This window comes from Paraburkholderia caballeronis (genome assembly GCF_900104845.1).
In the GTDB taxonomy this organism is placed as follows: Bacteria; Pseudomonadota; Gammaproteobacteria; order Burkholderiales; family Burkholderiaceae; genus Paraburkholderia; species Paraburkholderia caballeronis.
This window is the reverse complement of record NZ_FNSR01000002.1, coordinates 1-114,781: the sequence shown is the minus strand read 5'-3', so window position 1 is coordinate 114,781 and position 114,781 is coordinate 1. Positions and strand designations below refer to the sequence as shown.

Below are 114,781 nucleotides of genomic sequence, written 5' to 3'. Positions count from 1 at the left end.
ACCCGCACCATCTTCGTCGCGACCTTGTTGCCGCCGAACGCCATTTTGGCGATCGCGGTTTCGACCCATCCCGGATACAGCACGCTTGCCGACGCGCCCGTGCTGCCGAGTTCCGCGCGCAGCGACCGCGCGAGCATTTCGATGCCGGCCTTGGACGTCGCATACGGGGCGTTGCACATGCCGTTCATGAACGCATAGATCGACGACGTGACGACGATCTGCCCTTGATTGCGCAGCACCTCGGGCAACGCGGCCTTGATCGTGCGCCACACGCCGAGCAGGTTCACCTCGACGATGCGCTCGAACTCGGGCTCGTCGCAGCTTAGCAGCGTCTGCGGTCCGTTGCTCCATGAAATACCCGCGTTCGCGAACGCGATGTCGATGCGGCCGAAGCGTTCGACGGCCCGTGCGACGACGGCGCGCGTCGCGGCCGCATCGGTGACGTCGAGCGTCAGCGCGAGCGTGCGGTCCGCGTCGAATCCGGCCGCGAGCTGTTCCATCTGCGCCGGGTTCGTGTCGGTCAGCACGAGCCGCGCGCCCGCTGCGTGCAGCGCCCGCGCGACGGCCGCGCCGATGCCGCCGGCAGCCCCGGTGATGAATACGACTTTCCCGTCGAGATCGTAGATCGGTTTGTTCTTCTGCTTCATGACGACAGGTTCGTTGATGCGAGCGGCGGCGAGCGGCGGCGGTTTGCGGGTCAGTGATTGGAGCCGATGCCGAACACGAAGTCGATCTCGACCGCCGCGCCCTTCGGCAATTGCAGCACGCCGACCGACGTGCGCGTATGGATGCCGATCGGGCCGAGCACCGCATACAACGCTTCGGACGCGCCGTCCGCTACTTCGCTCTGCTGCGTGAAATCCGGCGCGCTGCGCACGAACACGGTTATTCGCGGCGCCGATACGACGCCGGCCAGCGTGCCGAGCGTCCCGCGCACGAGCGCGAGCGCCCGCAGCGTCGAGACGGTCGCCGCGCGCCGCGCGTCGTCGAGCGAAAGATCCGCGCCGACGACGCCGACGTAATGGACCCGGTCGCCGATGCGCGGAATCTGGCCGGAAATATACGCGTGGCCGCCGTCGATCACGATCGGCGCGTACTTGCCGCCGACCTTGATTTCCTCGTCGACGGGAAACGAGTGCTCGCGGGCGAGATTCAGGAAGGCTTCGTCGGGATGCACGGCGGCTCCGTAGCGGGTGGGCGATAGGCGGTGTGCGGCGATCTTACCGCGAACCGTCGCGTCATACACAGTCGCTACGGAGTTTCGACGCCGCCGACAACCGAAATCGACCCGCGACGCTAAACCTCGTCGTGTCCGCCGCCGCGCGCCATGCTCGCGAATACGCCGTCGCGCCGCACCAGCGCATGAAACAGCGCGGCCGCCAGATGCAGCAGCACGGCCGCGTACAACGCGAGCGCGACCCACGTGTGCGCGGCGCGCAACACCGCATAGAGCGTCACGTTGTGCGGCGCGATCGGCGGCAGTTGCACGCCGGGCGCGAGCACGACCGGATAACCGCCGGCCGACAGCATCGCCCAGCCGATCAGCGGCATCGCGGCCATCATCGCGTACAGCGCGTAGTGCGATGCCTTTGCGGCTGCGTGCTGCCACTTCGGCATGTCGTCGGGCAACGGCGGCGTGCCGCGCGTCACGCGCACGCCCGCGCGGATCACGACGAGCGCGAGCAGCGCGATGCCGAGCGGACGATGCAAGGCCAGCAGCGTGTCGTGCAGTTGCGACACCGTCGAGACCATCCCGACGCCGACGAACAGCATCGTCACGATCAGCACGGCCATCAGCCAGTGCAGCAGCCGCGCGGCGGGGCTGAAATGAAGCGTTTCGCGGTTCATCGGTGCGGGTCTCCAGGAGAGGGCGCGGCGTGCATGGCCTGCGCCGCGCCGGTCGCTTCTTCGCGCGTGCGGCGGTTGAACGACACCGCATACGCAGCCGAACGCGCGGCGAGCAGCGGGTCGTCGGACGGCTTCAGGCCGTCCGGCAGCACGGTCGGGTCGTAGTTCACGTCGCGGCATTGGCCTTCGCTTTGCGGCGACGCCTGTTGCAGCACCAGCGTGCCGGCGTCGATCCGCTCGCGCGTGTCGGGCCACTGCTGCGTCGCGTCGTCGGTCGGATCGCCGGGCGCGGCGACGGTCAGGATCAGATGCCAGCGCAAAGGTCCCGCCGCGAGCCGCGTGTCGAGATCGTTAGCAAGGAAGTCCGGCTGCGTTTTTTGAGCGGCGGTTTCCGCTTCGAACGGCGTATCGGGCACGACCTGCCAGCGCACCGCATGCGTCGCGCCGGCGGCATCGGTCGCGATGAACGCGTTGATCCCGTAGAACGCGGTGTTCGCGAAGCTCGACGATTGCGGATGCGTGGACACCCATTGCCGGAACGGCTGCGTGTCCGGATTCGCGCGGAAGAACGCGGCGAGTTTCTGCGGGTCCGGTTTGCCGGTCGCGGGATCGGGCTTCGACGCGACGAGTTGCGCATAGAACTGCTGCGGCGTATGCACCGCGAACACCGGCGTCGAGTTCATGCCGGTTCGCCATTGCTCGCCGTCGCTCAACCTGAACAGCAGCGCGAGGCTGCGCACCGGCACGCTCGCGTCCGGCGCGGACGGATTGCTGCCCGGGATCGCGAAGCGGCCGATCACCGGCGTGCGCTGTTGCGGCGCGAACACCGCCGCGCGCGACACGTCGGTGCCGTTGCCGTTGCTGTCGAACCAGCCCTCGACGCACAGCCCCTTCGCATGATTGCGCCGGTAGCCCGGATGCACGCCGTAGTTGCGCTCGAACGTATTGATGATGTGCGGCGCGGTGAGCCGCTCCGGCGTGAGCCAGCCGGCGGTCCATGCGAACGCGGCGGCTGCGCAGCCGACCGCGGCTGCGATCGCGGCCAGCCGGCACGGCACGCAGATCGTCGGGCGCGTCATCGTGGCGCTCCGTGCCGTTCGCCCTGGGCGAACGGCAGCGCGTGCGGCGGGAAGGGCGCGCGCGGAGGATGAAGGCGCGCGCGGGCGGTGTCGTGCATGATCGCTCCAGTGAACGGCCGCAGCGGCCGATACTGGCGCCAACATGACGGCGTGCGGATTTATTCCGTCGCGGTCGCTGTCGCGGCGCGATCCATGCTCGAACGCCGGACGTTCGCCGGGCGTTCGCTTCGATCGGCGATCCGATCAGAACCGGTGCCGCAGCCCGAGCGCGGCGACGAGCTGATTCGCGCCGGACGCGCGCGAGAAGTTCGAGATCTGCGCGCCCTGGATGCCGGTGCCTTCGAGCTGGTTCGCGCGCTGGTACAGCAGTTCCGCGTACACGTCGGTGCGCGTCGACAGCGCATAGGTGTTCAGCACGTTCACCTGATGCCACTTCGGATAACGCACGCCGTCCGGCGTATCGAAGCGGCCATACGTGAACGTGTAGCCGGCCGACACGTGCCAGCGCGGCGTGAAGTAATAACGCGCGTTGACCTCGACGTTGTCGAAGCGCACGTCGTCGTTCGGCAACGCGATCGCGGTGTCGGCGACGTTGTTGATCGACGTGACATTGTCGAGCCGCGTCTCGCTCAGCACGAGGCCGACGGTGAAGCGTTCGAACTGGTAGTTGCCGCCGACGCCCCACGTGCGCTGCCGGTCCGCGTTGAACGGCGCGCCCGCCGGCTCCGCGCCGTCGGCGTTCGCGCTCGCCGCGTTCGACGCGTGATCGAACTGGAAGTACCCCGCGCCGAGCCGCAGCCTGCCGTAGCGATAACCGCCGCCGACGCTGTATTCGCGGCTGTCCGCGAACGCGCCCGCCTTGTTCGAGAAGCCGTAGGTGCCGCCGAACGTGAAGCCGTGCAGTTCCGGGCTCGCGTACTTGATCGAGTTGTTGGTGCGCGTGTAGTTGTCGAGGTTGTCGTTGTCGTACGGATGCGCGAACGCGGTGCCGCCATCGCCGGTGCCGCCGAGCGAGAACGGCTCCACGTAGGTGACGACCGCGTCGAACTGGCGGCCGAGCGTCACCGTGCCGGCGCTTTTCGACGCGAGCCCGAGATACGACTGGAAGCCGAACAGCCGGCCCTGCTGCGCGAGCGTGCCGGCCATCGTCGAGAAGCCGTTCGTCAGCGTGAACAGCGCGGTCAGGTCGGGGCTGAGCGGTTCTTCGCCGGACAGCGCCCAGCGGCTGATGTTGATGTCGCCGTTCTTCGCCTGCCATGCGCTTTCGTGGCCGGCGGTGTTGCCGGCGTCGCTCACGTAAGCGACGCCGGCGTCGATCAGGCCGGACAGCCGCACCGATCCGTCCGCATGGGCGAGCGGCGAGGCGGCCGCGAGCAGCACGAGCGCCGGATAACGACAGCGCCGGCCGAGGCGGCGGGACAACCGGCGGTGAGCGGGATGGCGGCGGTTACGGTCTCCGTTCGCGGGCGGGAAGGGGCGGGCGCGTGGCATGGCTGCTTGGTCGTATGTTGTGGTTGTGATCGTGTGGCGAGGTCGCCGGACTGCGCCGTCCGGTGGCGGCGTGGGCGTTATATGTATCACCGGGTCTGCGCGCGCAAATACCCTTCGGCCAGTAAGGGACCGTTGCCCGCCGCGCGGTTGATCGATCGGGCCGCGTCGTGCGAAGGCGCGCTTTGCGCGCGCGTCGACGATTCGTTAGCATGCGTTGACGGGCGGCGAACCTTCGCGTCCGGTCGATCGCAACCCGGGAGACGCGCGTGGAGCAGGACCGGCGGTTCGACGTGCTGGTGGTGGGCGGCGGCATCAACGGCGCCGGCATCGCGCGCGACGCGGCCGGGCGCGGGCTGTCCGCGCTGCTGGTGGAGCGCGACGATCTCGCGTCGCATACGTCGTCCGCGAGCACGAAGCTGATACACGGCGGGCTGCGCTACCTCGAACATCGCGAGTTCGCGCTGGTCCGCAAGGCGTTGCAGGAGCGCGAGACGCTGCTGCGCGCGGCTCCGCATCTGATCCGCCCGCTGTCGTTCGTGATGCCTCACGTGCATGCGCTGCGCCCCGCCTGGCTGATTCGCGCCGGCCTTTACCTGTACGACCACCTTGCGCGCCGCGAACTGCTGCCGCCTTCGCATGCGATCGCGCTGCGGCGGCATCCGGCCGGCGCGCCGCTTGTCGAATCGATCCGGCGCGGGTTCGTGTATGCGGACGGCCGGGTCGACGATGCGCGCCTCGTCGTCGCGAACGCGATCGATGCGCGCGAGCGCGGCGCGCGCGTGTTCACGCGCACGCGGCTCGTTCATGCGAGCCGCGAGGGCGATGGATGGGATGCGCAGCTTGCCGGCGCGGACGGCCGCGGGTTCGACGTGCGAGTTCGCTCGATCGTCAACGCGGCGGGGCCGTGGGTGAACGACGTGCTCGACCATGCGCTCGGGCAGCGTGCGGCGCATCGCGTGCGGCTCGTGAAGGGCAGCCACATCGATCTCGGCATTGCGTATGCACCGGGGCTTCACGAAGCGGAATTACGCTATCTGCGCGACCATGAATGGGCGCGTTGCGCGGACGACGTGCTGTGGCGGCGCTCGAAGCTCGGCCTGCATCTGGACGAGGCGTCGCGCGCGGACGTCGCGCGGCGCATCGACGACTGGTTCGCTCGATGCGCGCCGGCGGGTTCCGCTGGCGCGACACAGCCGCATGGCGCGCGCTGATCCGCGCGGCATCGCGCCTACCCGATGATTTTCGCACCCACCATCGTTTCAGAAAGGAGAGAAGAAGATGCCGAAGGTCCGAAGACTGGCTGCCGTCGCGAGCCTGCTTGCCGCGCTCGCGGGACCCGCGTCGTCGTTCGCGCAGACGCCGCCGCCCGCGAGCCAGGACGGCTCGATCCTGCTGACGGTGTTCTTCCGTCACGACCAGTCGAAGCCGCTGCCGAAGATCAACCAGGAACTCGCGGACCAGGGGTTCTACAAGGCGTTTCCGCCGCCCGGCGTCGAGGTGGTGTCGTGGTACGTGATGATGGGGATCGGCCAGGTCGTCACGCTGCGCGTGCCGGCGAACAAGCTGCGCGAGGTGAACCGCGTGATCGAGGACACCGCGTGGGGCGGCTACCGGACCGAGTTTTATCCGACCTACGACTATCGCGAACTGGCCGATCAGGCCCGCGCGCGCAACGGAAAATAACGTGACGCGGGCGGCGGCGCGATGCCGCCGCCGTCGCCGGACGAAAGGAGAAAACGATGTCGCTGAACGGAGGCTGCCTGTGCGGCCGCGTGCGCTACGAAGTATCCGGGGCGCCGTTCTACACCACCGCGTGTCATTGTGCCGATTGCCGCCGCGCGGCGGCCGCGCCGTACGTCGCGTGGTTCTCGGTGATGCGCGCCGCGTTCCGCTTCGTGTCCGGCGCGCCGCGCGACTACGTGTCGAGCCCCGGCGTCGTGCGTTCGTTCTGCGCGGACTGCGGCACGCCGCTCACGTACCGGAACGCGGCGCTGCCGGACGAGATCGACGTCGCGACCGCGAGCCTCGACCGGCCCGACGACGTGCCGCCGGAACGTCACACGTGGGTGTCGCAGAAGCTCGCGTGGGTGGTCATCGCGGACGGGTTGCCGCAATTGCCGCGCGAAGGGTCCGGGGGATAACGCACCATTGCGTGCCGGACCCGCGCCGCGCGGCGCGTGAACCCGGATCAGCGATGCTCGGTGACGAGCTTCGTGACCAGGTACGCTTCCATTGCCTCGGTGCCGCCTTCCGAGCCGTAGCCCGACTCCTTCACGCCGCCGAACGGCGTTTCCGCGAGGCCGAGGCCGTGGTGGTTGATCGACAGCATGCCGCTTTCGATGTCGTCGGACAACGCGGCCGACGTCGCCGCCGAGCGCGTGTACGCATACGCGGCGAGGCCGTACGGCAAGCGGTTCGCCTCGGCGATCACTTCGTCGTAGCTGCCGAAGCGCGACACCGGCGCGACCGGGCCGAACGGCTCTTCCTGCATGATCCGCGCGGACAGCGGCACGTCGGTCAGCACGGTCGGCGCGAAGAAGTAGCCTTCGCGGCCGACGCGCTCGCCGCCGGTTTGCACCTTCGCGCCGTGCTCGCGCGCGTCGGCGACGATGCGCTCCATCGCGGCGAGGCGGCGGTCGTTCGCGAGCGGCCCCATCTGCACGCCGTCTTCGAGGCCGTTGCCGACCTTGATCGCGCGCGTCGCGGCGACGAAGTGCTCGACGAACTCGTCATAGGCCGCGTCCTCGACGAGGAAGCGCGTCGGCGAGATGCACACCTGGCCGGCGTTGCGGAATTTCGCGCCCGCGAGCAGCTTCGCGGCGCGCGGCACGTCGGCGTCCGCGAACACGAGCGCCGGCGCGTGGCCGCCGAGTTCCATCGTCACGCGCTTCATGTGTTCGCCGGCCTTCGCCGCGAGCAGCTTGCCGACCGGCGTCGAGCCGGTGAACGAGATCTTGCGGATCGCCGGATGCGCGATCAGGTACGACGACACCTCGGCGGGCACGCCGAACACGAGGTTCAGCACGCCGGCCGGCAGGCCCGCGTCGATAAAGACCTGCACGAGCGCCGCGCAGCTGGCCGGCGTTTCCTCCGGTCCCTTGAGCACGACGGTGCAGCCCGACGCGAGCGCGGCCGACACCTTGCGCACCGCCTGGTTCAGCGGGAAATTCCACGGCGTGAACGCGGCGACCGGGCCGACCGGCTCGCGCGTGACGATCTGGCGGACCGCTTCCGAACGCGACGGGATCACGCGGCCATAGGTGCGGCGCGCTTCTTCCGCGAACCAGTCGATCGTGTCCGCGCCGTTCAGCGTTTCGATGCGCGACTCGACGAACGGCTTGCCCTGCTCGCGCGTCATGATCGTCGCGACTTCCTCCGCGCGGTCGCGCAGCAGTTGCGCGGCGCGGCGCATCAGCTTGCTGCGCTCGAACGCGCTGACCTTGCGCCATGCGCGGAACGCGCGCGCGGCGGCCTCGGCCGCGTCGGACAGATCGTTCTCGCTCGCGAGGCTCAGCCGGCCGATCTCGGCCTCGGTCGCCGGATCGATCACCGGAATGGTTTTCGCGCCGGCGCGCCATGCGCCGTCGACGTAGATCTGGGTATCCGGATAGGGCTTTGCGCTGGAACTCATGATGATGCGGTCCTTTTCGACGGTTGAATACGGGGGCGGCGGCGCGCGTCGGGCGATGCGCTGATGAGCGGATTCGCTGCGACGCCCGCGGGCCGCACCGGGCGATGCGGAGCGGCCATTGTGCCATCGACGCGCGACCTCTGCTGGCGGCGCGGACGGCGCGCGAAGCAGCGCAAATGAACGCAATGAACGCAATGAACGCAAGCGCCCCGCGGCCGGGCGGATGCCGGCCGCGGGGCGGGGGAGGCTCAGGCCCGTTTGCGGATCAGGCGAGTTTCGTGACCGGCGCGACGGCGGCCGGGTCGCTGATGCTGGTCTTGCCGTTCTCGACGTGGCCGGCGACGCGGCGCGAGAAGCTCGCGTCGTCGTGGCTCGTGACGGTCAGGTCGTACCAGTGATGGCTCGCCGCGAGCACCCACGGCTCGACGATGCTGCCGCCCGCCGGCACCAGCACCGGACGCGGCAGCGCGCCATACGCGTTGTCCGTCACCGTGAGGCGCGCGATGCCGCCGCCCGCGTTCGCGAACTTCAGAAACAGATTGCCGTTCGCGACGTCGTATTGCGCGGTGATCTCCGGCTGCGGCGCGCGGTTGAAGATCGCGCCGATGCCGTGGCCGGGCGACTGCGCGGGCGTCGCCGTGCCGGCGAACTTGCGCACGAAACCGTTCGGGCCGTACACCTCGAACGCGTACACGCCGTTCGTCGACGACAGGTCGTACGTGTCGGACAGCGTCTTGCCGGCCTCGACCGTGTAGCGCCACGGGCCGTCGGTGCGGTTCGTGCCGTACACGTAGAAGTGCGCGCCCTGGCGGCCGGTGTTCGCGAACGTGATCTGCAGCGTGTTCTTCTTCGTGTCGACGTGGCTGTTCACGTGCAGCTCGTACGGCAGCGCGCGCGCATAGCGGATGCCCGGCTCCTGCGGATCGATCGTGCCGGGCGTCGCCGGCACGGTCGGCTTCGGCTGCGTCTTGCACTGGTTGTCCGCCATCGTCATGTAGTCGCTCGTGTCCGGCAGCGGCGGCACCGACGAATCCGGCGTGCGGAAGTCGAATGCGGTCGTCAGGTCGCCGCACACCGCGCGACGCCACGCGGTGATGTTCGGCTCGTGCACGCCGAAGCGCTCCTCGATAAAGCGGATCACCGACGTGTGGTCGAACACCTGCGAGCACACGAAGCCGCCCTTCGTCCACGGCGACACGATCGTCATCGGCACGCGCGAGCCGAGGCCGTATGGCAGGCCGTCGGCGGTGTACTTGCCGCCGCGTCCCGGGTTCACGACCGTATGCACCTCGCCCTCCACGCTGACCGTCGAGCGGCCCTGCGCGGACGTCGTCGGTGGCTGCGGCGGCACCACGTGGTCGAAGAAGCCGTCGTTCTCGTCGTACATCACGAAGAGCACGGTCTTGCTCCACACTTCGGGGTTCGACGTCAGCGCGTCGAGGATTTGCGACGTGTATTCCGCGCCGTAGGCCGGGGTGTAGCTCGGGTGCTCCGAGTAAGCGGCCGGCGGCAGCAGCCACGACACCTGCGGCAGCCTGTTCGCGAGCACGTCGGACTTCAGGTCCGCGATCGTGCGCGCCGTCTGCGCGCGCTGATACAGCGCGGAGCCCGGCTGCGCGTTGATGAAGTTCACGAAGTTCTGCAGGATGTTGGTGCCGTAGTTGCCGTTCAGCGGATCGTCGCCGTTCACGCCCTGCTGGTAGACCTGCCACGACACGCCGGCCGCCTGCAGGCGCTCCGGATACGTGGTCCACGACAGCAGTTGATAGGTCGGCGGGCCGTCGCCGTCCACGTAATCGTTGTTGTCGAGCAGCGGGCCGCCCATCGTGCCGGACGGATCGACCATGCCGGTCATCAGGTACGCGCGGTTCGGGTGGGTCGGCCCCGGCAGCGAGCAGAAGTACGCGTCGCAGACCGTGAACGCATCGGCGAGCGCGTAGTGGAACGGCAGGTCCGAGCGCAGGTGATAGCCCATCGTCATGTCCGTCTTGTTCGCGGGCCACTGGTCCATGCGACCGTTGTTGATCGCATAGTGGGTCGGATACCACGAGTGGTCGAGATCGCCGACGCATTGCGCGCTGGTCGTCTGCGTGTTCAGATGGAACGGCACGACCGGCTTCGTCGGGTCTTCCTTCGACGGCTGATACCAGACCGGCTGGCCGCCCGCCAGCGGGATCGGGAAGCGGTCGTTGTATCCGCGCACGCCGCGCAGGTGGCCGAAATAATGGTCGAACGAACGGTTCTCCTGCATGAACACGACGATGTGCTCGACGTCGCGGATCGTGCCGGTGCGCGAGAACGCCGGGATCGCGAGCGCGTTGCGGATCGATTCGGGGAACACGGTCATCGCGGCGGCGGCGGCTCCGGACGACGCGACGGTTTGCAGGAAACGGCGACGGCTGCTTGAAGTCATTGGTCTATCACCTTCTGCTGTGGGGGGAAGGGCAGTGCGCATGGCGATGCGCACCATGAACCGGGTTAGCGACTGCGGGTGCTGTCGCCGTCGCCGGGCGCGTAGCTCATCACCGGCGCGACCTGCTGGCCGTCCGCCGCGACGCTCGCCTGCGCGCTTTGCGTCGCGTCGCCGGCGTCCGTCGCGGTGCCGCTGCCGGCGTCCGGCGGCATGCCGGGACCCGGACTCGCGAACGACGTCGCGGCCTGCTGTGGCGCAAAGGATGACGAAGAGGCGTTGTTCGGTGTATTCGATGAAGAAGCGGTGTCCGCGCCGCCGGAACCGTCTCCGGGTCCGCATGCAGCGAGCATCGTGGTTGCAGACGCAACGGCTAACACAGTCGCAACCGATGAAACGAATGATCGTTTTTTCATCTGCTATTCCCGTGCGGGTTCGTTGAGTGCGCACAGTTTCGCGGCGGCAGAAGAAACATTTGTGAAACGGGCGAAAACGTTTGCGAGTATGAAATTCCGCTTTCAATCACGTTGACGTCGATTGCAAAACGGTTGCATCGTGAGCGATGCGAAATGATTTGAAACGGCGGAGTTGAAGCGCCGCAGGGACGATGCGCGACAAAGCGTGCATGGCATGAGAGGGGGGAGTGGTCGTTTGTGCGCGACGCAAGGTAGGATGTTCGCGACAGCAACCCCCTTGCATGGGATCGGAGTAAGCGCTGAAGCGCTCACTCCGATCGACAGGCGACGGGGCGCTGCATTTTTTGCAGTGCATCATCCGGCAACGTGCCGCGACGCCGTTGGCCCGCCCATCAACGGTTCGCGCGCATGACGCGCCCCGGCAATCTATGGAGACGACATGGAATATGTGATCGGCGTGGATATCGGCACCCAGAGCACCAAGGCGCTGCTCGTGGACCGCAACGGCGCGATCGTCGCACAGCACGCGTCGAGTTATCAGCCCGATACGCCCAGGCCGCTGTGGGCCGAGCAGCAGGCGTCCGTGTGGTTCGACGCGGTGACTGCGTGCATCGCGCAGGTGACCGCGCACGCGAAGGAACAGGGCATCGACGCCGCGTCGATCAAGGCCGTCTGCATCAGCAGCCTGTACGGCGGGTCCGGCATTCCGGTCGGCGCGGACATGGCGCCGCTGTATCCGTGCCTGATCTGGATGGACCGCCGCGCCACCGCCGAGGTCGAGTGGGTACGCTCGCACGTCGACATGGACCGGCTGCGCGCGATCACCGGCAACGGCGTCGACAGCTACTACGGCTACACGAAGATGTTATGGCTGCGCGGAAACGAGTCGGACGTGTGGGCCGCCACGCGGTTTTTTCTGCCGCCGAACGCGTATGTGATCTATCGGCTCACCGGCGAGGTCGCGGTCGATCATTGCTCGGCCGGCAACATCGGCGGCGTGTACGACATCGCGCGGCGCGGATGGTCCGGCGAGATGCTCGACACGCTCGGCATCGAGCGCACGAAGATGCCGCAGCGGCTCGTCGATTCGACCGACGTCGTCGGCACGCTGCTGCCGCAGGCCGCGCAGCGACTGGGACTCGACGCCGGCACTGCGATCGTCGCGGGCGGCATCGACGCGGCGGTCGCGACGTTCGCGGCCGGCGTCACGCAGACCGGCCAGCACGTCGCGATGATCGGCACCAGCATGTGCTGGGGATACGTGAACCAGCACGTCGATGCGAGCCATGGACTCGTCGCGATGCCGCATGTGTTCAACGGCCAGAACGATCTGTATGTGTTCGGCGGCGCGAGCACGGCGGGCGCGTCGGTCGCGTGGTTTCGCGACCAGTTTTGCCGCGACCAGATCGAAGCCGCGAAGGCGACCTCGCACAGGGACGCGCACCGGCTGCTGGAAGACGCGGCTGCCCGCGTGCCGGCCGGCTCGGACGGCGTGATGTTCCTGCCGTATCTGATGGGCGAGCGCAGCCCCGTGTGGGATGCGAAGGCGAGCGGCGCGTTCGTCGGGCTGAACCTGTTCGACACGCGCGCGCATCTGTATCGCGCGGTGCTCGAAGGCGTCGCGTTCGCGTTGCAGCACAACATCGAGGCCGGCCGCAAGGGCGCGGAGCGGCTCGACGAGCGGTTGATCGTCGTCGGCGGCGCCGCGCATTCGGACCTGTGGATGCAGATCATCGCGGACGTCACCGGTTATCCGGTCTATACGATCGAACAGGACGTCGAGGCGGCGATGGGCGCCGCGCTGCTCGCGGCGCTGGGCGCGGGCCTCGTGTCGCGCGAGGCTGCGCAGCGCGGATGGATCACGCTGGTCGAGCGGGCGACGCCCGACGCGTCGCGGCGCGCGCTTTACGCGGAGCGGTTCGGCATCTATGCGGACCTGTATCCGGCGCTCAGGCCGTTGATGCATCGTCTGCGAAACGCGTGATGGCGGGGACGTTGCGGATTATGTCGGTCGGCGCGGGCAGGTGAGGTGGGCGTCTCGCGATACTCGGGCGGGGTGGTGATGGCGTCGAGGATAGGGGCTTGCCGCGCGCTGGCGGTTGCGTCGGACGTCATGTTGATCCGGCCGCGGAAGCGGGCCGCCGGCGGGAGAGTAGAATTCAGCCGATCATTCCCGTCTTTTTTCTGTTGATTGTCGCCATGAACACTCCGTCCACCAGGAAGCGCAAGCGCCCGCCGACATGGTTGCTGAACCTGATGACCGCGCTCGTCGGCATCGCGACGCTCGGCCTCGGCGTGGGCTGGCTCATCTATAGCTGGAAGGTCGATCTCGAAGTGCCTTATTTCGCGATTCCGCTGGTTTTGTGCGTGCCCGTGATCGTCGCGGTTGCGTTCCGGAATATATGGGATTGACCGATGCGGGCTGATTCGCCGGCCTCACACGTCGATAATCACCAGCGTACCGTGGCTGCCCGGTAAAACCGCATGCGGAACGCCCGCCGGCGCGAGATACATCTGGCCGGCCTCCACGGTCACCGCTTCGTGTTCGACCTGCAAAAGCAGTTTGCCGTCGACTACGAGCAACCCTTCGTTGTAGTCGTGCGTTTCCTCGCCATACGGCTGGTCGTCCATTCTCAGGACCTTTATTTTCGCGGCGCCCACTTGACCGACGACGGAAGATTTCCACGCGGCAGCCAGGCTGTCCGCGACGGATTTGAAATCGACCAGCGGCATACACGCGGCTCCTGAAAATCAGCATTGCCCGGGTAACTGGGCGTTTGGCGGCCCGATACGGCTCTGGCGGGCGTTAGTACACCGAGGGCATGCCGGCCGGACGATTCTTGAAGCGTCGATGCACCCAATAATACTGGTCGGGCAGGCGCTCGATCTCCTGCTCCAGAAAGGCATTCATGCGGGTCGCGTCGGTGGCGTCGTCGCCCGACGGAAAGTCCTTCAACGGCTCGAAGATCGTCATCTTGTAGCCCCTGTAGTCGGGCAGCACTTCCGTGACGAAAGGCACGACCCGCGCGCGTCCGAGGCGCGCGAGACGGGACACGGACGTCAGCGTGCAGGCGGGAACCCCGAAGAACGGCGCGAACACGGAATTGTCGACGCCGAAATCCATGTCGGCCGCCAGCATCACCGACTGGCCCGTGCGCAATTGAGCGACCACCGTGCGCGCGCTGTTCGAACGCAGCATCATGCTCGCGCCGAACCGGCCGCGCTGGCGGGCGGCCAGCGCGCAAAGCCGCTTGTCGGACATCGGCGTATAGAGCGCCGTGACGGGAAAACGGGTCGAATAAAGCATGCAGCCGACCTCGATCGCGACGAAATGGAATCCCATGAAGATGGTGGGGGGCGCGTCAGGATCGTCGAGGTCGATATGCGATTCGAGCTGCACCAGACGTTCGATCGCCCGGTGCGATCCGAACCATTGCACGCCTCGCTCCAGATAGCTGCGCAAGACGTGACGGAAGTGCGCGCGGCCCAGCACGTGGCGGTCCGCGTCGCTTTTTTCCGGAAAGCACAGATTCAGATTGACGAGGACGATGCGCTTGCGTCGGCTCGGAATACGGTACAACAACGCGCCCAGTGCGCCGCCGGCTCGCGCGACCCACCCGTAGGGCAGCACCGATAGCAGGCGAAGCAGGCCCACCATAAGCCAGAAGACTAGTTGTTTCATTTATGCGATTGCCAGCGAGGATGCTGGAGCATACACGCACTGTCTGCGTTTTCAATTACATATTGTGAATGCGCAAGGGAAGCGCTATCGAGGACGTATTCCGTGGAAACGTCCGCTTATCCATCGGATCCCGAAATTTTTGGGTCGTCGATCCGGTCAGAGGGCGACCAGCAGACGAAGCTGATGCTCAGTTTCGGCCCCGCGAACCAGGGCGTAAGCCCGCACCTCCGCCCGTTCGGAGCGTGAAATGGATTCCGTGCCGGAAAAGTCGTTCCATGCATCGTCCGCGATCGAGGTGGGCGCACCGCGGGTTCTCGCGAACGATTGGAGGAGGCGGCTCGCCTCGCGGCGCAGGACATGGCGGTCGGCGTTCAGGACATACGGCTCGAAGCCCGTGCGTAACACGAGGTAGTGCGGAATCGCATTGTCGTCATTTCTCACGGGCCGATACCAGGATGGTCAGAGTGGAAGAATACGTGCGTTGGGTTTCCCGCTTCGTCGCGGCCCTTTGCCGTTTTCGATCGAACGAAAAAATGCCTGAAAAAACGCTCTCCGCGACAGGATCGTCTTTCTGAAATGAACGACGGTCAAATCGGCAATCGAGGGGAGAGCGACATGCCGCTTGCGCAAATCGGCAGATGCCGCACGCCGGCGGCGCTTTATATGTCGTCGACCGACGCTCCGCTGATCTTGCCGTCGACGATGTCCTTTCCCTGCTGCCGGGCCGCGCGCCGCGCCATGCCGAAATCGGAGAAGGTATTCGGCTGGTTCAGCCGGAAGACGCGGCTTGCGGTTGAGGTTTCTATCGCGGACGGGCGGCATATCCGCACTGCGATGTCATAACCTTCCGCGTAACGGGAATGGCCGTCGAAGCGGCTGAACGTGCGGGAGAAAACGAGGGGATGAAGTTCGTACCCCTTGTAGAGAAGAAGCGGACGGGTCGACATGATGGTCACTCCACAGGGGATGGGCCACTATAACCCGAAACCGGCAGCGCGGGGCGGCGCAGGTGCTGTTACCAGAATTGAATTGACCGAAGATGCCGCCGCGCGTATGGTGGTCCGGTAAGCCCGCAAAGCGGATCACTTGTCCGCGTCGTCATCGATCCTGCAGCAGATGACCTGACGACCGCCATCGGCCTCATTCCTCCTCCACTGTACGTGGCCCGCTTCCAGAACATTCATCGACCATCCAGCCTGTCCGCCGCGCGGTGAGGGGATGCAGAACACCGGCTTCGTCGCACGAGCGATGGACGCCACCCCGACGATATGGCGATTCGCTTCGCGAATTCGGGGCAGCGCGGTATGCCGGTCGTCCGGGCGCTTGCCAATGCGAAGCACGAAGCTCGCGCAGGCCCGACGTAAAACCGCCTGAATCGCTGTGTTGCCCGTGTACCGGGTTTCCCGTCGGTGATCTTCGGCAGGGCTGCTTCGCACGTGCGAGTGGCTCTCCGGCCGTTTCGGGTATCGGCCTCCGGCTGAATCCCTATAACAATCGAAAAACCGGCTGCGTTTTTGCGGCCAGAAAAGGAGTTACCTGATGACAACCGTCCGCCATTATCGAGGTCTCGATATATCCCTGCTCGTGTATCCCCATCGCGCGACCCAAACGGGATTTGGCCACAATTACGAAGATGGATTCGATGCGTCGATCCGTATCAGCGAACCGGATTCCGTGATGGACAGCCCGCGGAGCCGCCTGTTCCGGGTGCCCGTCAAGCGTCCTTTCATGAATGCCGGCGACGCACGGCGCGCGTCCGTGGCCTACGCCGAGATGTTGATTGACGGTGACGGCGGCGATCGCCCGATCTGGGAGCAGGCTTGAGTGGTCGGGCAGCGGTATCACGATCACATCGGGAGTGCCTGTGGATTCTCACCTGACTGAGATGGAACCTGGCGCTGGAACGAGCGAAGATGCGCTCGAATTCCATCGCAGTTCCAACGGCGACAGATGGTTTCTGCGCCGTGGCGAGCGCAAGGCGCCCGTCGTCCGGCACGTGCCGAACGCGGCGTCGGCGGGGGCCGTGTCGGAATGGGCGGTGGGCGCGTTTCTGTCGTCCGAACGATGCGGGCCGGAGCACGATGCGCTGGTAGAGTTGCTTGCCGGACTGGTGCCGCCCGCCACGGGATCGGCCCAGCCGCGCAGCGGGCTTGCCGCGTCTCATCCACGCCGGGCGGGTCTGCCTGAGCCGCATGCCCAGGTGGGCGCGGATGGACTGCTTCTCGCCGTGACGCGCGTCTGTACGTTCGCGCAGGAACGTCGGTTGACCAATGCAAGCGGCTTCTTTTTCCAGCAGGGCACGCGGCTGTTCCTCGTGACCAGCCGCCACGTGATGATCGACGTGTCCGGCGAGCATTTTCCCGACCGCCTGGAGATCGAATTCCATGTCGACGCGGAGAACCTGGCGGCCGCCGCGTGGTTGTCGGTTCCGTTATATACGGCGGGGCATCCCCTCTGGCGTCAGGGAACGGATGATGGCGGCGAGATCGATGTCGCCGTCATCGAACTCGACCGGGCTGCGTTGCCGTCGGGCGCGAAGTTTCATGCGTTCGGCCCCGGCCATCTGCCGCGTTCCGGTGACGTGATGCCGATCGGGGCGTCGCTGCTGATCGTTGGTTTTCCGCTGGGTTTCCACGATTCGTTGCACCATTTGCCGGTCGTCCGGCAAGGCGTGCTGGCATCGGCATTCGGCCTGCGTTTCCAGGGGAAGGGCTGCTTCGTCACCGATGCGCGAACGCATCGCGGCACCAGCGGAGCGCCGGTTGTGCTGAGCGCGCCATCGGAAGGCAGGAAGCCTGACGAATTGCCGTGGCTGCTGCTGGGCGTCCATTCCTCGACCATCGATATGCGCGGCCGGGACGAGCAACTGGACGAGTCGCTCGGGCTGAACAATGCATGGTATGCGGATATCCTGATGGTCTTGACGGCTCACTAGCCGCGCATTTCTTTTGCCGGCAGGCGGCACCATCCGCACGGAATTCCGCACCGCAGGGGCGTTGCGGCGGTCGATCCGGATTGCGCCTGCGCGGGCTTCAGAAGCAGGCCGCCCCACTGAAACGCCAGAGGCTATATGTCTCCACTCCTTGAGTTTCTCGCCACACTGCCGCAATTTCATGCCGACCGCCCTGCCTGCAGGGTGATTCACATCGGGACGGGGTGTGTGCTGTCCAGCATGGATGACAGCTTTTCGCCGCCTGCGGTGATGTTGAGCGCAAGCTGGCCCGGGCAACCGGAGAACGAAGCCCGGATGCTCGAAGGCCTCGATGCCATAAATTTCTACATGCGGGAAGCGAGGACGTATGGGGCGGAGGCCGCGTCGCTCAACCGTGCGATTGCCACTCTCGATCATGCGATGGGCGGGGTGAGCGCATTTTCTGCGGCGGTTCAGTCACGGGATAGTTTTATGGGGGTTCCGCGCAATAAATGAAGAGCCTGTCCGATCCCTGTGGGCGAGGCTTGAACTGACGGCAAGTTTGTACCGGGGACACTGGACCGATCGACTCTCAACGAGCAGTGGCTGCGCGCCGGAAGGCGATCTTCGAGCGGGCGCCCGGTGGAGCGTTGGCGATCACCTGGGCTACGGGAAGGACAAAGCCTGGCCGCTTTGAATCGCGCGGCGCTTCCACGCCCGCACGCCCGGTTCACCTCGCGGCGACTTCGACATCCTTCGTTTGCTCCGGGTCGCTCAGGAGCGCTTCAATCGGCGATCCGGCTTTTACGCGGTCGTGGTGCATAACAATGCGCAAATTGCGCCTCAGGGGGGCGAGTGACTGTCAACGATTCAGGATGCTTATCGACCTGCCACTTCCGGTCAAGCCCCGCCCAGACGATTTACACCCCCGTAAGCCGCCCGCCTCCGACCCCACCCCATCCCCGATAACGCGCTATCCTTCGAACCACCCCAAGCCAGCCCCGCTTCGAAGGAGAGCCTCAGCATGCAATACCGAAAATTCGGCAACACCGGCCTCAGCGTCTCGCGCCTGTGCCTCGGCACGATGACCTTCGGCCTTCAGACGGACGAAGACGTCTCCCGCCAGATCCTCGACAAGGCGACCGACGCCGGCGTGAATTTCATCGACACCGCCGACGTCTATCCGCTCGGCGGCAGCGAGGAGCACGCGGGCCGCACCGAGGAGATCGTCGGCCGCTGGCTCAAGGGCCGCCGCGACCGCTTCATCGTCGCCACCAAGGCGTGCGGCAAGGTTGGCCCGTCGCCCTGGGACCAGGGCGCGTCGCGCAAGCACCTGCTCGATGCGATCGACGCGTCGCTGCGCCGCCTCGGCACCGATTACGTCGATCTGTACCAGCTGCATTCCGACGACCGCGAAACGCCGCTCGACGAAACGCTCGAAGCCCTCGACACGATCGTCCGCTCGGGCAAGGCGCGTTACATCGGCGTGTCGAACTATCTCGCGTACCGGCTCGCGCGCGCGCTCGGCCGCGCGGACGTGCTGCGCACCGCGCGCTTCGTGTCCGTGCAGCCGCGCTACAACCTGCTGTTCCGCCAGATCGAGCGCGAACTGCTGCCGCTCGCCGCGGAAGAACAACTCGCGGTGATCCCGTACAACCCGCTCGCGGGCGGTCTGCTGACCGGCAAGTACCGGCACGATGCGGCGCCGTCCGAAGGGCGCTTCACGGGCAGCGTCGGCAAGGCGGGCTCGATGTATCAGGACCGCTACTGGCACGACCGCGAGTTCGCGACGATCGACAAACTGCGCGGCATCGTCGAGGCCGCGGGGCAGCCGCTCATCACGACGTCGATCGCATGGGTGCTCGCGAACCCGACGATCACGTCGGTGCTGATCGGCGCGAGCCGTCCCGACCAGCTCGACGCGTCGCTCGCGGCTGCCGGCTTCGTGCTCGCGCCGGAGCTGAAAACGCAGCTGGACGAAGCGACCGTCGAATACCGCTGGGGCGACGCGGCGCGCTGAACACGCTAAACGCACCGAATGCGCGCGCCGTGGCGCGCGTTTAGTGCGTGAACGTATATCGATCTGCGGATTTCTTCGTGGCGGCGCATCGCGGCGCCGACGACAATGAGCCGGTTCTCGTTTTCGTCTGGTGCCGCGCGATGAGCCGCGATCTTCTTCTGTTGCTGGAACCCGGGTTCACGGACCCGCAGTACCCGGGTCAACGTTTCATCTGTCCCGACGGCGCGCCGATCGAAGGGCTGCTGGCGAGCGATCCGTCGAAGGTCGCGCGGCTCGACGTGCGCCGTCTGCCGTTCGAGCGGCCGCGCGCGGCGGTGATCGCGGCGCTCGACGACGCGCATCAGGGACTGCCGGTGCTGGTGCTCGGCGACGAGTTGCCCGCGCCCGCCGACGCGCAGACGCTAGGCGACACGCGTTTCGTCACCGACCCCCGCCGCATTCTCGATCTGCTGGCCGAGCGCCACGGTTTTCCCAAAGTCCATTAATACCGCGTGCCGCGCCGCGCGCGCGGTCACGCCCGAAGCTACGGAGATTCATCGATGAGCCGCACTCCGGCCCACGACGCGCCGAGGCGTCTGCATCTGAACGTCAACATCCTGCACTCGGGTTTCGTGCCGTCCGCGTGGCGGCTCGAACACGCGGACCCGCATGCGTTCGTCGACGTCGGCCATTACGTGCGCGTCGCGCAGATCGCGGAAGCGGGCAAGCTCGACGCGGTGTTCCTCGCGGACAACGCGGCGATCGTCGACCAGATCGACTTTCGTCCGATCACGGCGCTGGAGCCGACGGTGCTGCTCGCGAGCATCGCGGCGGGCACGACGCACATCGGCGTGATCGGCACCGCGTCGACGAGCTACAACGAGCCGTACAACATCGCGCGCCGCTTCGCGACGCTCGATCACGTGAGCCGCGGCCGCGCGGGCTGGAACGTCGTGACGACGGCCGATCTCGCGTCCGCGCGCAACTTCGGCCGCGACGCGGTGCCGGACCATGCGGAGCGTTATGCGCGCGCGGCCGAGTTCACCGAAGTCGTGAAGGCGCTGTGGGACAGCTGGGAGGACGACGCGTTCGTCGGCGACAAGGAAGGCGGCCGTTTCGTCGATGTCGCGAAGGTGCATCCGGTTGCGCATCGCGGCCGTTATTTCAGCGTGCAGGGGCCGCTCAACCTGCCGCGCTCGCCGCAGGGTTATCCGGTGCTGGTGCAGGCGGGCGGCTCGGCGGACGGTCGCGATCTCGCCGCGCGTTACGCGGAGGCGGTCTTTTCCGCGTCGCAGTCGTTCGAAGAATCGGCCGCGTATCGCCGCGACCTGAACACGCGCGCGGCCGCTTACGGGCGGCACGGCGGCGTGAAGGTGCTCGCGGGCCTCACGACGATCATCGGCGCAACCGAGGCGGACGCGCTGCGCCGCCGCGACGAACTGGTCGACCGGATTCCGTGGCGCTACAGCCTGAACCGTCTCGCGGGCACGCTCGGCATCGACGCGGACCGGCTGAAGCTCGACGCGCCGCTGCCCGAGGACCTCGCGCTGCCCGGCGGAGGCAACGGCAACCACACGTTCTTTCACGCGACGATTGCGCAGGCGCGCCGTCACGGCTACACGGTGCGCGAACTGATCCGCTCGCTCGCGGGCGGCACCGGGCATCGCGTGGTCGTCGGCACGCCGGAGCAGGTCGCGGACGACATCGAGCACTGGTTCAACGGCGGCGCGGCCGACGGCTTCAACCTGATGCCGGATGCGCTGCCGGACGGCCTCGGCGATTTCGTCGACGGCGTCGTGCCGATCCTGCAAAAGCGCGGGCTGTTCCGCACCGAATACGAAGGCACGACGCTGCGCGAGCACTTCGGGCTTGCGCGTCCCGACAACGCGCAGTGGTGGCGCAAGAGCGCGTGAGCACGCATAAGCGCACATAAGCCCGCTTTTCATCGAGCCGCGAACGACGAGCCATCATGAGCCAACGCACCGGACAACTGCGCCTCGGCGCCTTCCTGTATCCGACCGGACACCACATCGCCGCGTGGCGTCATCCGCATTCGCTCGCGGACGCGGGCAGCAACTTCCGCCACTACGTGCAACTCGCGCAGGCGGCGGAGGCCGCGAAGTTCGATCTGGTGTTTCTCGCGGACGGCTCCGGCACGCGCGGCGACAACGTCGATTTCCTGAGCCGCACGGCGCACAGCTACGTCGCGCAGTTCGAGCCGCTCACGCTGCTGTCCGCGCTCGCGGCGGTGACGGAGCGGATCGGCCTCGTCGGCACCGCATCGACGACGTTCAACGAGCCGTATCACATCGCGCGCAAGTTCGCGTCGCTCGACCACATCAGCGGCGGGCGAGCGGGCTGGAATCTCGTCACGTCGTCGAGCGAGCACGAGGCGAAGAACTTCAACTTCGACGAGCATCTCGCGCATGCGCGGCGCTACGAACGCGCGGTCGAGTTCGCGGACGTCGTCAGCGGGCTGTGGGATAGCTGGGACGAAGACGCATTCCTGCGCGACAAGGACGCGGGCCGTTTCTTCGATCCGGCGAAGCGTCACGTGCTGAACCATCGCGGCGAGTTCTTCAAGGTGCGCGGGCCGCTGAACGTCGCGCGCGCGCCGCAGGGGCATCCGGTCGTCGTGCAGGCGGGGTCGTCGGAGGCGGGCAAGGCGCTCGCGGCGCGTACGGCCGAAGTGATCTTCACCGCGCAGCAGACGACCGCCGACGCGGTCGCGTTTTATGCGGACGTGAAGGGGCGTCTCGCGCAATTCGGCCGCGAGCCGGACGACCTGAAGATCATGCCGGGCGTGATGCCGATCGTCGGCCGCACCGAAAGCGAGGCGCGCGACAAGTTCGCGGAGCTTCAGGCGCTGATCGATCCGGCGGTCGGGCTCGCGATGGTGTCGACGCTGACCGGCGGCTTCGACCTGTCCGGCTATCCGCTCGACGGGCCGATTCCGGAACTGCCGGAAACGAACGCGAGCAAGAGCCGCCAGGCGCTGACGCTCGACCTCGCGCGGCGCGAGAACCTGACGATTCGCGAACTGTATCTGCGTGTCGCCGGCGCGCGCGGACACTGGCAGGTGGTCGGCACGCCGCAGCAGATCGCGGACGCGCTCGAAGAACGCTTCGTGAATTACGGCGCGGACGGCTACAACGTGATGCCGGCGCTGCTGCCCGACAGCCTGAACGATTTCATCGAACTGGTGCTGCCGGAATTGCGGCGGCGCGGGCTGTTCCGCAGCGAATACGAAGGCGGTACGCTGCGCGCGAATCTCGGCCTGAAGCGGCCGCAGTCGCGTTACCGGGCCGAAGAGGCGCAGACGGCCGAGGCTTGATCGATCATCCGGATCGTCGTCGTGTCGATGCAGACAGGGCCGCGCATGCGCGGCCCTGTTCATTGTTGATGGCCTGAAACACGCGGTGAAAACTTACTGCGCCGGCCAGAACAGCAGCGCCCGCAGTTCGATGCTGCGGCGCGGCGGCGCGTCGGCGGCCGTATGCGGAGCGTCGAACGCGGTGTGCGCGGTGAGCCGCGCGGTGCCGTCGTCGCGCGAATCGTAGATCTTCAGCAGCAGCGCCTCGTCGGGCCGCAGCCGCGGGAAGTAGTACCAGCGGTGCGCGGGATTCGCGACGAACGAATACGTCTCTCCGACCTTGTCGCGATAGACGAGGTCGCTCGGCACGAGGTCGTCGGGCGAGATCGTGCGCGCGTCGCACAGCGCGAGCGGCAGCCGCTCGACGACCGATAGCGGCCGCCACAGGTTCACGATCCCGAAGCGGTGCTTCAGCCGCTGTCCGGCTTCGTCGGCGCTCAGGTGGTCGCGCACGCGGCGCGGGCCGGACACGAACGTCTGGTCGTTGTGCACGCGGCGCACCGGCTCGCGCAGCGACGCATTCGCGCGCGAACCGCCTTCGCTGTCGCGCAGCGTGTGATCGAAGATCACGACCTTCTCCGCGCCGGTCGCGTCGCGCAGCAATGCTTCGGCTTCCGGATAATAGACGAGGCGGATCACGCTGTCGTCGCTGAAGTCGTCCACCGCGCTGCGATGCGCGACTAGTTGAAAGCCGCTGCGGTCCAGCGAGAACTCGCCGGCTGCCGCGAGCGGGCGCGCGTCGCGGATCGTCACGCGGGTCGGCGCGAGTTCGCCGCTATTCCACGGCGTGCCGGGCGGCGGCTCGAACGTATAGTTGACCGGCCGGCCCTGGCCCGGCGCGAGATAGTTCAGTTCGGCTTCGACCGCGTGCCGGTTCGCGGCGCGCGGCGGTTCGTCCAGTACGGTGCCCATCGATGTGTCCTCGCTAGAAGGGTTCGCGGTATGGCCGCAGATCCAGTTCGTGCGTCCACGCGCTGCGATGCTGACGATGCAGTTGCCAGTAGCTGTCGGCGATCGCGTCCGGGTTCAGCAGCCCGTCCGCGCCGGCCTGTTCCGCGCGTTGCGGTGAAGCGGCGCGCAATCGTTCGCCGTCGATGCCGCCGTCGATCACGACGTGCGCGACATGCACGCCGCGCGGCCCGAATTCGCGCGCGAGGCTTTGCGACAGCGAGCGCAGTCCGGCTTTCGCGGACGCGAATGCGGCGAACGGCGGACGCCCGCGCAACGAAGCGGTCGCGCCGGTGTAGAGCAGGCTCCCCGCGCCATGCGGGTCATTCGCCGCGCCGGGTGCTTCGAGCAGCAGCGGCAACGCCGCGCGCGCAAACAGGAAACCGCCGAGCACGTTCGTGCGCCATGCGGATTCGAACTGTTCGGGGCTGAGTTCGAGTGTCGGCGCGCGCACCGCATTACCCGCGTTGAAGATCGCGCTGCGCAGTTGTCCGTATGAGCGCAGTTCGCCGGCGATGCGCGCGACGTCCTGCTCGTTCGACACGTCGCCGGTTATCGCATGCGCGCGGCCGTTCTGCTCGCGGATCTGCGCGGCAGTCGCTTCGATGCGCGACGCGGTGCGCCCGGTGAGAACGACCGTGAAGCCCTGATGCGCGAAGCGGCGCGCGAGCGCCGCGCCGAGGCCGGCATGCGCGCCGACGCCGGCGATCCATGCGACGGGCGTCGAGGTGGAAGAAGTGGAGTCGGTCATATCGAATAACGCTATACGTTAGCGGTCCATTCGAAAAAGAACGAAATGCAATAAGGTTATCTGCGCGGCCGCATATCGGATTTCGATAAATCATTTCGCTCGATAACGTTGTGCGAATCCGTTATTGGAGCCGCGCATGCAGCGTTCCTATACTCGGCTTTCGATCAGCACTCGCATGCGGCGAGTGCCAGGGTCATCGTCAATCTTTGCAGAGGAAAGCCGCAGATGAGTCTCCGTCCGTTGCACGATCGCGTGATCGTCAAGCGTCTCGACCAGGAAACGAAAACCGCGTCGGGCATCGTGATTCCCGACAGCGCCGCCGAAAAACCGGACCAGGGCGAAGTGATCGCCGTGGGCCCCGGCCGGCGCGACAACGAAGGGCGGCGCATCGCGCCCGACATCAAGGCCGGCGAGCGCGTGCTGTTCGGCAAGTACGCGGGCCAGGCCGTCAAGGTGGACGGCAACGAACTGCTGGTGCTGCGCGAAGAGGACATCGTCGCAGTCGTCAATTCCTGAAGGAGCACCGACTTATGGCAGCAAAAGAAATCATTTTCAGCGACGGCGCGCGCGCGAAGCTCGTCGAAGGCGTCAACATTCTCGCGAACGCCGTCAAGGTGACGCTCGGGCCGAAGGGCCGCAACGTCGTGATCGAACGCAGCTTCGGCTCGCCGGTCGTCACGAAGGACGGCGTGTCGGTCGCGAAGGAAATCGAACTCGCGGACAAGGTGCAGAACATCGGCGCGCAACTCGTGAAGGAAGTCGCGTCGAAGACCAGCGACCTGGCCGGCGACGGCACGACGACCGCGACCGTGCTCGCGCAGGCGATCGTCCGCGAAGGGCAGAAGTACGTGGCCGCCGGGCTCAATCCGCTCGACCTGAAGCGCGGCATCGACAAGGCGGTGATCGCCGCGATCGAAGAACTGAAGAAGATCAGCAAGCCGACCACGACGAGCAAGGAGATCGCGCAGGTCGCGACGATCTCCGCGAACGGCGAGGTGTCGATCGGCCAGCGCATCGCGGAAGCGATCGACCGCGTCGGCAAGGAAGGCGTGATTACCGTCGAGGACGGCAAGTCGCTCGCGGACGAACTCGACGTGGTCGAAGGGTTGCAGTTCGATCGCGGTTACCTGTCGCCGTATTTCATCAACAACCCGGATCGCCAGATCGCGGTGCTCGACGATCCGTACATCCTCTTGCACGACAAGAAGGTGTCGAACATCCGCGACCTGCTGCCGGTGCTCGAACAGGTCGCGAAGGCGGGCCGGCCGCTGCTCATCATCGCGGAGGACGTCGAAGGCGAGGCGCTCGCCACGCTCGTCGTGAACAACATTCGCGGCATCCTGAAGACGGTCGCGGTGAAGGCGCCGGGTTTCGGCGACCGCCGCAAGGCGCTGCTCGAAGACATCGCGATCCTGACCGGCGGCCAGGTGATCGCGGAGGAAACCGGCCTCACGCTCGACAAGGCGACGCTCGCGGAACTGGGCCAGGCGAAGCGCATCGAGGTCGGCAAGGAAAACACGACGGTGATCGACGGCGCGGGCGACCCGAAGAACATCGAGGCGCGCGTGAAGCAGATTCGCGTGCAGATCGAGGAGGCGACGTCGGACTACGATCGCGAGAAGTTGCAGGAGCGCGTCGCGAAACTCGCGGGCGGCGTCGCGGTGATCAAGGTCGGCGGCGCGACCGAAATCGAGGTGAAGGAAAAGAAGGATCGCGTCGACGACGCGCTGCACGCGACGCGCGCGGCGGTCGAAGAGGGGATCGTGCCGGGCGGCGGCGTCGCGCTGATCCGCGTGAAGCAGGCGATCAGCGAACTGACCGGCGCGAACCGCGATCAGGACGCGGGCATCAAGATCGTGCTGCGCGCGCTCGAAGAGCCGCTGCGCCAGATCGTCGCGAACGCGGGCGAGGAGGCGAGCGTGGTGGTCGCGAAGGTCGCGGCCGGCACCGGCAACTTCGGTTACGACGCGGCGACCGGCAAGTACGGCGATCTCGTGGAGTCGGGCGTGCTCGATCCGACGAAGGTCACGCGCACCGCGTTGCAGAACGCGGCGTCGGTCGCGGGCCTGCTGCTGACGACCGATGCGACCGTGCACGAAGCGCCGAAGGACGCGCAGCCGGCCGCACCGGCGGGTGGTCCCGGCGGCGCGGGCGGCGGGTTCGACTTCTGATCGGCGGGCATGACGGTGCACGCGGGCTTCGGTCCGCGTGCGCGCGGCAACGGGCGTGCGCCGCTACGGCACGAGCACCGTGCGCCCGACCACCTTGCCGTGCAGCAGCGCCTGCAACGCGTCGTTCGCTTCCGCGAGCGGCCGGCTCGTGACGACCGGCGGCTTCATCTTCCCGTCGCGCGTCAGCGCAACGAGTTCGCGCAGATCGTCGAGCGTGCCGACATAACTGCCTTCGATCTTCAACGGCCGCATCGGAATGACCGGCAGCGACAGCGTGATGTCGCCGCCCATCAGCCCGACGATCACTACGTGTCCGCCGCGCGCGCACGAATCTAACGCGAGCGTGACGGTCGGCGTCGCGCCGACGAGGTCGAGCACCGCGCGCGCGCCGCCGCCGGTCGCATCGACGATCTGTTTCGCCGCGTCCGGCGCACGCGCGTCGATCGCGGCCAGCGCGCCGGCCTTCAGCGCGGCGTCGCGTTTGCCCGCATCGACGTCGACGACGATCGCGCCGTGGCCGCCGAGCGCCTTCAGCACCTCGATCGCCATCAGCCCGAGCCCGCCCGCGCCGATCACGACGACCGGCCCTTCGTGGATGCGCGCGCCGAACTTCTTCAATGCGCTGTAGGTCGTTTCACCCGCGCAGGCGAGCGGCGCGACGCGCGCCGGATCGAGGCCGCCGAGATTCACCAGATAACGCGGATGCGGCACCAGCACGTAGTCGGCGAAACCGCCGTCGCGCATGATGCCGAGCGATTGCGGCTGCACGCAGAGGTTCTCCTCGCCGCGCTGGCAGGCCGCGCATTCGCCGCAGCCGATCCACGGATGCGCGACCACGAGCGCGCCGATCTCGACGTCGCCCGCGTCGGGGCCGGCCTCGACGATTTCGCCGGCGATTTCATGGCTCGGCGTGAGCGGCAGGCGGATGCCGCGATCCGCAAGCGACAGCTTTTTGCCGCCGCCGAGGTCGTAATAACCCTCCCAGATGTGCAGATCGGAATGGCACAGGCCGGCCGCCTTCACGCGCAGCAGCACCTCGGTGCGCTGCGGCTGCGGCACGGCCTTTTCGACGCGTTCGAGCGGCTGGCCATGATGGGTCACGCAATAACATTGCATCTGCATCAGTGTCTCCGGGTTCGATTGAAGGGCCGGTCGGCGCGCCGGCTTCGGCCATCATAACGGAGTGCGCCGCGCCGCGCGGTTTGGGCGCGGCAGCGCGAGGCGGCGGAGGCGCGCGGGTTCGGCGCACGGGCGATGCGGCGCGCGTGCCATGACCGGCACGCGTTTGTGAGGCGGTCGCGCTGCTCGATTACGTGGAGAGGCAGGCGGACGCGGCCGACGACGCGAAAACCTCCGGCGTTCGACGCGACGACGTCGCGCGGACGGAAGAGGCCGTCGCGGCGATGGAGGACGCGTATCACGCGCTGAAGGCGCGGCTGCTGGCGAAAGGCGCATCGGGCGCGATGCCGGTCGCCGCGATGGAGGAAGGAACGGCTGCGCCGCTATCGCGCGCTGCGGCGCGCGTTACAGCGGGAAGCGACGGCGCACGTGCAGTCGCTGACGTTCGTGGATTGACGCGCCGCCGACGACTGAACGCGCGTCCGCATCCTTGAGGCAGGCAACGCCAGCCGAACGCCGCACGATCAACGCACAATCAACGCGCAACCGACTCCGCGATCCGCGCGCTCGCGCTGTCGGCTTTCAGCAAGCCTTCGACCATGCGCGTCTCGGCCATCGCGATGTCGCTCAGCGACGCTTCCGACAGTTGCGCATCGAGAATCGCGAGCGCGGTGCAGAGCGGCGCGTATTGCGCGTCGTCCGCGCGCCACGAGCCGTCGGCCGGCTCGCTCGTGTCGAGCGCGACCATCGCCGCGTGTGCGCGCTGCACGTCCGCGAGCAGGCCTGCCAGGTGGCCGAGCCGCGCGAGTTCTTCCGCGATCAGCAGATAACGCGCGAGCGTGCCGAACAACTCGCGCGAGCCGTGGCCGCGGCGGAAGGCGTCGAGCGCCGCGTAGCCCTGCAACAGCATCGCATCGGTGACGGGACCATGCGCGGTGCGGCTGTACGTCAGTGCGCGCAGCAGCGGGGACATCGACGGGTGCTTGTGATGACGCGTCTTGTTTTTCACGTGAATTCCAGCGTTGGAAAGAGGGCGGCCGGGGTTCGGCCGCTGTGTTACCGCTTATTGCTGCGTTGCGTGGACCGGGACGTTCGCGGCCGCCTGGTGTTCCTGATGCTGCGCGGCCATTTCTTCGGCGTGTTTCTTCGCGAGATGACGGCCCACGATGCAGCCGCCGACCGCGCCGATCACCGCATGATGCCCCGCGTAGTGGCCGGCGATCCCGCCGACGGCCGCGCCTTTCAGGCAGCCTTCGGCGTTGGCGGTGCCGGCGGTGCCGACAGCGAGCGCGGCGGCGATCAGGAGGGCTTCGATACTGCTTCTTTTCAGTTTCATTCCGATGATGTTCTTTTTCGTGAGCGGACGTCCGTCCGAGGTTGGGACGGACGCCGCGGGTTCAAGCAGGGTAAGGCGGGTTCAACGCCGATAGCCGCGCTCGCGTTCGTGCCACTGGCGCTCGCGCCATTCGCGGCGCTCGTGCCACGCGCGCCAGTCGTGCTCGCGCCAGCCGCCGTAACCGACCGCGACCGGCGCCGGCTGCACGTAGGCGACGGGCGGCGCAGGCGCATACGCGACGGCGGGCACGTTGATGCCGACCGCGAGATCCACGTGCGCCGACGCGGCCGCCGATGCCGCGAGCAGCGCGAGGCCGAGCGCCGCGCCGAAAATTTTCCTGCTCATGGTTCGCTCCTTGTCGATCGAATGCGACTTCAGTGAAGGTGAGTCGCAGTCTGGAAGCGCGTCCGGAGCACAGGTGAAACGATCGGCGTGCTTTCGTAACAGCGGGTAACGCGGCCGGCGCGATTGCGACGGTCGAAACGGCACGCATGATAGCCGTTCAAATTCGCGCGTGCAGCGCAGGTCCTTGATTTCGATTGCTTTACGCGATTATTCGGCATTCCGCCGCCCGCGCGTGTCGGCGCGGTCGCACATCAACGCAATGTTTCAGGATCGACAGAGGTGAAATATGCGCAGGCCGCTCGCGCCGCCGCATGGCGATGCACCGCACGTGGACCCGCCTTCGCGATTTTTCTTTTGCCGATACAATCGATGCTCGTTTTTCGGCCCACGCGGGCAGCCGGTTCCGGCCCCGCGCGCACGGGAACGGCGGTTGCCGGGCGGCGCACGAGCCGGTTCGACCGCCACCGCCGCCGCGCAACCCGCGCGGGACGTCCGGCATCCGTTTCCGGTTTCCGCGCCCGCGCGGCGCACGCCGCGCAGGGCCATGCAGAGTCATACCATCAGCCCATCAGCAGGGAGTTTCGTCATGCGGCGCATCGGCGCTTTCGTGGCCGCCACGTGGCTTGCGGCAGCCATTCTTTATCTCGGCCGGCATTCGGTGCCGATGATCGCATTGAGCGGCGTCGTCGCGCTCGCGGGCTTCGACCTGGCGAAGCCGTAGCGGCCGCGCGCGGCGACGCCGACGCCGGTCCCGGTCAGGCTTCCTCCGCCCACGCCATGTTTTCGCGCGCGAGCAGCGCGGACGACGCGGCCGGCCCGAAGGTGCCCGCCGTATAGAGCCGCGGCCGGTCGCCCAGTTGCTGCCAGCCGTCGAGGATCGGCTCGACCCACGTCCAGGCGGCTTCCAGTTCGTCGCGGCGCATGAAGTGCGTGAGGCGGCCGCGGATCACGTCGATCAGCAAACGCTCGTACGCTTCCGCGCGGCGTTCCGGAATCGCCTGCTGCAAATCGAGGTTCAGGCTTACCGGCACCATGCTCATGCCGCTGCCCGGTTCCTTTGCGAGCATCTGCAACTGGATCGACTCTTCCGGCTGAAGCTGGATCACGAGCCGGTTGCCGTAGTTGCGCGGGCCGCTCGGGATGATCGAGAACGGCAGGTCCGCGAAGTCGATCACGATCTCCGACTGGCGCTTCTGCAGCCGCTTGCCGGTGCGCAGGAAAAACGGCACGTTGGCCCAGCGCCAGTTGTTGATGTGCGCGCGCAGCGCGACGAAGGTTTCCGCGCGGCTGTCCGCCGGCACGTTGTCCTCTTCCAGATAACCCTTCACCGGCGCGCCGTCCACCGCGCCCGCCGCGTACTGGCCGCGCACCGTGTCGCGCGCGATGTCCGCGAGCGACATCGGCCGCAGCGAGCGCAGCACCTTCAGCTTCTCGTCGCGCACCGCGTCCGGGTCGAGCGACACCGGCGGCTCCATCGCGACGATGCACAGCAGTTGCAGCAGGTGGTTCTGCACCATGTCGCGCAGCGCGCCGGTATGGTCGTAGAAACCCGCGCGGCTGCCGACGCCGACCGTCTCCGCGACGGTGATCTGCACGCTGCGGATGTACGGCGCCTGCCACAGCGGCCCGAAGATCGGGTTGCCGAAGCGCAGCACCATCAGGTTCTGCACCGTCTCCTTGCCCAGATAGTGGTCGATCCGGTAGATCTGCGACTCGCCGAAGTGCCGGCCGACCGACTCGTTGATCGCCTGCGCGGACGCGAGATCGTGGCCGAGCGGCTTTTCGAGCACGACGCGCGAACGGTTGTCCACGAGACCGGCGCTCGCGAGGTTGTCGCAGATCGTCGTGAACAGCTCCGGCGACGTCGACAGGTAGAACACGCGCAGCGCGTGCGGGCGCGACGCCTCGACGAGCCGCTGGTATTCGCCGGCGTCGTTCACGTCGATCCGCACGTACGCGAACAGGCCGAGGAAGCGGTCCCACGCCTGCGCGTCGAACGCCTTCTCGTCGATGAACGGGCGCGACTGCTCGTCGACGAACTGCCGGTACTGGTCGATGCTCCAGTCGCGGCGGCCGACCGCGAGAATCCGCGTTTCGGGCGGCAGGTTGCGGTGCAGGTGCGCCATGTACAGCGCGGGCAGCAGTTTGCGGGCGGCCAGGTCGCCGGCGCCGCCGAAGATGATCATATCGACGGGTGCGTCGGACGCGGCTTGAGCGGGCTGATTCGTCATGGCTGATCGGGAATGGTCGTAAAGGCGCTATGGTTCGGCCGGCGCCCGGTGCGGCGAAAGATGCCTATGGTGCATGGTTTCGCGTGTCTTTGCACGCGCGGCTCGCGCTCATGCGCCACCCGGCATCGCCACGCCGGCCGCCTGCATCACGAGCACCACGTTCAGCGAGAACACGACGACCGCGCCGGCCAGCGCGAGCAGCGCGGTCAGCGGCCGGTTCCGGTGCGCGCCCATCACGTCGCGGCGGCTCGTGAACCAGACGAGCGCGGCCATCGGGAACGGCAGCGCGAGGCTCAGCACGACCTGGCTCAGCACCAGCGCGTCGGTCGTGTTCGCGCCGAGGCCGACCACGACGAAAGCCGGCGCCATCGTGATCGCGCGGCGCAGCCACAGCGGAATCCGGAAGCCGACGAAACCCTGCATGATCATCTGGCCGGCCAGCGTGCCGACCACCGAACTCGACAGCCCGGACGCGATCAGCGACAGGAGGAAGATGCCGGCCGCCGCCGCGCCGAGCAGCGGCACGAGCGTGCGGTACGCGGTGCCGATTTCCGCGACGTCCGGGTTGCCGTGGTGGAACGCGGCCGCCGCCATGATGACCATCGCCATGTTGATGAGCCCGGCGATCGTCAGCGCGATCACGACTTCGACGTTCGAGAAGCGCAGCAGCTTCGCGCGCTCCGCGTCGCTGCGCACCGCCGCGCGCGCCTGCATGAGCCCGGAATGCAGGAAAAGCGCGTGCGGCATCACCGTCGCGCCGATGATGCCGACCGCGATCGTCACCGCCCGCGCGTCCGGCAGCGCGGGCGTCACGACGTGGCGGAACACCTCGGGCCAGCGGATCGGCGCGATGAACATCTCGACGAGATAACACAGCCCGATCACGCCGACGAGCGCGCCGATCGCGAGTTCGAGCGGCCGGAAGCCGGCGCGCTCGAACAGCAGCAGCCCATACGTGACGATTGCCGTGATCGCCATGCCGGCGAGGAGCGGCAGGCCGAACAGCAGCGACAGCCCGATCGCGCCGCCGAGGAATTCCGCGAGGTCGGTCGCCATTGCCGCGATTTCGCTGACCGCCCACATCGCCCAGACGAGCGACTTCGGCAGCCGGTCGCGGCACACCTCGGCGAGATTGCGCCCGGTGACGATGCCGAGTTTCGCGGACAGGCTCTGGAACAGCATCGCGACGAGGTTCGCGAGCAGCACGACCCACAGCAGCGCGTAACCGTAGCGCGCCCCGGCCTGGATGTTGGTCGCGAAGTTGCCGGGGTCCATGTACGCGACCGACACGACGACCGCCGGCCCGGCGAACGGCAGCAGCAGCGCGATGCCGCGCCGGCGGCCTTCCAGTCCTTCACGGATCGCCGTGCTCGTGCGGCCGGTGAGACCGGCGTCGGCGGGTTCGTCGCGGGGGCGAGGGTCCATGCGGGCCTCATCGGGGACAGGGACGGAACCCGCGCCGCAACTCGCGCGCCACGGGTTCGCGCCGGCCTCGCCGAACAGGCGGAATGCGCGGAATCTGCGCCGCGCGTCATCGGAAATCCGCACTCACGCGTTAAGCCGGGCATACCCCACGCGGCAGGCCAGCCTTTCGCCATCACAGCACAAACCGGGTTGCCGCGTCTCACCGCCTGTTCTTCGCTTACGAAATGCCTTCTTTCCCGTTGATTCGCTTTACCAGAACCCGTTTCGCCGCCGCCGCGCTGGCCGGCGGACTCGCGTGCAGCGCGCTCGCGCACGCCGACGACAAGGTGATCGTGCTCGACTCCGGCGAGGCGCAGCTGTCGCTCGTCGACGAGGCGAGCCGCCAGGTCGTCGCGACCGAGCCGACCGGCAAGGAGCCGCATCACCTGATGATCACGCCGGACGGGCAGTCGCTGATCGTCGCCGATTCGGTGTCGAACGACCTGCTGTTCCTCGATCCGCATACCGGCAAGGTGCAGCGCCGCGTCGAGGGGATCGAGGACCCGTACCAGCTCGGCTTCTCGCCGGATCACAAGTGGTTCGTGACCGCCGGCCTGCGGCTCGACCGGGTGGACGTGTACCGCTACGACGGCACGAACGTGACGCTCGCGAAGCGCATTCCGCTCGCGAAGACGCCGAGCCACATCACGTTCGCGTCGGACAACCGCACCGCGTTCGTCACGCTGCAGGACACCGGCGAGGTCGCCGCGATCGACCTGCCGACGCAGACCGTGCTGTGGAAGCTGCCGGTCGGCAGCACGCCGGCGGGTCTGTGGATGACGCCCGGCGACAAGTATCTGCTGGTCGGCATGACCGGCGAGGACGACGTCGCGGTGGTGGACTGGCACACCCGGCAACTCGTGAAGAAAATCCAGACCGGGCGCGGCGCGCACAACTTCCGCAATCTCGACGACGGCAAGCACGTGGCCGTGAGCAACCGCGTCGAGAGCACGATCAGCATCATCGACTACACGACGCTGACGAAGACCGCCGACATCACCGGCCTGCGCCCCGGCCCGGACGACATGGAACTGTCGGCGGACAAGCGTTATCTGTGGGTCACGTTCCGCTTCGCGCGGCACATCGGGATCATCGACCTCACGACGCGCAAGCTGATCGACACGATTCCGGTCGGCCGCTCGCCGCACGGCATCTACTTTGCCAACAGCGCGCCGGTGTACGCGCCCAACCCGGATTGACGGCCGTGCGCATCCGCTCACGTACCTCAAACTTCGCCCGCACTCAGGTAACCGAATGATGATCGATACGCTGCTCTCCCAACTCGACAATGGCGTGTCCGTGTTGCAGACGCTGCTTTACGTCGATGTGGTTCAGCCGCTGTTCTACCGCTTCGGGTTGATGGGCTACGACGAGGACACCTACGACGCGCTGTACTGGGTGATCGTCGGCCTGTTGCAGATCGTTGCGATGTACGCGCTGCTGCGGCCGCTGGAGGCGCTGCGCCCGGCCGAGCCGTGGCGCGACCGCCGCGCGCTGCGCGCGGACGTCGTTTATACGTGGATCTCGAAGCTCGGCATCCTGAACATCGGCTTCTTCTTCGTGCTGCAACCGGTGTTCAACCACTGGCAGAGCCTGATGGCGATTCACAACATCCCGTCGATCGAGGTGGACGGCATGTGGCCCGGCGTCACCGACCGGCCGGTCGTGTCGTTTCTGATCTACCTCGTCGCGCTCGATTTCGCCGGCTACTGGTATCACCGCTGGCAGCATCGCTTCGGCGTGTGGTGGGAACTGCACGCGGTCCATCACAGCCAGCAGCAGATGTCGCTGTGGTGCGACGACCGCAACCATTTCATCGACGACGTCATCCAGGCCGCGTTTTTCGCGGGGATTTCGCTCGTCATCGGCGTGCCGCCCGCGCAGTTCGTCGTGCTCGTCGCGCTGGGCAACTTCATGCAGAGCGTGCAGCACGTGAACGCGCGGCTGCCGTTCGGGCCGGTGCTGGAGCGGATCGTCGTGAGCCCGACGTTCCATCGGCGACACCACGCAATCGGCTACGGCCACGAAGGCACGCGTTACGGCTGCAACTTCGGCGTGCTGTTCCCGTGGTGGGACGTGATGTTCCGCACCGCGTCGTGGAACCGCGCGCCGGAGCCGACCGGCATTCGCGACCAGTTGCCCGCGCCGCACGGCCGCGGGCTCGACTACGGCGACGGCGTGATCGCGCAGCAGTGGCTCGCGCTCGTGCGGATCGCGCAGCGGCTGCGCGGCACGCGGCCGGTCGTGCCGGCGGGGGACGCGGCGGGTTGAACCGCGGAAGCCGGAAAACCTCGCGGCTTTCCCCACGCGCCGCTTGCGGCCGATCAGCGCCACACCCGAGCCGCCGCCCAGGCGGCGGTTTGCGCCGGATGCGATAATTGCCCGTTTATCGCACCGCGCGCGCAGCAGGAGAACCCCTTGAGCCGTATCGACAACCCCCAGCACGACCAGGAAGTCGGCAGCGCCGACGCCACCCAGGACACCACCCGCATCGACGACGTGCGCATCGGCGCGGTCCGCCCGTTGATCTCGCCGGCGCTGCTGCTCGACGAACTGCCGGTGCCGCCCGCGACCCAGGCGCTGGTCGAAACGAGCCGCGCGCAGATCGCCGACGTGCTGAAGGGCCGCGACGACCGCCTCGTCGCCGTGGTCGGCCCGTGCTCGATCCACGACCACGACCAGGCGCTCGAATACGCGCGCCATCTGAAGCGCGTCGCCGACGAACTGAAGGACGACCTGCTGATCGTGATGCGCGTGTACTTCGAGAAGCCGCGCACGACGGTCGGCTGGAAGGGCTACATCAACGATCCGCGGCTCGACGGCAGCTTCCGGATCAACGAGGGGCTGCGCGCCGCGCGGCAACTGCTGCTCGACATCAACGGGCTCGGCCTGCCGACCGGCACCGAATTCCTCGACCTGCTAAGCCCGCAGTACATCGCGGATCTCGTCGCGTGGGGCGCGATCGGCGCGCGCACGACGGAGAGCCAGAGCCACCGGCAACTGGCGTCGGGCCTTTCCTGCCCGATCGGCTTCAAGAACGGCACCGACGGCGGCGTGCAGGTCGCGGCGGACGCGATCGTCGCCGCGCGCGCGAGCCACGCGTTCATGGGCATGACGAAGATGGGGCTGGCCGCGATCTTCGAGACGCGCGGCAACGACGACGCGCACGTGATCCTGCGCGGCGGCAAGCAGGGGCCGAACTACGACCGCGCGTCGGTGGACGCGTGCTGCGCCGCGCTCGCGAAGGCGGAACTGCCGCAGCAGGTGATGATCGACTGCTCGCACGCGAACTCGAACAAGCAGCACCAGCGGCAGATCGACGTCGCGCACGACATCGCGTCGCAACTCGCGGGCGGCGACCGCCGGATCATCGGCGTGATGATCGAGAGCCACCTGGAAGAAGGGCGCCAGGACCTGACGCCGGGCGTGCCGCTGAAGCGCGGCGTGTCGATCACCGACGCATGCCTCGGCTGGACGCAGACCGAGCCGGTGCTCGACGAACTCGCGGCGGCGGTGCGCGCGCGGCGGATGGGCTGACAACGCCGGCCGGGCGGCCGCTCGCGGCCGTCTGCCCTCCGCCATCGCGAAGCGGCCCGTGCGGGCCGCTTTTTCTTTATCCGCGCGAGGTTCACGCGGAAGACCCCTGACCCAGGCGCGTCAGTCGTCGATCGACTCGTGCGTCGCCTGCGCGCCGCGCCGCCAGTATGCGGACGCGCGAATCCGCTTCCGGTCGACGCCGCGCCGATCCACCAGCAGCGTGCGCACCGCGCGGATCGACGACGCCTCGCCGGCCGCCCACACGAAACCCTCGCCGGGCGGCAGCCACACGTCCGCGACCGCGTCGAGCAGCGGCGCTTCGGCGTCCGCGTCGTCGCGGTAGCACCAGACCGCATACAGGTCGGCGTCGGTCGGCAGTTCGATCCGCGCGTCGCGGTTCGCGACTTCGACCACGACCGCGACGCGCGTGCCGTCCGGCAGTTCTTCGAGACGGCGCGCGATGGCCGGCAGCGCGGTTTCGTCGCCGATCAGCAGGTGCCAGTCGAAGCCGTCCGGAATCACCATCGACCCGCGCGGCCCGCCGACGCCGAGATACTGCCCCGGCTGCGCCTGCGCGGCCCACGCGGTCGCCGGACCCGCGTCGTGCAGCACGAACTCCAGGTCCAGTTCGCCGGCTGCGCGGTCGAAGCGGCGCGGCGTGTAATCGCGCGCCGCCGGCCGCGCCACGCCTTCCGGAAACACGATGCCGTCCGGGCCGGCGCTCGGCAGGACCGGCTTGTCTTCGCCGGGCGGCGGGAAAAACACCTTCACGTGGTCGTCGAACGACGCCGACTCGAAATCCCGCAGGTCGTCTCCGGTCAGCGTGACGCGCACCAGCGCCGGCGCGAGTGTCTGCACGCGCGCGACGTGCAGCAGGCGGAATTTCAGCGGATGACGGACGCGGACGATTTCGAGGTCTGACGGATTCTGCATCGATGGCTCCTGTGGCGGGCGGACGGACACGGCTTCAGACCGTGCCATCGTTCTGTTCGATTTCGGCGGTCGCGCGCGCGAGGATCGCCGCGATCCGCCGCTGCTCGTCCGGGCTCGCGTCGGTCCGGCGCACCAGCGCGTGCTTCAGCGCGCGGCGCGCGTCGATCAGCTCGGGCACCCAGCCGCCCTCGGCCGGGTCCGGAGCGTCCTCGCCGGCGAACGCGCGGCGCATCAGGTCCATCTTGCGGGCGACGTGTGTCAGCTTCGCGAGCATCAGGTCGGCCCGCTCGCGGTTCGCGTCCAGATGCGCGCGCCCTTCGGCGGACAACTCGTAACGCTTGCGGTTGCCCTCGACCTGCACGCTGACGTAGCCGAGTTCTTCGAGGTACGTGAGCGCCGGGTAGACCATGCCGGGGCTCGGGCTGTAGAAGCCGTTCGAGCGCGAGTCGAGCGCCTTGATGAGTTCGTAGCCGTGGCTCGGGCGCTCGGCGAGCAGCGCGAGCAGCATCAGTTGCAGGTCGTCGGACGAAAACTTGCGGCCGCGGCCGAAATCGTCGCGGTCGCCGCCGAAGCCGAATCCGCCGGGGCCGTCGCCCCAGCCGGGACCGCCGCGATGGCGTCCGCCGTGGCGACCGGCCGCGTGCCACCACGCATGCAGCGTCGAGATGCGGCCGGCGAAGTCGCGGCCATGATGATCGGAAAAGAAGGGGTGACGCATGGGAGCAATCTCCAGAGTGTCGTAAAACATATCTTAAGATATATATCGTAAGAGTGTTTGTCAAAGGAGATTTTTGGGGGCGGGATGGGGTGAGCAGAAAAACGGCCGGCTCCGCAGCGCGGAGCGGCCGAATGGGGAGGAACACAGGGGATGGCTCGAACGGGGCCGCCGGCCCGCCCGGCTCGCGCACGCAGAGCGGCGGCTCGGCGTCAGGCCGCGTCGGGCGCCTGCGCGCTGTTCCGGTACGTCGCGTTCCAGTAGAACAGCACGCCGTGCGCGTTCTTGCTGCGCAACTGCACGATGCGGTAGGTCGGCGGCGAGTTCGCGCCGATCGCGAGGAAGCTTTGGCCGCTCGCGGCCGTCACCGTGACCGACGTCGTGTCACGGTCCGGCACCGTGGCGGTTTTTTCATAGCCGGTGCCGCCCGAGCCGCCATGGCCTTTCTGTTCGGACTGCACCTGCACGCCGGTCAGCGTCAGCGGGTCGAGGTTGTCCGGCTGCGTCGGCGGCTGCGTGAAATCGACCGTCACCGACGTCTGCGCGGCCGCGAGCGAGCCGGTCGGCGCGAGGAAGTTGGTCGCGACGTCGCTGCCGAGCCCCGGCCACGCGCCTTGCGGCATCGCGGTCGAATTCCCCTGCGTGTACGCGCTGACGCCGAGCGACGCGTCGGCGGGCGGATTCGGGTTCGTGACCGACAACTGCGCGAGCGGGTTGCCGCTGCCGTCGTACAGCGTGAACTGGTAGACGCCGTACATCGGCAGCGCCGTCACGTCGATCGGCGTCGGTCTCCAGAAACCCTTGGTCGGCGGCGTGAACGGCTGGCCGTTCGGCGGCGTCGCGTACGACCACCGGTATTCGTTGGTGTTGCTGCCGCCGCTGTTCGCGCCCGCCGACGGCGGGCCGGACTGCTGCGTCGTCTCGATCGCGAGCGAGCCGTCGCCGGTCACCGTCGAGATCGCGAGCCACAGCCCCGCGTCCGGCAGCCCCGGCCCGGTCACGTGCGCGGAGTTGATGTTGCCGCCGTTCGGCCCGTTCAGGTTCACGTTCAGCGACAGCCCCGCATCGACGAAATCCGCGTCCGCGTTGCCGGTCGAGTTTGTGAACGCGTCCAGGAAATGCCGATAGGTCGTGCGCGTCGATACGGACACGTCGTAGTCGAGCTGGTTGCCGACGATCGCCCACGTGCCGCCCGCCGTCTGCTGGACGGTCGTGTAGACGGTGTAGTCGCCGAGATTGCCCGCCGCGGTCGTCAGCGCGTACGGAATCCCGATCAGCGCGCCGGTGCCGCTGGCGTTCAGCGCGACGATCGACGGCGAGCCAAGGCTCAGGTCCGACGACGCGAGGTCCGGCTCGTACTGCGTGAGGTTCGTGTAGCCGTTGTCCTTGTAGCTCGCGTCGATCACGCCGCCGCACGCGGAGCCGGCGCCGCCGGCCGCGACGCACGGCTTCAGCAGGCCGGGCAGCGTGCCGAGATAACCGGACAGCGACGACGCGTTTGCGAGCGTCGTCGCGCTGACCGCCGGCGTCGCCGGGACGTTCGCGGAGCCGACCGTCGCCGAGTTCAGTTGCAGGTACGCGGCGTCCTGCGTGGCCGACGTTGGCGGCAGCGAGTAGGCGAGATAGGTGGCTGCGCCCTCCGGCACGATGCTGACGAGGTCGAGCAGCGCATCCGCGCCGGTGTGGTTCGCGGTGAACGCGGTGCCGATCGGGTCGAACGTCGCCGGCAGCGCGGCGGCCGTCAGCAGGTTCGCGAGGTATTGATCGAGCGTCGCGGTCGCCGCCTGCACCTTCGCGGGCGTCACGTCGCTCAGGCTCGTCGCCGCGCCCGGCGTCACGAAGTCGAGCGGATTGCTGTCCGGCGTCAGCAGCGCGGCGAGCGCGGTGGTCAGCGTGGTCACGTTGACCGTCGCGTTGCTGCCGCTCGCCGGCAGGCTCGCGAGGATCGACACCATCGGCGTCGCGCGGCCGGACGGATCGGTCGCGACCAGCACGATCGGCGCGGCGAGGCCGGTGGTCGGCAGCGTGTAGCTGCCGTTGGCGTCCGCTGTCGCGGCGGCGGTCTTGCCGTTCGCATCGGTCGCGGTGACCGACGCCGACGCGACCGGATAACCGCTCGCGACGGTGCCCGTCATCCGCGACGCCGACACCGAGCCGCTGCCGTTCGATCCGCTGTCTCCGCCGCCGCCGCACGCGGCGAGCAGCAGCGCCGCGCAGGACGCGAGCGCGGTTTTCCGATGCCGGAAGGTATTGTCCCGTTGGTTCATTGGGTGGTCTCCCCAGACGCTTCGTGTGGTTCGCTGCCCGGTGCGCCGGTCGAGGCGGCGCGTTTGCTGTCGTCGATCGCCTTGCCCCGGGCGATTCGTTGCGCATTCAGTTAAGTCGACCGGGGCGGTTGGCGGCAAGGATGCAAATGCACTATTGCTGGCGATACGGAACGGTGCTCTTCGCGATCGGCTGTGAGCGACGGGCATCGATGTGCATACGCACGTCGCCGTGTTCGTCGTTCGTTGGAGGGATGAAAGGAGAGGGCGCGGCGAAAAACTGAAACCGGCGTCGTTACAGAAGCCGGATCGCGTGTGCGGCGCCGCAACGAATGAAGCGTTCGAAAGCCCGAACGCGGATCACCGTCGGCGCGCCGCGGCTTCGACGCCGGCCGCCGTCCAGTTCGCGTGCGACGTCATGATCTGCGCGATCAGTTCCGCGTTGTTGCGCACGTTCAGCCGCTCGTGGATCGACTGGATCTGGTTGCGGACCGTCGCCGGCGACAGCGCGAGTTCCTTCGCGATTTCCTTGTATGTGAGGCCGCGTGCGATGCGCGACGCGACGCTCTGCTCGCGCTTCGTCAGGTTGTCGATCGGCGTGCGCGCGCGGATCTTCAGGAACAGCAGGCGGCCGGTCGGCACCGGTGCGATCACGATGCGCGCGCCGTTGATGCGCGTGGTCGCGCCGCACGCGGCGAGCGCCGCGATCGCGGCGTCCGGCAGCCGGTACGCGGACATGCCGGGCCATTCGTCGTTCAGCAGCGCGAGCGCAGCCGGCTCGACGAAGTGCAGGAAGCCGGACGGGTCCGTGACCGCGACCGTGCACGAGCGCGCGCCGTCCGCGTTGCGCAGCTTTTCCGCGTGCAGCGCCTGGTTGATTGACCACGCTTCCATCAGATGCGGAAACAGCGTTTCGATCGCGGCGCGTTCGTGCTCCGCGAACGGCCGCGCGGGCATCGCGCCGTACAGCGAGATCGTGCGGCCGACGCCCGTGGGCCGGTCGATGTCCGCGGTGATGAGTGCATGCTCGTGGCGGAACCGGGTCGCGTAAGCGCGGATGCCGGCCTGGTCGGGACGGTCGTACCACGTGCGCGCGCAGAAGTTGCCGGTGTGCAGCCGATGGGTGCTGCACCAGAGCGCGCCGGTGTCCTGATTGCGGATCGCGTCGTAGTGCGCGGCGATGCCGGGGTCGTCGCGATACAGGTGATTGACCGGGAACACGAAGCCGTCCGGCTGCCGGATGCCGATGCCCCAGCGGCCCATGTCGAACGGCACGATCGTGCGCAGCAGATCGAGCGCCCAGTCGATGAACAGGTCCGCGGGCACCTCGCGGGCGCCGCGATAGAGCGGCAGCAGCAGTTCGTGGGCTTGCATGGCGGGTGTCCTTCTCGGGGACGGTGGCGCGGCGTCGGGAGCGACGGCCCAGGCTTTTTTTCATCGCTGATGATAGCGCCGCGATTCCGGATGCATAAGGGGGAGTGTGCGATGGCGGATTACGCGCAGCACACGTACTTTCGGTTCGCTGACGCGGTAATAAAAACGTGGGGTTTCGTGTTGCGCGCCGCGCGGGACCGACTCGATGACGCTCGCCCGGCAATACCTGCAATGGACGAACCGCAAACGACCCTCGACCCGATCGTTCACGCTTCGGTGACGATGCCGCCCGTGTGCAGGCGGCTTGCGTCAGTCGTTGCCGCGTCGGCATCAGTTCGCTCGGGTCCGGGCGGCGCGTGTAGTCGGGGTTGACTTGCGCATACGCGATGACGCCGTCCCGCGAGATCACGTAGCGGGAGGACGTCGAGTTTCACGAAGGCGGGGCGCGAGTTGGGAGTGAGCCGAAAGATGAAAACGACCTGAGAGGGGACGACAACGTTATCTGGCACGACAACGGCGATGTCTATTTCAACGGGCTGAAAATCGACAACATGCACAACTGCTAAGACAGATCATATGGAATCGCACGAACGCGCCTACGCGTCATTCACGGTCTCGGGCGATCAGGTGTCGCCGGAGTTCTGGACTGGGTATTTCGGCGTCGTCCCCGATATCGCACACACCAAAGGCGATCCCGTCGTCGATCGCAACGGCCAGCCGCGAAATATCGAGCGACGAACCGGCGTGTGGGGCGTCCGTAGCCAATCCTCCGTTCGGAGCGACCACCTGACGCCCCATTTGCAGTACCTCGTTTACCTGCCACGCGCCGACCTTCCTGACCTGCTCAACAAGCAGGCCGCACGAATGCGTTTCTTCCGCTACTGGGACAACGAGACCGGCGATCGCGTGCCTGACGTGCCTGCCGATATCCGCGCGATGATGGACTCTCTCGGCGGCACAGTCGAGATCGACGAATATCGGTAGCGATATGCGCTCCAGCCTCATATCGCTACTCCTCGGAGCACGGCCGACGTACTGAAACGGCTGCGCATTGCCGCGCGGCCCTGATGCACAGCCTTGCGCGTTCAGCATATCGGTTCGGGAGCTATCAGCCTTCGCGCCTTCGGTTCCGGCGGCCTCTGCCGCAACGGCGGTGGCCCGGGCGCTGGCTCGCGCCGCGCTGGGCGCAGCTTTTCTGGCGTTCAGCCGCGCGACCCTCTTGCCATGCCGTTCGATTTAAGCCGCAATTTCCAGTTCGCATAAGCCGATGCGTTATTCCCGTCGACACGCCGCGTTCATCGAGACCGTCGGCGGTATGTAAGCAAATTTTTTCTTCAGACGATGGAATAGCCGTGCCTCAGCGATGTTTATCCGACATGGCGAACGCATGTGGCGGCCTGTTGCGACAGACATCATCGCGCTCCATGCATTCGCGCCAGGCTCCATGTAATCCGAATCGCGAACCCACCCGAGGCCCCGTGAACCGACCTACGATCCAACCCGCGTGGATCCGCATCACCCACTGGATCAACGCGCTCGCCGTCGTGCTGATGGTGATGAGCGGCTGGCAGATCTACGATGCGTCGCCGATCTTCCCCGCGTTGCAGTTCCCCGCGTCGATCACGCTCGGCGGCTGGCTCGGCGGCGCGCTGCAATGGCACTTCGCGATCATGTGGATGCTGGTCGCGAACTTTCTCGTGTACGTCGGGCTGAACCTCGCGTCCGGACGCTTCCGCCGCAAACTGCTGCCGCTCACGCCGAAATCGCTCGCGGCCGACCTCGTCGCCGCGCTGCGCGGCAAGCTCGGCCACGACGATCTCGCGCGCTACAACGCGGTCCAGAAGTTCGCGTATCTGGCCGTCATCGTCGACCTCGCATTGGTGATCCTGTCCGGGCTCGCGGTCTGGAAGTCGGTGCAGTTCCCGCTGCTGCGCACGCTGATGGGCGGCTACGACAACGCGCGCGTCGTGCATTTCTTCGCGATGAGCGTGCTGGTCGCGTTTTTCGTCGTGCACGTCGCGATGGTCGCGCTGGTGCCGCGCTCGCTGCTGCTGATGATCCGGGGACGTTGACGATGAGCTTGCGGAAAAAGACGAACCCGCCCAATACGTTTCTTGCGTCGCACGGCGACTCGATCCTCAAGGACGCGCGCGGCGAACTGAAGAGCCCCGCGCGCCGGCTGCTCGGCAAGCGGATTCTCACGCTCGGCGGCATCGCGATGCTGTCCGGCTGCGATCTGACCAACGACAAGTCGGTGAACGCGATGCTGCGCAAGATGTCGTTCTTCAACGACGACGTGCAGGCGCTGCTGTTCGACCCGAACAAGATGGCGCCGACGTATCCGGAGTCGATGATTACGCGGCCGTTCCCGTTCAACGCGTTCTACGACATCGACGACGTGCCCGAAGTCGATCCCGCGACGTACCGGCTGCAGGTGAGCGGCCTCGCGAACGGCAAGCGCACGTGGACGCTCGACGAACTGCGCGCGCTGCCGCAGGAAAGCCAGATCACGCGTCACATCTGCATCGAGGGATGGAGCGCGATCGGCCACTGGGGCGGCGTGCGCTTCGCCGATTTTCTGCGCCGCTCGGGCGCGGATACGTCCGCGAAATACGTGTCGCTGCACTGCGCGGACAACTACTGGACGAGCATCGACATGCCGACCGCGCTGCACGCGCAGACGCTGCTCACGCTCACCTACGACGGCGACGTGCTGCCGCCGAAATACGGTTTCCCGATGAAGCTGCGCATGCCGACGAAACTCGGCTACAAGAATCCGAAGCATATCGTCGCGATCAGCGTGACGAACGAATATCCCGGTGGTTACTGGGAGAACCAGGGCTACAACTGGTTCGGCGGTTCCTGATGTGCGCCGGCCGGTTTCGGCCTGGCGCTTCGAAGTCCCACAGTCCTTTATGGAGCATCCGTTCATGTCCATCCGCCTGAAACTCGGCGTCACGTTCGCTGCGCTCGCCTTCGCCGGCGCGGCGCTCGCGCAGACGCCCGCCGCCAAGCCGGCCCGCATTCGCGGCGAAATCGTGTCGCTCGACGGCGACGTGCTGAAGGTGCATCGCCGCAGCGGCGACACGGTGTCGATCGATCTGAAGCCGAGCGTCGCGGTGTCCGCGGTCAAGGCGATCCAGCTTTCGGACATCAAGCCCGGCACGTTCATCGGCACCGCCGCGACGACCGGCACCGACGGCAAGATGACGGCGACCGAAGTCGTCGTGTTCCCGGAAGCCGCGCGCGGCACCGGCGAAGGCCATTACGCGTGGGACCTCGGCCCGAACAGCACGATGACGAACGCGAACGTCGACACGGTCGTGCAGAGCACGAACGGCCGCAACCTGACGCTGTCGTACAAGGGCGGCAGCAACGAAGTGACGGTTCCGCCGAACGTGCCGGTCGTGACGTTCGCGCCGGCCGCGCGCACCGACCTTACGCCGGGCAAGAAGGTGTTCGTGGTCGCGACGCCCGCGTCGCAAGGCCAGTACACCGCGCAGCGCGTGGTCGTCGAGAAGGACGGCGTCGCGCCGCCGATGTAAGTCTTTGCCGGCATTCGCGGGCAGGCCTGCTGGCTGTCCGCGTGTCGGGAAGCAGGGGCATCCGTCGAGCGGCGGATGCCCCTGTTTCGCGAAGTCGGGCCGCCCGGTTCCGGTCCTCTGCGCGCAGGCCCCGCGCGCATCGTCTCCCGCCCGCGTTCGCGCGATCGGCGCGTTGTTTCTTCCGCGTCCGCTTACTCCGTTTACTCCGATTGTTCGGCTGATCCTGCCAGTCAATTCGTGTCGAGCCGCTTTATCGGCGCGCGCTACCTCTCTACATTCACACAATCGCCCGGCGATCGAGTGCTTCTTAGGCATCGGCGGCCGGTTCTATCGAAGATGAGAATTCACGTAAGGGAAACATCATGAGCAAGCTGACAGGGAAGGTCGCGGTCGTCACGGGTGCATCGAAGGGCATTGGCGCCGCCATCGCGAAGGCGCTCGCCGCCGAAGGCGCGTCGGTCGTCGTCAACTATGCGAGCAGCAAGGCGGGCGCCGATGCGGTCGTCGCGGCGATCACGGCGGCCGGCGGCAAGGCGGTGTCGGTCGGCGGCGACGTGTCGAAGACCGCGGACGCGCAGGGCATCATCGACACGGCGATCGAAACGTACGGCCGTCTCGACGTGCTCGTGAACAACTCGGGCGTCTATGAGTTCGCGCCGATCGAGGCGATCACCGAAGAGCACTACCGCAAGCAGTTCGACACGAACGTGCTCGGCGTGCTGCTGACGACGCAGGCGGCGCTCAAGCATCTCGGCGAAGGCGCGAGCATCGTCAACGTCAGCTCGGTCGTGACGACGATCACGCCGCCGGCGAGCGCGGTCTACAGCGGCACGAAGGGCGCGGTGGATGCGATCACCGGCGTGCTCGCGCGCGAACTGGGTCCGAAGAAGATTCGCGTGAACGCGGTCAATCCGGGCGTGGTCGTGACGGAAGGCACGCATAGCGCGGGGATCATCGGCTCCGATCTCGAAGCGTATGCGCTGAGCCAGACGCCGCTCGGCCGCGTGGGCCAGCCGGACGACATCGCATCGGTCGTCGCGTTCCTCGCGTCGGACGACGCGAAGTGGCTGACCGGCGAGCATATCGTCGCGAGCGGCGGCATGCGCTAACGCGCGGTTGCGATGCCGGTTGCCCGATGTGGAGCGGCCGGTATGTCGTGGCACAGTGTGGGATCGGCAGGGACGTTCATCGGTTGCGATGAACGTCCCTGTTTGCATTTGGGCGCCGACGTTGCGTGTCAGTTGGAGCGTGCTTCTGCCCGCGCTAGAAAATCGACCGTCCGGTCCGCGTCGTCAGCCATTCGAGCGCCAACGTCCCGACCAGCGAATTCCCGGTCGGATCGAGTCCCGGCGACCACACGCACACGGCCATCTCGCCGGGCAGCACCGCGACGATCCCGCCGCCGACGCCGCTCTTCGCCGGCAGCCCGACGCGATACACGAAGTCGCCCGCCGCGTCGTAGGTGCCGCAGGTCAGCATCAGCGCGGACAGCCGCTTCGCCGAACTCGCGTCGACGATCCGCTCGCCGGTCGCCGGCACGACGCCGCCGTTCGCGAGAAACAGCGCGGCCCGCGCCAGCTCGACGCAGCTCATCGAGATCGCGCACTGCCGGCTGTATGCGTCGACGACGACCTCGGCCGGCATCTCCAGGTTGTCGAAGCTCGCGATGAAATGCGCCATCGCGCGGTTGCGGTCCGCGTGCATCAGTTCGGACGCCGCGACGCGCGAGTCGTAGTCGATGCCGCGCTCGCCGGTCAACCGGCGGATGAATTCGACCAGCGCGGTCTCGGCGCGCACGAAGCGGCGGCACAGCACGTCGGTGACGACGAGCGCGCCCGCGTTGATGAACGGATTGCGCGGCTTGCCGCGCTCGCTTTCCAGTTGCACCAGCGAGTTGAACGCGGTGCCGGACGGCTCGCGGCCGACGCGGTCCCACAGCACGTCGCCGAGCAACTGGAACGCGAGCGTGCACGCGAACAGCTTCGAGATGCTCTGGATCGAGAAGCGCAGATCCGCGTCGCCGGTGCGGTACACGTGTCCGTCGATGGTGACGACCGCCATCCCGAAGTGCCTCGCATCGACCTTCGCGAGTTCGGGGATGTAGTCGGCGACGCGTCCGGTGCCGAGGTACGGTTGCAGGTCGTGATGGATCGCTTCGAGGATCGGCGCGTAGGTCATGGGCAATCGCGTGACGGAGGCCGCGCGGGAGCCGCGGCCGACGTCGCGATTGTAGCGGTCCGGCGTGCGCGCGCCGCCGCCGGTCGATGCGCGCGGCCGCCCGTGGACGGCAACGCCCCCGTCAATGCGCGCCGGCCGCGCCGCCTCCGCCGCCCTTCGTCGAGCGCGTGATCCAGATGAGCGGGATGATCGCGAGGAAGATGATCGCCGACACGTAGAAGATGTCGTTCAGCCCCATCATCGCGGCCTGCGACGTCAGCATGAAGTCGAACATCGCGTGCGACGACGCCTGGCTCAGATGCAGCGTCGTCTGCAGGTTCTCGATCTGCTGGCGGAACACCGGGTTGTCGACGGACGCCTGCTCGGTGAGCCGCGCGTGATGCAGGATCGTGCGGTTGTTCCATGCGTTCGTCGCGAGCGACGTGCCGACCGCCCCGCAGAACACCCGCACGAAGTTCGACAGGCCGGCCGCGGCCGGCACGCGGTTCGGCGGCTGGCCCGCGAGGATGATCGCGGTGAGCGGCACGAAGAACAGCGCCATCGGGATGCCTTGCAGCAGCGTCGGCAGCACGAGGTGCCACGTGTCGATCTCGATCACGTAGTTCGAGCGCATGTAGAACACGATCGCGAAGCCGATGAACGCGATGGTCGCGATGATGCGCGCGTCCGAATGCGGCAGGATGCGCCCGAGCACCGGCGCGAGCAGCACCGCGAAGATGCCGAGCGGCGCGGTCACGAGGCCCGCGTCGACGGAGCGGTAGTTCAGGTACTCCTGCATCCATTGCGGCAGCAGCACGAGGTTGCCGAAGAACACGCCGTACGCGACCGAAATCGCGATCGTGCCGCCGAGGAAGTTGCGCTGGCCGAACAGGCGCAGATCGACGATCGGATTCTCCTCGGTCAGCTCCCACACGAGGAAGAACGCGAAGCTGACCAGCGCGGTGATGCCGAGCCCGACGATGACCCACGAGTTGAACCAGTCGAGGTCCTTGCCCTTGTCGAGCAGGATCTGCAGCGACGCGACCCACGTGACCAGCAGCCCGAGGCCGACGACGTCGATCGGCGGCTTGCGCGTCGCCGATTCGCGGTTGCGGTAGATCGACCACGTGACGCCGGCCGCGAACAGGCCGACCGGAATGTTGATGAAGAAGATCCACGACCAGTTGTAGCTGTCGGTGATCCAGCCGCCGAGCGCGGGGCCGGCGATCGGGCCGACGGTCGTCGTCATCGCCCAGAACGCGAGCGCGGACGCGGCCTTTTCCTTCGGCCACGAACTGAGCAGCACGGCTTGTGACAGCGGGATCAGCGGCCCGGCGACCGCGCCCTGCAACACGCGCGCGACGAGCAGGATCGGCAGGCTCGGCGCGATCCCGCACAGCCACGACGCGACCACGAACGACAGGATCGACGCGACCAGCAGCCGGATCTGGCCGAAGCGCTGCGTGAGCCAGCCGGTCAACGGGATCGACACCGCGTTCGCGGCCGCGAACACGGTGATGACCCATGTGCCTTCGTCGACCGACACGCCGAGATCGCCGGAAATCGTCGGGATTGCGACGTTCGCGATCGACGTGTCGAGCACGTTCATGAAGGTCGCGAGCGCGACCGCGATCGTCGCGAGGACCAGGCGGCCGCCTTCGAGCGGCGGGGGCGGAGCGGGGGGCTGGGATGACTGGGGCGGCCCGGGTGGCTGGGACGGCGGCGGCTGGCTCAAACGTGGCTCCGTGAAGAGGACGGCGGGACAGCGGGCGCGTCCTGGCGCCCGGCCGCCCAAGCATACCTGCAATCGACGCGGACGATAGACGCCGCGCGCGACATCCCTGGCCGGAAGAGGGAGATTGGCGGGCGAGGCGTTCGCCAGTGCTTACGAAACGCCTTCGCCTGCCATGCCGCGCGCCGACGCGCGAGCGCCGGACGAGGGCACAGCGTATGCTTGGGCGTGACGTCCGCGTCGTGAGCCGCCTTGCGGGCTGTACTGCGCGAGGCGATATCGGGAATAACGCGAAAGAGGGCTTGCCGATGAGCTGGGAACCGTTCGAACAGGGCTGGCGCCTCGCGCCGGCAGAGGGCGCCGCGCATGCGCTGGTCGTGCTGCTGCATGGGGTCGGCAGCAATGCGCGCGATCTGATGCCGCTCGCCGATGCGTGGCGCGACGCGCTGCCCGGCGTCGGGTTCGTGTCGTTCGACGGCAGCGAGCCGTTCGACGGCGGTTTCGGCGGCCGGCAGTGGTTCAGCCTGCGCGACATCGACGAGGCGAATCGCGCGGAGCGCGTGATGGTCGCGGCCGCGACGCTCGAAGTGCGGCTCGACGAGGAACTGGCGCATTGGCGGCTCGGTTACGACGCGCTGGCGCTGGTCGGCTTCTCGCAGGGGTCGATGATGTCGCTGTATCACGTCGCGACGCGGCCGGAAGGCGCGGCGGCGGTCGTCGCGTATTCGGGACGGCTCGTCGCGCCGGTGGTCGCGCGCAGCCGCACGCCGTTGACGCTGGTGCACGGCGTCGACGACGCGGTGATTCCGGTGCTGGAACTGGAGCGCGCGGCCGGCGCGTTCAGCGACGCCGGTTATGCGGTGGCCGCGTATGCGCTGCCGGGCGTCGGCCATACGATCGACGGCGAAGGCGCGGCGCTGGGGCTGGAGGCGTTGCAGCGGGTGTTCGTGCAGAAGTCGTAGCGGGCGGATGCGGCGGTCGGTGGGCGGTGCTGCGATGGCTCGCGGGTAAGGCCCGATCGGCTTCACGATGCGATGGGTGCTTGTGATCTTTCGTGACCGCCGGATACGCTGAGTTCGCCGTTCGCCGTTCGCCGTTCGCCGTTCGCCGTTCGCCGTTCGCCGTTCGCCGTTCGCCGTTCGCCGTTCGCCGTTCGCCGTTCGCCGTTCGCCGTTCGCCGTTCGCCGTTCGCCGTTCGCCGTTCGCCGTTCGCCGTTCGCCATCCCGCCATCCCGCCATCCCGCCATCTGCGGAAAATCGGCCGCCCTAAAGTTCCTCGCGCGCCTGCCGTTAACGGGTCCAATGGGCCGGAAAGGCCCGATCCGCCCGGGGCGCGGAGACTGGCGGCGCAGCCACGCCGCCGCACGCCGCGGGCTCGACGACCGCGGCAGCCCGCCGGCAAGGGCCGCCGACTACCCACCGCACCGACATGGCCCGAGCGACGTCGCACCGCACACTTCTGAAGAAGCTGGCCCGCCACGACATGGCGGTCGATCTCGGTACCGCGAACACGCTGATCTACACCGTCGACGACGGCATCGTGCTGAACCAGCCGTCGGTCGTCTGTTTTGAGCGCCATGCGACGCCCTGCGAATCGACGCTCGCGGCGGTCGGCAGCGCGGCGAAGCAACTGCTCGGCCGCACGCCCGCGAACCTCGAAACGGTGCGCCCGTTGCAGCACGGCGTGATCGCGAACGTGCCGGCCGCGCAGCAGATGATCCGCTCGTTCGTCGACATGGCCTGTCCGCGCCGGCTGTTCGGCCGCCGCGCGACGTTCACGATCTGCGTGCCGGCCGGGGCCACCAACGTCGAGCGCCGCGCGATCCGCGAGGCCGCGTTCGCGGCCGGCGCGGCGAGCGTGCATCTGATCGGCGAACTGCTCGCGTCGGCGGTCGGGGCCGGCGTGCCGGTCGCGTCGGCGACGGCGTCGATGGTCGTCGACATCGGCGGCGGCACGACCGAGGTCGGGATGATCGCGCACGGCAGCGTCGTGTGCGGCGGGTCGGCGCGCGTCGGCGGCGACCAGTTCGATCTCGCGATCATCAACCACGTGCGCAACGTGTATGGCGTGATGCTCGGCGAACAGACCGCCGAGCACGTGAAAAAGACCATCGGCACCGCGCTGCGCAACGCGCCGGTCGAGCGGATGCGCGCGACCGGCCGCAGCCTGGAGGACAGCCTGCCGCGCACGGTCGAATTGACGAGCCACGACGTCGCGGACGCGCTCGTCGTGCCGCTGCGCCACGTGATCGACGCGGTGCGGGCGGTGCTCGAAACGGCGCCGCCGGAACTCGTGACCGACGTCGCGGAGACCGGCATCGTGCTGACCGGCGGCGGCGCGCTGCTCGCGAATCTCGATGCGTGCCTCTCGGCCCAGTTGTGCGTGCCGGTGCGCGTCGCGGACGAGCCGATGACGTGCGCGGTGCGCGGTGCGGGAGCGGCGGCGTCGCTGCTCGACGAGTACGCGTTCGATTGACGGAGCGGTCCGCCCGGCGCGTGTTCGTTGCTTCGTTCTGAAGAAGTGGTCGCCGGTGGGGGGGGGGCTCGGTCAGCCTGCAATCGCTCGGACAGCGGTGTTTCGCGATCGGAGTTCCGTCAGCGTCGCCTGTTTGACGCGGACTCGATCATCGCGCGGCGCACGGCCGGCAAAGCGCCGTTGGCGTCGATAGCGTTGCGATCGGACCGATGGATACGTGTTCGTCCAGGCCGCATGGCGACCATCGTTGTCCAGCAACCGCGATGCTCGCAGGGTCAATCGATCGCGCGCCCACGCGCTCCGTTTTCACGGCCCTTACAGCGGCCCTGCACACGTTATTCCGCCCCGTGTGACAATACCGCCCATGCACGCGTGTCCCGTCACCGTCTCCGGTGAGCGCCGGGCCGCGCCGTCCCAACGTCTTTCAATCCGCTGTCCGTGAATTCATCCGCTCTACCTGCCGCGTCGCGTCGCGAGGACGCGTATCCCTACGTCGAATTGCCCGGCGGCGTGCCGATGCCGTATATCGAGCGCGGCGAAGGCGCACTGCTGCTGTTCGTGCACGGCTCGCTGTGCGACTACCGCTACTGGCAGCCGCAGCTTGCGGGGCTGTCGAAGCATTACCGGTGCGTGGCGGTGAGCCTCACGCATTACTGGCCGGCGGCCGACGCCGCGCACGGCCTGCCGTTCAGCTGGAGCCGTCACGCGGACGAACTCGCGTCGTTCGTCGACGGCTTCGGCGCCGGTCCCGCGCATGTGATCGGGCATTCGCGCGGCGGCGCGGTGTCGTTTCATTTCGCGCGCCGCCATCCGCAACGGGTGCGTTCGCTGACGCTCGCGGACCCCGGCGGCCCGGTGCAGACCGACGGCCATCCGGCCGCGCCGCTGACCGAATCCGCGAACGCGCTGCGCGAGCGCGCAGTGCAACTGATCGAGTCCGGCGACGTCGAGGCGGGCCTTCAACTGTTTGTCGATTCGGTGAGCCGGCCCGGTTCGTGGGCGCGCAGCACGCAGGCGTTCCAGACGATGGCGATCGCGAACGCGCACACGCTAGGCCCGCAGATCCGCGATCCGTTGCCCGCGTACACGCGCGACGACGCGGCCGCGATCAAGTGCCCGGCATTGCTGATCGACGGCGCGTTGAGTCCGCAGGTGTTTCACCGCACCGTTGCGGCGCTGGAACAGTGGCTGCCGGATGCGCGCCGCGCGACGGTGGCCGGCGCATCGCACGGAATGAACCTCGCGAAGCCGGCCGCGTTCAACGAGATCATCGATCGCTTCATTCGCGGCGTGCGGGCTTAGCGGGCAACACGACGGGCAATACGCGACGGGCAATACGCGAAGCGGCGAGGAAAAACAGCCCGCTTCGCGCCGCCCGAAAAAAATCGGGCGTTTTAGCTGCGACCGTGAGCGTGCGCGTCGAGCGAGACTTCGGCCGCTTCGCCGACGAGCCCGTTGTAATAGAGATGTACGCCGATCGCAAGCGAGTCGTTGCGGATCTCGTGGAACGCCTTCCACGCCTTGGCCGGGTCCTTGAACACGAGGTAGTGCGCTTCCTGTGCGATCAGGCTCGCCACTTCGTGCAGACCATGGCCACGCAGCACGTCGACGAGCGTGTCGAGGCTGCGATGCGTGCGTGCGTCGGTGCGCGGATACAGCATGTGCAGCACCGCGACGCGTTTCGGCGCGAGCGCGGCGGACAGCGCGACCACGATGTCCTGGTGATTCAGGGCGGCGACGGCCGGACCTTCTGCGGCGAGTTCGTCGGTGTCGAACAGCGTATCGAGTGGCAGGTTCATCTGTTGATCCTTACGTTTTCCCTGTTATTGGCGCGTGTGGAGAAAAAAGGCCCGCCGAAGGACGGCGGGCCAACCACTGCGTTATGCAGTCGGGGGGAAGTGCTGCATGCGGTGAAGTATCGCAGAGCATCGTCCTGTTTGCTGCATTGCGCAAGCAAAACATTGTTGCAGAAAGCGGCCGCTGCACCGCATGTCCATGCGGAATGTTGCATGACTTAGGAGGCATTGTTGCCCGGGGCGGCGTCAATGGACAGAGCGTCGCACCGTAGAATGCTGCCAGCGCTTCAGCGCGCCCGGCCGATGCCGGCGCCACTGCGGCATGTGCGATGTGACAGCAAACAAGGACACGTAGATGAACGATTCGACAACCCACGCCACCCTGACTTTCTCCAACAGCGCGCAGAGCGTCGAGCTGCCGGTCTACAAAGGCACGCTGGGACCGGACGTGATCGACATCCGCAAGCTGTACGGCCAGACCGGCATGTTCACGTATGACCCGGGTTTCATGTCGACGGCGTCGTGCAACTCGGCGATCACGTATATCGACGGCGACAAGGGCGAACTGCTGTATCGCGGTTACCCGATCGACAACCTCGCGCAGAACGCCGACTTCCTCGAAACCTGCCATCTGCTGCTGAAAGGCGAACTGCCGACGCAGGCGCAGAAGGACGAGTTCGAAAAGACCGTCAAGAATCACACGATGGTCCACGAGCAGATGCAGTTCTTCTTCCGCGGCTTCCGGCGCGACGCGCATCCGATGGCGATTCTGGTCGCGGCGGTCGGCGCGTTGTCCGCGTTTTATCACGACTCGCTCGACATCTCGAACCCGACGCATCGCGAAGTGTCCGCGATCCGGATGATCGCGAAGCTGCCGACGCTCGTCGCGATGGCGTACAAGTACAGCGTCGGCCAGCCGTTCGTGTATCCGCGCAACGACCTGTCGTACAGCGCGAACTTCATGCAGATGATGTTCTCGACGCCGTCCGGGGACTACCAGGTGAACGACGTGCTGGTGCGCGCGCTCGACCGCATCCTGATCCTGCATGCGGACCACGAGCAGAACGCGTCGACGTCGACCGTGCGTCTCGCCGGTTCGTCGGGCGCGAACCCGTTCGCGTGCATCGCGGCCGGCATCGCGTGTCTGTGGGGTCCGGCGCACGGCGGCGCGAACGAAGCCGCGCTGAACATGCTCGAAGAGATCGGCTCGGTCGATCACATTCCCGAATTCATCGCGAAGGTGAAGGACAAGAACTCGGGCGTGAAGCTGATGGGCTTCGGCCATCGCGTGTACAAGAACTACGATCCGCGCGCGAAGCTGATGCGCGAAACGTGCCACGAAGTGCTCGAAGAACTGGGCCTGCACGACGATCCGCTGTTCAAGCTCGCGATGGCGCTCGAAAAGATCGCGCTCGAAGACGACTATTTCGTGTCGCGCAAGCTGTATCCGAACGTCGATTTTTACTCGGGCATCGTGCAGCGCGCGCTCGGCATCCCGACGTCGATGTTCACCTGCATCTTCGCGATGGCGCGCACCGTGGGCTGGATCGCGCAATGGAACGAGATGATCGCCGACCCCGAACAGAAGATCGGCCGCCCGCGCCAGCTGTTCATCGGCCATACGCCGCGCGAAGCGAAGCCGATTTCGCAACGCTGATCCGCGCGTTCCTCACGCGCCGCTGAAACGAACGGGCGCCGGCACTCTCGCAGTGCCGGCGCCCGCTGCGTTTTCGGCGGCTAGAACCCGCATTGCTCGCGGGGCGACCTCGTAGACAACGCGCGAAGCCTCTACAATCGTCCGGAAGCGAACCGCACAGGAGCAACGCAATGCAGGATCCTGAAGCACTCGGTGGCGTCACGCATTCAGGCGGCGTCGATCATCCGGACCACGCGGCGGACGACGCGTTCATCGCGCCCGAAACGCCCGACGTCGCGAGCGCGGCACAGCACGTGCTCAAGTCCGGCGACACGTTCATCGTCAACGACTCCCTCGGCGACATCACCGGCCTCGACGACGGCCTGTTCGTCAACGACACGCGCGTGCTGTCGTCGCTGCGTCTCACGTTCGGCGGCCGCGTGCCGTCGCTGCTCTCGGGCAGCGTCAGCAGCGACAACACCGCGTTCACCGCGCATCTGACCAACCGCCCGCTGCCGCCGCTCGGCGGCACCAGCACGCCGGAAGGCGCGATCCACGTGCAGCGTTCGCGCGTGCTGTCCGGCACGATGATGACCGAGGCGATCGAGCTGACCAACTATGGCACGACCGATGCGGTCGTGCCGCTGTCGATCTCGTTCGCGAGCGACTTCCGCGACATGTTCGAGGTGCGCGGCCTGAAGCGCGTCCGGCAGGGCACGATCGAGCCGCCGCGTTTCGACGACGGCGACGTGTGCCTCGACTACGTCGGGCTCGACCGCGTGGCGCGGCGCGTGCGGATCTCGTTTTCGCCCGCGCCGCTGAAGCTGCTCGCGGACCGCGCCGACTATTCGGTCGAACTGCCCGCGCAGGCGTGCGTGCCGGTGTACCTGACCGTCATCGTCGCCGTCGAGCCGCTGGCCGGCGCCGCGCCCGACACGCCGAGCGCGGGCATCGTCCAGCCGCAGCATTGCCTCGCCGCGGAGAACGGGCGGCGCGTCGGCCGCGCGGCCGTGCGGGCGGCGCTCGTCGACGCGCACATCGTGATGCGCGAGCGCCGCCGCTCGACCGCGCGCATCCGGTCGAGCAATCCGCTCTTCAACTCGTGGATCGGCCGCTCGCTCGCGGACCTCGGGCTCCTGACCAGCGACCTGCCGACCGGCCCGTATCCGTATGCGGGGATTCCGTGGTTCTCGACGCCGTTCGGCCGCGACGCGATCATCACGTCGCTGCAGACGCTGTGGATCGCGCCGTCGCTCGCGCGCGGCGTGCTGCGTTTTCTCGCCGAGCATCAGGCGCGCGAGACTTCCGCGTTCCGCGACGCCGAAGTCGGCAAGATCATGCACGAGATGCGCAAGAGCGAGATGGCGGCGACCGGCGAAGTGCCGTTCGCGCTGTACTACGGCGGCGTCGACACGACGCCGCTGTTCGTCGTGCTCGCGGGCGCGTATGCGGCGCGCACCGGCGACCACGCGCTGATCGACGAACTGTGGCCCGCGCTCGAACGCGCGGCCGGCTGGGTCGCGGCGGTCTGCGACCGCAACCCGAACGGGCTGCTCGATTACCAGCGCGAATCCGAGGGCGGTCTTGCGAACCAGGGCTGGAAGGACAGCCACGATTCGGTGTTCCATGCGGACGGCCGGTTCCCGGACGGGCCGATCGCGCTCGTCGAGGTGCAGGCGTATGCGAGCGCCGCGTTCGACACGATGGCGCAACTCGCGACGCGGCGCGGTCTCGGCGACGCGGCCGCGCGTTACGCGGCGCACGCGGCGAAGCTGCGCGACAGCGTCGAGCGGCTGTACTGGATGCCCGAATCGCGGTTCTACGGGATCGCGCTCGACGGCCACGGCGAGTTGTGCCGCGTGCTCGCGTCGAACGCCGGGCATCTGCTCGCGTTCGGGCTGCCCGAATACGAACGCGGCCGCGAGGTCGCGACCGCGCTCCAATCCGCGCTGTTCCATACTGGCTGGGGCGTGCGCACGCTCGCAGCCGGCCAGGCGCGCTTCAATCCGATGGCGTATCACAACGGCTCGATCTGGCCGCACGACAACGCGCTGTGCGCGCGCGGCCTCGCGCGCTACGGCCACAAGGATGCGGCCGTGCGGTTGTTGCAGGCGCTGTTCGAGGCGGCGGTCAACTTCGACATGCGGCTGCCGGAGCTGTTCTGCGGCTTCCAGCGCCGCCGCGGCGAGCGGCCGACTGCGTATCCGGTTGCGTGCCTGCCGCAGGCATGGGCGGCCGGGTCGCCGTTCATGATGCTCGAAGCGTGCCTCGGCGTGACGATCGACGCGGAGCAGCGCGAAGTGCGCGTCGCGCAGCCGATGCTGCCGGAAGGCATCGACTGGCTCGAAATCGGCGATCTGCGGGTCGGCAACGCGGCGGTGACGCTGACGTTCCGGCGTGTGGACGGGAAGGTCGTCGCATCGGCGGATCGCAGCGACGTGAGGGTCGTCGCGTTGCTGTAAGCGATTGTCGGGAAATGGTTTTCCGGTTTAATGCGGGCATTCGATTAAATCGCAGAGCTGATTTTTCCGGCCGTGGCGCGGGATGTCGAGATAATCCGGGTGAGCGCAATGGCTCATTCCGGATAGGGAACGCAGGTGACAAGGAAATGACATCCGTGAATGGATGCTGGTCGGGAAAATCGTTTCTTGAATCGCCTGCAACCTGTTGATAATAAATATAATTTTTTAATATTTAGCGTTTCCTTTTAAAGCCGGCCATTCAAGCCAATTGGCGCATCCATTCGCGGGATATCTCGCGAGTGGGTTCGCGCATGCCTGCGTCAATCTGCCATATCCTAGAATAACGACTGGCTGCCGTTAGCGGTATCACAAGAGTCATGCAAAAAAGACTCGATTTTCTTGAATATAAAGTTGATTTAACAATTTAGTTGCTAAAACCGGGGGTTAGTCGTGCAGTTTATAAAAAGCATGAAAATATCGACCCAGCTGCTCGCTGGATTTTCCGCGGTGCTCGTTCTGCTGGTCGGTCTGGGAGCGTTCGCCGCCTTTGAAGTCAGCAGTGAAAACGAGCACGTCGCGCGGTTGCGCGACGACTGGCTGCCGGCGGTGCGCACCGCCGAGGGCGTGGCCGTCGCGCTGGGCAACGTGCGGCTCGGCCAGTACCGGACGGCGGGCAGCCAGAGTCCGGCCGAATTCGACGACGCGAAGACCACGATGGACGGCATCCTCGCCGCGTGGAAACAGGCGCTGGATGCGTACGCCGCCCATGCGAAGGAGCCGCAAGCCCAGGCCGCGTGGGACGAGATCCAGCAGAAACTGCCGCAATACATGGCCTATACGCAGCAGGTGCTCGATCTCGCGAAGGCCGGGGAAAAGAACGACGCGCACAACCTGCTGACCGGTCCCGCGTATGCGATGTACGGCGAGATCAACACGCGGATCCAGACGATCGTCGCGATCAACGAGGCGGGCGCCGCGCGCGAGGGCAAGGCCGCGGCCGACGCGTATTCGCGCGCGATGCTGCTGATCGTGCTGTTCATCGTCGCCGCGGTGATCGCCGGCGCGGCGATCGCGGCGGTCATCGCCCGGGCGCTGACGACGCAACTCGGCGGCGAGCCGCGCGACGCGGTCGCCGTCGCGGGCGCGATCGCCGCCGGCAATCTGCGCGCGCCGGTGCCGGTCAAGCCGGGCGACACGTCGAGCCTGATGTATTCGCTGTCCGCCATGAAGTCGCATCTCGGCGACATCGTGCGAGGCATCAAGACGTCGAGCGAGACGATCTCCGTCGCCGCGTCGGAGATCGCGCAGGGCAACACCGATCTGTCGTCGCGGACCGAGGAGCAGGCCGCGTCGCTCGAACAGACCGCGTCGAGCATGGAGGAACTGACCGGCACCGTCCAGCGCAACACCGACAACGCGAAGCAGGCCGCGCTGATGGCGACCGACGCGTCCGGCATCGCCGCGCGCGGCGGCGAAGTCGTGAGCCACGTGGTCGATACGATGAACGGCATCTCGGAGAGTTCGTCGAAGGTGGCCGAGATCATCGTGGTGATCGAGAGCATCGCGTTCCAGACCAACATCCTCGCGTTGAACGCGGCCGTCGAGGCCGCGCGGGCCGGTGAGCAGGGGCGCGGTTTCGCGGTCGTCGCGAGCGAGGTGCGCAGCCTTGCGCAACGGTCCGCGACGGCGGCGAAAGAGATCAAGGACCTGATTGGCGAGTCCGTCGATCGCGTTGACGTCGGCACGCGGCTGGTGGCCGAGGCGGGCGGCACGATCGGCGAGATCGTGTTGTCGGTCAGGAAGGTCACCGATCTCGTGCAGGAGATCGCGGCCGCGTCCGGGCAGCAGAGCATCGGCATCAACCAGGTCAATCAGGCGGTGTCGCAGATGGACCAGGTGACCCAGCAGAACGCGGCGCTGGTCGAGCAGGCGGCGGCCGCCGCGCAGTCGATGAGTCAGCAGGCGCAGGCGCTGCGGGAGGCGGTGGCGGTGTTCAGCGTCGACGAGCGGGATGGGCGGCGGGGAGTGGGCGGTAGTGAACCGGGGGCTTTTAAGGGAGTGGCTGCGCCCGCGAGAAAGCCTCGGCCGGTGGTTGCGCCGGCGCCGCGAGTGCCGAAGCCGGTGCGCGTTCAGGCTGCGGTTAGTGAATCGGCGGATTGGCAAACGTTTTAACGCGGACGCGTTTGTTTGCCGGGCGAGCAGGCGTTGGATCCCGTTCGAGATTCGCTGGCGAGCGGGCGAGTCAAGCCGGACCCGCCGCCGCCGTCCTGCAATATGGCGGTGATAACATTTGTTGTCACTGCCTAAAACCATCCGCATGCCCGACACCTTCGACCAGCTTGCCGCGCTGATCCGCGCGCGTTTCTCCGACCTGAGCCCGCAGTTTCAGACCGGCGCCGCGTTCCTGCTCGACCATCCGGACGAGGTCGCGGTGTCGTCGATGCGCAAGGTCGCCGAGCGCGCGCAGGTGCAGCCCGCGTCGCTGGTCCGTCTCGCGCAGCAACTGGGTTTTCCCGGCTGGAACGAACTGCGCGACCTGTTCGTCGCGCGCGTGCGCACCCGCCCCGAGCCGATGACGAGCCGCGCGCGCTCGATGGTCGCCGGCAACGCCAAAGACAGCCTCGCGCGCGACCTGCTCGCCGCGCAGCAGCAGAACCTCGGTGCGACCACGTCGGAAAACGCGCGCGCGATGACCGAGGCCGCGCGCGTGCTGCGCAAGGCGCGCCACGTGTACGTCGCCGGGTTCCGGTCGTGTTATGCGATCGCGTTCGGCCTCGCGTATGAATATCGACTGTTCCGTCCGTCCGTGTCGCTGCTCGGCGGCGAGGGCGGCACGCTCGAAATCGAACTGCTCGGTATCGAGCGCGACAGCGCAACAATTGTTGTCAGCTTCGCGCCGTACTCGGTCGAGGCGGTGCGCGTCGCCGAAGCGGCGCTCGAAAAGGGCAGCCGCATCGTCGCGATCACCGATAGCGCAGTGTCGCCGATCGCGCTGAACGCCGACAAGGTGTTGATCTTCTCGCATGACAGCCCGTCGTTTTTTCCGTCGCTCGTCGCCGCGACCGCCCTCACCGAGTCGCTGGTCGCGCATCTGCTCGCGCTCGAAGGGGCCGACGCGGTCGATCAGCTCGCGCAGACCGAACGGCTGCTGAACGCGAAGGGCGCTTACGTGCGTTGAACGAAGCGTCGAATCGCTTCGCGCACATCCTTCCTCTCGTCAAGCGGATGAGGCCTGTAGCGGCCCGCAAGCCGCGTTGCACCACGCCTGTTTCCGATTGTTGTCCGTTTTATGTAAATTGACAACATATGTTGTTGAGGCGTATAAACCGGGAACGCGGTCGAATCGACCGACCTTGCCGATAACGCGTCGGCGTCATAGAGGAAACCATGTCCACCGTATTTCACCGGATGCCGAAGCAGGCGCTGCCCGTCGCGGTCGCGGGCGACGGCATCGAGATTATCGATTCCGCTGGCAAGCGTTACATCGATGCGAGCGGCGGCGCGGCCGTGTCGTGTCTCGGGCACAGCAACGCGCGCGTGATCGAGGCGATCGCGCGCCAGGCGCGGCAACTGCCGTATGCGCACACGTCGTTCTTCACGACCGACGCCGCCGAGCAGCTCGCCGACCATCTGACCGCCGCCGCGCCGGACGGCCTCGATCACGTGTATTTCGTGTCCGGCGGCTCGGAGGCGATCGAGGCCGCGCTGAAGCTCGCGCGCCAGTACTTCGTCGAGAAGGGCGAGCTTCGGCGCCGCCATTTCATCGCGCGCCGCCAGAGTTATCACGGCAACACGCTCGGCGCGCTCGCGATCGGCGGCAACGCATGGCGTCGCGAGCCGTTTCTGCCGATCCTGATCGAATCGCATCACGTGAGCCCGTGTTACGCGTATCGCGGGCGGCTCGACGGCGAAACCGACGAGCAATACGCACAGCGTCTCGCGGACGAACTCGAACAGAAGATCCTCGAACTCGGCGCGGACACGGTGGCGGCGTTCGTCGCGGAGACGGTGGTTGGCGCGACGGCCGGCGCGGTGCCGCCGGTGCGCGACTATTTCCGCAAGATCCGCGCGGTGTGCGACCGCTACGGCGTGCTGCTGATCCTCGACGAGATCATGTCCGGCATGGGCCGCACGGGTTTTCTGTACGCGTGCGACGAGGACGGCGTGGCGCCCGACCTGCTGACGATCGCGAAGGGCCTCGGCGCGGGTTATCAGCCGATTGGCGCGACGCTGGTCAGCCGGCGGATCTACGACGCGATCACCGGCGGCAGCGGGCACTTTCAGCACGGCCATACGTACATCGGCCACGCGACCGCTTGCGCGGCCGCGCTCGAAGTGCAGCGCGTGATCGCGGAGGAAAAGCTGCTCGACAACGTGCTCGCGCGCGGCGAGCAACTGCGTGCGCGTCTGCGCGAGCGGTACGGCGAGCATCCGCATGTCGGCGACGTGCGCGGCCGCGGGCTGTTCGTCGGCGTCGAACTGGTTCGCGACCGCGCTACCAGAACGCCGTTCGACCCGGCGCTGAAGCTGCACGCGGCGATCAGGCGCGAGGCGTTCGCGCGCGGGCTGATGGTGTATCCGATGGGCGGCACGGTCGATGGCAAAAACGGCGATCATGTGCTGCTCGCGCCGCCGTTCATCTGCACCGCGCGCGACATCGACACCATCGTCGAGCGGCTCGCCGACGCGATCGACGGCGCGTTGGCCGCGACCGGCGCGTCGCGCGCGACGGCTTGAACGATCCGACTCCGACCGACTCCGACCGACGACCCCAACCCGACCACGACGATGACCAACCGACTTCCCCCTTTCGACGCCGCGCACGCAACGCCCGAGCAGAAGGCTGTGCTCGACGAGATCCTGTCCGGCCCGCGCGGCAATCTGAATGGTCCGTTCCTCGGCTGGATTCACAGCCCGGACCTCGCGCAGCACGCGCAACGGCTCGGCGCGTTCTGCCGCTATCGGACCGGCCTGCCGCTGCGGCTGTCCGAACTGGCGATTCTCGTGACGGCCGCGCGCTGGCACGCGCAGGCCGAGTGGAGCATCCACTATCCGATCGCGCGCGAGGCGGGTGTGCCGGAGGCGCTGGCCGAGGCGATCCGCACCGGCCGCGAACCGTCGTTCGATGATGCGGACGATGCGCTGATCTACGCGTTCGCGACCGGGCTTTACGATACGAAACGCGTATCCGACGCGACGTATGCGCGGGCGGTCGATCGTTTCGGTCTGGAAACGACGGTGAACCTGGTCGGCCTGCTCGGTTATTACGCGCTCGTCGCGATGACGCTGAACGTGTTCGGGATGCGCGCGGACGATCAAACGTCGCTGCCGTTTCCCGAATGAACAACCGCTGACGGTCCCGCCGCGCGGCAGGACCCCAAACGAAACATCGAACCCCCGCCCAGGCGGGGGTTTTCGCATTCGCGCCCGGCGGGCGGCTCGCGGTTCGATATCGCGCGCTGCGGCATCGAGCGTCCGCCCGCAGCGCACGGCGAGGTCGTCTATGATGAAAGCCGGTCAACGCCCGCACGCGCGTCGCAGGGCGGCCTCGACCGGTGCCGACGCCGCGCCACGCGGGCGTGACCTTTGCGGGCGGCATCGCGCGAGTTCAGGGGCCGATGGGCGGCGCATCAATCGGAGAGTGCGATGAAGCGAAAGGCATCGGCAGTCTGGCAAGGCGGTTTGCAGGACGGCAAGGGTTCGATTTCGACCGATAGCGGCGTGCTGAAGGACACGCAGTATTCGTTTTCGACCCGCTTCGAAAACGGCATCGGCACCAACCCCGAGGAACTGATCGCGGCCGCGCATGCGGGCTGCTTCTCGATGGCGCTGTCGGCGGAACTGGGCAAGGCGGGCATCAAGCCGGAGCGGATCGCCACGACCGCGACGGTCACGCTCGACAAGGCCGACGGCGGCTTTGCGATCACCGCGGTTCATCTCGACGTCGCGGTGAAGATTCCGGGCGGCGACAAGGCCGCGTTCGACACGGCGACCGCGAGCGCGAAGGCCGGTTGCCCGGTATCGAAGGTGCTGAACGCGACGATCACGCTCGACGCGAAACTCGAAACCTGACGAATCCGGTGCGCCGCGCGCAATGCGCGGCGCATGCCGCCGCGGCCGTGCCGGCATTTTCGACGGTATTGCGCCGCGGCGAAAACGGTTTTACCGGTCGATATTTCATTTTTGATTAAACGTTGCGGGAAATAAAACAAACGGCCGACCGTTACCAGAAAACGTTTCCACGCTGGGTGATATTGACGCACTGCGGTGTTGAACCGGTAAATGTTAGCGGTAAAAATGCAGTGGGTATTTAAGGAAATCAACTGAAGAAAGCGGCGCGCCGCGCCGCCGCCGAAAGGCCCGTGTGGGCGGCCTGTCGGCTTGTCCGGCAGGTTTTACGCGAGCCGCCGGCACACATCAGTAATTTATGCGGAAAAAGACACCGGTGTGACGCGGGGTTCTCCGTATAAATACTTATCCCGCCGGCATAATCAAAAAACCGCTTGCGGCGAATAATTCGTCTTGATAATCTTTCCGGACTCATTAAACGGCCGCTGGCCGTATTCCCGTTGTTGTTATTTTCTCGGCCCGGTTGGGCCTTCTTCTCTGCGTGTCCTTTTATCCGGGGAACTCCATGCTTGAAACGACCATCGACGCTGCCGAAAAACAGCACGCCGCCGAGGCCGGACCTGGCGACGTCGTTACCCTCAAATCCGGCGGTCCGCGCATGACGGTGATGCACGCGGGGCCGGTCGGCTTCGCGGCCGGCCACTGGCTGATCTGTCAGTGGTTCGACGAACACGGCGAACTGCGCCAGGACATGTTCGCGCAGGACATGGTGCAGATCGAACCGCGCTCGATCCCGTTGGGTTCGGTGCGCGCGCGCCACTCGTCCGCGGTGTTCGCGCCGTCCGAACGCGCATAACCCGCGCATCCGCACTATCGGACGATCAGCAGGGCAAAAAAATGCGCGGCCCAGGCGGCCGCGCATTGCTTTTCCCGGGGCCGCAACATGCGAACCCGCGAATCGCGTGCCGCCTAACGGCGGCCTTCGGCGGCGATCCGGATCGCGAGGCCGGCGAGCACCGTTCCCATCAGCCAGCGTTGCAGCACGAGCCACGTGGGGCGTTCCGCGAGAAACGCCGCGATCGAGCCGGCAGTTATCGCGACCGTCGCGTTGACGGTGATGCTGAGGGCGATCTGGACGCTGCCGAGCGTGAGCGACTGCACGAGCACGCTGCCGTGCTGCGGATCGATGAACTGCGGCAGCAGCGACAGATAGAGGATCGCGATCTTCGGATTCAGCAGGTTCGTCACGAAGCCCATCGCGAACAGCTTGCGCGGGCTGTCCGGCGGCAGCGCGCGCACCTCGAACGGCGAACGGCCGCCGGGCTTCAATGCCTGCCACGCGAGCCACAGCAGATAGACGACGCCGGCGAACCGCAGCGCGTCGTACGCATACGGCACCGCGAGCAGCAGCGCGGTGATGCCGAACGCCGCGCACAGCATATAGAACACGAAACCGAGCGCGACGCCGCCGAGCGAGATCAGCCCCGCCGTGCGGCCCTGGCAGATCGAGCGCGACAACAGATAGATCATGTTGGGGCCGGGCGTCAACGCCATGCCGAGGGAAACGGCGGCGAACGCGAGCAGCGGGGCGGTATGCGGCATGACAGAGGCTCCGGGAATCGGAATGCGGACGGGGGCAGCGGAACGGCTGGCGGCCGGTCGGCGCGCGGTCGCGCGTCGTTCCGGCGTAGCGATATTTCATGCGAAACAGCGGCCGCGCGAGCGACGTATGAGCGACGCAGGGCGACGTATAAGCGGCGCGGGCCGCGCTCGCGCTCAACGGGATGGCCGTTCGCGGTCGGCCAGTCGCGCGGCGCGCGCCTGCACGCGATCCGACAGCCGCCGCGAAAACCCGCGCATCCCGGCATAACGCTGCTTTTCGTTCAACTGCACCGCGAGGTCTTGCGGCGGATTGCGCTGGAACGCCCAGAACAGCGCGAGCAGCCAGCCGAGCACGGTCCAGCCGAGCACCGCGTTGAACAGCGCGATCGTCAGCAGGTCCGTGCGACGGCGGCGGTCCGCGATCAGCGCGGGCAGGAAGTAGAGCGCCAGTGCGGCGGCCAGCGCCGCGGCGAGGACGACGGGATGGCTTTGCATGAAGGTCCTCCAGGCGGTGCGCCGGCAGTATCGTCGCGCCGGCGCGCATCATCTTGAGGAAAACATTGTCGCGCGGATCGGCCGCGGGCGCGGTAATCGTGGGCGCGGTAATGACCGGACAACCGTGTGGCTATGTCGGCGGCCGCTGAATCGGGACTATCATCGTGGTTTTTATCGCGGGGACCCCGACCATGATTTCCGATCCGACGCAGGAAACCCGGCAACTCGATCACGATGCGCTGCGCGCCTTCGTCGAACGCAAGTGGAACGACGAGATCGTGCCGGCGCTGACCGACTACATCGCGGTGCCCGCGAAGAGTCCCGCGTTCGATCCGCAATGGGCGCAGCACGGTTATCTGGAGCGCGTCGTGCGCGACGCCGCGCAGTGGGTCGAGCAGCAGCCGGTGCGCGGGCTGAAGCTGGAGATCGTGCGTCTCCAAGGCCGCACGCCGGTGATCTTCTTCGACGCGCCCGCGACGCGTTCCGGCAGCGACGAAACGGTCGTGCTGTACGGCCACCTCGACAAGCAGCCGGAATTCGCCGGCTGGCGCAACGACCTCGGCCCGTGGACGCCGAAGCTCGAAGACGGCCGGCTCTACGGCCGCGGCGGCGCGGACGACGGTTATGCGATCTACGCGAGCGTGACCGCGCTCGCGGCGCTCGACGCGCAGGGCATCGAGCGGCCGCGCTGCGTCGGGCTGATCGAGACGTGCGAGGAGTCGGGCAGCTACGACCTGCTGCCGTACGTCGACGCGCTGCGCGACCGGCTCGGCAACGTCGGCCTCGTCGTGTGCCTCGACTCGGGCGCGGGCAACTACGACCAGTTGTGGCTGACCACGTCGCTGCGCGGGCTCGTGTCCGGCGATCTCGAAGTCGAGGTGCTCGAAGAAGGGATTCACTCGGGTTCGTATGGCGGGATCGCGCCGTCGAGTTTCCGCGTGATGCGGCAACTGTTCGAGCGGCTCGAAGACGCGTCGAGCGGCAACCTGCTGCCGAAGGGCTTCCATTGCCCGATTCCGTCGCAGCGTTTGCGCGAGGCCGAGGCGACCGCGCAGATTCTCGGTGACAGCGTATGGAAGAGCATGCCGTGGGCGTGCGGCCAGGAGGGCCGTCCGGTGCTGCCGACGACGACCGATCCGCAGCAGGCGCTGCTGAATTCGACGTGGCGGCCGTCGCTGTCGGTGACCGGCGCGGCCGGTCTGCCCGCGCTCGAAAACGCGGGCAACGTGCTGCGGCCGCGCACCGCGTTCAAGCTGTCGCTGCGGCTGCCGCCGCTCGTCGATGCGGCAAAGGCCGTCGCGGACCTGAAGGCGCTGCTCGAAGTCGATCCGCCGTACAACGCGAAGGTCACGTTCAAGCCCGATGCCGGCGCGGCGAACGGCTGGAGCGCGCCGGAGCTTGCGCCGTGGCTGTTCGATGCGCTGAACCACGCGTCGCGCACGCATTACGGCGCGGACTGCGCGTATCTCGGCCAGGGCGGCACGATTCCGTTGATGAACGTGTTGCAGGCGGGTTTTCCGAAATCGCAGTTCATGGTATGCGGCGTGCTCGGGCCGAAGTCGAACGCGCACGGGCCGAACGAATTCCTGCACGTGCCGTATGCGAGGAAACTCACGGCGACCGTCGCGGAGGTGATCGCGTCGGCGCCGTGAGTCGGATCGCATCCATCGTCCTTGTTGTTTTGCGAGGAGCCGAAGCCGCATGAACGATCACCGCAGCGTCCATCCCGCGTTGTTGCGTTTTCCGCCCGAGCGCCTTCGCGCGTATGTGCGGGCCATCTGGGAACACGCGGGCAGCACGCCGCGCGAGGCCGAACTGGTCGCCGACCATCTGGTCGCGTCGAATCTCGCGGGCCACGATTCGCACGGTGTCGGGATGATTCCGCGTTATGCGGCTTCGGCACGCGCGAACCAGCTGCAACTGAACCGGCATGCGCAGGTGGTCCGCGACGTCGGCGCGGTGCTGACGATCGACGGCGGCCTGGGCTTCGGCCAGGTGATCGCGTATGAGGCGATGGAACTCGGCATCGAGCGCGCGAAGAAACTCGGCGTCTGTGCGGTCGGCTTGCGCAACGCGCATCACATCGGGCGCATCGGGCATTGGGCGGAGCAGTGCGCGCGCGCCGGTTTCGTGTCGTTCCATTTCGTGAACGTCGCGGGCGACCCGCTCGTCGCGCCGTTCGGCGGCACGGACCGGCGCATCGGCACGAATCCGTTCTGCGCGGCGTTCCCGCGCGACGGCGCGCCGCCGTTGCTGCTCGACTTCGCGACGAGCGCAGTCGCGTACGGCAAGACGCGCGTCGCGTACAACCAGCGCAAGCCGGTGCCGGAAGGCGCGCTGATCGATCACGCCGGCAAGCCGACCGTCGACCCGGCGGTGATGCAGATGCCGCCGTTCGGCTCGCTGCTGCCGGCCGGCGGCGCGGCGAGCGGCCACAAGGGTTATGGCCTCGCGGTGATCTGCGAACTGTTCGGCGGCGCGTTGAACGGCGGCTACACCACGCACGCGGACACGCTGCAGAAGACGCCGGCGATCGTCAACGGGATGCTGTCGGTGATCGTCGATCCGCGCGCGTTCGATGCGATGGGCGCGCAGCAGGAAGCGGATGCGTTCGTGGAATGGGTGAAGGCGTCGCCGGTCGCGGACGGCGTCGCGCAGGTGCAGATGCCGGGCGAGCCGGAGCGCCGCAACCGCGTCGAGCGCGAGACGAACGGCGTGCCGGTCGATGCGGAAACCTGGCGGCAGATTCGCGATGCCGCGTGCGAACTGGGCATGTCGGCCGATGAAGCGGCGCGGTGGGCTGAAGGTACGGGTTAGCGGCGGAGGCGGCTGGATGAACCGCTGCGCTTCTGCCTGCTGATTCTGCCGGCTGATTTTCCATGCGGCGCCTTGCGGACGCCAGGCGGGCGGCCACCGCCGCCGCTCAATACGGCTTTGCCAGCACCGCACGCAGCGTCACGCGCGTCGCTTCGTCGAACTCCCCGAGATAACCGAACCGTCCCGCGATCAGCGTCGCGACCGGCACGCCGTCGCGGAACGCGATCCGGTTGCCGCCGACCGCCGGCACCTTGTCGCCGGGCAGCAGCGTGCCGACGAGATTCAGCGGGTCCGTCGCGGCCACGCAGACCAGCGCGCCGGTCCGCTCGCGCCGCCGCACGTCGCGCAGCAGCGCGACGGCTTCCGGCAGCGCGAACTGCTCGCCGGACAGGCCAGTCACGAAGCGTCCGCCGCGCACGTGACCGCGCGCCTCCATCCGATGCAGCACGCGCAGCAGGTCGCGCCACGGCGGCAGCCATGGCGCTTCGCGCGTCAGCAACTGCCAGCAGATCACGCCGTAACGGCGCAGCAGCACGCTGGCGACATGTTCGAGGCGTTCCGGGTCCAGCGGTGTACGGCGTGTCGGATCGACGCGAACGGACGTCGCGTGAGCGGGCGTGGACCGTGAAGGGGCCGCGCGAACGCCGCGCGCTTCGTCGCCGTCGGCCGGGTTGCGTGTCGGTGCGCCAGCGGCTTCTTCGATACGTCCGGCCGCCGCATCGCCGATGACGTTCGACCCAACGCTGTCCACCGCCGCCACGACCGGCACGCGCCGCAGCGTCGCCCAGCGTCCCGCATCGGCCATCCCGCCGGCGAGCGGCCCGACGCCGCGAGGCCGCCGCCGGCCATGCGCCGCGTTGCGTTTCGCGGCCGGCTTCACCAGCGCGCGCAGCCCGGCGAAGCTGTCCGCGTTCACGAGCCCGGCCGCGGCCAGTTCGCCCAGCGCGTTTTCCAGTTCGGCGCCGAGCAGCCGCGCGTCGGCGGCCAGTTCGTCGAAGAACATCGCGCCGTGCTGCGCGAGCGCGTCGTACACGCGCCGCGCGCGCACCGACAATCCTTCGATGTCCGGCGCATCGACCAGCGCGGTCCAGCCCGCCAGTTCGCGGCGCGGCAGCAGCACGACCGGCGTCGTGCGCACCGTCGAGCCCGCCGCGCGCGCCGGCAGCCGCGCCCACGCGAGCCGGCCCGACCGGCACAGTTCGTCGAGCAGCATCGGCGTGTAGTCGTCGATCCGCGCGGGCAGGATGTCGTCCTCCCACGCGCCGGCCGACGCTTCCCAGCCTTCTAGCTGGTCGAGCACCGCCGCGAGCGCGTCGCGGCCGCTGCCGCGTCCGCCGCCGGAACCGGCGTCGGGGCGCGCATCGGCGGCGACGCGCTGCCATTCGAACAGGAAGCGCATGAAGTCGTGCCGCTCCACAGGCTCGATCTCGCGCCGCAGCCGCCGCACCGTATAACGATGGATGCGCGCGAGCAGATGCCGTTCGCACCATTCGTCTCCTTGGGAGACGTCGGGGACACCGGGCGTAAAGCGGCCGCGCATCACGGTGCCCTGCGCTTCCAGTTGCGTCAGCGCGAGCGCGACGACGTGCGCTTCGAGCGCGAGCGGCCGCGCGATCTGCGGCACGGTCAGCGGGCCGAAACCCGACAGCCGCGCGCGCACCACTTCGACCACCGCGTCATCCTCGGCCCACGGTTCGTCGTAGCCGGCCGGCGGTTGCAGCCGCGGCTCATAACGCGCGCCCGGGTAGATCGCGCGCACGCAGTTGAGCCGCTCGACCGGCACCCACAGCGCGTCGTGTGCCGCGATCTCGATGCGCGTCGCACGCCCCGCATGCGCGAGCGCCGCGAGCCATTCGAGCCACTGCGGCTCGCGCGCCGCCTCGCTTTCCGCGATGCACGCGAGCGCGGACAGCGCCTCGTGCATCTCGTCCGCGTCGCGGGCCTGCGGCCATGCTTCCTCGCGCACGCTCGCGATCGCGTCGGCATCGAGCGCGCCGAGGTCGTCCGCCGACTCCGGATCGGTCCAGCGGCGGCTCAGCACCGCCTGCGTGCGGCGCTCCTCGATCGGCGCGTCGTCGAGGTACGCATACGGCCGCGCGGTCAGGATCTCGGCCGCGAGCGGCGACGGCGCGGGCAGGTCGCGCGCGACGAGCCGGATGCCGCCCGCCTCGATCCGGCGCAACAGCGCGAGCCAGCCGTCGGTGTCCATCGCGTCGTGCAGGCAGTCGTCGAGCGTCTGGTCGACGAGCGGATGGCGCGGAATCTCGCGCTCGCCGACGAGGTTCTCGACGCATGCGACCTGGTCCGGGAACACGGCCGCGAGCAGATCCTCGCTGCGCATCCGCTGGATCTGCGGCGGCGTCTTGCGGCCGCCGGTCTGACGCGGCAGCGCGAGCGCGGTGGTCGCGTTCCAGCGCCAGCGCACGCCGAACAGCGGCGCGTCGAGCAGCGCCTGCACGAGCAGATGCGCGGCGCTGTTCGAGTGCAGATAGCGCCACACTTCGTCGAGCGCGAAGCTGTGCGCACCGGTCAGCGACAGGATGATCGCGTCCTCGGTCGCGGCCGCCTGCAGCTCGAAGTTGAACTGGCGGCAGAAACGCTTGCGCAGCGTGAGCCCCCACGCGCGATTGATCCGGCTGCCGTACGGCGAGTGGATCACCAGTTGCATGCCGCCGGACTCGTCGAAGAAGCGCTCCATCACGAGCGTGTCGTGGGTCGGCAGCGCGGTCAGCGCGGCGCGTGCGCGGGCCAGGTATTCGGCGATCTGATTCGCGGCGGCTTCGGACAGGCCGAGCGTGTCGATCAGCCACGCGGACGCGCGCGCGATGCCGGCGGCGGGCAGCGTCGCGTCGGTTTGCGCGGCGACGGCATGGTTCGATGCGGTATCGGCGGACGTCCTGGCAGCTCGTGTTTTGGTTTTGGCGGAAGCGAGGGCCTTCGCGGGAGGTTCGTCGCCGCCCGCCAGCAGCGTTTCCATCTGCGCGCGCAGCCGCCCGAGCGCGAACGACAGTTCGTCGCTGCGTCCCGGCGCTTCGCCGAGCCAGAACGGAATGTTCGGCGGCTGCCCGTGCGCGTCCTCGACGCGCACGCGGCCCGGCTCGATCCGCAAGATGCGGTACGACGCATTGCCCAGCTGGAACACGTCGCCCGCGAGGCTCTCGACCGCGAAGTCCTCGTTGACCGTGCCGATGTTCAGGCTCTGCGGTTCGAGCAGCACCGCGTAGTCGGCGTTGTCCGGGATCGTGCCGCCGGACGTCAGCGCGACGAGCCGGCTGCCGCGCCGCCCGCGCAGCGTGCGGCTCACCGGATCGCGATGCAGGTACGACGCGCGCGGGCCATGGCGGCTCGTATAACCTTCCGCGAGCATCCGCAGCACCGCGTCGTACTGCGCGCGGTCGAGCGCCGCATACGGCATCGCGCGGCGCACGAGCGCGAACAGTGCGTCCTCGTCCCACTGCTCGCACGCGACCTCGGCGACGATCTGCTGCGCGAGCACGTCGAGCGGCGCGGGCGGCACGTCGAGCCGGTCGAGTTCGCCGCGCCGCACGCTGTCGAGCAGCGCCGCGCATTCGATCAGGTCGTCGCGCGAGGTCGGGAAGAGCCGCCCCTTCGGCATCCCGCCGACGTGGTGGCCCGAGCGCCCGACGCGTTGCAGAAACGCGGCGATCGAGCGCGGCGAGCCGATCTGGCAGACCAGATCGACGTCGCCGATGTCGATGCCGAGTTCGAGCGACGCGGTCGCGACCAGCACGCGCAGTTCGCCGCGCTTGAGCCGCTGTTCCGCGTCGAACCGATGCTCGCGCGCGAGGCTGCCGTGATGCGCGGCGACCGCGTCGCTGCCGAGCCGGTCGGTCAGATGGCGCGCCACGCGCTCGGCCATCCGCCGCGTGTTCACGAACACGAGCGTCGTGCGATGCTGCGCGGCGAGTTCCGCGAGGCGGTCGTATTCGCGCTCCCACACGTCGTTCGCCATCACCGCTTCGAGCGGCACCGGCGGCACTTCGATCGCGAGGTCGCGGTCGCGCGCGTGGCCGACGTCGACGATCGCGCAGGCGGGGGCGTCGTCGTCGTTGCCCATCGCTTTGCGCATGGTTGCGGGCGCGGACGGTTGCGAGGCCGTTTCGTCATCGACCGCCTGCGCCGCGCCGACCAGAAACCGCGCGACGGTCGCGATCGGCTTCTGCGTCGCGGACAGGCCGATCCGCAGCAGCCGCCGTCCGCACAGCGCGTCGAGCCGTTCGAGGCTCAACGCGAGGTGGCAGCCGCGCTTGTTGCCCGCGAGCGCATGAATCTCGTCGACGATCACGCTGCGCGTCGTCGCCAGCATTCGGCGGCCGGACTCGGAGCCGAGCAGCACGTACAGCGATTCGGGCGTCGTCACGAGGATGTGCGGCGCGCGCTTGCGCAGCGCGGTGCGTTCCTGCTGCGGCGTGTCGCCGGTGCGCACGGCGGTGCGGATCTCGACGGGCGGCAGCCCTGCGCGCGCGAGTTCTTCCGCGATCCCTTCGAGCGGCCGTTCGAGGTTCAGCCGGATGTCGTTCGACAGCGCCTTCAGCGGCGACACGTAGACGACCAGCGTCGCGTCCGGCAGCGCGCCGCCGCTCGCGAGCCCTTCGCGGACCAGTTCGTCGAGCGCCGCGAGGAACGCGGTCAGCGTCTTGCCGGAGCCGGTCGGCGCGGCGACGAGCGTGGTCTGGCCGTTCGCGATCAGCGGCCACGCCGCGCGCTGCGCGTCGGTCGGCGCGGCGAAGCTGCGGCGGAACCAGGCGGCGACGGCGGGGTGGAAGCCATCGAGCACGTCGGCGGCGCGCTCGGCGTCGCGGCCGATGGCGACAGAAGCGGAAACGGGCGTGGACGGAAGCGAAGTCATGCGTGCGCAGTTGGGGGCGCGCGGCGCGATATCCAGCCGCGCCGCGGACGGCCGTTCGGAGCAGTCTCGCAGGTTTGCGCGTTCGCCGCCATGCGTGCGCCGACGCTCGCGCGCCGCGCCGGTTGCCCGACTTCGCGCGGGTGAACCTGACTGTCCGCTTTCAGCGCGGCCGGCGGCCTGCACGGACGCGGCCGACGCAGTATCCTCGCCGGATTGGTTTTTTCACGACTTTCCACGACCCATCACGGAGTAGAGACAAATGCGATACAACCAGTTGGGGCGCACCGGCCTGTTCGTTTCGGAACTGTGTCTCGGCACGATGACGTTCGGCGGCGGCGCCGGCATGTGGCAGCAGATCGGCGACGTCCAGCAGGCGGACGCCGACCGGCTGCTCGGCCGCGCGCTCGACGCGGGCATCAACTTCATCGACACCGCCGACGTCTATTCGCAGGGCGTGTCCGAGCAGATCACCGGGCAGGCGCTGAAGAACCTGAAGGTCGCGCGCGACAAGGTGGTCGTCGCGACCAAGGTGTTCAACGCGATGGGCGATTCGCCGAACCAGCGCGGCGCGTCGCGCTATCACATCATGAACGGCGTGAAGGCGAGCCTCGCGCGGATGCAGCTCGATCACATCGACCTGTACCAGATCCACGGCTTCGATCCGGTCACGCCGGTCGAGGAGACCGTGCGCGCGCTCGATACGCTCGTGCAGCAGGGTTACGTGCGTTACGTCGGCGTGTCGAACTGGGCCGCGTGGCAGATCGTGAAGGCGCTCGGCATCGCGGAGCGCGAAGGGCTCGCGCGCTTCGAATCGCTTCAGGCGTACTACACGATCGCGGGCCGCGACCTCGAACGCGAACTCGCGCCGATGCTCGCGAGCGAGCGCGTCGGGCTGATGGTGTGGAGTCCGCTCGCGGGTGGCCTGCTGAGCGGCAAGTATGGGCGCGACCGCGACGGCGAGGCGGGCAGCCGCCGCACGACGTTCGACTTCCCGCCGGTGAACCGCGAGCGCGCGTACGACTGCATCGACGCGATGCGGACGATCGCGGACGCGAAGGGCGTGTCGGTCGCGCAGATCGCGCTCGCGTGGCTGCTGCATCAGCGCGTGGTGAGCACGGTGATCGTCGGCGCGAAGAAGGTCGAGCAGCTTGACGACAACATCGCCGCGACCGAAGTGAAGCTGACCGCGACCGAACTCGCGACCCTCGACGACGTGAGCCGCCTGCCCGCCGAATACCCGGGCTGGATGATCGCGCGGCAGGGCGATCCGCGCCGCGACCAGCTTGCGCAGTCGCGTCAGGGCGACACCGGCGCGGCGCGCTGACCCGCCGGGTAATCGGGGCCTGCTGCGGGTACGCGCCCGCAGGCTTCACGACAACGGGGCGGCCGCAGCCGCCCCGGCCGTCATCGCCCGCCCGCCCGGCTTACTGCGCCGGCGCGACCTTCAGATGGTTCTTCACCGACGCCACGCCCGACACGTTCTGCGCGACCTGGTCCGCGTTGTCGCGGTCCTCGGCGCTCGGCACGCTGCCGGTCAGCGACACCACGCCCTTGCGGGTCTTCACGTGGATGTGCTGGGACTTCACGTTCTTCGCGCTGAGCAGTTCGGCCTTCACCTTGGTCGTGATCGTCGCGTCGTCGACGTGTTGACCCACGGTTTCGGAGGAGCCGGACGGCGCGGGATCGGTGGTGGTCTGCGCGCCTGCGCTCAGTGCGAACGTGACACAGGCCGCAGCGGCGGCGGTCTTGAGCAACGGGATGCACTTCATGGTTTCTCCTGTTCGGGTTGTCCTGCCGCCTTCGGTTCGCAAACGCCATGCCGCGCGTGTTGCGAGGCGGCTCGATCCGCTGGCCGGCGGGGTTTGCCGCCCGTTGCGCACCGCCCGGTCAATCCTTACGGATCACGAACGAGTCGGCGTTCGCAGCAAGGCGTTTTTGCCGGTCGATTGTAAAAATGTCCGGGCGGCGCGGTCCGGAAGCGGGCCGTTATACCGTTGCGCAAACGGCGATCCCGTTGCGAAACAGCGGCTTGCGACAACTGGCATGGACGTTGCGTGATCCGGCCCGTCTTCCAGCCAATCACAGGACTGCCATGCCCTCCATCGCGTTACACGCGCGTCAGCAACTCGCGCTGACCCCGCGCCTGCAGCAGGCGGTGCGGCTGCTGCAACTGTCGTCGCTCGAATTCCAGCAGGAAATGCGCGAGGCGCTCGACACCAATCCGTTTCTCGAATACGCGCCGACCGCGTCCGACGCGGGCGACGGCGCTTCAACTGCCGACGGAGCCGACGGCGGCGACCGCATCGCGACCGCGCCGGAGTCGGCCGACGCGTCGAACGGCGAGGTCGGCGCGTTGCCCGGCGAATCGTCCGGCAGCTACACCGCCGAACTGCGCTCGCCGGGCTCGACGCGGCAGTCGAGTTATCGCGGCGGCGAAGACGGCGACTCCGACGCGGCCGACTGGGTGCGGGTGCCGATCACGCTGCGCGAGCAACTGCATGAGGCGCTGCGGCTGTCGCCGCTCGACACGCCGGACCGGATGGCCGCGCACGTCGTGATCGAGGCGCTCGACGACGACGGTTATCTGCGCCAGGACCTGGCCGAACTCGCGGAAATCGAAGGCTTCGGGATGGAACTCGACGAGGACCAGTTGCGCGTCGCGCTGCGGGTCGTGCAGTCGCTCGACCGTCCCGGCATCGGCGCGCGGTCGCTGTCCGAATGCCTCGCGTTGCAGCTCGAAGCGATGCCGGCCGATACGCCGCAGCGCGACATCGCGTATCAGATCGTCACGCGGCATCTGGAGCGCCTCGCGCGCCGCGAGCATGGCGAACTGCAACGGCAATTGGGCTGCGATGCGCAGTCGCTGCAGGCCGCGTGCGCGCTGGTGCGCCGGCTCGATCCGAAACCGGGCAATCACTACGGCCGCGCGGACGACGGCTACGTGGTGCCGGACGTGATCGTGCGGCAGGTGCGCAACCGCTGGGTCGTCACGGTGAACCCGGCGATCGAGCCGCGCGCGCGCATTCACACGCTGTATGCGGAGATGTTCGCGCGCTCGGAACATACGAGCCGCTCGCCGCTCGCGCAGCAGTTGCAGGAGGCGCGCTGGCTGATCCGCAACGCGCACAAGCGTTGCGAGACGATCCAGCGCGTCGGCGAATGCATCGTCGCGAGGCAGAAGGCGTTTTTCCAGTACGGCGAAATTGCGTTGCGGCCGCTGCTGCTGCGGGACGTCGCGGACGAACTCGGGCTGCACGAATCGACGGTGTCGCGCGCGACCGGCAACAAGTACATGGCGACGCCGCGCGGCATCTTCGAATTCAAGCGGTTTTTCCCGCGCGAACTGGAGACGCGGACCGGCGGCACCTGCTCGGCGGCCGCGGTGCGCGCGCTCATCAAGGAGATGATCGACGCGGAGGACGCGCGCAACCCGCTGTCCGATGTCGCGTTGACGGAGACGCTCGGCGAGCAGGGCGTGCGCGTCGCGCGCCGCACGGTCACGAAGTATCGGCAGATGCTGAAGCTGCCGGCGGCCGAACTGCGCCGTCACGCGTGACGCGAGCACGGGCCGCTGGCGGGCCGCGCATCATGCCCGGTCGTGCGTGCGGCGCGGTGGTCGCCGTCTTTACGCTCGACGGAATTGCGACGCTAGCGGTGTAGCGATCCCGGAGTGGCATTTCGCAGCGATGCTGCGTTCGTCTGCCGGTACGTGCGATGGCGGGTCGTTTTTCGCACCGCTATCCATGTCGGCTGCGCTTGTGCTGGAGGTCGCTAGAAGCCTCGTGGGCACATGTTCTCACGCTGCCTTTCGGGCATTGGCCGCACGCGCCTGCCCGGCGCTCGACTCTTGAGCCGCCGCGAAACGCACTCATCGAGGGTGACGCGATCAGCGTTTCAGGCGCTCGATCAACGCGCCCGCGGCCGCCGGGTTGCTGACCTTATGCCCGCTGATCACGTACAGATACACGTCGCGACCTGCCTTCGACGCAGGCTGCGGCTCGATCGTCGCGAGGTCGTCCGGCGCGCCGCCCGCCGCCCACGTGCGCGCGCGTTCGGCCCAGCGGTCGAGCGCGGCCGGCGCATAACCGAGCGGCTCGCCTTCGGTCGTCCCCATGATCCGCGCGTAGACGAACGGCGCGGTCAAATCCGCGATCAGCGGATAACGCGAGTCGCCGGAAATCACGATCGCGACTCCGTGCCGGCGCGCGAGCGCAATGAATTCCGGCGTGCGGAAACTGTCGTGGCGCACCTCGACCGCGTGCCGCAGCCGCAGGCCGTCCGCCTGCGCCGGCAGCAGTTCGAGAAAACGCGCGTAGTCGTCCGGATCGAAACGCTTGCCCGGATCGAACTGCCAGTTGATCGGCCCGAGCTTGTCGCGCAGCCGCGTGACGCCGCCTTCGATGAAACGCGCGATCGACGCGCCCGCTTCCGCGAGCGTCTTGCGGTTCACCACGAAGCGCGGCGCCTTCAATGCGAACACGAAGTCGTCCGGCGTTTCGTCGTGCCAGCGCGCGAAGCTCTCCGGACGCTGCGCGCCATAGAACGTCGAGTTGATCTCGATCGACGTCAGATGCCGGCTCGCATATTCCAGCTCGCGGCGCTGCACGAGGCCTTCCGGATAGAACGGGCCGCGCCACGGCTCGTATGACCAGCCGCCGATGCCGATACGGATGCGGGAAACGGGAGAGCGCGCCATCGGAAGATCCGTCGCGGAGAAGGGGAATCCGCAGTGTAGCGTCGCGCGTCAACGCGTGCCGTCGTCGTCGTTCATGCGTTCGAACAGCGGCAACCAGTACGCGGCGTTCGCGAACGCGTCGAGCGGCACGCCGGTGTCGAAGCCGATCGTCGAGGCGAGTTCGTCGGCGCACAACGGATCGGCGCTCGCCTGCTGCGCGGCCAGCACCGCCTCGCCGGCGTCCGACGCGTCGCGCGGCCCGAGCGCGCGGGCTCGCACCCGTTCGGCGAGGCGCGCGGGATCGGCGTGGAAGTCGAGGATCTGCAGCGGCACGCCGAGCCGGCTCGCGAGCGCGATGAAACGCTCGCGCTGTGCGCGCTTCAGGAACGTCGCATCGACGATGACGGTGTGGCCGGCGTCCAGCACCGTCCGCGCGAGTCCGGCCAGGCGGCTGTATAGCGCGTCGATGGCGGCCGGCGTATACGCGTCGGATGGCAACGCGTTCAGGTCCAGCGGCTCGAACGGCCGCGCGCGTTTGCGTTCGGTGTCGCTCGACAGCCGGATCGCGCCGGTCAGGTCCGCGAGCGCGCGGCTCGCGACCGACTTGCCGGAGCCTGAAAACCCGTGGCACAGCAGCAGCGACGGCTTGCGCGGCCGGGTCTGTTCGATCGCCAGCGCGAGATACGCTCCATGGCCGCCGTCGCGCGCGTCGGCGCCAGCGGCGGCCGGCGGCCCGGCCTTCAGCACCGCGACCAGCGCGCGCACCAGCGCCCGGTACGCGACGTACAGACGCAATGCGGCAAGGCCGTCGTAGTCGCCGGTCGCTTCGAGATAACGGCCGAGCAGCCGGTTCGCGAAATCCGCGCGGCCGTGCGCGCGCAGGTCCATCAGCAGGAACGCGGTGTCGCTCGCCACGTCGATCCAGCGCAGCGCGTCGTCGAACTCGATGCAGTCGAACATCAGCGCATGGCGGCCGTGCCGCACGATGTTGTCCAGATGCAGGTCGCCGTGGCACGCGCGCACGAAGCCGTTCGCGCGCCGCGCGTCGAGAAACGCGCCGAGCCGCGCGAATTGGCGTTCGCACCATGCGCGCAGTCCCGCTTGCCGCACCGCGTCGGCGGTGCGCGGGTCGCGTTCCAGCGGCGCGAGCGCGGCCAGCACCTGGCCGCGCAGCAGCGCGGCCGAGCCGAACGGCCGCGTCGCGGGGGCGCGGCGCGCGCGGCGATGGCTCGCGGCAAGCTGCGCGGCGGCCGCGTCGATGTCGGCGGCGTGCAGTTCGCCGTTCGCGAGCAGGTTCGAGAACAGCATCCGTTGCTCGAAGCGCCGCATCTTCACCGCGTAATCGACCACCCGGACACGGGCCGCGCCGCCGGCATCGCGGCCGAGCCGGCACCGCCGCGCATCGCGCACGACCGGCAGCGCATCGACGTAGATCGATCCCGCGAACGGCCGGTTAAGACGGATCTCGGCGTCGCAGCAACGCCGGCGCGTGGCGAGCCGCGTGAAATCGACGAAGCCGAAATCGACCGGCTTCATGAGCTTGTAGGCGAAGCGGCCGGCGAGATAGACGATCGAGATGTGCGTCTCGATCCGCACGATGCGGCCGGCCGGGTGCGCATAGGTGGACGCGCGGCGCAGCGCGGCATCGACCGCGCGCAGATGGCGGCGCGCGGCGCGCCGGCGGTTGCGCGCGTGCTGCGGCGGTCCGGATGGAGCGGGGCGGGCGGAGGGAGCGTTGAGATCGGTCGGGCTGGCGGGCATCGCTTCGGGGCGTGATGATCGTGACGGTCCTGGACGGTCCTGGACGGTTCGGACGGCGGCCGGTGCTCCGGAGACGCCGGGGCTGCACGCACGAGCATACAGGGCGACGGCTGGCGGCGGCACGGATGCGCCCGGTTTCGTGCGCGGCGGTTCGCCAGGCTATGCTCAAGCGAAACCGCACACAAATCCGCGCAAACGCAACGCGACGAGCACGCATGCTGACCGATTCGGTACGTCGGCGCGAATTGCCGCGCGCGGCTATCGACTAACGCGGGCGCTTCGTGTTATCGAAGGCTTTTCGCGTGACGCCCGATCACGCCCAACGCAAAGGAACTGCTGAAACATGGCGCACTTCGACGTATTCAATGGCGACGCCGACGGCCTCTGCGCGCTGCACCAGCTGCGGCTCGCGACGCCGCGGGAGGCCACGCTGATCACCGGCGCGAAACGCGATGTCGCACTGGTCGCGCGCGCGAACGCGCAGCCCGGCGACTCGATGACCGTGCTCGACCTGTCGTTCGACACGAACCGCGTTGCGCTCGAAGCGCTGCTCGCGCGCGGCGTCGAGGTCGAATACTTCGATCATCACTACGCGGGCGACATGCCGCCGTGCACGAACCTGCGCGCCTACATCGACACGACCGCGAAGGTCTGCACGAGCGTGCTCGTCGACCGTTATCTCGGCGGCCGCTACCGGCGCTGGGCGATCGCGGCCGCATGGGGCGACAACCTCGCGGAGACTGCGCGCGCACTGGCGCGCGGCATCGGCCTGTCGGACGCCGAGACCGAACAGTTGCGCGACCTCGGCGAGTCGATCAACTACAACGCGTATGGCGACAGCGTCGCGGACCTGCTGATCGAACCGGCCGCGCTGTATCTCGCGATGAAGCCATATGCGGACCCGTTCGAATTCATCGCGGCCGAGCCGGTCGTGCGGCGGTTGTCCGACTGCCGCCGCGCGGACATCGCGCGCGCACGGGAGACTGCGCCGCTCGTCGCGCTGCGCTGGGGCAGCGTGCACGTGCTGCCGGACGAGCCGTGGGCGCGCCGCGTGCGCGGCGTGTTCGCGAACACGCTCGCGAACGACGAGCCGGCCGGCGCGCATGCGGTGCTGAGCGCGCGCGCGGACGGCGGTTATGCGGTCAGCGTGCGCGCTCCGCTCGAACGGCCGGCCGGCGCGGACCGGCTGTGCCGCGGGTTTCCGGGCGGCAACGGCCGGGTCGGCGCGGCGGGCATCGACTGCCTCGCGGCCGACCAGTTGCCGGTGTTCGTCGATGCGTTCTCGAAGGCGTTTTCGAACGCATGACCCCTCGTCGAGCGCCGCGCGGCGCTCACGCGCCGGCGGCCGGGACGCCGTGTCCGGACCAGCGCCAGTCGCGGATCTCCGGCATGTCGTCACCGTATTCGTCCACGTAGCGGCGGTGCTCGGCGAGCCGGTCGTGCAGCGTCTGGCGGATGTGCGCGGCGCGCTGCGCGAGCCCCGGCACGTGGTCGATCACCGCTTCGCACAGGTGGTAGCGGTCGAGCCGGTTCAGCACGGTCATGTCGAACGGCGTGGTCGTCGTGCCTTCCTCGATGAAGCCGTGCACGTGGAAGTTCGAATGGTTCGTGCGCCGGTACGTGAGCTTGTGGATCAGCGTCGGATAGCTGTGGTGCGCGAAGATCACCGGCCGGCTCGTCGTGAACAGCGCGTCGAAGTCGGCGTCCGACAGACCGTGCGGATGGCGGTCCGCCGGCTCCAGCGTCATCAGGTCCACCACGTTGACGACGCGCACGCGCAGGTCCGGCAGCCACGCGCGCAGCAGGTCCACGGCGGCGATCGTTTCCAGCGTCGGCACGTCGCCCGCGCACGCCATCACCACGTCCGGCTCCCCGCCTTCGTCGTTGCTCGCCCACGGCCAGATGCCGATGCCGTCCGCGCAGTGGCGGATCGCGGCGTCCATGTCGAGCCATTGCGCCTGCGGCTGCTTGCCTGCGACGATGATGTTGATCCGGTTCCACGTGCGCAGCACGTGGTCGGTGACCGCGAGCAGCGTGTTCGCGTCCGGCGGCAGGTAGACGCGCACCGTGTCCGCCTTCTTGTTCACCGCGTAGTCGATGAAACCCGGGTCCTGGTGGCTGAAGCCGTTATGGTCCTGCCGCCACACGTGCGACGTCAGCAGGTAGTTCAGCGACGGCAGCGGCCGCCGCCACGGAATCTCGCGGATGATCTTCAGCCACTTCGCATGCTGGTTGAACATCGAGTCGATGATGTGGATGAACGCCTCGTAGCACGACATGAAGCCGTGGCGGCCGGTCAGCAGATAGCCTTCGAGCCAGCCCTGGCACGTATGCTCGCTCAGGATCTCCATCACGCGGCCGTCGCGCGCGAGCTGCACGTCGTCGGGTATCGTCTCTGCGAGCCACGTGCGCGACGTCACGTCGAACACGTCGGACCAGCGGTTCGACGCGGTTTCGTCCGGGCCGAACAGGCGGAAGTTGTGCGTCGGCATGTTGACCCGCATCACTTCGCTCAGGAACGCGCCCATCACGCGCGTCGCCTCCGCGTCGACCTGGCCCGGCGCCGGCACCTCGACCGCGTGGCTCTCGAAATCCGGCACGCGCAGTTCGCGCACGCGGCCGCCGCCGTTCGAACGCGGGTTCGCGCTCATCCGCCGCTCGCCGCGCGGCGCGAGCGACGCGATCTCGGGCTTCGGCCGGCCGAACTCGTCGAACAGTTCCTCCGGGCGGTAGCTGCGCATCCAGCCTTCGAGCAGCGCCAGATGGCCGGGCTTGCCGATGTTCGCGAGCGGCACCTGGTGCGAGCGCCACGAGCCTTCGGTCTTTTGCCCGTCGACGGTTTTCGGGCCGGTCCAGCCCTTCGGCGTGCGCAGCACGATCATCGGCCAGTGCGGGCGCGTCACGTCGCCGCGCTGGCGCGCGGCCTGCTGGATCTGCGCGATCGCGTCGAACGCCTTGTCGAACGCGGCCGCGAGCAGCCGGTGCGCGGCCGGCGGATCGTCGCTCTCGACGAAGATCGGCTCGTGCCCGTAACCGCGCATCAGCGCGGCGAGTTCCTCGTCGCCGATCCGCGCAAGCACGGTCGGCCCGGCGATCTTGTAGCCGTTCAGGTGCAGGATCGGCAGCACCGCGCCGTCGGTCACCGGGTTCAGGAACTTGTTCGAATGCCACGACGTCGCGAGCGGGCCGGTTTCCGCCTCGCCGTCGCCGACCACGCACGCGACGATCAGGTCCGGATTGTCGAACACCGCGCCATACGCGTGCGACAGCGCATAACCGAGTTCGCCGCCTTCATGGATCGAACCGGGCGTCTGCGGCGCGACGTGGCTCGGCACGCCGCCGGGGAAGCTGAACTGCTTGAACAGCCTCGCCATCCCTTCTTCGTCCTGCGGCACGTTCGGCCACGTTTCGCTGTACGTGCCTTCGAGCCACGTGTTCGCGACGACGGCCGGGCCGCCGTGGCCGGGGCCGGCGAGGAACAGCAGGTCGAGGTCGCGCTCGTTGATGATCCGGTTCAGGTGCGTGTAGATGAAGTTCAGGCCGGGCGTCGTGCCCCAGTGGCCGAGCAGCCGCGGCTTCACGTGCGCGAGTTGCAGCGGCTCGCGCAGCAGCGGGTTCGCGAGCAGGTAGATCTGCCCGACCGACAGATAGTTGGTTGCGCGCCAGTACGCGTCCATGCGTTGCAGCAGTTCGTCGGACAGGGGCGGGCGGGGGACTTCGCTGACGGTGCTCATGCGGGACTCCAGGTGCGGCGGCGCGAGGCTGCGGGGGCCACGAGGCCATGATGCGGCGCGGGCGTGCCGGGCGGGATGAGAGGGAAGCCGTGCGGGGCGCGACTTGCCATGGTGCCACGTTCGCGCGGCGCGAACAGCGTTAAGTGTCTGGTTAAGCGCGGCCGCGCTCCGTTTGTACGGACTGCGGCGCGTCCGCAGCGCGACCCGCGCGCCGACCGCGTAACATGCTGTGCAAGGCGGGTGCGCGCATGTCGCGTGCGCCGCGAACGAGAGGGAAGCCATGCGCGCGATGCTGTACGACGGCACGAGTCCGCTGCTGCGGGAAGCCGAAGTTCCCGACCCGGTGCCGGACGACGACGACCTGCTGATCGACGTCCACGCGTGCGGCGTGTGCCGCACCGATCTGCACGTGGTCGACGGCGACCTCGCGCAGCCGAAGCATCCGGTGATCCCGGGCCACGAGATCGTCGGCACCGTCGCGGCGCTTGGCCGCAACGTGACGGGTTTCGCGCCGGGCGACCGCGTCGGCGTGCCGTGGCTCGGCCATACCTGCGGACACTGCCGCTACTGCGCGGAGCACCGCGAGAACCTGTGCGACGCGCCCGGCTTCACCGGCTACACGATCGACGGCGGCTACGCGGAACGCACCGTCGCGAACAGCCGCTATTGCTTCCATCTACCCGACCGCTATGGCGACGTCGAGGCCGCGCCGCTGCTGTGCGCGGGGCTGATCGGCTACCGCACGCTCGCGATGGCCGGCGACGCGGAGCGCATCGGCATCTACGGATTCGGCGCGGCCGCGCACATCGTCGCGCAGATCGCGAAGCATCAGGGCCGCACCGTCTATGCGTTCACGCGGCCCGGCGATGCGGCGGCGCAGCAGTTCGCGCGCCGGCTCGGCGCGGCGTGGGCCGGCGGCAGCGACGAGCGCGCGCCCGACGAACTGGACGCCGCGCTGCTGTTCGCGCCGGTCGGCGCGCTGGTGCCGGCCGCGCTCGGCTCGGTCGCGAAGGGCGGCATCGTCGTGTGCGGCGGCATCCACATGAGCGACATTCCGTCGTTTCCGTATGCGCTGCTGTGGGAGGAGCGGAGCGTCGTGTCGGTCGCGAACCTGACGCGCGACGACGGCGTCGCGTTCATGGAAATCGCCGCGCGTTATCCGCTCGAAATCGAGACCACGCGTTATCCGCTGGCCGACGCGAACCGCGCGCTCTCGGACCTGCGCGACGGACGGCTGACCGGCGCGGCGGTGCTGACGATGCGTTGACGGCTTCACTGCGTCGGGCGCGGTGGGGCGATCGGGCGCGACGAGCGGCCGCAGCGAAACGCCGCTCATCCGGACCTGTTTTGCGGTATCTGTATCCCATCAATGGGCACGAATTGGTACGAATCCGACGGAGCGGGCCGCCTGCGGTCCGCGACACACAACGGCCGGTCATCCTTCGCGGCGCGCCTGCGGGCGTGGCGTGAAGCGAAACCGGCGCTCATGGGCGACGCCCGGGAGGTAGCGATGTACAAGCAGATTCTGGTCGCGGTCGATGGCAGCCGCAGCGCGGAGCGCGCGGTCGACGAGGCGATCAAGGTCGCGAAGGCGACCGGCGGCAGGGTCATCGCGCTGTCCATCGTGCTGCATCCGGCGCGGCTCGTCGATGTCGCATCCGGTTTCGCGGAGGAGCAGACGCGCGATTCCGCCGAGCACGACGTCGCGACCGCCGCGCTGGAGGACGCGAAGGCGCGCTTCGAGGCCGCGCAGGTGTCCGGCACGGTGCGCGCGGCCGACTCGCACGGCGAGGAGATCGCCGCGGTGATCTACCGGATCGCCGCCGAGGAGGACGTGGACCTGATCGTGATGGGCACGCGCGGGCTGTCCGGCATGAAGCGGCTGCTGCTCGGCAGCGTCGCCGAATCGTTCCTGCGGATGGCCGACCGGCCGGTGATGCTCGTGCGTTACGAGGAACCGGCGGCCGCCTGAGCGTGCCGCCTGCTGTTCGAAGCGCCGCGCCTCGGCCGCTTGCCGACGCGCGGCGCTTCGCGTTTTTATGCGCTTTATGCGGTCCCGGACGGAAGGTTTCCATACGCGGCGATCGGTCGCGACATGTGCGGGCGCGCGCATGCGACGGGCTTTCGCGCGGCGTCCCGCGGGCCGCGACGCGCACCGTCCACACATCCGTCACGCGCGTTCGTTTGTTCGTGCCTATGATGGGACGTGACGCCGCCGCACGCCTCGACCCGTAGTCCGAAGCATGTTGCGGCGCACACCGCAACACCCGGCAGCATTCGTCTGCATCTCGCCGCAATCCGTGACCGTCGCATCGCCGCCATCGGCCGATGCCGGCGCGCGTTTTCGCGCCGGCACGGGGCGCGGCCGATGCGAGCGTACGCGACCTGCGCCGCGCGATGCGGACGGCGGCGCGCGCGGGCGAAGCGTTTCCCGACTCGCGTCGGGCTTTCCATCTTGTGAGGACAGAGATCATGGTTACCGCTTCCAACCCGCCGTTCGACGCATGCCGGGCGAATGCGTGTGCGGCGCTGCAGATGATGTCGGCGAGTCAGCAATGGAACGAGCACTGGCTCGCGTTGCAGCAGCACCGCTTCGAGCGCGACCGCGATGCGCTGCGCGGCACGTTCGAGGCGCTGCGCGACGCGAAGGACTGGAACGACTTCGCGGCTGGCAGCCAGGCGGTGTGGCGCGATTACCTGAGCACGAGCGCCACGATCTGGCAGGAAGGCGTCGCGGCCGCGATGCAAGGCGCCGGCGCATGGAGCGACACCGCGCGCGAGGCGATGCAGCAGTGGCAGGACTCGGTGAGCGGGCTTCAACAGGGCGCGGCCGGCGGCGCGGCGCTGCCGATGCGCGAATGGATGGCCGCGTTCGAGCGCGCGGTGTCGGCGGCCAGCGCGATGCATCCGGCCGACGCGGCGGCGGGCAAGGGCGCGGCGACGCGCGCACGCGACTCGCGTCCACGGGGAGCGCACCATGTCGGCTAGGCGCGTGGCGTTCGTGACGGGCGGCATGGGCGGTCTCGGCGAGGCGGTCAGCCGGCGGTTGCACGACGCGGGGATGATGGTCGCGGTCACGCGCTCGGTGCACAGCACCCACGCGGCCGCGTGGCTCGAAAACGAGCAGGCGGCGGGCCGCCGCTTCAACGCATACGAACTCGACGTGTCGGACTTCGAGTCGTGCGAGCGCGCCGCGCGGCGCGTGCTGGAAGACCTGGGCCAGATCGACGTGCTGGTCAACAACGCGGGCATCACGTGCGACCGCACGTTCGTGAAGATGACGAAGGCGGACTGGGACGCGGTGGTGCGCACGGACCTCGACGCGCTGTTCAACGTGACGAAGCCGTTCGTGCCGGGGATGATCGAACGCGGCTTCGGCCGCATCGTGAACATCGGTTCGGTGAACGGCTCGCGCGGCGCGTTCGGGCAGACCAACTATGCGGCCGCGAAGGCGGGGCTGCACGGCTTCACGAAGTCGCTCGCGCTCGAAGTCGCGAAGAAGGGCGTGACGGTGAACACGGTGTCGCCCGGTTATCTCGCGACCGCGATGGTCGAAGCGGTGCCGCACGACGTGCTGGAAGCGAAGATCCTGCCGCAGATTCCGGTGGGACGCCTCGGCCAGCCGGACGAAGTCGCGGCGTTGATCGCGTTCCTGTGCTCGGACGACGCGGCGTTCATCACCGGCGCGGACATCGCGATCAACGGCGGGATGCACATGCAATGACGACACCGACGACGAAGCCACGGGGAAAAACAAAAGCGGCCATTGCCGCCGTCAACGCGCCGCATGGAGAAGGAGCGCTCGCGGCCACGGTCGCGATGCCTGCCGCCGCCACGACGGAACCCGGCACGTCAGCGCATCCCGTCGCGGCAACGACGGTTGACGCGAACATGCCGGACGCGGACGCCGCGACGCTCGCCGCTCACAAGACGCGTCCGCGCGACTGCATGCCGCCGGGCCGCCTGCATGACGATTCGCTTGATCTGGTCGCCCATGCGGGCGTCGCGATGTTGACCGGCGGGTTGTCGCCGATCTCGGCCGCGCTCGCGTGTCTCGACTGGGGCATGCATCTCGCGATCTCGCCGGGCAAGTGCCTCGAACTCGGCGCGCAGGCATGGCGCAACGCGGCGGCCGCGGTCCGTTTCGCGCTGCCCGGCGCGCCCGAGGAAGCCGGGCAGGATGCGGACGCGGGCGGCGGCACGGCTATCGCTGCTTCCTCCGCATCGCACACCACCGTGGCGGACCCGCGCTTCAAGGAGCCGGCGTGGTCGATCTGGCCGTTCAGCGCGTATCGCGATGCGTTCCTGCGCACGCAGCAGTGGTGGTCAAGCGCGACGAGCGGCGTGCCGGGCGTCGATCGCCATCACGAGGACGTCGTGCGTTTTATGGCGCGGCAGTGGATCGACGCGTGCTCGCCGGGCAACTTCGTCGCGACCAACCCGGTCGTGCTGGAGACCGCGGCGCGCAGCGGCGGCATGAACTTCGTCGCGGGCCTGCGCCACTGGGGCGAGGATGTTTCGGATCTCGCGAAGCACGTCGGCGGCGCGCCGGTGCATGCGCCGCTCGAATACGAGCCGGGCCGCGACGTCGCGATCACGCCCGGCAAGGTGGTGTGGCGCAACGACCTGTGCGAGCTGCTGCAATACGATCCGCTGACGCCGACTGTCGCGCGCGAGCCGGTGTTCATCGTGCCGTCGTGGATCATGAAGTACTACATCCTCGACCTGCAGCCGCACAACTCGATGATCCGTTATCTGGTCGAGCAGGGCTTCACGGTGTTCGTGCTGTCGTGGCACAACCCCGGCGCCGAGGCGCGCGGCCTGCGCCTGAACGACTACCTGCAACGCGGCGCGCTGGCCGCGCTCGACGAAGTGCGCGCGCGTTGCGGCGAGCCGGTGCACGCGGTCGGCTACTGCCTCGGCGGCACGCTGCTCGCGATCGCGGCGGCGGCGCTCGCGCGCGACGGCCGCGCGGCCGAACTGGCGAGCGTGTCGCTGCTCGCCGCGCAGACCGACTTCACCGAGCCGGGCGAACTCGGCCTCTTCATCGACGCGAGCGAACTGGCCGCGCTCGACGCATTGATGTGGCGGCAGGGTTATCTCGACGGCTCGCAGATGGCCGCGACGTTCCAGTTGCTGAACGCGCGCGACCTCGTGTGGTCGCGAATGATGAGCGAATACCTGATGGGCCGGCGGCTGAAGCCGAACGACCTGATGGCATGGAACGCGGACACCACGCGGATGCCGTACCGGATGCATATCGAGTATCTGAACGACCTGTTCATGAACAACGATCTCGCGGACGGGCGTTATTGCGTCGATGGCCGGCCGGTCGCGCTGTCCGATATCGAGCAGCCGATGTTCGTCGTCGGCACGGAGCGCGATCACGTGTCGCCGTGGCGGTCCGTGTACAAGCTGCTGCTGTACACGCACAACCCGCTGACGTTCGTGCTGACCGCAGGCGGTCACAACGCGGGGATCGTGTCGGAGCCGGGGCATCCGCGCCGCTACTACCGCAGCGCGACCCGCGGGCGCGGCGCGCCGTATCGCAGCCAGCAGGAATACTTCGACGCGACCGCGCCGGTCGAAGGATCGTGGTGGACGGGCTGGGCGTCGTGGCTGCATCAGCAGTCGCACGGTGCGATCGACGCGCGCGCGGTCGAAGGCGGACTGGCGGATGCGCCGGGTGCGTATATCTTCGAGCGATGAGCATCGCGCGCCGTCCGCGCGAGCGCGCGATGTGAATATCGACGCCGGCGGCGCTATCTGCCGCCGGCGGCGTCGGGGTCCGGCCGCGCAATCGCGGACCTGTGAAGCGGCAACCCGCGAACGCGGTCCGGACGACATTCGGCAACCGGAGTTTCCGAAGGAGACAGCGATGAGCAACATGACGCGTTACGACCCGTTCTCGATGGAAGGCGTGCCCGATCTGTTCCAGGGATTGTTCCGCCCGCTGCGCGGCGTGATCGGCGGCGAGGAAGGGCAGCAGGCGGTGAGCATCCGGCTCGACGTCACCGAGAGCGACTCGGCCTATACGGTGAAGGCCGAACTGCCGGGCGTGGACCGGAAGGATATCGACGTGAAGATCGACGGCGGCCAGGTGTCGATCGCCGCGAAGATCGAGCGCGACGCCGAACTGAAAGAAGGCGAGCGTGTGATACGCCGCGAACGTTATGCGGGCAGCGTGAGCCGTTCGTTCACGCTCGCGACCGACATCGACGACGCGGCCGCGAGCGCGCAGTACCAGGACGGCGTGCTGACGTTGACGCTGCCGAAGAAGGCCGCGGCGTCGAGCAGGCGGCTCGAAATCGGCTAGTCGACGTTCGCCCGCGCGGCGCGTCGTGTATCGCGCGTCGCGCGGTTTTCGCTGCGTGCGGGCCGCTTCCGTCACAAGCCCGTTTTCAGTCGCGCCACTGCGGCACTTCGCACGACCCGTGCAGCGTCTCTTCGATCCTGCGCCGCAACGAGTCGGCGGCCGCGGGTTCGCCGTGCGTGACGAACCTGCGCGCGGGCGGCTCGCGCAACGTGCCGAGCCACCCGAGCACCTCGTCATAGTCCGCACGCGCGGACAGCGACGCGACCGTTTCGACGCGCGCGCACGCTCACGTGCTAGCCGTGAATCTTGATCGCCGGTTCGTTCGCGGCCAGCGCCGCGCGTGCCGGCCGGAATCCGAAGCCGATCTCTTTCGTGATCCCGACCGGGGTTTCGAAGTCGCGCGGCCTCAGCCGCTTCAACGCGTACTCTGCGTCGTCGGTCGCGTACAACGCGCAGCGCGGGGCGGTGCTTCGAATAGCCGTGCCGGTTCGCATAAACGGCTTCTTCTTCCAGGAGCTTCGCGGCGTCGTGCAGCAGCACCTCGCACAGATCGGCGGTGCCGGGCGTGCATACACGGGGCCGGACGCGCGCGGCATGTGCGCGATACGCAAAATACGCGGCCCCTGGTGCGACAACCGCGTCGCGCGATAGCGCAGCCGGTGCTGCGTGGCCTTGCATTGCCACACAGCGGTAATACGGTGAAACACGACTGTAGCGAAACTGTACGATGGGTTCGCTATGCTGTGACCGGTGGGATTCCTGCCGAGGAGAGGTCCATGCTCAGTCCGCACGAGTTGTCCGCGCTGCTGCGCGTTCGCGATACCGGTTCGCTCATCCATTCGCTCGACGACGATCTGCTCGCGCTGCGGCACTACCGGCTCGTCGAGATGATCGACGACGGCGACGACGCGTGCGCGTTGCGGCTCACCGGCCTCGGCGAACGTCTGTTGCAGAGCCTCGGCGCGTCCGATGCCCGGCCGGCCTGAATGTGAGGCAGGGTCGGCGCGCGTCTGTCAAGGGGTGGACATCCGGCGCTACCACGGTTACATCCGCGTAACATAGCGCGCGGCATCATGCGTTACAGTTCGCGTTCCCGCGATCCGTTCGCATGTCATCGTCGTCCAGAGAACCGAGCATGAAAGCTTTCAAGTCCATCGCCACGCTGTCCGCCCTCGTCTGCTGTGCTGCTCTCGCCGCGCCGCTGAGCGCATTCGCCGCACCGCGCCACAAGGTTTGCCACATCGATCACCAACACCATCATCCGGTGCGCGTGTGCCACTGGGTGCGTTAAGCGCTCGTTCGATCACGCGTTAACCGCTGTCGATCATGACGGGCCGCGCGGCGCTTGCGCGCCGCCGGCTCGTTGCATCGCGCCTGCCTTTCGCCGTGTCGCGGCCGCTTCCCGATCGTCGGGAACGCATGCCGCCGCGCGAAACGCAGGCTTTTTCCGCATGCCTTCCTCACGCTGCCGATAACGGCAGTGCCTGTGCCGGCTTTATGCCGCGTCTGTAAAACGCCGAAAGAAAACGGCGTATTCGAACGGCTTTTCGTTGCAGTATCCTGCGGGTCTTGTGCGTGGCACGAGCGATTTTTCGCGGACGTCCTTCGTTCTCCGCTGCAATCGTGGCCGTCGTGTTTGACAGTTCCCTGCCACAATGGGCAATGCACTACGACAACAAACTGACGGACTCCCACCGTCCAACCGTAAGGCTACCCAAGAACGATGAAGTTAAACTGGACTCCCGCCGTCATTGCCGCCGCCCTCGCCGTTGCTTCGGGTTCCGCGGCCGCTCAGGAATTCGCGCTGTATAGCGGCCCGCTGAAGAGCGGCCCCGATCACACGTATTCATGGTCGATGGATTACACGGAAGGGTTCGGCCAATACTTCGCGGGCAGCGTGACGTGGCTCAACGAAGGCCACATTCCCGACCATCATCGCGACGGCCAGCTCGTGCAAGTGTGGGGCAGGCTGCCGCTTGCGCAGCGGCGTCTCGTGTTCTCGCTCGGCGTCGGTCCGTATCGCTACTTCGACACCGAAGTCGCGAAGCAGGGCCTCGGGTATTCGAACACGCACGGCTGGGGCGTCGTGTACAGCGCCCGCGCGACGTGGTACTCGACGCATCGCTGGACCGCGAACCTGCAACTGAACCGCGTGCAGGTGTCGAGCGGGCCGTCGACGACCGCGCTGCTGGTCGGCATCGGTTATCAGCTCGACGCACCGGATACGCCGGGGCCGCGCGACTTCGCATTGGCCCGTACGCACAAGGTGACGAACAACGAAATCACGCTGATGGCCGGGCAGACGATCCTGAACAGCCTCGACTCGCAGACATCGGTGGCGGAGGCGGTCGAATACCGGCGCGGCATCACGAACTTCGTCGATGCGACGATCGGTTATCTGCATGAGGGGAACGGGCTGGCCGCGCGACGCGACGGCGGCACCGCGCAACTGTGGCTCACGCGCGCATTCTTCGACGACCGGCTCACGCTCGGCGCGGGCGCCGGCCTGTATGCGGCGATCCATCATGGCAGCGACGGCGATGCGCGCTCGACGGGGGACGGCATTCTGTCCGCGCTCGTATCGGTGTCTGCATCGTATCGGCTGACCGATCACTGGGCCGCGCGGGTCACGTGGAATCGCGTGATGACGCGTTATAGCCGCGACACCGACGTGATTCTCGGCGGCATCGGCTACCGGTTCTGAACATCGGTAGTCCGCATGACGGCATGCGCCGTCATGCGGTTCGTTCGTGTGAGGCTAGGGTGTCAGTGGCCGCCGCCATGAGGACGGTCGCCGCCTCCGCCGCCACCATGCGGTCCACCGCCTCCACCGCCGTGCGGTCCACCGCCGCCGCCGCGACCACCGCCTTGAGGCGGCCCTTGATGCCCGCCGCCACCTCCGCCGCCGGGCGGTCTGCCGCCAGGCGCGAAACCGGGTGGCCGGCCACCGCCATGCCCCGGTCCGGGGTTCGCGCCGGGCGGGCGTCCGCCGCCGATGTGCTGTCCGGGATTACCGGGTTGCGGACGTCCGACGCCGTGACCGGATCCACCGCCAGGCGGATGTCCGCCGCCGACATGACCCGGTCCGCCGCCCGGCGGACGCCCGCCAGGCCCGGGATGAAACCCGGGTCCGGGCGGCCCGCCGTGGCCCGGCGGCCGTCCGGGTGGACGGTGATCGAAGCGCGGCGGCGGAGCCGGACGCGGCGGTGCGTGATGCGACCAGCGTCCCTGGTCGTGATACCACGGCCGGTCGCGATAGAAGCTGCCCCAGTACGAGCCGAGCGAGAACGCGACGATTGGCAGACCGAGCGTCGCGCCATACGACAGCACCGGCACCGTCGATCCCTGATACGGGTAATACAGCGCGCCGCCATAGACCCAGCCGCGCAGTCCGGGCAGTGCGACGTCGCACCAGCTGAAGCCGGCCACGCATCCCATCACCGACACGGATACGCCGCCCGGCACCTGTGCGACGACCGGATAGTCGGGCGCGGGGCCGGCATACACGTTGGCCGGCGCGTTCGTGACTGCCTGGCTTTGCGCGAGCGCGGGCAATGGCGCGGCGAGGCATCCCGCGAGGCCGGCGAGCGCGACGCTGATGAACTGCTTTCGCATCGTTTCTCCTGTGTCGATCGGAGTTGGCGCTTTAGCGCCTACTCCGATCCCATGCAAGGCGGTCGATCGGAGTTGGCGCTTTAGCGCCTACTCCGATCCCATGCAAGGCGGTCGATCGGAGTTGGCGCTTTAGCGCCTACTCCGATCCCATAAATTGGTTGCTAGTTAGCGCTTTAGCGCTTACTCCGCTCCCATAAATTGGTTGCTGGTTGGCGCTTTAGCGCTTACTCCGCTCCCATAAACTGGTTGCTGGTTGGCGCTTTAGCGCCTACTCCGATCCCATAAACTGGTTGCCGGTTGATGCTTTAGCGCCCACTCCAATCCCATACCATGGTCGCCAGTTAATGCTTCACCGCCAACCCCGCTCCTCGCTCGATGAGCGGTCCGTTCTACGGTAGCAGATAAGCACACACGTTCGAGGTCACGCATGTAACCGGGTATTTCCCTTGCATCGTGCAGCGTGTTGCCCGATGCCGTGGGCATTCGCCGTGTCGATGCGCATTACGACCACCTGAACGCACGGGCGTCCTTCGCTTATCACATACGGCTTGTTACGCGTCGTGCGAACCGGTAATGCACCGGCACTCCGCCCGACGCATTCAGCCGCGTCCGCGCGACAGTCTGCCCAGCAGGTAATCGCGCAACACGATCGCATGGTTGTGCTCCGTATCGCGCGATCCGTACAGCAGCACGATCGCCCGCTGCGCGGCCGCGTCGACCAGCGGCTGCCACGCGGCCGGGTTCGCATCGAGTTCGGCTTCGTAGCGGCGTCTGAACTCGTCCCACTGCGCCGGATCCTTGTGATACCACGTGCGCAACGCGTTGCTCGGCGCGACGTCCTTCAGCCATTCATCGTGCGCGAGCGCCTCCTTGCGGATGCCGCGCGGCCACAGGCGATCCACCAGATAGCTCGCACGATGCGGACCTGGTCGCGGATCGTACACGCGCTGGATGTCGATCTTCGGTTCGGTCATCGTGGGTCTCCTCGAAGGTGTCCTTCATGTGCCGTCGTTTCGCGTGTCAGCGTGGCGCGAGCACCGCGCCGACCCGCTCGCGCAATGCGGGCAGCACGTCGTCGCCGAACCACGCGTTGCGCGCGAGCCAGCCGCGATTGCGCGGCGACGGATGCGGCAGCGGCAGATAACCGGGCGCATAGTCGCGCCATGCGGCCACGGTATCGGTCAACGACGCCTTGCGCCGCGCGCCGAGAAAATGCCGTTGCGCATACTGGCCGACGAGCAGCGTGAGCCGCACGCCGGTCAACTGTGCGAGCAGCGCGTCGAACCACAGCCGCGCGCATTCGGGACGGGGCGGGTTGTCGCCGCTCGCGCCGCGTCCCGGATAACAGAAGCCCATCGGCACGATCGCGATGCGCGACTCGTCGTAGAACGTGTCCGCGTCGATGCCGAGCCATGCGCGCAGCCGCTCGCCGCTCGCGTCGTCCCACGGCACGCCGGACGCATGCACCTTCGCGCCCGGCGCCTGGCCGACGATCAACAGCCGCGCGCCGGCGCTCGCGCGCAGCACCGGGCGCGGGCCGAGCGGCAGTTCGGCTTCGCACGCGCGGCACGCGCGGATCTCGGCAAGCAGGCGGTCGAGCGGGGACAAGTCGGTCACGATGAAACAACGCAGCGGAAATCCGGACACCGGCGAGTCTAACAAACGCGCGCCGCACCACGAGCGTGCGCGAATTCGCGGCGGCCCGCCTGCGGACGGTGCTGCGTCTCTTCGCATGCCGCCTGCATCGGCGGCATCGGCCGATGCATCGTCGGAAAGCGCAGCGCGCTTTTCCTGTAACCTCGCGAAGGGTCGAGTTCACAGGGAGCCGCCATGCCGTCAGCAACCGACACGACAACCCGCGCCATCCGCACCGAGCCGTTGCTGATCGATCTCGCGCTGCAGGGCGGCGGATCGCACGGCGCTTTCACCTGGGGCGTGCTGGACCGGATCCTCGAAGAACCGTGGCTGCAACTCGAAGGCATCTCCGGCACGTCGGCCGGCGCGATGAACGCCGCGGTGCTCGCGAGCGGCTACGCGAAGGACGGCGCCGAAGGCGCGCGCCGCGCGCTCGCGCGGTTCTGGCGGCGGGTCGCGGATGCGTCGCGGCTCAGCCCGTTTCGGCGCGGGATAGTCGACATGATGCTCGGCCGCTGGTCGCTCGACCATTCGCCGGTGTTCCTCGCGCTGGACATGATGGCGCGGGTCGTTTCGCCTTACGACATGAATCCGGCGAGCATCAATCCGCTGCGCTCGATCCTCGCGGAGACGATCGACTTCGACGCGCTGCGCGACTCGAAGATCAAGCTGTTCGCGACCGCCACGCAGGTCCACAGCGGCCGCGGCCGCGTGTTCCGCAACGCGGAGTTGACGCCGGACGTGCTGCTTGCGTCCGCGTGCCTGCCGACGCTGTTCCAGGCGGTCGAGATCGACGGCGAGCCATACTGGGACGGCGGTTACGCGGGCAATCCGACGATCACGCCGCTGATCCGCGAGTCCGCGTCGAACGACACGATCCTCGTGCAGGTGAACCCGGTCGAGCGCACGACGACGCCGCGTTCCGCGCGCGAGATCATCAGCCGGGTGAACGAGATCGCGTTCAACGCGCCGCTGCTGAAGGAACTGCGGATGATCGCGCTGCTGCGCTCGGCCGCCGATCCGGGCAGCGTCGAAGGACGGCACTGGGCATCGATGCGGATGCACCGGATCCATAGCCCGAAGATGCTGTCGCTCGGCTACTCGTCGAAGCTGAACGCCGAATGGGCGTTCGTGCTGATGCTGTTCGACGAAGGCCGTCGCGCGGCGGGCGCGTTTCTCGACGAACACGGTGCGAGCCTCGGCGAGCGTTCGACGTTCGACTTCGAAGCGATGCTGGAAGGGGTGATCGAATGAGCGCGTCCGTCGCTTCGCTCGCGCTGGGGCTCGGCGGGATGCTGGTGAGCCTCGGCCTGCTGATCTGGCTGGCGTATCGCGGCTGGACCGTGCTGCTGCTCGCGCCGCTGTGCGCGATGCTCGCCGCGTCCATCTCCGGCGAGCCGGTGCTCGCGCACTGGACGCAGACGTTCATGCTCAGCACCGGCCGTTTCCTCGCGCAGTTCTTTCCGCTGTTCCTGCTCGGCTCGCTGTTCGGCAAGCTGATGGAGGACAGCGGCTCGGTCGACGCGGTCGCGCGGCTGATGATCGACAAGCTCGGCAACCGCCGCGCGCTGGTCGCGGTGGTGCTCGGCGGCGCGCTCGTCACGTATGGCGGCGTGAGCCTGTTCGTCGCGTTCTTCGTGCTCGCGCCGATGGCGCAGGCGCTGTTTCGTTCCGCGAACATTCCGCGGCGGCTGATGCCGGCCGCGATCATGCTCGGCACGTCCACGTTCACGATGTCCGCGCTGCCCGGCACGCCGGCATTGCAGAACGCGATCCCGATGCCGTTTTTCGGCACGACGCCGTTCGCGGCGCCGGGGCTCGGCGTCATCGCGAGTGTCGTGATGGCGGGGTTCGGGCTGTGGTGGCTCGGCCGCGCGGCGGCGGCCGCGAAGCGCAACGGCGAGGGGTTCGTGGAGCCGGCCGCCGCGGCCGGCGACGCCGACGCCGTGCCCGACGACGGCCGGTCGCCGCTCGTGCGCGAGCGCGCGAGCGTCGCGCAGACGTTCGACCCCGCCGAGATCGGCGACACGCCGCGCGAGTCCGGCCCGGCCGACGGGCCGCCCGCGTTGATCGCGCTGATTCCGCTCGTCGTCGTGATCGTCACGAACTTCGTGATGAACGTGGTCGTGTTCCCGCAACTGGACGCGTCGTATCTCGAAGAGCCGCAATGGGGGCCGACGTCGCTGTCCGCGGTCGCGGGCGTGTGGGGCGTGTCGGTCGCGCTCGCGCTCGGCATCGTCGTGCTCGTCGCGCTGAACCGCGGCCGGCTGCCCGACCTGCGCGGCAGCGTCGATGCGGGGGCGAACGCGTCGGTGTTGCCGGTGCTGAGCGTCGGCAGCCTCGTCGGCTACGGCGCGGTGATCGCCGCATTGCCCGCGTTCGAGGTCGTGCGCGAATGGGTGCTCGGGATCGGCGGCGGCCCGCTGGTGTCGCTCGCGGTCGCGACGAATCTGCTGTCGGGGCTGACCGGTTCGGCGTCCGGCGGCCTGACGATCGCGCTCGACGCGCTCGGCGACACCTACATGCAGCTCGCCGCGCAGCAAGGCATCGATCCCGCGCTGCTGCACCGGGTCGCGGTGATGTCGGCGGGCACGCTCGACAGCCTGCCGCACAACGGCGCAGTGGTCACGCTGCTCGCCGTCTGCGGCTCGACCCATCGCGAGAGTTATGGCGACCTCGTCGTGGTCAGCATCGTCGGCGCGCTGATCGCGCTGGCCGTGGTGATCGTGCTCGGTTCGCTGTTCGGCAGTTTCTGATTCCGAAGTGTCTGCGCGAGGCTTACGCTCGGGCGCGCGTGCGCACGCGGCGTGCCCGGCGGCGCGCCGGGAGGCCCGCTGCGTGCGCCGCAGCGCCGTTGCGCGAACGCGGGTAGACTCGCACGGAAAGTCGTGAACAACCGTGCCGTCGTGGCGCGCGTGTGCGTGCGCCACGCTGTTCCGGTCTGTACCGTGCAGTTCCCGTGAATGACACCGCGAGCGTTCCGGCCCACCGCGCCGGTCCTTCGGCGGCGCGCCGTCTGCGGCGGCGCGCGGCAGGCGGACGGCGGCGCGTCGGGTGGAAGCTTCGCAAGGAGGCTTCATGAAATTGCTTGCCGTACACCCGAGCGGTCTGATGTACACGCGTGTGTTCCTGCGGCTGGAGCCGCTGGGACTCGAATCGGTCGCGGCGGTCGCGCGCGACGCGGGCCACGACGTGCGGCTCGTCGATCTGCAGGTCGAATCCCATCGCGACCTGATGCGCGTCGTGCGGGCATGGCGGCCCGACGCGCTGTGTTTCTCCGGCAACTATCTCGCGAACATCCCCGAAATCGTCGATCTGTCGAAAGCGGTGAAGGCCGCGCTGCCGTCGTGCTTCGTGTTCGTCGGCGGCCATAGCGTGTCGTTCACCGCGAACGATCTGCTGCGCCATGCCGACGGCGCGATCGACTGCGTGCTGCGCGGCGAGGGCGAGGCGTCGATCGTGCCGCTGCTCGACGCGGCCGCGAGCGGCGCGAGCCTGCTCGCAGTGCCGGGCGTGCTGACGACCGACGGCGCGGGGCCGCCGCCGCGTTTCGTCGAGGACCTGGACCGCGTGCGTCCGGCGCGCGACCTGCTGCGGCACCGGCGCAAGTATTTCATCGGCACGCTCGACCCGTGCGCGTCGATCGAGTTCGCGCGCGGCTGTCCGTGGGACTGCACGTTCTGCAGCGCGTGGACGTTCTACGGGCGCAGCTACCGGTCGCGCAGCCCGGAGGTCGTCGTCGACGAACTCGCGTCGATCCGCGAGCCGGGTGTGTTCATCGTCGACGACGTCGCGTTCGTGCACGCGGACCACGGCATCGCGATCGGCGAGGCGATCCGCAGGCGCGGCATCGACAGGCGTTATTACCTGGAGACGCGCGGCGACGTGCTCCTGCGCAACAAGGACGTGTTCCGGCTGTGGGCTTCGCTCGGCCTCAAGTACATGTTCCTCGGCATGGAGGCGATCGACGAGGAAGGGCTGAAGGCGTTCCGCAAGCGGATCAGCCTCGACCGCAATTTCGAGGCGCTGGCGTTCGCGCGTTCGCTCGGGATCACGGTCGCGATCAACCTGATCGCGGACCCGGACTGGGACCACGACCGCTTCGAGACGATCCGCCAGTGGTGCCTCGACATCCCGGAGATCGTGAACATCAGCGTGAACACGCCGTATCCGGGCACCGAGAACTGGCAGCGCGAAGCGCGCGAACTGACGAGCCTCGACTACCGGCTGTACGACATCCAGCACGCGGTGCTGCCGACGAAGCTGCCGCTGCCCGAGTTCTACGCGGAACTGGTGCGCACGCAGCAGGTGCTGAACCGCAAGCATCTCGGCTGGGCCGCGCTGCGCGGCGCGGCCGGGCAGGCGACGCGCCTGCTGCTGCGCGGGCAGACCAACTTCGTGCGGATGCTGTGGCGCTTCAACTCGGTATTCGATCCGCGCCTGCAACTGGCCGACCACGGGCGCGAGGTGCGTTACGCGATGACGCCGCCGCCGGCGGCGGTCGAGGAGCCGCAGCGGATCGACATGAAGACCGTCTACATCCACGGGCCGGCCGGACGCAAGGGCCGCGTGATCGACGACGCGACCGAGAAGTTCGTCGACGAAACGCGGATGGGGACGGGCTGACGCGAGCGGCTTGCGCGTCGGCTTGCGCGTCGGTTCGCGCGGCCGTTGGTGTCTTTCGCTGACGTTTTGTCGTGCGCGTCTTTCGTTGCCGTGGGCCGCTGAAGCGCGATGCCGGTTCGCCGCGCGGCGGCGCTCAGATCGCGATGCGCCGGTTCACGCGCGGCCGTTTGTGCAGACGCGGATGGCCGCCCGCCGCGATCAGTTCGCGCAGCCGCGCGAGTTGCGCGAGCGCGTCGCTCTGTGCGAGCGGCAGGTCGGGCAACGGCGTGCGCGGCGGCGCTTCGGTCGGCTCGCCTCCGAGCAGCCGTTCGATGTCCGCATAGGCGGCCGCGATCCGCGACGCGCAGGCCGGGTTCGCCGTGGGCGCGCCCTGCGCGGTCGGCGCGTCGGCCCGCAGCCGTCCGGCGGTCCCGGCGATCCCGCGCAGCAGCGCGAGAATCGCGACGCGCCGCCGGTAATGCGCGTCCGCGACGACGCTTTCCATCCGCGAGAACCGCAGCGTGCGCTCCGCGTCGCCGCTCGCGATGCCGGCCGCGCGCCGCAGCGTCTCGCACTGCTCCCACGACGCCGCGCGCTGTGGCAGCGCGCTGTCCAGGTACGCGAGATTCGCGCGGATCGCGGCGACGACCGAGTCGCGCAGCCGGTACGCGTCGCGCTGCGGCCACAGGAAGTGCGTCGCGAGCAGCGCGAGCACGACGCCGAGCAGGTTGTTGCCGAAGCGCGCGAGCGCATGGCCGAGTTCGTTCGACGGCGTCGCGAAGTCCGCGACCAGCACGAAGGTCGGCGTCAGGAACAGCACGAACAGGCCGTAGCTGACGCGGCGCAGCGTCATCGTCAGGCACACGAGCGGGAACACCGTCAGCGACAGCGCGAGCGGCGTATGCACGGCGTGACCGATCGCGGCGGCCAGCGCCGCGCCCGCCGCGCTGCCGGCCGCGCGCTCGACGCTGCGCGGCCACGTGCTGCCGACCGACGGCTGCAACACCAGCAGCGTCGCCATCGTCGCCCAGTAGCCGTACGGCACGCCCGCGAGCCGCACGATCAGGAACGCGGCGGTCGTCGCGACCGCGACGCGGCCCGCGTGGCGCACCCCGGCCGATTCGAGCGATGCGCCGTCGCGCAGCTTGCGCGCGCCGTTGCGCAGCGAACGCAGCGACCCGCGCAGCCAGGGTTCGTCGGCCGGACCCGGCGGCGGGGCGTCGGGCGCGGTGTCGAAGAAACGCAGCGGCAGCGGCTGGCCGAGCGCGCCGGCGACGCGTGCCGCGAGCCGTTGCAGCCGCGCGCGCAGCGCCGGCGTGCCGCTCGCGACCGGGCCGGCCGCGAGCGCGTCGCCGTGGCGCGCGAGCGTCCGCGCGATCGCGTCGAGGCCGCGCGCGGCGAACGCGTGCCGCGCCATCGTGCCGGCCGCGCGCTGCGCGACGTCGGACGCCGCGATCAGCCAGCCGAACGCGCTTTCCGCATCCGCGAGCGCGGCGGCCAGTTCGCGATAGGTGCGGCGGCCGTCGCTCTTCGCGCGCGGCACCGCGATCAGCGCGCCGCGCGCCGCTTCGAGCGCCGCGCGGGCCTGCGAACGTTTGTCGCTCGCGTGCTGCGCCCATGCGCCGGCGTCGCCGCTGCGCGCGCCGACCAGCCGGCTCACGTCGCGCGCGAGTTCGGCCAGTTGCGCATACGCGAGCCGCATCGCGTACCGCGCCGGCGCGAGCGGATGCAGCCGCCATACGGTGAAGCTCAGCACGATCGCGAACACGCAGCCGCTGAAATAGACGCCCGCGAACGGCAGCGCGTCGTGCAGGCTTCGATGCGGCTGATCGACCATCACGACGCACGCGGTCGCGACGAGAATCGCGACCTGGTAGACGGCGGCGGACCACAGGCTGGTCAGCCCCGCGAGCGCCGCGCACACGAGGATCGCCAGCGCGGCGGGCAGCGTGCCGGCGCCCGATGCGAACGCGGTCGCGGCGCCGGCGAGCGTCGACAGCACCGCGAAGCCGCCCATCGACCAGAAGCGCCGCCGCCGCGAGCCGGCCGCGTCCGCGAGGCAGGTCCAGAACGCGCCGATCGCCGCCCACGAGAACTGCATGTCGCCGAGCAGCCGGCCGAGCAGCAGCATCGCGGTCGCCGCGCACGCCGCGCGCAGCCCTTCGGACAGGCTCGCTTCCTCGATCGAGAACGACACCATCCACGCGGGGCGGCGGCGCGCGAGCGCGGACAGGAAGGCGTTCGGGTCGAACCGGAAGCGGCGGGGGACGGACATCGGCGTGGGCGATTCGTAAGCGGTCGAAGAGGCGGCGCGGCGAACCGGAAGGTTAGAATCTTCCGCGCATCTGGTCCAGTATCGCGCCCATTGTCTTCGAGACGAAAAACATATGGAATTCCGCCAGCTCCGCTACTTCCTCGCGGTCGCCGAATACCTGCATTTCACCGAGGCCGCGCGGTTTCTCGGCATCGCGCAGCCGCCGCTCAGCCAGCAGATCCAGAAGCTCGAACGCGAGATCGGCACGCGGTTGTTCGTCCGCCATCCGCGCCGGGTCGAACTGACCGAAGCGGGGCGGCTCTTTCGCGAGCGCGCGCAGCGGCTCGTCGAGGACGCGGAACTCGCGCTCGCCGAGGCGCAGAACGCCGGGCGCGGCGAGAGCGGCCGGCTGATCCTCGGTTTCGCGGGTTCGACGGTGTTCCATCCGTTCGTCGCGGCGCTGCTGCAACGCTATCGCAGCGCGTATCCGCGCGTCGTGATCGGCTGCGAGGAAAGCAACAGTTCCGCGCTGCTGGACCGCGTGCATGAATCGAAGGTCGACGCGGCGCTGGTGCGGCTGCCGCTCGACTGCCGCGGGTTGTCCACCCAGGCGCTCGTCGAGGAGGACGTCATCGCGGTGCTGCCGCCCGCGCACCGGCTGGGGCGGCGCCGGCGGATCGAACTGGCCGACCTCGCCGCCGATCCGCTGATCCTGTTCCCGCGCGGCATCGGCCCGGACCTGTACGATTCGATCATCAGCGCGTGCCGCGCCGCGGGCTTCAATCCGTCGATCAGCATGGAGTCGCCGCAGATTTCGTCTACCGTGAACATGGTGGCGGCCGGCTTCGGCGTCACGCTGATTCCGTCGTCGATGCGGCAGATCCAGGCGAAGGGCGTCACCTATCACGACCTGAACGGCCGCTCGCTGCGCACGACGATCGCGCTCGTGCACCGGCCGCGCGAGAAAGCGCCGACCGTGCAGAACCTGGTGCGGATCGTGCGCGACGTCGCGCGGAACCGGACGCAGGAGTAGGAGAGGGCGGAGCGCCACGGCCGTAGCTCGCCGATATCTTTTTCGTCTCGATTTCGCGATCTGGCGATATTGGACGTGTCGGCGGCCGCCTTCTAAGCTTGCGGCACTGCGACAAGACCGCACGTTTCGCGCGGCGGTCGCGACCGATCGAATCCCCCGAATCCGAGCAGGAGAAACCCGCATCATGTCCCCCGTCAGCCATGGCCCGTCGCCGTCCGCCGCCGACGCGCGCACCCGGCGAGCGTCCCTCGTCGAAGCGTTGAAGGCCGCCGTCGGCGGCCCGCACGTGCTGACCGGCGACGAAGCGACCCGCCGCTATCGCACCGGCTTCCGCTTCGGCACCGGCCGGGTCGCGGCGGTGGCGCGGCCGGCCACGCTCGTCGAGCAATGGCGCGTATTGCAGGCGTGCGTCGCCGCGAACGCGATCGTGATCGCCCAGGCGTCGAACACCGGCCTCACCGGCGGCTCGACGCCGGACGGCGACGACTACGACCGCGACGTCGTGATCGTCAGCACGTCGCGCATTCGCAGGGTTCATCTGATCGACGGCGGCCGCCAGGTCGTGTGCCTGCCCGGCGCGACGCTCGACCAGCTCGAAAAGACGCTGAAGCCGATCGGCCGCGAGCCGCATTCGGTGATCGGCTCGTCGTGCATCGGCGCGTCGGTGATCGGCGGGATCTGCAACAACTCGGGCGGCTCGCTGGTGCGGCGCGGCCCAGCGTACACCGAGATGGCCGTATATGCGCAGGTCGATGCGCAGCGCCGGCTTTCGCTCGTGAACCACCTCGGCATCGAACTCGGCGGGACGCCCGAGGACGTGCTCGCGCGCCTCGACCGCGGCGACCTGCCGGAGCACGCGATCCGCCACGACGCGGGCGCGGCGTCCGACCATCGCTACGCGGAGCACGTGCGCGACATCGACGCCGGCACGCCCGCGCGCTACAACGCGGACCCGCTGCGGCTGCACGAGGCGTCCGGGTCGGCGGGCAAGGTGATGGTGTTCGCGGTGCGGCTCGACACGTTTCCGATCGAGGCCGGTGCGAAGGTGTTCTACATCGGCACGAACCGCACCGACGAACTGACCGCCATCCGCCGCGACATCCTCGGCCGGTTTTCGAAGCTGCCGGTCGCGGGCGAGTATCTGCATCGCGACGCGTTCGACGTCGCGGAGAAATACGGCAAGGACATGTTCCTGCTGATCGAGCATCTCGGCACGCAGCGGCTGCCGGCGCTGTTCAGCTTCAAGAGCCGCTGCGACGCGTTCTTCGACCGGCTCGGCTTCCTGCCGTCGAGTTTCACCGACCGCGTGATGCAGGCGGCGAGCCGGCTGTTTCCGGGCCATCTGCCCGCGCGGCTGAAGGAATATCGCGATCGCTACGAGCATCATCTGATGCTGAAGGTGTCGGCGGACATGGTCGATGAAGCACGGGACTATCTGCGCGGCTACTTCGACAACGCGACCGGCGACTTCTTCGAATGCACGGACGACGAAGGGCGCAAGGCGTTCCTGCACCGGTTCGCGGCGGCGGGTGCGGCGGTCCGCTATCGCGCGGTGCATCCGCACGAGGTCGAGAACATCGTCGCGCTCGACATCGCGCTACGCCGCAACGACCGCGACTGGTTCGAGACGTTGCCCGAAGCGGTCGAACGGCCGATCGCGATCAAGCTGTATTACGGGCACTTCCTGTGCCACGTTTTCCATCAGGACTACATCGTCCGTAAGGGCAACGACTGCCTCGCGCTGGAACACGAAATGTGGAAGCTGCTCGACCGGCGCGGCGCCGAATATCCGGCCGAGCACAACGTCGGCCATCTGTATCACGCGAAGCCGGAACTGAAGTCGTTCTACGCGGGACTCGATCCGTGCAACTGCTTCAATCCGGGGATCGGGCATACGTCGAAGTTCGCGAATTATCGCGAGCGCGAAGGGCAGTCCGAGGGTTGAAGCCCAAAGCGGGGGCTGGCATGACCGACCGGCCGTGGCGGGTGAGATTCGCGCCGTCGCCGGTAGCCGTTGCGCGCGGCATCAGCGCGCGCGCATGCCTCCGCCGTGGAAACCGCCACCCCGGAAGCCGCCGCCGGAAGGCCACTGGCCGCCGTGGCCGCCATGCCATCCACCACCACCACCGCGCCAATGTCCGCCATGCGGGCCGCCGCGCCAGTACGGGCCGCGCCGGTAGTAGCCGCCCCATCCGCCCCAGAAGCCGATGGTCCCGAACGCGGGGCCGTAGTAGTAGTCCGGCGAATACCCGTAGCCGTAGCCATAACCATAACCGTACGGATAACCGTAGCCATACGGATACGCGTAGCTGTAGCCATAACCGCTGCCCGCATAGTCGGGCCACGGGGCGACCGCACAGCCGGCAAGCATCGCCGCCGCGCCTAGCGCTGCAAATAACCGAATCACGATCTGTTCTCCACTGATACCGCTTTGAACCCGGCCCGGCGGGCCGGGTTCCACGTGCCATTGTGTCGGCAGATTACCGCCGGCGTCTTCTTCGCCGGCATGCGAGTCTGCCGGCGGTCAAGGCTGTTGTGTGCTGTTGTGTGCCGTTTTGCACCGCCTTCGACAGGGGACGAAGGTTTCGCGCACGCAGTGCAGGCGCGGCCGACGCGTGGCTCGCATCGGCTCTTTATGCAACGAATCACGCGGCGGTTTTCTTCCCGCGTCGCCGCGCTATTTCTGGAATTCCGGACGCATCCATCACGGGCGCGGCCCGCGGCGGACGATGATCGGCGTTCGCGCGAGCGGGTGTCAAGTGTCGTTCGCGCTGTCGTTCGTATCGTCGGTCGTGCTCCGGCGTGCGAAGCATTAGCGCATTCGACAGTCGATTCGCGCCGTGCGGCGGTCATCGGCCAGTCATCGGCTGACAATCGCGGCCGAACAACACTGCCTCGATTGGCGGACGGCTCCCCGCGCGCCGATGGTAAGCTCGCATCAGCCCGCCGTTTCGCCGTCCGTGCCGCTGCACGCCGCCGGCCGCACGGCATCCGGAGACCGGACCATGCGCATCGGCCTTTCCGTCCGCAGCCGCGGCGGCCTGAGCATCGAGCAGGATGGCGCCAGCCAGTACGCGATTTTCGTCGCGGGCGCGTTCCTGCGGCTGCCGTTCGTGCGTTCGGTCGTCCTGATCGACGGCGACCACGGCGTGCGTCCGCCGCAGGCCGCCGACGCGATTGCGCCCGGCCTGCGCGTCGTCACGCAGCAGCAGGCGACCGACGAGGTCAACGTGATCGTGCGGGTCGGCGGCGCGCTCGAACCCGCTTGGCTCGACCTGATGCATGCGCGCGGCTGCAAGATCGTCTGCTGCCGCAGCCGGCTGCCGCTCGCGGGTCTCGCGGAACCGGCCGCCCTCGATGCGCCGGCCGACGCGCCGCAACCCGACCGCTGCGACGAAGTCTGGCTGCTGCCGAAAGACCGGCTGACGGTTCCGCTGCTGCGCACGCTTTATCCGTGTCCGGTGCACGTGGTGCCGTTCGTCTGGAGTCCGGCGTTCGTCGACGCGCGCATCGCCGAACTCGCGCGCGACGGCGTCGCCTACGGTTACGGCGCATCGCGCGGCGTGCGCGATACAGGCGGCGGCCTGCGCGTCGCGGTGCTCGAAGCGCGCTTCCCGGCGGTGAAGACCGCGAGCGTCGCGATGCTCGTCTGCGACCGCGCGTATCGCGCGGATCGCGGCGCGGTCGGCGCGATGCACGTGCTGGACGCGCGGCATCTGAACGAGCCGCCGACGATGCTGCATCTGGCGAACGCGTTCGACGTCGTGCGCGACCGGCGCGCGATATTCGACGGACCGCACGACATCGCGGCGTTCGTCGGCCGGCATGCGGATGCGGTGGTCGCGCATCAGCCGGACGACGACCAGAACTACGGTTACCTCGACGTGCTGTACGGCGGTTATCCGCTGATCCACAACGCGCCATGGCTGATGGACGCCGGCTACTACTATCCGGGCGCCGACGCGCAGCGCGGCGCGCGGCAACTGCTTGCCGCCGCGCATCGGCACGATGCGTCGCTCGACGCGTATCGCGTGAAGTCGCGGAGGGTGTTCAACGCGGTCGATCCGCTCAGCCACGCGAACCTGGCCGCTTACGCGCTGCGGCTGAAGGCGCTGGGCGTCGGGCGCGGCGGGTGACGGCTTCGGTGTCGCGCGCACCTGCCATGCGATGCAGGACCCGCAGGCAGCGCGGCGTATGCCGGTGCCTTTTGCGGTGCCGATATCGCAGCCGCGACAACGGCCTTATCGCTCATGCAGGCGCGACGTACACTGCCGCCGCCGGTCCCGTTCCGATCCCCGATAACCCTGAGCGCCGAACTCCGCGCGACGCGCGCGGTCGTAAAGGCGGGAAGCCGTTGCTGCGCGACCGGTGGCCGACACGCTATCATCGTGGCCTCGCGTCGGGAGCGCCGGCAGCCTCATGCCGTTCGCGTGCCCGCGGCGGACTCTCCATCATCACAGGAACATCGCCATGCGCCGACGTCAATTCCTCATCACCACCAGCGCCGCGCTCGCCACCGGCGGCCTCGCGCTGACCGGCTGCACGACGACCTCGTTCGGCTCGCGCGACACCGCCGCGCAGAACGCCGCGAAGCGCAGCACGATCGACGCGGGCGTCGACGAAACGCTCGCGAAGCTCTACAACACCGTGGACGGCTCGCGCGAACTGCTGTCGAAGGCGCGCGGCGTGCTCGTGTTCCCGTCGGTGCTCGCGGCGGGCTTCTGGATCGGCGGCCAGTACGGCAACGGCGCGCTGCGCATCGACGGCCGCACGAGCGGCTACTACAGCACCGTCGGCGGATCGTTCGGGTTGCAGATCGGCGCGCAGTCGAAGGCGATCATCTTCGCGTTCATGAGCCAGGAGGCGCTCGACGGCTTCCTCGGCAGCCAGGGCTGGTCGGCCGGCGCGGACGCGACCGTCGCGCTCGCGACGATCGGCGCGAACGGCAAACTCGACACGTCCACCGCGACGAGCCCGATCGAGGCGTTCGTGCTGACGAACGCGGGGCTGATGGCCGGCGTGTCGCTCGAAGGGACGAAGGTGTCGCGGCTCGTGATCTGACGAACGACGGCAGGCTGTTTGCGAGGTCGGCTGCGCGCGTCGCGAAGCCGGCGTCCGCCGCGGACCGCGCGGCATGAACGACGATAAACGACGACAGACGACAGGGGACGACGCGATGGCCGCCAGCCACCATTTCATCCGCGCGCACAAGATCCACTTCTCCGAATGCGATCCGGCCGGGATCGTGTTCTATCCGCAATACTTCGTGCTGTTCAACGATCTCGTGGAAACGTGGATCGACGCGCTGCTGCCCGAGGGTTATCACGGCGTGATCGGCGCGCGGCGGATCGGGATGCCGACCGTGCACCTCGAAGCGGACTTCAGCGCGGTGAGCCGGATGGGCGACCGGGTCACGCTGTCGCTCGACGTGGCGCGGCTCGGCGGCAAGTCGCTGACGCTCGCGTGGGCCTGCACCGGCGACGACGGCATCGTGCGGATGGCCGCGACGCAGACGATTGTGACGACGTCGCTCGATACGCATCGGTCGGTCGAGATACCGGACGATCTGCGTGAGGCGATCGAGGCGGCGATGAGAGGGTGACTGGCGGGCTGTCGTGGCGACTTGCGATGACGCGAATCGTTTGCTGGCGAAAGCGGGGGCTTGCCGTTAAGGGCGGCTAGCGCATGCAGCGGGGAGCGGCGCGACACGATCCGCCGCCAGCGGCGGCGCTACGGCAAAGAAGCGCAGGCACCGCCCCGCATGCAGCCCCTCACCCCTTCCGCAACCCCGCCTCCAGTGCCGCGAACGTGCGCTCGTCGGTCCGCTCGAACTGCAACGGCGTAACCGACACGCGGCCTGAACCGACCACCGCCGTTTCGCTGTCCGGCGCATTTTCGCGCGGCGCGCGTGCGAAGCGCAGCCAGTGATACTCGAAGCCGCGCGGATCGACCTCCGGCACCACGTCGATGCCTTGCACGAGGCCGACGCCCTGGCGCGTGACGGTCAGCGGACCGGCCGCGCCCGCATCGACGTCCGGGAAATTCACGTTCAGGCACACCGGCGCGTCGTGCGACACCGCGAGCAGTTGCCGGATCACGCCCGGCGCGAGCGAACGCGCGGTGTCCCAGCGCACGCGCTCGCGGTCGGTGAACGCCTGGCTCAATGCGATCGACGGCAAGTCGAGCAGCAGGCCGGTCATCGCCGCGCCGACCGTCCCCGAGAACATCGTCTCCACGCCGAGGTTCGCGCCGCGATTGATGCCGGACAGCACGAGCGTCGGCCGCGTGCCGCCCATCAGATGACGGACGGCGGTCACCACGCAGTCGCCGGGCGTGCCCAGCACGCCGAAGCGGCGCTCGCCGCGACGGCTCACGCGCAGCGGCGAATGCAGGCTGATCGAATGCGACGTGCCGCTCTGGTCGTGCTCGGGCGCGACGACCCAGACCTCGTGCGCCAGTTCGGCCGCGACGGCTTCGAGCACCGCGAGGCCGGGTGCGTCGATGCCGTCGTCGTTGGTCAGCAGCACGGTCGGGATCTTCGTGAGAGGGGCGGACATGGGCGGCGCGGCTCCGTGGGGTTCGGTGGGAGGAGGCGGCCATTATCGGCGATGCGGCGAAAGATTGCAGCGGCGGTCCGGCCGCACGCGCGTATGTCGGCTGTCGTTCGCAGAGCCCATCGAGCAATGCCCGCCGCGCGAAAACCGGATATACCCCGTGCGTGACCGGCGTTTGTCGATGACGAATGACAACGCTTCGAACACGCGCGGACATCGATCGACGTCGTCACCGGATTCGATGCGGATTCCTTACGCCGACAGCGCTCCGACAGCGCCCCGACGCGCGCCTCGATTCGACGCTACGATAGCGGGCGGGTTTTTCTCGTGGCGACTTCCTGGCGCCGGACGGGCGGCTCCCGCGCGGCGCATGGCTCACAAGGAGACGAAATGGCTCAGTTCAACTGCGACATCTGCGGGGTGCGTCCCGCGACGGTGCGGGTCGCCGTGTTGCAGGACGGCAGGCGGCGTTACCTCGACGTCTGCGATTACCACTACGCGCAACTGACGCGGCATCAGCGCACGCTGAGTCCGTTGGAAGCGCTGTTTCGCGCCGCGCAGACCGATCCGTCGGCCGACGCGAGTGCAGGCACAGGCGCGGGCCAGGCGATGGAGGCCGGCGACGGCGCGGTCGTCGAGCGTTATTTCAGCGACGTCGCGCGCGAACTGCTGCAACGCGCGGCCGAACGCGCGGTGCAGTTCGGCCGCCGCGAGGTCGATACGGAGCATCTGCTTTACGAACTCGCGGGCAACGACGCGGGCGCCGCGATGCTCAAGCGGCTCGGCATCGAGCCGGCCGACGTGACCGCGTTCATCGACGCGAACGCGCAGAAGCGCGAGCCTGCGCCCGGCATCGACGAAGGGCGGGTGGCGGTGTCGCCGCGTTTGAAGAGTGCGCTCGATCGCGCGTTCCTCGCGTCGCGCGAACTCGGCCACAGCTACGTCGCGCCCGAGCATCTGCTGTTCGGGCTGTCGCAGGTCGCGGACAGCTTCGCCGGGCATCTGCTCGGCCGCTACGGCGTGACGCCGCAGAAGGTGCTGCAGCAACTCGTCGCGACCCAGGGCGATGGCCGCGAACGCGCGGCGGCCGCGAAAGCGCCGAGTCCGACGCCGCATCTCGACCAGTACAGCCGCGACCTCACCGCGCTCGCGAGCGAGGGCAAGCTCGATCCGGTGATCGGTCGTTCGAGCGAGATCGAGACCGTTGTCGAGGTGCTCGCGCGGCGGCGCAAGAACAATCCGGTGCTGATCGGCGAACCGGGCGTCGGCAAGACCGCGATCGCGGAAGGGCTCGCGCAGCGGATGCTGGCCGGCGACGTGCCCGAGTCGCTGCGCGACCGGCGGCTCGTCGAACTGAACGTGAACGGCCTCGTCGCCGGCGCGAAATATCGCGGCGAATTCGAGGAGCGCGTGAAGCAGGTGATGGAGGAGATCACCGCGCAGCGCGACACGCTCGTGCTGTTCATCGACGAGGTGCATACGATCGTCGGCGCGGGGCAGGGCGGCGGCGAAGGCGGGCTCGACATCGCGAACGTGTTCAAGCCGGCGATGGCGCGCGGCGAACTGAACCTGATCGGCGCGACGACGCTCGCCGAATACCAGAAGTACATCGAAAAGGACGCGGCGCTCGAACGGCGCTTCCAGCCGGTGTTCGTCGCCGAGCCGAGCGTCGAGCAGACCATCAACATCCTGCGCGGGCTGCGCGACAAGCTCGAAGTGCATCATCACGTGACGATCCGCGACGACGCGCTGGTGTCGGCGGCCGAGCTGTCGGACCGCTACGTGACCGGCCGCTTCCTGCCCGACAAGGCGATCGACCTGATCGACCAGGCGGCCGCGCGCGTGCATCTCTCCGCGACGTCGCGGCCCGCGCCGATCCTCGAACTCGAAGCGGAACTCGCGCAGTTGCGGCGCGAGCAGGACTACGCGGCGACGCGCAAGAACTTCGAGCGCGCGCATGCGCTCGACGACCCGATCGCCGACAAGGAGAAGGCGCTCGCGGGCGCGACTGGAGAATGGAAGGCGCGGCTCGGCACCGTGACGTCGGACGTGACGTCCGGGCACGTCGCGGAGATCGTGTCGAAGCTGACCGGCGTGCCGGTCACGCAACTGACGGCCGAGGAACGCACGCGTCTGCTCGAAATGGAGAAGCGATTGCACCAGCGCGTGATCGGCCAGGAGCAGGCGATCGTCGCGGTCAGCGACGCGGTGCGCCGCTCGCGCGCGGGGCTGCGGCGCGGCCGGCGGCCGACCGCGGTGTTCCTGTTCCTCGGGCCGACCGGCGTCGGCAAGACCGAACTCGCGAAGGCGCTCGCGGAAGTCGTGTTCGGCGACGAGGATGCGATTGTGCGGATCGACATGAGCGAGTACATGGAGCGCCACGCGGTCGCGCGCCTGATCGGCGCGCCGCCCGGTTACGTCGGTTACGACGAGGGCGGCCAGTTGACGGAGCGGGTGCGGCGGCGTCCCTATAGCGTGATCCTGCTCGACGAGATCGAGAAGGCGCATCCGGACGTCTACAACGTGCTGCTGCAGGTGTTCGACGACGGCCGGCTCACCGACGGCAAGGGGCGGGTGGTCGACTTCAGCAACACCGTCGTGATCGCGACGAGCAATCTCGGCTCGGACGTCGTGTCGGGCCAGAAGCGCTCGGGGCCGGGTTTTCTGTCGAGCGCGGACGCGTCGATGCAGGGCGCGGTGATGGCCGAACTGCGCCGGCATTTCCGTCCGGAGTTCCTGAACCGGATCGACGACATCATCGTGTTCCAGCCGCTGTCCGACGACGACCTGCGCGCGATCGTGCGGTTGCAGCTTCAGCAGGTGCAGCGGATGGCGCACAGCCAGGACATCGACATCACGTTCGACGACTCGGTGGTCGAGCATCTCGCGGCCGACGGCTATCGTCCGGAGTTCGGCGCGCGCGAATTGCGGCGGCAGATCCAGCAGTCGATCGAAAACGAACTCGCGAAGGAGATGCTGAAGGGTGACGTGGCCGAAGGCGCGCGGGTGCTGTGCCGCTACGACACGAACCAGCGGCGGATCGAGTTCGCGCTTCAGCCGGCGGCGGGGGGGTAGCGGTTTTTTCTGCGACGCGCGGTCGTTTCGCAGCGGAAATACGTGGGTTTTTCCGCTGTTGCCGAACGGAAACGCGGAAGCCGGCGCGCGGAGCGCGCATTGGAGCTAGCGCAATGGGGCCGTGCGTCGCGGGTTTCGCTGGACGGAGGCGTGCGATGCACGGCCGCCCGCTTACGTTCTATGCCGCGCGGAATCGCCGGCAGGGTCATCGGCCTGGCAAAGGAATGAAAGTCGTGTAGTGGAAAAAATAAAATCCTGCAGTGCAGAGTCAAATTTCCGATTCAATGTGAAGAGAATCGAACTCTATGGCGACTTCTGCGCCGACAGTGGCAAAAACGCAAACTACATTGGCAGCACGGCGCGAACCGTGTGCGGATCCTCGGAGCAGTTCTTGAACTCGGGTATACGATTCACTCCCAGGTCCAATTACTTCAATGGCATTAACGATGTTTAACAAACCGCCGTTCTCGATTCCAACGCGAGTAACGCCGAGAAATTTGATGGTTGCGCGCTTTTCGCCGTGGAACAGACCAATCATGAATGTGTCGGGGATATCCCGGGCGGCATTACATCGAGTCGCCATGGTATCCAGGCGCCAGTCATGGAAGCATCCAAAACGCTGTAACGTTTCTGCAATGGTCATCATGAGATCCTTATGGAAGGATGGACACAGGCCAACCGTGGTCGCGCACCAGGCCGTCCCAGTTGTGGGCGTGGGGATTCGGCTGTCCGTGATGACCGTCGAAGTCGATATCGACGACGGGGGTTCCATCCGCGCCGAACATCCGCCATTGCTGCTTCATGCCCGGTTCGCTTTCGAGCCATGAGTTGGCTGGACCATCGAAAGGCAAGCCTGCCAGGTCGATTTTTTCGCCGCGCTCAGATGCGACTCCGTTATATTCGAACGGCTCGCATTCGCCGGGCGTTGCCGGGCCTGAAGCCAGCTTGTCGCCATATTTTCCGGTCCAGCCAGCAGCATCAAACAGAAAATCCATCAGAGGCGAAGTGCCCGCCATCTTCCGCATGAAACCGGCGTTCAATTCGTCCATGGCCGATTGCGACTCGGCCCACGCCGTGTGTTCAGCTGCTAGCCGCTCCAGTTGCGATTGATATCGGCTTGCGACCGACACGACAGGCGCTACATCGTAATTGTCGACGCCCCAGAATGACGATGAACTGGCCTTCGCAGGCAGCGTCGCTACGCCTGCGTCAAGCGGTTCTTCGGGAATCACCACAATGCTCCCACCGCGCACCATTGACATAAGCGTGTCAATGACTTCACGATCGGCCCCCGACGTCGTCAGCCGATCGTGCCAATGAAAGTTGTTGCCGAGAAACTGGCGTACACGCTGTACCAACCCTACGTTTTTTTCCCACACCTCGGGGTAGGCGGAGGCGACGAACTGCTGTCCTTTCTCGACGGCTTTGCGTCGATCGTCGTCACGCCCAAAGGGCAGATAACGCTCGTCACGTCGGTACATCACGTATCTATGCTGTGAGTCGGTTCTCAGTTCGTATGTCATTTCCTTTCAATCCACCGGCATTCTGGACATTCTGCACTCTATAAAAATTGCCTGACTACACCTTTTCCGATTTGGCGCGGGAGAGAATTAACCTGATTTTAGTCAGCGTGGGTAAATGCCACTCAGGTCACAGGGTAGCGTCACTTAATGGTTGCGTCCGATCCGCTATCAATGTTGTGTTCGCCATTATTGACTCGCGTCGTTGTTACGCGAAAAAAACAAAATAAAGTCGCTCACTGTGCGACCTTTATTTTCTGTCACCGCGGCCAGTCTGCGAATGGCTGCTGCACGAAGCGCGCGAGGCCGGCGCGCTGGG

At 68.0% G+C, this 114,781-nt stretch carries 100 protein-coding genes and 2 pseudogenes (1 of these 102 cut by a window edge); 58 read left to right on the top strand and 44 right to left on the bottom strand.

Annotated features, from left to right (window positions below):
• The 5 genes from BLV92_RS17085 to BLV92_RS17065 all read right to left on the bottom strand — a co-directional run.
• Positions 1–647: the 5' portion of an SDR family NAD(P)-dependent oxidoreductase gene (locus BLV92_RS17085; protein ID WP_090547307.1), read on the bottom strand. 220 nt of this gene lie to the left of the window's left edge; the window shows 647 of its 867 coding nt (coding positions 1–647); the start codon lies at positions 645–647; its stop codon lies off the left edge, out of view.
• A gap of 50 nt (positions 648–697) precedes the next feature.
• Entirely contained in the window at positions 698–1,177 is a 480-nt protein-coding gene (locus BLV92_RS17080; RefSeq protein WP_090547306.1) for a RidA family protein, read from the bottom strand.
• Between the two features lie 119 nt (positions 1,178–1,296).
• Positions 1,297–1,848 (bottom strand): cytochrome b, encoded by a 552-nt coding sequence (locus tag BLV92_RS17075; RefSeq protein WP_090547304.1) that lies wholly within the window; start codon positions 1,846–1,848, stop codon positions 1,297–1,299.
• Positions 1,845–2,927, bottom strand: coding sequence for a catalase family peroxidase (locus BLV92_RS17070; protein ID WP_090547303.1), 1,083 nt, complete (start codon positions 2,925–2,927; stop codon positions 1,845–1,847). Before BLV92_RS17070 ends, BLV92_RS17075 begins: the two co-directional genes overlap by 4 nt.
• Positions 2,928–3,170: 243 nt before the next feature.
• Positions 3,171–4,307: a porin gene (locus BLV92_RS17065; protein WP_243843809.1), complete on the bottom strand. Its 1,137-nt coding sequence runs from the start codon at positions 4,305–4,307 to the stop codon at positions 3,171–3,173.
• Positions 4,308–4,684: 377 nt separating this feature from the next.
• Between BLV92_RS17065 and glpD the strand changes: the two are divergent.
• The 3 genes and pseudogenes from glpD to BLV92_RS17050 all read left to right on the top strand — a co-directional run.
• Positions 4,685–5,455: pseudogene (gene glpD, locus BLV92_RS17060) on the top strand (glycerol-3-phosphate dehydrogenase); the annotation flags it as partial.
• A 241-nt stretch (positions 5,456–5,696) separates the two neighbouring features.
• Positions 5,697–6,101, top strand: coding sequence for a hypothetical protein (locus tag BLV92_RS17055; protein WP_090547299.1), 405 nt, complete (start codon positions 5,697–5,699; stop codon positions 6,099–6,101).
• Between the two features lie 56 nt (positions 6,102–6,157).
• Positions 6,158–6,559 (top strand): GFA family protein, encoded by a 402-nt coding sequence (locus BLV92_RS17050; RefSeq protein WP_090547297.1) that lies wholly within the window; start codon positions 6,158–6,160, stop codon positions 6,557–6,559.
• 47 nt (positions 6,560–6,606) lie between these two features.
• Here BLV92_RS17050 and BLV92_RS17045 read toward each other — a convergent pair whose 3' ends face one another.
• The 3 genes from BLV92_RS17045 to BLV92_RS32120 all read right to left on the bottom strand — a co-directional run bounded on the left by BLV92_RS17045 (position 6,607) and on the right by BLV92_RS32120 (position 10,674).
• On the bottom strand, positions 6,607–8,049 hold the full coding sequence (locus tag BLV92_RS17045; RefSeq protein ID WP_090547296.1) for an NAD-dependent succinate-semialdehyde dehydrogenase: 1,443 nt from the start codon (positions 8,047–8,049) through the stop codon (positions 6,607–6,609).
• 265 nt (positions 8,050–8,314) lie between these two features.
• The gene (locus BLV92_RS17040) at positions 8,315–10,462 is read right to left on the bottom strand and encodes a phosphocholine-specific phospholipase C (RefSeq protein ID WP_090547294.1); all 2,148 of its coding nucleotides are present in this window, start codon (positions 10,460–10,462) and stop codon (positions 8,315–8,317) included.
• Between the two features lie 65 nt (positions 10,463–10,527).
• Positions 10,528–10,674: a hypothetical protein gene (locus BLV92_RS32120; RefSeq protein WP_167627105.1), complete on the bottom strand. Its 147-nt coding sequence runs from the start codon at positions 10,672–10,674 to the stop codon at positions 10,528–10,530.
• Between BLV92_RS32120 and BLV92_RS31610 the strand changes: the two genes are divergently transcribed.
• The 3 genes from BLV92_RS31610 to BLV92_RS17030 all read left to right on the top strand — a co-directional run bounded on the left by BLV92_RS31610 (position 10,673) and on the right by BLV92_RS17030 (position 13,287).
• Positions 10,673–10,990, top strand: coding sequence for a hypothetical protein (locus BLV92_RS31610; RefSeq protein WP_134044873.1), 318 nt, complete (start codon positions 10,673–10,675; stop codon positions 10,988–10,990). The genes BLV92_RS32120 and BLV92_RS31610 overlap by 2 nt on opposite strands.
• A 324-nt stretch (positions 10,991–11,314) precedes the next feature.
• The gene (locus tag BLV92_RS17035) at positions 11,315–12,859 is read left to right on the top strand and encodes an FGGY-family carbohydrate kinase (protein WP_090547293.1); all 1,545 of its coding nucleotides are present in this window, start codon (positions 11,315–11,317) and stop codon (positions 12,857–12,859) included.
• Between the two features lie 215 nt (positions 12,860–13,074).
• Positions 13,075–13,287, top strand: a complete 213-nt coding sequence (locus BLV92_RS17030; protein WP_090547291.1) for a hypothetical protein — start codon at positions 13,075–13,077, stop codon at positions 13,285–13,287.
• A gap of 24 nt (positions 13,288–13,311) precedes the next feature.
• Here the strand turns inward: BLV92_RS17030 and BLV92_RS17025 are convergent, their stop codons facing one another.
• From BLV92_RS17025 to BLV92_RS31605, 5 genes are all read right to left on the bottom strand, one after another.
• Positions 13,312–13,608: a cupin domain-containing protein gene (locus tag BLV92_RS17025; protein ID WP_090547290.1), complete on the bottom strand. Its 297-nt coding sequence runs from the start codon at positions 13,606–13,608 to the stop codon at positions 13,312–13,314.
• A gap of 73 nt (positions 13,609–13,681) precedes the next feature.
• Complete coding sequence (locus BLV92_RS17020; protein WP_090547288.1) at positions 13,682–14,557, bottom strand: lipid A biosynthesis lauroyl acyltransferase; 876 nt, start codon at positions 14,555–14,557, stop codon at positions 13,682–13,684.
• A 156-nt stretch (positions 14,558–14,713) separates the two neighbouring features.
• Positions 14,714–14,998, bottom strand: coding sequence for a hypothetical protein (locus BLV92_RS17015; RefSeq protein WP_090547286.1), 285 nt, complete (start codon positions 14,996–14,998; stop codon positions 14,714–14,716).
• A gap of 218 nt (positions 14,999–15,216) precedes the next feature.
• Positions 15,217–15,504 (bottom strand): hypothetical protein, encoded by a 288-nt coding sequence (locus BLV92_RS17010; RefSeq protein WP_090547285.1) that lies wholly within the window; start codon positions 15,502–15,504, stop codon positions 15,217–15,219.
• A 135-nt stretch (positions 15,505–15,639) separates the two neighbouring features.
• Positions 15,640–15,993: a hypothetical protein gene (locus BLV92_RS31605; protein ID WP_143040692.1), complete on the bottom strand. Its 354-nt coding sequence runs from the start codon at positions 15,991–15,993 to the stop codon at positions 15,640–15,642.
• Positions 15,994–16,096: 103 nt separating this feature from the next.
• On the opposite strand from BLV92_RS31605, the gene BLV92_RS17005 reads away from it, so the two are divergent.
• From BLV92_RS17005 to BLV92_RS16975, 7 genes are all read left to right on the top strand, one after another.
• Complete coding sequence (locus tag BLV92_RS17005; RefSeq protein WP_090547283.1) at positions 16,097–16,381, top strand: hypothetical protein; 285 nt, start codon at positions 16,097–16,099, stop codon at positions 16,379–16,381.
• Between the two features lie 40 nt (positions 16,382–16,421).
• Positions 16,422–17,492, top strand: coding sequence for a trypsin-like peptidase domain-containing protein (locus BLV92_RS17000; protein ID WP_309147466.1), 1,071 nt, complete (start codon positions 16,422–16,424; stop codon positions 17,490–17,492).
• Positions 17,493–17,627: 135 nt separating this feature from the next.
• Complete coding sequence (locus BLV92_RS16995; RefSeq protein WP_090547280.1) at positions 17,628–17,984, top strand: hypothetical protein; 357 nt, start codon at positions 17,628–17,630, stop codon at positions 17,982–17,984.
• A 508-nt stretch (positions 17,985–18,492) separates the two neighbouring features.
• Positions 18,493–19,488: an aldo/keto reductase gene (locus BLV92_RS16990; protein WP_090547279.1), complete on the top strand. Its 996-nt coding sequence runs from the start codon at positions 18,493–18,495 to the stop codon at positions 19,486–19,488.
• Positions 19,489–19,628: 140 nt separating this feature from the next.
• Complete coding sequence (locus tag BLV92_RS16985; protein ID WP_090551087.1) at positions 19,629–19,973, top strand: DUF3088 domain-containing protein; 345 nt, start codon at positions 19,629–19,631, stop codon at positions 19,971–19,973.
• A 54-nt stretch (positions 19,974–20,027) separates the two neighbouring features.
• Positions 20,028–21,380, top strand: coding sequence for an LLM class flavin-dependent oxidoreductase (locus tag BLV92_RS16980; RefSeq protein WP_090547277.1), 1,353 nt, complete (start codon positions 20,028–20,030; stop codon positions 21,378–21,380).
• A 56-nt stretch (positions 21,381–21,436) separates the two neighbouring features.
• A complete protein-coding gene (locus BLV92_RS16975; protein ID WP_090547276.1) occupies positions 21,437–22,801 on the top strand; it encodes an LLM class flavin-dependent oxidoreductase in 1,365 nt (454 codons plus the stop codon).
• Between the two features lie 93 nt (positions 22,802–22,894).
• On the opposite strand, the gene BLV92_RS16970 is transcribed toward BLV92_RS16975, so the two are convergent.
• Positions 22,895–23,752 (bottom strand): CmcJ/NvfI family oxidoreductase, encoded by an 858-nt coding sequence (locus BLV92_RS16970; RefSeq protein WP_090547274.1) that lies wholly within the window; start codon positions 23,750–23,752, stop codon positions 22,895–22,897.
• Between the two features lie 13 nt (positions 23,753–23,765).
• Positions 23,766–24,539 carry an SDR family NAD(P)-dependent oxidoreductase gene (locus tag BLV92_RS16965; RefSeq protein WP_090547272.1) on the bottom strand — a complete coding sequence of 258 codons (774 nt, stop codon included), beginning with the start codon at positions 24,537–24,539 and terminating at the stop codon, positions 23,766–23,768.
• 225 nt (positions 24,540–24,764) lie between these two features.
• Here BLV92_RS16965 and groES point away from each other — a divergent pair, with 225 nt between their 5' ends.
• Positions 24,765–25,055 (top strand): co-chaperone GroES, encoded by a 291-nt coding sequence (groES, locus tag BLV92_RS16960; RefSeq protein WP_090547271.1) that lies wholly within the window; start codon positions 24,765–24,767, stop codon positions 25,053–25,055.
• Positions 25,056–25,069: 14 nt separating this feature from the next.
• Entirely contained in the window at positions 25,070–26,710 is a 1,641-nt protein-coding gene (groL, locus tag BLV92_RS16955) for a chaperonin GroEL (protein WP_090547269.1), read from the top strand.
• Between the two features lie 63 nt (positions 26,711–26,773).
• On the opposite strand, the gene BLV92_RS16950 is transcribed toward groL, so the two are convergent.
• From BLV92_RS16950 to BLV92_RS16930, 4 genes are all read right to left on the bottom strand, one after another.
• Entirely contained in the window at positions 26,774–27,826 is a 1,053-nt protein-coding gene (locus tag BLV92_RS16950) for an alcohol dehydrogenase (protein ID WP_090551084.1), read from the bottom strand.
• Positions 27,827–28,364: 538 nt separating this feature from the next.
• The gene (locus tag BLV92_RS16940; protein ID WP_243842552.1) at positions 28,365–28,844 is read right to left on the bottom strand and encodes a hypothetical protein; all 480 of its coding nucleotides are present in this window, start codon (positions 28,842–28,844) and stop codon (positions 28,365–28,367) included.
• A 48-nt stretch (positions 28,845–28,892) separates the two neighbouring features.
• Entirely contained in the window at positions 28,893–29,165 is a 273-nt protein-coding gene (locus BLV92_RS16935; protein WP_177197962.1) for a hypothetical protein, read from the bottom strand.
• Positions 29,166–29,246: 81 nt separating this feature from the next.
• Positions 29,247–29,510: a hypothetical protein gene (locus BLV92_RS16930; protein WP_090547266.1), complete on the bottom strand. Its 264-nt coding sequence runs from the start codon at positions 29,508–29,510 to the stop codon at positions 29,247–29,249.
• 586 nt (positions 29,511–30,096) lie between these two features.
• Here BLV92_RS16930 and BLV92_RS32925 point away from each other — a divergent pair.
• Positions 30,097–30,231, top strand: coding sequence for a hypothetical protein (locus tag BLV92_RS32925; protein WP_090547265.1), 135 nt, complete (start codon positions 30,097–30,099; stop codon positions 30,229–30,231).
• 34 nt (positions 30,232–30,265) lie between these two features.
• On the opposite strand, the gene zwf is transcribed toward BLV92_RS32925, so the two are convergent.
• Positions 30,266–31,741, bottom strand: a complete 1,476-nt coding sequence (gene zwf, locus BLV92_RS16920) for a glucose-6-phosphate dehydrogenase (protein ID WP_090547263.1) — start codon at positions 31,739–31,741, stop codon at positions 30,266–30,268.
• A gap of 108 nt (positions 31,742–31,849) precedes the next feature.
• Complete coding sequence (locus BLV92_RS16915) at positions 31,850–33,166, bottom strand: Nramp family divalent metal transporter (protein ID WP_090547261.1); 1,317 nt, start codon at positions 33,164–33,166, stop codon at positions 31,850–31,852.
• A gap of 224 nt (positions 33,167–33,390) precedes the next feature.
• On the opposite strand from BLV92_RS16915, the gene BLV92_RS16910 reads away from it, so the two are divergent.
• From BLV92_RS16910 to BLV92_RS16900, 3 genes are all read left to right on the top strand, one after another.
• On the top strand, positions 33,391–34,404 hold the full coding sequence (locus tag BLV92_RS16910) for a YncE family protein (protein ID WP_090547260.1): 1,014 nt from the start codon (positions 33,391–33,393) through the stop codon (positions 34,402–34,404).
• Between the two features lie 58 nt (positions 34,405–34,462).
• The gene (locus BLV92_RS16905; RefSeq protein ID WP_090547258.1) at positions 34,463–35,476 is read left to right on the top strand and encodes a sterol desaturase family protein; all 1,014 of its coding nucleotides are present in this window, start codon (positions 34,463–34,465) and stop codon (positions 35,474–35,476) included.
• Positions 35,477–35,623: 147 nt separating this feature from the next.
• Entirely contained in the window at positions 35,624–36,742 is a 1,119-nt protein-coding gene (locus BLV92_RS16900; protein WP_090547257.1) for a 3-deoxy-7-phosphoheptulonate synthase, read from the top strand.
• A 120-nt stretch (positions 36,743–36,862) separates the two neighbouring features.
• Here the strand turns inward: BLV92_RS16900 and BLV92_RS16895 are convergent, their stop codons facing one another.
• From BLV92_RS16895 to BLV92_RS16880, 4 genes are all read right to left on the bottom strand, one after another.
• On the bottom strand, positions 36,863–37,675 hold the full coding sequence (locus BLV92_RS16895; protein ID WP_090547255.1) for a siderophore-interacting protein: 813 nt from the start codon (positions 37,673–37,675) through the stop codon (positions 36,863–36,865).
• Between the two features lie 34 nt (positions 37,676–37,709).
• Positions 37,710–38,393: a PadR family transcriptional regulator gene (locus BLV92_RS16890; RefSeq protein WP_243842541.1), complete on the bottom strand. Its 684-nt coding sequence runs from the start codon at positions 38,391–38,393 to the stop codon at positions 37,710–37,712.
• Between the two features lie 209 nt (positions 38,394–38,602).
• Positions 38,603–40,657 carry a hypothetical protein gene (locus BLV92_RS16885; protein ID WP_090547252.1) on the bottom strand — a complete coding sequence of 685 codons (2,055 nt, stop codon included), beginning with the start codon at positions 40,655–40,657 and terminating at the stop codon, positions 38,603–38,605.
• A gap of 357 nt (positions 40,658–41,014) precedes the next feature.
• Positions 41,015–42,028 (bottom strand): helix-turn-helix transcriptional regulator, encoded by a 1,014-nt coding sequence (locus tag BLV92_RS16880; protein WP_090547251.1) that lies wholly within the window; start codon positions 42,026–42,028, stop codon positions 41,015–41,017.
• A gap of 576 nt (positions 42,029–42,604) precedes the next feature.
• Here BLV92_RS16880 and BLV92_RS16875 point away from each other — a divergent pair.
• The 5 genes from BLV92_RS16875 to BLV92_RS16855 all read left to right on the top strand — a co-directional run bounded on the left by BLV92_RS16875 (position 42,605) and on the right by BLV92_RS16855 (position 46,682).
• Complete coding sequence (locus tag BLV92_RS16875; RefSeq protein ID WP_090547249.1) at positions 42,605–43,012, top strand: DUF4279 domain-containing protein; 408 nt, start codon at positions 42,605–42,607, stop codon at positions 43,010–43,012.
• A gap of 494 nt (positions 43,013–43,506) precedes the next feature.
• Positions 43,507–44,100 carry a cytochrome b/b6 domain-containing protein gene (locus BLV92_RS16870; protein WP_243842540.1) on the top strand — a complete coding sequence of 198 codons (594 nt, stop codon included), beginning with the start codon at positions 43,507–43,509 and terminating at the stop codon, positions 44,098–44,100.
• 2 nt (positions 44,101–44,102) lie between these two features.
• Complete coding sequence (locus BLV92_RS16865; RefSeq protein ID WP_090547244.1) at positions 44,103–44,894, top strand: molybdopterin-dependent oxidoreductase; 792 nt, start codon at positions 44,103–44,105, stop codon at positions 44,892–44,894.
• 64 nt (positions 44,895–44,958) lie between these two features.
• Positions 44,959–45,573, top strand: a complete 615-nt coding sequence (locus tag BLV92_RS16860) for a hypothetical protein (RefSeq protein WP_090551076.1) — start codon at positions 44,959–44,961, stop codon at positions 45,571–45,573.
• A gap of 362 nt (positions 45,574–45,935) precedes the next feature.
• Positions 45,936–46,682: a glucose 1-dehydrogenase gene (locus BLV92_RS16855; RefSeq protein WP_090547242.1), complete on the top strand. Its 747-nt coding sequence runs from the start codon at positions 45,936–45,938 to the stop codon at positions 46,680–46,682.
• Between the two features lie 154 nt (positions 46,683–46,836).
• On the opposite strand, the gene BLV92_RS16850 is transcribed toward BLV92_RS16855, so the two are convergent.
• Together BLV92_RS16850 and BLV92_RS16845 are read right to left on the bottom strand one after the other, a co-directional pair.
• Positions 46,837–47,751, bottom strand: coding sequence for a glutaminase (locus BLV92_RS16850; protein WP_090547240.1), 915 nt, complete (start codon positions 47,749–47,751; stop codon positions 46,837–46,839).
• Between the two features lie 121 nt (positions 47,752–47,872).
• A complete protein-coding gene (locus BLV92_RS16845; RefSeq protein WP_090547238.1) occupies positions 47,873–49,465 on the bottom strand; it encodes a DHA2 family efflux MFS transporter permease subunit in 1,593 nt (530 codons plus the stop codon).
• A 305-nt stretch (positions 49,466–49,770) separates the two neighbouring features.
• On the opposite strand from BLV92_RS16845, the gene BLV92_RS16840 reads away from it, so the two are divergent.
• From BLV92_RS16840 to BLV92_RS16825, 3 genes are all read left to right on the top strand, one after another.
• On the top strand, positions 49,771–50,424 hold the full coding sequence (locus BLV92_RS16840) for an alpha/beta hydrolase (protein WP_090547236.1): 654 nt from the start codon (positions 49,771–49,773) through the stop codon (positions 50,422–50,424).
• Positions 50,425–50,891: 467 nt separating this feature from the next.
• On the top strand, positions 50,892–51,938 hold the full coding sequence (gene mreB, locus BLV92_RS16830; protein ID WP_090547233.1) for a rod shape-determining protein: 1,047 nt from the start codon (positions 50,892–50,894) through the stop codon (positions 51,936–51,938).
• A 516-nt stretch (positions 51,939–52,454) separates the two neighbouring features.
• On the top strand, positions 52,455–53,240 hold the full coding sequence (locus BLV92_RS16825; protein WP_090551074.1) for an alpha/beta fold hydrolase: 786 nt from the start codon (positions 52,455–52,457) through the stop codon (positions 53,238–53,240).
• Between the two features lie 92 nt (positions 53,241–53,332).
• Here BLV92_RS16825 and BLV92_RS16820 read toward each other — a convergent pair whose 3' ends face one another.
• Entirely contained in the window at positions 53,333–53,737 is a 405-nt protein-coding gene (locus BLV92_RS16820) for a hypothetical protein (protein ID WP_090547231.1), read from the bottom strand.
• Between the two features lie 352 nt (positions 53,738–54,089).
• Here BLV92_RS16820 and gltA point away from each other — a divergent pair, with 352 nt between their 5' ends.
• The 8 genes from gltA (at position 54,090) to BLV92_RS16780 (ending at position 64,757) form a co-directional block, all read left to right on the top strand.
• The gene (gene gltA, locus BLV92_RS16815) at positions 54,090–55,391 is read left to right on the top strand and encodes a citrate synthase (RefSeq protein WP_090547229.1); all 1,302 of its coding nucleotides are present in this window, start codon (positions 54,090–54,092) and stop codon (positions 55,389–55,391) included.
• 170 nt (positions 55,392–55,561) lie between these two features.
• Positions 55,562–57,832 (top strand): amylo-alpha-1,6-glucosidase, encoded by a 2,271-nt coding sequence (locus BLV92_RS16810; protein WP_090547227.1) that lies wholly within the window; start codon positions 55,562–55,564, stop codon positions 57,830–57,832.
• 468 nt (positions 57,833–58,300) lie between these two features.
• The gene (locus tag BLV92_RS32920) at positions 58,301–60,004 is read left to right on the top strand and encodes a methyl-accepting chemotaxis protein (protein WP_090547225.1); all 1,704 of its coding nucleotides are present in this window, start codon (positions 58,301–58,303) and stop codon (positions 60,002–60,004) included.
• 145 nt (positions 60,005–60,149) lie between these two features.
• On the top strand, positions 60,150–61,010 hold the full coding sequence (locus tag BLV92_RS16800; RefSeq protein ID WP_090547223.1) for a MurR/RpiR family transcriptional regulator: 861 nt from the start codon (positions 60,150–60,152) through the stop codon (positions 61,008–61,010).
• Positions 61,011–61,219: 209 nt separating this feature from the next.
• Positions 61,220–62,569: an aspartate aminotransferase family protein gene (locus BLV92_RS16795; protein ID WP_090547221.1), complete on the top strand. Its 1,350-nt coding sequence runs from the start codon at positions 61,220–61,222 to the stop codon at positions 62,567–62,569.
• 51 nt (positions 62,570–62,620) lie between these two features.
• Entirely contained in the window at positions 62,621–63,175 is a 555-nt protein-coding gene (locus BLV92_RS16790) for a carboxymuconolactone decarboxylase family protein (protein ID WP_090547219.1), read from the top strand.
• Positions 63,176–63,478: 303 nt separating this feature from the next.
• Entirely contained in the window at positions 63,479–63,904 is a 426-nt protein-coding gene (locus BLV92_RS16785) for an OsmC family protein (RefSeq protein ID WP_090547217.1), read from the top strand.
• Between the two features lie 562 nt (positions 63,905–64,466).
• Positions 64,467–64,757 (top strand): YodC family protein, encoded by a 291-nt coding sequence (locus BLV92_RS16780; protein WP_090547216.1) that lies wholly within the window; start codon positions 64,467–64,469, stop codon positions 64,755–64,757.
• A gap of 113 nt (positions 64,758–64,870) precedes the next feature.
• Here the strand turns inward: BLV92_RS16780 and BLV92_RS16775 are convergent, their stop codons facing one another.
• Both BLV92_RS16775 and BLV92_RS16770 read right to left on the bottom strand, forming a co-directional pair.
• Positions 64,871–65,503, bottom strand: coding sequence for a LysE family translocator (locus BLV92_RS16775; RefSeq protein ID WP_090547214.1), 633 nt, complete (start codon positions 65,501–65,503; stop codon positions 64,871–64,873).
• A gap of 174 nt (positions 65,504–65,677) precedes the next feature.
• A complete protein-coding gene (locus BLV92_RS16770) occupies positions 65,678–65,998 on the bottom strand; it encodes a superinfection immunity protein (RefSeq protein WP_090547213.1) in 321 nt (106 codons plus the stop codon).
• Positions 65,999–66,189: 191 nt separating this feature from the next.
• Here BLV92_RS16770 and BLV92_RS16765 point away from each other — a divergent pair, with 191 nt between their 5' ends.
• Positions 66,190–67,650, top strand: coding sequence for a M20 family metallopeptidase (locus BLV92_RS16765; RefSeq protein WP_090547211.1), 1,461 nt, complete (start codon positions 66,190–66,192; stop codon positions 67,648–67,650).
• A 49-nt stretch (positions 67,651–67,699) separates the two neighbouring features.
• Positions 67,700–68,815 carry a malate/lactate/ureidoglycolate dehydrogenase gene (locus BLV92_RS16760; RefSeq protein WP_090547210.1) on the top strand — a complete coding sequence of 372 codons (1,116 nt, stop codon included), beginning with the start codon at positions 67,700–67,702 and terminating at the stop codon, positions 68,813–68,815.
• A gap of 106 nt (positions 68,816–68,921) precedes the next feature.
• On the opposite strand, the gene BLV92_RS16755 is transcribed toward BLV92_RS16760, so the two are convergent.
• Entirely contained in the window at positions 68,922–73,685 is a 4,764-nt protein-coding gene (locus BLV92_RS16755; protein WP_090547208.1) for a DEAD/DEAH box helicase, read from the bottom strand.
• Positions 73,686–73,944: 259 nt separating this feature from the next.
• On the opposite strand from BLV92_RS16755, the gene BLV92_RS16750 reads away from it, so the two are divergent.
• A complete protein-coding gene (locus BLV92_RS16750; protein ID WP_090547206.1) occupies positions 73,945–75,009 on the top strand; it encodes an aldo/keto reductase in 1,065 nt (354 codons plus the stop codon).
• A 100-nt stretch (positions 75,010–75,109) separates the two neighbouring features.
• Here the strand turns inward: BLV92_RS16750 and BLV92_RS16745 are convergent, their stop codons facing one another.
• Positions 75,110–75,454 (bottom strand): BON domain-containing protein, encoded by a 345-nt coding sequence (locus tag BLV92_RS16745; RefSeq protein WP_090547205.1) that lies wholly within the window; start codon positions 75,452–75,454, stop codon positions 75,110–75,112.
• A 323-nt stretch (positions 75,455–75,777) separates the two neighbouring features.
• Between BLV92_RS16745 and BLV92_RS16740 the strand changes: the two genes are divergently transcribed.
• Positions 75,778–77,241 carry an RNA polymerase factor sigma-54 gene (locus BLV92_RS16740; RefSeq protein ID WP_090547203.1) on the top strand — a complete coding sequence of 488 codons (1,464 nt, stop codon included), beginning with the start codon at positions 75,778–75,780 and terminating at the stop codon, positions 77,239–77,241.
• A 330-nt stretch (positions 77,242–77,571) separates the two neighbouring features.
• Here the strand turns inward: BLV92_RS16740 and BLV92_RS16735 are convergent, their stop codons facing one another.
• Both BLV92_RS16735 and BLV92_RS16730 read right to left on the bottom strand, forming a co-directional pair.
• A complete protein-coding gene (locus BLV92_RS16735; RefSeq protein WP_090547201.1) occupies positions 77,572–78,381 on the bottom strand; it encodes a DUF72 domain-containing protein in 810 nt (269 codons plus the stop codon).
• 48 nt (positions 78,382–78,429) lie between these two features.
• Positions 78,430–80,121, bottom strand: a complete 1,692-nt coding sequence (locus BLV92_RS16730) for a bifunctional aminoglycoside phosphotransferase/ATP-binding protein (RefSeq protein ID WP_090547200.1) — start codon at positions 80,119–80,121, stop codon at positions 78,430–78,432.
• 343 nt (positions 80,122–80,464) lie between these two features.
• On the opposite strand from BLV92_RS16730, the gene BLV92_RS16725 reads away from it, so the two are divergent.
• Positions 80,465–81,427 (top strand): acetyltransferase, encoded by a 963-nt coding sequence (locus BLV92_RS16725; protein ID WP_090547198.1) that lies wholly within the window; start codon positions 80,465–80,467, stop codon positions 81,425–81,427.
• Between the two features lie 25 nt (positions 81,428–81,452).
• Here BLV92_RS16725 and BLV92_RS16720 read toward each other — a convergent pair whose 3' ends face one another.
• Positions 81,453–83,855 carry a phosphoketolase family protein gene (locus BLV92_RS16720; RefSeq protein ID WP_090547197.1) on the bottom strand — a complete coding sequence of 801 codons (2,403 nt, stop codon included), beginning with the start codon at positions 83,853–83,855 and terminating at the stop codon, positions 81,453–81,455.
• 280 nt (positions 83,856–84,135) lie between these two features.
• Here BLV92_RS16720 and BLV92_RS16715 point away from each other — a divergent pair, with 280 nt between their 5' ends.
• The 6 genes from BLV92_RS16715 to BLV92_RS16690 all read left to right on the top strand — a co-directional run bounded on the left by BLV92_RS16715 (position 84,136) and on the right by BLV92_RS16690 (position 90,171).
• Positions 84,136–85,122 carry a zinc-dependent alcohol dehydrogenase family protein gene (locus BLV92_RS16715; RefSeq protein ID WP_090547196.1) on the top strand — a complete coding sequence of 329 codons (987 nt, stop codon included), beginning with the start codon at positions 84,136–84,138 and terminating at the stop codon, positions 85,120–85,122.
• A 243-nt stretch (positions 85,123–85,365) separates the two neighbouring features.
• A complete protein-coding gene (locus BLV92_RS16710) occupies positions 85,366–85,827 on the top strand; it encodes a universal stress protein (protein ID WP_090547194.1) in 462 nt (153 codons plus the stop codon).
• A gap of 500 nt (positions 85,828–86,327) precedes the next feature.
• The gene (locus BLV92_RS16705) at positions 86,328–86,843 is read left to right on the top strand and encodes a hypothetical protein (RefSeq protein ID WP_143040691.1); all 516 of its coding nucleotides are present in this window, start codon (positions 86,328–86,330) and stop codon (positions 86,841–86,843) included.
• Positions 86,833–87,579 carry an acetoacetyl-CoA reductase gene (phbB, locus tag BLV92_RS16700; protein ID WP_090547191.1) on the top strand — a complete coding sequence of 249 codons (747 nt, stop codon included), beginning with the start codon at positions 86,833–86,835 and terminating at the stop codon, positions 87,577–87,579. Before BLV92_RS16705 ends, phbB begins: the two co-directional genes overlap by 11 nt.
• A gap of 167 nt (positions 87,580–87,746) precedes the next feature.
• Positions 87,747–89,564: a PHA/PHB synthase family protein gene (locus BLV92_RS16695; protein ID WP_090551072.1), complete on the top strand. Its 1,818-nt coding sequence runs from the start codon at positions 87,747–87,749 to the stop codon at positions 89,562–89,564.
• 169 nt (positions 89,565–89,733) lie between these two features.
• On the top strand, positions 89,734–90,171 hold the full coding sequence (locus BLV92_RS16690; RefSeq protein ID WP_090547189.1) for an Hsp20/alpha crystallin family protein: 438 nt from the start codon (positions 89,734–89,736) through the stop codon (positions 90,169–90,171).
• A gap of 85 nt (positions 90,172–90,256) precedes the next feature.
• Here BLV92_RS16690 and BLV92_RS16685 read toward each other — a convergent pair.
• Positions 90,257–90,750: pseudogene (locus tag BLV92_RS16685) on the bottom strand (MBL fold metallo-hydrolase RNA specificity domain-containing protein); the annotation flags it as partial.
• Between the two features lie 197 nt (positions 90,751–90,947).
• Between BLV92_RS16685 and BLV92_RS16680 the strand changes: the two are divergent.
• The 3 genes from BLV92_RS16680 (at position 90,948) to BLV92_RS16675 (ending at position 92,875) form a co-directional block, all read left to right on the top strand.
• Positions 90,948–91,157: a hypothetical protein gene (locus BLV92_RS16680; protein WP_090547188.1), complete on the top strand. Its 210-nt coding sequence runs from the start codon at positions 90,948–90,950 to the stop codon at positions 91,155–91,157.
• A 149-nt stretch (positions 91,158–91,306) separates the two neighbouring features.
• Complete coding sequence (locus tag BLV92_RS32115; protein WP_166676641.1) at positions 91,307–91,462, top strand: hypothetical protein; 156 nt, start codon at positions 91,307–91,309, stop codon at positions 91,460–91,462.
• A 432-nt stretch (positions 91,463–91,894) separates the two neighbouring features.
• The gene (locus BLV92_RS16675; protein ID WP_090547186.1) at positions 91,895–92,875 is read left to right on the top strand and encodes a hypothetical protein; all 981 of its coding nucleotides are present in this window, start codon (positions 91,895–91,897) and stop codon (positions 92,873–92,875) included.
• A 62-nt stretch (positions 92,876–92,937) separates the two neighbouring features.
• Here BLV92_RS16675 and BLV92_RS32915 read toward each other — a convergent pair whose 3' ends face one another.
• The 3 genes from BLV92_RS32915 to BLV92_RS16660 all read right to left on the bottom strand — a co-directional run bounded on the left by BLV92_RS32915 (position 92,938) and on the right by BLV92_RS16660 (position 95,403).
• Positions 92,938–93,786, bottom strand: coding sequence for an SH3 domain-containing protein (locus BLV92_RS32915; RefSeq protein ID WP_090547185.1), 849 nt, complete (start codon positions 93,784–93,786; stop codon positions 92,938–92,940).
• A 599-nt stretch (positions 93,787–94,385) separates the two neighbouring features.
• Positions 94,386–94,760 carry a DUF488 domain-containing protein gene (locus BLV92_RS16665; RefSeq protein WP_090547183.1) on the bottom strand — a complete coding sequence of 125 codons (375 nt, stop codon included), beginning with the start codon at positions 94,758–94,760 and terminating at the stop codon, positions 94,386–94,388.
• A gap of 46 nt (positions 94,761–94,806) precedes the next feature.
• Positions 94,807–95,403, bottom strand: a complete 597-nt coding sequence (locus BLV92_RS16660) for a uracil-DNA glycosylase family protein (protein WP_244283833.1) — start codon at positions 95,401–95,403, stop codon at positions 94,807–94,809.
• A gap of 213 nt (positions 95,404–95,616) precedes the next feature.
• Between BLV92_RS16660 and BLV92_RS16655 the strand changes: the two genes are divergently transcribed.
• From BLV92_RS16655 to hpnR, 3 genes are all read left to right on the top strand, one after another.
• Positions 95,617–96,675, top strand: a complete 1,059-nt coding sequence (locus tag BLV92_RS16655) for a patatin-like phospholipase family protein (RefSeq protein WP_177197963.1) — start codon at positions 95,617–95,619, stop codon at positions 96,673–96,675.
• The gene (locus BLV92_RS16650; protein ID WP_090547180.1) at positions 96,672–98,177 is read left to right on the top strand and encodes a GntP family permease; all 1,506 of its coding nucleotides are present in this window, start codon (positions 96,672–96,674) and stop codon (positions 98,175–98,177) included. Before BLV92_RS16655 ends, BLV92_RS16650 begins: the two co-directional genes overlap by 4 nt.
• A gap of 322 nt (positions 98,178–98,499) precedes the next feature.
• Entirely contained in the window at positions 98,500–100,047 is a 1,548-nt protein-coding gene (hpnR, locus tag BLV92_RS16645) for a hopanoid C-3 methylase HpnR (protein WP_090547178.1), read from the top strand.
• Between the two features lie 133 nt (positions 100,048–100,180).
• Here hpnR and BLV92_RS16640 read toward each other — a convergent pair whose 3' ends face one another.
• Positions 100,181–102,301 (bottom strand): FUSC family protein, encoded by a 2,121-nt coding sequence (locus tag BLV92_RS16640; RefSeq protein WP_090547177.1) that lies wholly within the window; start codon positions 102,299–102,301, stop codon positions 100,181–100,183.
• Positions 102,302–102,413: 112 nt separating this feature from the next.
• On the opposite strand from BLV92_RS16640, the gene BLV92_RS16635 reads away from it, so the two are divergent.
• Positions 102,414–103,313 carry a LysR family transcriptional regulator gene (locus BLV92_RS16635; protein ID WP_090547176.1) on the top strand — a complete coding sequence of 300 codons (900 nt, stop codon included), beginning with the start codon at positions 102,414–102,416 and terminating at the stop codon, positions 103,311–103,313.
• A gap of 184 nt (positions 103,314–103,497) precedes the next feature.
• Positions 103,498–105,258 (top strand): D-lactate dehydrogenase, encoded by a 1,761-nt coding sequence (dld, locus tag BLV92_RS16630; protein WP_090547174.1) that lies wholly within the window; start codon positions 103,498–103,500, stop codon positions 105,256–105,258.
• Between the two features lie 81 nt (positions 105,259–105,339).
• Here dld and BLV92_RS16625 read toward each other — a convergent pair whose 3' ends face one another.
• Positions 105,340–105,684, bottom strand: coding sequence for a hypothetical protein (locus tag BLV92_RS16625; protein ID WP_244283832.1), 345 nt, complete (start codon positions 105,682–105,684; stop codon positions 105,340–105,342).
• Positions 105,685–106,318: 634 nt separating this feature from the next.
• On the opposite strand from BLV92_RS16625, the gene BLV92_RS16615 reads away from it, so the two are divergent.
• From BLV92_RS16615 to BLV92_RS16605, 3 genes are all read left to right on the top strand, one after another.
• Positions 106,319–107,449, top strand: coding sequence for a DUF2827 family protein (locus tag BLV92_RS16615; protein WP_090551065.1), 1,131 nt, complete (start codon positions 106,319–106,321; stop codon positions 107,447–107,449).
• Between the two features lie 334 nt (positions 107,450–107,783).
• Entirely contained in the window at positions 107,784–108,374 is a 591-nt protein-coding gene (locus tag BLV92_RS16610; RefSeq protein WP_090547169.1) for a BPSL1445 family SYLF domain-containing lipoprotein, read from the top strand.
• Positions 108,375–108,447: 73 nt separating this feature from the next.
• Complete coding sequence (locus tag BLV92_RS16605) at positions 108,448–108,915, top strand: acyl-CoA thioesterase (protein ID WP_373681880.1); 468 nt, start codon at positions 108,448–108,450, stop codon at positions 108,913–108,915.
• 169 nt (positions 108,916–109,084) lie between these two features.
• Here the strand turns inward: BLV92_RS16605 and surE are convergent, their stop codons facing one another.
• Positions 109,085–109,870, bottom strand: a complete 786-nt coding sequence (surE, locus tag BLV92_RS16600; protein ID WP_090547166.1) for a 5'/3'-nucleotidase SurE — start codon at positions 109,868–109,870, stop codon at positions 109,085–109,087.
• A gap of 387 nt (positions 109,871–110,257) precedes the next feature.
• Between surE and BLV92_RS16595 the strand changes: the two genes are divergently transcribed.
• Positions 110,258–112,942, top strand: a complete 2,685-nt coding sequence (locus BLV92_RS16595; RefSeq protein ID WP_090547164.1) for an ATP-dependent Clp protease ATP-binding subunit — start codon at positions 110,258–110,260, stop codon at positions 112,940–112,942.
• 268 nt (positions 112,943–113,210) lie between these two features.
• Here BLV92_RS16595 and BLV92_RS31595 read toward each other — a convergent pair whose 3' ends face one another.
• A complete protein-coding gene (locus BLV92_RS31595; RefSeq protein WP_143040690.1) occupies positions 113,211–113,585 on the bottom strand; it encodes a hypothetical protein in 375 nt (124 codons plus the stop codon).
• A 10-nt stretch (positions 113,586–113,595) separates the two neighbouring features.
• A complete protein-coding gene (locus tag BLV92_RS16590; RefSeq protein ID WP_090547162.1) occupies positions 113,596–114,465 on the bottom strand; it encodes a hypothetical protein in 870 nt (289 codons plus the stop codon).
• Positions 114,466–114,781 lie beyond the last annotated feature (316 nt).

Bases quoted from the DNA above. Each gene is read 5' to 3' on its own strand.
- dld (WP_090547174.1), top strand. From the start codon at position 103,498: ATGTCCCCCGTCAGCCATGGCCCGTCGCCGTCCGCCGCCGACGCGCGC.
- BLV92_RS32925 (WP_090547265.1), top strand. From the start codon at position 30,097: ATGCGGCGCATCGGCGCTTTCGTGGCCGCCACGTGGCTTGCGGCAGCC.
- BLV92_RS17025 (WP_090547290.1), bottom strand. From the start codon at position 13,608: ATGCCGCTGGTCGATTTCAAATCCGTCGCGGACAGCCTGGCTGCCGCG.
- BLV92_RS16665 (WP_090547183.1), bottom strand. From the start codon at position 94,760: ATGACCGAACCGAAGATCGACATCCAGCGCGTGTACGATCCGCGACCA.
- groL (WP_090547269.1), top strand. From the start codon at position 25,070: ATGGCAGCAAAAGAAATCATTTTCAGCGACGGCGCGCGCGCGAAGCTC.
- BLV92_RS16655 (WP_177197963.1), top strand. From the start codon at position 95,617: ATGCCGTCAGCAACCGACACGACAACCCGCGCCATCCGCACCGAGCCG.
- BLV92_RS16690 (WP_090547189.1), top strand. From the start codon at position 89,734: ATGAGCAACATGACGCGTTACGACCCGTTCTCGATGGAAGGCGTGCCC.
- BLV92_RS17040 (WP_090547294.1), bottom strand. From the start codon at position 10,462: ATGACTTCAAGCAGCCGTCGCCGTTTCCTGCAAACCGTCGCGTCGTCC.
- BLV92_RS16635 (WP_090547176.1), top strand. From the start codon at position 102,414: ATGGAATTCCGCCAGCTCCGCTACTTCCTCGCGGTCGCCGAATACCTG.
- BLV92_RS16885 (WP_090547252.1), bottom strand. From the start codon at position 40,657: ATGAACCAACGGGACAATACCTTCCGGCATCGGAAAACCGCGCTCGCG.
- BLV92_RS16850 (WP_090547240.1), bottom strand. From the start codon at position 47,751: ATGACCTACGCGCCGATCCTCGAAGCGATCCATCACGACCTGCAACCG.
- BLV92_RS16790 (WP_090547219.1), top strand. From the start codon at position 62,621: ATGACCAACCGACTTCCCCCTTTCGACGCCGCGCACGCAACGCCCGAG.
- BLV92_RS16715 (WP_090547196.1), top strand. From the start codon at position 84,136: ATGCGCGCGATGCTGTACGACGGCACGAGTCCGCTGCTGCGGGAAGCC.
- BLV92_RS32120 (WP_167627105.1), bottom strand. From the start codon at position 10,674: ATGCCGCCGGACGCCGGCAGCGGCACCGCGACGGACGCCGGCGACGCG.
- BLV92_RS16990 (WP_090547279.1), top strand. From the start codon at position 18,493: ATGCAATACCGAAAATTCGGCAACACCGGCCTCAGCGTCTCGCGCCTG.
- BLV92_RS16840 (WP_090547236.1), top strand. From the start codon at position 49,771: ATGAGCTGGGAACCGTTCGAACAGGGCTGGCGCCTCGCGCCGGCAGAG.
- BLV92_RS16890 (WP_243842541.1), bottom strand. From the start codon at position 38,393: ATGCGTCACCCCTTCTTTTCCGATCATCATGGCCGCGACTTCGCCGGC.
- BLV92_RS17045 (WP_090547296.1), bottom strand. From the start codon at position 8,049: ATGAGTTCCAGCGCAAAGCCCTATCCGGATACCCAGATCTACGTCGAC.
- mreB (WP_090547233.1), top strand. From the start codon at position 50,892: ATGGCCCGAGCGACGTCGCACCGCACACTTCTGAAGAAGCTGGCCCGC.
- BLV92_RS16765 (WP_090547211.1), top strand. From the start codon at position 66,190: ATGATTTCCGATCCGACGCAGGAAACCCGGCAACTCGATCACGATGCG.
- BLV92_RS16610 (WP_090547169.1), top strand. From the start codon at position 107,784: ATGCGCCGACGTCAATTCCTCATCACCACCAGCGCCGCGCTCGCCACC.
- BLV92_RS16985 (WP_090551087.1), top strand. From the start codon at position 19,629: ATGAGCCGCGATCTTCTTCTGTTGCTGGAACCCGGGTTCACGGACCCG.
- BLV92_RS32115 (WP_166676641.1), top strand. From the start codon at position 91,307: ATGAAAGCTTTCAAGTCCATCGCCACGCTGTCCGCCCTCGTCTGCTGT.
- BLV92_RS16930 (WP_090547266.1), bottom strand. From the start codon at position 29,510: ATGAGCAGGAAAATTTTCGGCGCGGCGCTCGGCCTCGCGCTGCTCGCG.
- BLV92_RS16590 (WP_090547162.1), bottom strand. From the start codon at position 114,465: ATGACATACGAACTGAGAACCGACTCACAGCATAGATACGTGATGTAC.
- BLV92_RS16770 (WP_090547213.1), bottom strand. From the start codon at position 65,998: ATGCAAAGCCATCCCGTCGTCCTCGCCGCGGCGCTGGCCGCCGCACTG.
- BLV92_RS16785 (WP_090547217.1), top strand. From the start codon at position 63,479: ATGAAGCGAAAGGCATCGGCAGTCTGGCAAGGCGGTTTGCAGGACGGC.
- BLV92_RS16755 (WP_090547208.1), bottom strand. From the start codon at position 73,685: ATGACTTCGCTTCCGTCCACGCCCGTTTCCGCTTCTGTCGCCATCGGC.
- BLV92_RS16735 (WP_090547201.1), bottom strand. From the start codon at position 78,381: ATGGCGCGCTCTCCCGTTTCCCGCATCCGTATCGGCATCGGCGGCTGG.
- phbB (WP_090547191.1), top strand. From the start codon at position 86,833: ATGTCGGCTAGGCGCGTGGCGTTCGTGACGGGCGGCATGGGCGGTCTC.
- BLV92_RS16915 (WP_090547261.1), bottom strand. From the start codon at position 33,166: ATGGACCCTCGCCCCCGCGACGAACCCGCCGACGCCGGTCTCACCGGC.
- BLV92_RS16640 (WP_090547177.1), bottom strand. From the start codon at position 102,301: ATGTCCGTCCCCCGCCGCTTCCGGTTCGACCCGAACGCCTTCCTGTCC.
- BLV92_RS16975 (WP_090547276.1), top strand. From the start codon at position 21,437: ATGAGCCAACGCACCGGACAACTGCGCCTCGGCGCCTTCCTGTATCCG.
- BLV92_RS16905 (WP_090547258.1), top strand. From the start codon at position 34,463: ATGATCGATACGCTGCTCTCCCAACTCGACAATGGCGTGTCCGTGTTG.
- BLV92_RS16695 (WP_090551072.1), top strand. From the start codon at position 87,747: ATGCCGGACGCGGACGCCGCGACGCTCGCCGCTCACAAGACGCGTCCG.
- BLV92_RS17020 (WP_090547288.1), bottom strand. From the start codon at position 14,557: ATGAAACAACTAGTCTTCTGGCTTATGGTGGGCCTGCTTCGCCTGCTA.
- zwf (WP_090547263.1), bottom strand. From the start codon at position 31,741: ATGACGAATCAGCCCGCTCAAGCCGCGTCCGACGCACCCGTCGATATG.
- BLV92_RS16810 (WP_090547227.1), top strand. From the start codon at position 55,562: ATGCAGGATCCTGAAGCACTCGGTGGCGTCACGCATTCAGGCGGCGTC.
- BLV92_RS16675 (WP_090547186.1), top strand. From the start codon at position 91,895: ATGAAGTTAAACTGGACTCCCGCCGTCATTGCCGCCGCCCTCGCCGTT.
- hpnR (WP_090547178.1), top strand. From the start codon at position 98,500: ATGAAATTGCTTGCCGTACACCCGAGCGGTCTGATGTACACGCGTGTG.
- BLV92_RS16780 (WP_090547216.1), top strand. From the start codon at position 64,467: ATGCTTGAAACGACCATCGACGCTGCCGAAAAACAGCACGCCGCCGAG.
- BLV92_RS16825 (WP_090551074.1), top strand. From the start codon at position 52,455: ATGCCGTATATCGAGCGCGGCGAAGGCGCACTGCTGCTGTTCGTGCAC.
- BLV92_RS16710 (WP_090547194.1), top strand. From the start codon at position 85,366: ATGTACAAGCAGATTCTGGTCGCGGTCGATGGCAGCCGCAGCGCGGAG.
- BLV92_RS31610 (WP_134044873.1), top strand. From the start codon at position 10,673: ATGCCGGGACCCGGACTCGCGAACGACGTCGCGGCCTGCTGTGGCGCA.
- BLV92_RS17005 (WP_090547283.1), top strand. From the start codon at position 16,097: ATGACAACCGTCCGCCATTATCGAGGTCTCGATATATCCCTGCTCGTG.
- BLV92_RS17070 (WP_090547303.1), bottom strand. From the start codon at position 2,927: ATGACGCGCCCGACGATCTGCGTGCCGTGCCGGCTGGCCGCGATCGCA.
- BLV92_RS17075 (WP_090547304.1), bottom strand. From the start codon at position 1,848: ATGAACCGCGAAACGCTTCATTTCAGCCCCGCCGCGCGGCTGCTGCAC.
- BLV92_RS16995 (WP_090547280.1), top strand. From the start codon at position 17,628: ATGTCTCCACTCCTTGAGTTTCTCGCCACACTGCCGCAATTTCATGCC.
- BLV92_RS16775 (WP_090547214.1), bottom strand. From the start codon at position 65,503: ATGCCGCATACCGCCCCGCTGCTCGCGTTCGCCGCCGTTTCCCTCGGC.
- BLV92_RS31595 (WP_143040690.1), bottom strand. From the start codon at position 113,585: ATGACCATTGCAGAAACGTTACAGCGTTTTGGATGCTTCCATGACTGG.
- BLV92_RS16875 (WP_090547249.1), top strand. From the start codon at position 42,605: ATGGAATCGCACGAACGCGCCTACGCGTCATTCACGGTCTCGGGCGAT.
- BLV92_RS16865 (WP_090547244.1), top strand. From the start codon at position 44,103: ATGAGCTTGCGGAAAAAGACGAACCCGCCCAATACGTTTCTTGCGTCG.
- BLV92_RS16680 (WP_090547188.1), top strand. From the start codon at position 90,948: ATGCTCAGTCCGCACGAGTTGTCCGCGCTGCTGCGCGTTCGCGATACC.
- surE (WP_090547166.1), bottom strand. From the start codon at position 109,870: ATGTCCGCCCCTCTCACGAAGATCCCGACCGTGCTGCTGACCAACGAC.
- BLV92_RS17010 (WP_090547285.1), bottom strand. From the start codon at position 15,504: ATGTCGACCCGTCCGCTTCTTCTCTACAAGGGGTACGAACTTCATCCC.
- BLV92_RS16725 (WP_090547198.1), top strand. From the start codon at position 80,465: ATGGCGCACTTCGACGTATTCAATGGCGACGCCGACGGCCTCTGCGCG.
- BLV92_RS16980 (WP_090547277.1), top strand. From the start codon at position 20,028: ATGAGCCGCACTCCGGCCCACGACGCGCCGAGGCGTCTGCATCTGAAC.
- BLV92_RS16615 (WP_090551065.1), top strand. From the start codon at position 106,319: ATGCGCATCGGCCTTTCCGTCCGCAGCCGCGGCGGCCTGAGCATCGAG.
- BLV92_RS16745 (WP_090547205.1), bottom strand. From the start codon at position 75,454: ATGAAGTGCATCCCGTTGCTCAAGACCGCCGCCGCTGCGGCCTGTGTC.
- BLV92_RS16625 (WP_244283832.1), bottom strand. From the start codon at position 105,684: ATGCTTGCCGGCTGTGCGGTCGCCCCGTGGCCCGACTATGCGGGCAGC.
- BLV92_RS16730 (WP_090547200.1), bottom strand. From the start codon at position 80,121: ATGCCCGCCAGCCCGACCGATCTCAACGCTCCCTCCGCCCGCCCCGCT.
- BLV92_RS16895 (WP_090547255.1), bottom strand. From the start codon at position 37,675: ATGCAGAATCCGTCAGACCTCGAAATCGTCCGCGTCCGTCATCCGCTG.
- BLV92_RS32915 (WP_090547185.1), bottom strand. From the start codon at position 93,786: ATGCGAAAGCAGTTCATCAGCGTCGCGCTCGCCGGCCTCGCGGGATGC.
- BLV92_RS16820 (WP_090547231.1), bottom strand. From the start codon at position 53,737: ATGAACCTGCCACTCGATACGCTGTTCGACACCGACGAACTCGCCGCA.
- BLV92_RS16705 (WP_143040691.1), top strand. From the start codon at position 86,328: ATGGTTACCGCTTCCAACCCGCCGTTCGACGCATGCCGGGCGAATGCG.
- BLV92_RS16800 (WP_090547223.1), top strand. From the start codon at position 60,150: ATGCCCGACACCTTCGACCAGCTTGCCGCGCTGATCCGCGCGCGTTTC.
- BLV92_RS16880 (WP_090547251.1), bottom strand. From the start codon at position 42,028: ATGCAAGCCCACGAACTGCTGCTGCCGCTCTATCGCGGCGCCCGCGAG.
- BLV92_RS16970 (WP_090547274.1), bottom strand. From the start codon at position 23,752: ATGGGCACCGTACTGGACGAACCGCCGCGCGCCGCGAACCGGCACGCG.
- BLV92_RS17050 (WP_090547297.1), top strand. From the start codon at position 6,158: ATGTCGCTGAACGGAGGCTGCCTGTGCGGCCGCGTGCGCTACGAAGTA.
- groES (WP_090547271.1), top strand. From the start codon at position 24,765: ATGAGTCTCCGTCCGTTGCACGATCGCGTGATCGTCAAGCGTCTCGAC.
- BLV92_RS16595 (WP_090547164.1), top strand. From the start codon at position 110,258: ATGGCTCAGTTCAACTGCGACATCTGCGGGGTGCGTCCCGCGACGGTG.
- BLV92_RS16720 (WP_090547197.1), bottom strand. From the start codon at position 83,855: ATGAGCACCGTCAGCGAAGTCCCCCGCCCGCCCCTGTCCGACGAACTG.
- BLV92_RS16750 (WP_090547206.1), top strand. From the start codon at position 73,945: ATGCGATACAACCAGTTGGGGCGCACCGGCCTGTTCGTTTCGGAACTG.
- BLV92_RS17035 (WP_090547293.1), top strand. From the start codon at position 11,315: ATGGAATATGTGATCGGCGTGGATATCGGCACCCAGAGCACCAAGGCG.
- BLV92_RS16760 (WP_090547210.1), top strand. From the start codon at position 67,700: ATGAACGATCACCGCAGCGTCCATCCCGCGTTGTTGCGTTTTCCGCCC.
- gltA (WP_090547229.1), top strand. From the start codon at position 54,090: ATGAACGATTCGACAACCCACGCCACCCTGACTTTCTCCAACAGCGCG.
- BLV92_RS16935 (WP_177197962.1), bottom strand. From the start codon at position 29,165: ATGAAACTGAAAAGAAGCAGTATCGAAGCCCTCCTGATCGCCGCCGCG.
- BLV92_RS16650 (WP_090547180.1), top strand. From the start codon at position 96,672: ATGAGCGCGTCCGTCGCTTCGCTCGCGCTGGGGCTCGGCGGGATGCTG.
- BLV92_RS17030 (WP_090547291.1), top strand. From the start codon at position 13,075: ATGAACACTCCGTCCACCAGGAAGCGCAAGCGCCCGCCGACATGGTTG.
- BLV92_RS16860 (WP_090551076.1), top strand. From the start codon at position 44,959: ATGTCCATCCGCCTGAAACTCGGCGTCACGTTCGCTGCGCTCGCCTTC.
- BLV92_RS16605 (WP_373681880.1), top strand. From the start codon at position 108,448: ATGAACGACGATAAACGACGACAGACGACAGGGGACGACGCGATGGCC.
- BLV92_RS32920 (WP_090547225.1), top strand. From the start codon at position 58,301: ATGAAAATATCGACCCAGCTGCTCGCTGGATTTTCCGCGGTGCTCGTT.
- BLV92_RS16795 (WP_090547221.1), top strand. From the start codon at position 61,220: ATGTCCACCGTATTTCACCGGATGCCGAAGCAGGCGCTGCCCGTCGCG.
- BLV92_RS16740 (WP_090547203.1), top strand. From the start codon at position 75,778: ATGCCCTCCATCGCGTTACACGCGCGTCAGCAACTCGCGCTGACCCCG.
- BLV92_RS16965 (WP_090547272.1), bottom strand. From the start codon at position 24,539: ATGACCGACTCCACTTCTTCCACCTCGACGCCCGTCGCATGGATCGCC.
- BLV92_RS16910 (WP_090547260.1), top strand. From the start codon at position 33,391: ATGCCTTCTTTCCCGTTGATTCGCTTTACCAGAACCCGTTTCGCCGCC.
- BLV92_RS16950 (WP_090551084.1), bottom strand. From the start codon at position 27,826: ATGCAATGTTATTGCGTGACCCATCATGGCCAGCCGCTCGAACGCGTC.
- BLV92_RS16855 (WP_090547242.1), top strand. From the start codon at position 45,936: ATGAGCAAGCTGACAGGGAAGGTCGCGGTCGTCACGGGTGCATCGAAG.
- BLV92_RS17055 (WP_090547299.1), top strand. From the start codon at position 5,697: ATGCCGAAGGTCCGAAGACTGGCTGCCGTCGCGAGCCTGCTTGCCGCG.